This is a genomic window from Corynebacterium sp. HMSC070H05, assembly GCF_001837615.1.
In the GTDB taxonomy this organism is placed as follows: Bacteria; Actinomycetota; Actinomycetes; order Mycobacteriales; family Mycobacteriaceae; genus Corynebacterium; species Corynebacterium coyleae.
Window position 1 is genome coordinate 165,249 of the sequence record NZ_KV833343.1, and the last position, 89,616, is coordinate 254,864.

Annotated in this window: 75 protein-coding genes, 2 tRNA genes and 1 pseudogene; 50 read left to right on the top strand and 28 right to left on the bottom strand. The window is 60.4% G+C overall.

Annotated features, from left to right (window positions below; all coding sequences use genetic code 11):
* The 5 genes from HMPREF2617_RS10640 to HMPREF2617_RS10660 all read left to right on the top strand — a co-directional run.
* A partial coding sequence (locus tag HMPREF2617_RS10640) for an alpha/beta hydrolase-fold protein (protein ID WP_246821735.1) occupies positions 1–520 on the top strand: 520 nt, incomplete at its 5' end.
* Positions 521–597: 77 nt separating this feature from the next.
* Positions 598–670, top strand: a tRNA-Glu gene (locus tag HMPREF2617_RS10645).
* Positions 671–733: 63 nt separating this feature from the next.
* Entirely contained in the window at positions 734–1,555 is an 822-nt protein-coding gene (locus HMPREF2617_RS10650; protein ID WP_070450072.1) for a PhzF family phenazine biosynthesis protein, read from the top strand.
* 93 nt (positions 1,556–1,648) lie between these two features.
* Complete coding sequence (locus HMPREF2617_RS10655; protein ID WP_070840723.1) at positions 1,649–2,215, top strand: HD domain-containing protein; 567 nt, start codon at positions 1,649–1,651, stop codon at positions 2,213–2,215.
* A gap of 120 nt (positions 2,216–2,335) precedes the next feature.
* On the top strand, positions 2,336–3,760 hold the full coding sequence (locus tag HMPREF2617_RS10660) for an FAD/NAD(P)-binding protein (RefSeq protein ID WP_070820896.1): 1,425 nt from the start codon (positions 2,336–2,338) through the stop codon (positions 3,758–3,760).
* Between the two features lie 3 nt (positions 3,761–3,763).
* On the opposite strand, the gene HMPREF2617_RS10665 is transcribed toward HMPREF2617_RS10660, so the two are convergent.
* Positions 3,764–5,542, bottom strand: coding sequence for a fibronectin type III domain-containing protein (locus HMPREF2617_RS10665; RefSeq protein ID WP_141763053.1), 1,779 nt, complete (start codon positions 5,540–5,542; stop codon positions 3,764–3,766).
* Positions 5,543–5,678: 136 nt separating this feature from the next.
* Between HMPREF2617_RS10665 and HMPREF2617_RS10670 the strand changes: the two genes are divergently transcribed.
* Positions 5,679–7,373, top strand: a complete 1,695-nt coding sequence (locus HMPREF2617_RS10670) for an alkaline phosphatase D family protein (RefSeq protein WP_070840687.1) — start codon at positions 5,679–5,681, stop codon at positions 7,371–7,373.
* Positions 7,374–7,458: 85 nt separating this feature from the next.
* On the opposite strand, the gene HMPREF2617_RS10675 is transcribed toward HMPREF2617_RS10670, so the two are convergent.
* Positions 7,459–9,648, bottom strand: coding sequence for a YhgE/Pip domain-containing protein (locus tag HMPREF2617_RS10675; RefSeq protein ID WP_070840688.1), 2,190 nt, complete (start codon positions 9,646–9,648; stop codon positions 7,459–7,461).
* Positions 9,645–12,236, bottom strand: coding sequence for a YhgE/Pip domain-containing protein (locus HMPREF2617_RS10680; protein ID WP_168168349.1), 2,592 nt, complete (start codon positions 12,234–12,236; stop codon positions 9,645–9,647). The genes HMPREF2617_RS10675 and HMPREF2617_RS10680 overlap by 4 nt, the downstream gene beginning before the upstream one ends.
* A gap of 151 nt (positions 12,237–12,387) precedes the next feature.
* Between HMPREF2617_RS10680 and HMPREF2617_RS10685 the strand changes: the two are divergent.
* Positions 12,388–12,744 (top strand): annotated as a pseudogene (locus tag HMPREF2617_RS10685) (diaminopimelate decarboxylase); the annotation flags it as partial.
* Positions 12,745–12,829: 85 nt separating this feature from the next.
* On the opposite strand, the gene HMPREF2617_RS10690 reads toward HMPREF2617_RS10685, so the two are convergent.
* The gene (locus tag HMPREF2617_RS10690; RefSeq protein ID WP_070450053.1) at positions 12,830–13,516 is read right to left on the bottom strand and encodes an IclR family transcriptional regulator; all 687 of its coding nucleotides are present in this window, start codon (positions 13,514–13,516) and stop codon (positions 12,830–12,832) included.
* 60 nt (positions 13,517–13,576) lie between these two features.
* Between HMPREF2617_RS10690 and leuC the strand changes: the two genes are divergently transcribed.
* Both leuC and leuD read left to right on the top strand, forming a co-directional pair.
* Positions 13,577–14,998: a 3-isopropylmalate dehydratase large subunit gene (leuC, locus tag HMPREF2617_RS10695; RefSeq protein ID WP_070840689.1), complete on the top strand. Its 1,422-nt coding sequence runs from the start codon at positions 13,577–13,579 to the stop codon at positions 14,996–14,998.
* A 12-nt stretch (positions 14,999–15,010) separates the two neighbouring features.
* A complete protein-coding gene (leuD, locus tag HMPREF2617_RS10700) occupies positions 15,011–15,604 on the top strand; it encodes a 3-isopropylmalate dehydratase small subunit (protein ID WP_070840690.1) in 594 nt (197 codons plus the stop codon).
* Positions 15,605–15,635: 31 nt separating this feature from the next.
* Here leuD and HMPREF2617_RS10705 read toward each other — a convergent pair whose 3' ends face one another.
* From HMPREF2617_RS10705 to HMPREF2617_RS10715, 3 genes are read right to left on the bottom strand one after another with little or no spacing between them, the layout of a single operon-like run.
* The gene (locus HMPREF2617_RS10705; RefSeq protein WP_070450044.1) at positions 15,636–16,082 is read right to left on the bottom strand and encodes a hypothetical protein; all 447 of its coding nucleotides are present in this window, start codon (positions 16,080–16,082) and stop codon (positions 15,636–15,638) included.
* A gap of 3 nt (positions 16,083–16,085) precedes the next feature.
* On the bottom strand, positions 16,086–16,580 hold the full coding sequence (locus HMPREF2617_RS10710; protein WP_070450041.1) for a YbjN domain-containing protein: 495 nt from the start codon (positions 16,578–16,580) through the stop codon (positions 16,086–16,088).
* Between the two features lie 26 nt (positions 16,581–16,606).
* On the bottom strand, positions 16,607–17,638 hold the full coding sequence (locus tag HMPREF2617_RS10715) for an NUDIX hydrolase (RefSeq protein WP_092102430.1): 1,032 nt from the start codon (positions 17,636–17,638) through the stop codon (positions 16,607–16,609).
* Between the two features lie 104 nt (positions 17,639–17,742).
* On the opposite strand from HMPREF2617_RS10715, the gene HMPREF2617_RS10720 reads away from it, so the two are divergent.
* A complete protein-coding gene (locus HMPREF2617_RS10720; protein WP_070450038.1) occupies positions 17,743–18,741 on the top strand; it encodes an NAD(P)H-dependent glycerol-3-phosphate dehydrogenase in 999 nt (332 codons plus the stop codon).
* A gap of 25 nt (positions 18,742–18,766) precedes the next feature.
* Positions 18,767–19,816, top strand: a complete 1,050-nt coding sequence (locus HMPREF2617_RS10725; RefSeq protein ID WP_168156392.1) for a D-alanine--D-alanine ligase family protein — start codon at positions 18,767–18,769, stop codon at positions 19,814–19,816.
* Between the two features lie 35 nt (positions 19,817–19,851).
* On the opposite strand, the gene HMPREF2617_RS10730 is transcribed toward HMPREF2617_RS10725, so the two are convergent.
* Entirely contained in the window at positions 19,852–20,778 is a 927-nt protein-coding gene (locus tag HMPREF2617_RS10730) for a DUF3515 domain-containing protein (RefSeq protein ID WP_070840725.1), read from the bottom strand.
* A 34-nt stretch (positions 20,779–20,812) separates the two neighbouring features.
* Here HMPREF2617_RS10730 and HMPREF2617_RS10735 point away from each other — a divergent pair, with 34 nt between their 5' ends.
* Genes HMPREF2617_RS10735 through HMPREF2617_RS10765 form a run of 7 tightly spaced genes read left to right on the top strand, consistent with a single transcriptional unit; the run spans position 20,813 to position 28,024 of the window.
* Positions 20,813–21,775 (top strand): thiamine-phosphate kinase, encoded by a 963-nt coding sequence (locus HMPREF2617_RS10735; protein WP_070422950.1) that lies wholly within the window; start codon positions 20,813–20,815, stop codon positions 21,773–21,775.
* The gene (locus tag HMPREF2617_RS10740; RefSeq protein WP_070840691.1) at positions 21,776–22,417 is read left to right on the top strand and encodes a uracil-DNA glycosylase; all 642 of its coding nucleotides are present in this window, start codon (positions 21,776–21,778) and stop codon (positions 22,415–22,417) included.
* Between the two features lie 24 nt (positions 22,418–22,441).
* Positions 22,442–24,094: a DAK2 domain-containing protein gene (locus HMPREF2617_RS10745; protein ID WP_083323270.1), complete on the top strand. Its 1,653-nt coding sequence runs from the start codon at positions 22,442–22,444 to the stop codon at positions 24,092–24,094.
* Entirely contained in the window at positions 24,095–26,197 is a 2,103-nt protein-coding gene (locus tag HMPREF2617_RS10750) for an ATP-dependent DNA helicase RecG (RefSeq protein ID WP_070450032.1), read from the top strand. It begins immediately after the preceding gene.
* 18 nt (positions 26,198–26,215) lie between these two features.
* On the top strand, positions 26,216–26,797 hold the full coding sequence (gene rsmD / locus HMPREF2617_RS10755) for a 16S rRNA (guanine(966)-N(2))-methyltransferase RsmD (RefSeq protein ID WP_210400842.1): 582 nt from the start codon (positions 26,216–26,218) through the stop codon (positions 26,795–26,797).
* Position 26,798: 1 nt separating this feature from the next.
* A complete protein-coding gene (gene coaD, locus HMPREF2617_RS10760; RefSeq protein ID WP_070484190.1) occupies positions 26,799–27,278 on the top strand; it encodes a pantetheine-phosphate adenylyltransferase in 480 nt (159 codons plus the stop codon).
* Between the two features lie 2 nt (positions 27,279–27,280).
* Positions 27,281–28,024, top strand: a complete 744-nt coding sequence (locus HMPREF2617_RS10765) for a sulfite exporter TauE/SafE family protein (RefSeq protein WP_311524002.1) — start codon at positions 27,281–27,283, stop codon at positions 28,022–28,024.
* Between the two features lie 50 nt (positions 28,025–28,074).
* Here HMPREF2617_RS10765 and HMPREF2617_RS10770 read toward each other — a convergent pair whose 3' ends face one another.
* From HMPREF2617_RS10770 to HMPREF2617_RS10785, 4 genes are all read right to left on the bottom strand, one after another.
* Positions 28,075–28,827: an amino acid ABC transporter ATP-binding protein gene (locus HMPREF2617_RS10770; protein ID WP_101733305.1), complete on the bottom strand. Its 753-nt coding sequence runs from the start codon at positions 28,825–28,827 to the stop codon at positions 28,075–28,077.
* A gap of 20 nt (positions 28,828–28,847) precedes the next feature.
* Complete coding sequence (locus HMPREF2617_RS10775) at positions 28,848–29,813, bottom strand: amino acid ABC transporter permease (RefSeq protein ID WP_070840693.1); 966 nt, start codon at positions 29,811–29,813, stop codon at positions 28,848–28,850.
* A 2-nt stretch (positions 29,814–29,815) separates the two neighbouring features.
* Positions 29,816–30,724, bottom strand: a complete 909-nt coding sequence (locus tag HMPREF2617_RS10780) for an ABC transporter substrate-binding protein (RefSeq protein WP_070840694.1) — start codon at positions 30,722–30,724, stop codon at positions 29,816–29,818.
* 90 nt (positions 30,725–30,814) lie between these two features.
* Entirely contained in the window at positions 30,815–31,438 is a 624-nt protein-coding gene (locus HMPREF2617_RS10785; protein ID WP_070422942.1) for a hypothetical protein, read from the bottom strand.
* Between the two features lie 70 nt (positions 31,439–31,508).
* Here HMPREF2617_RS10785 and HMPREF2617_RS10790 point away from each other — a divergent pair, with 70 nt between their 5' ends.
* The 5 genes from HMPREF2617_RS10790 to HMPREF2617_RS10810 all read left to right on the top strand — a co-directional run bounded on the left by HMPREF2617_RS10790 (position 31,509) and on the right by HMPREF2617_RS10810 (position 35,695).
* Positions 31,509–33,131 (top strand): SWIM zinc finger family protein, encoded by a 1,623-nt coding sequence (locus HMPREF2617_RS10790; RefSeq protein WP_141763054.1) that lies wholly within the window; start codon positions 31,509–31,511, stop codon positions 33,129–33,131.
* Positions 33,132–33,222: 91 nt separating this feature from the next.
* On the top strand, positions 33,223–33,669 hold the full coding sequence (locus tag HMPREF2617_RS10795; protein ID WP_070840696.1) for a hypothetical protein: 447 nt from the start codon (positions 33,223–33,225) through the stop codon (positions 33,667–33,669).
* A 46-nt stretch (positions 33,670–33,715) separates the two neighbouring features.
* A complete protein-coding gene (locus tag HMPREF2617_RS10800; protein ID WP_070840697.1) occupies positions 33,716–34,813 on the top strand; it encodes a DNA alkylation repair protein in 1,098 nt (365 codons plus the stop codon).
* Between the two features lie 206 nt (positions 34,814–35,019).
* Complete coding sequence (locus tag HMPREF2617_RS10805; RefSeq protein WP_246821736.1) at positions 35,020–35,361, top strand: hypothetical protein; 342 nt, start codon at positions 35,020–35,022, stop codon at positions 35,359–35,361.
* Between the two features lie 46 nt (positions 35,362–35,407).
* A complete protein-coding gene (locus HMPREF2617_RS10810) occupies positions 35,408–35,695 on the top strand; it encodes a hypothetical protein (RefSeq protein WP_070840699.1) in 288 nt (95 codons plus the stop codon).
* Between the two features lie 394 nt (positions 35,696–36,089).
* On the opposite strand, the gene HMPREF2617_RS10815 is transcribed toward HMPREF2617_RS10810, so the two are convergent.
* The 7 genes from HMPREF2617_RS10815 to HMPREF2617_RS10840 form a co-directional block, all read right to left on the bottom strand.
* On the bottom strand, positions 36,090–37,340 hold the full coding sequence (locus tag HMPREF2617_RS10815) for a Shedu immune nuclease family protein (protein WP_083323271.1): 1,251 nt from the start codon (positions 37,338–37,340) through the stop codon (positions 36,090–36,092).
* Between the two features lie 92 nt (positions 37,341–37,432).
* Positions 37,433–37,813, bottom strand: coding sequence for a hypothetical protein (locus HMPREF2617_RS10820; RefSeq protein WP_070840700.1), 381 nt, complete (start codon positions 37,811–37,813; stop codon positions 37,433–37,435).
* A 663-nt stretch (positions 37,814–38,476) separates the two neighbouring features.
* Entirely contained in the window at positions 38,477–39,718 is a 1,242-nt protein-coding gene (locus tag HMPREF2617_RS10825; protein ID WP_070840701.1) for a hypothetical protein, read from the bottom strand.
* 190 nt (positions 39,719–39,908) lie between these two features.
* Complete coding sequence (locus HMPREF2617_RS12475) at positions 39,909–40,268, bottom strand: 4-fold beta flower protein (protein ID WP_371327139.1); 360 nt, start codon at positions 40,266–40,268, stop codon at positions 39,909–39,911.
* Between the two features lie 42 nt (positions 40,269–40,310).
* A complete protein-coding gene (locus HMPREF2617_RS10830) occupies positions 40,311–42,899 on the bottom strand; it encodes a DEAD/DEAH box helicase (protein ID WP_070840702.1) in 2,589 nt (862 codons plus the stop codon).
* A gap of 2 nt (positions 42,900–42,901) precedes the next feature.
* Entirely contained in the window at positions 42,902–44,917 is a 2,016-nt protein-coding gene (locus HMPREF2617_RS10835; RefSeq protein ID WP_070840703.1) for a site-specific DNA-methyltransferase, read from the bottom strand.
* A 310-nt stretch (positions 44,918–45,227) separates the two neighbouring features.
* Positions 45,228–45,304 (bottom strand) — tRNA-Leu (locus HMPREF2617_RS10840).
* A 152-nt stretch (positions 45,305–45,456) separates the two neighbouring features.
* Between HMPREF2617_RS10840 and polA the strand changes: the two genes are divergently transcribed.
* Positions 45,457–48,060, top strand: coding sequence for a DNA polymerase I (gene polA, locus HMPREF2617_RS10845; RefSeq protein ID WP_070840728.1), 2,604 nt, complete (start codon positions 45,457–45,459; stop codon positions 48,058–48,060).
* A gap of 435 nt (positions 48,061–48,495) precedes the next feature.
* Here polA and HMPREF2617_RS10850 read toward each other — a convergent pair whose 3' ends face one another.
* Complete coding sequence (locus HMPREF2617_RS10850) at positions 48,496–49,728, bottom strand: YkvI family membrane protein (protein ID WP_070449996.1); 1,233 nt, start codon at positions 49,726–49,728, stop codon at positions 48,496–48,498.
* 290 nt (positions 49,729–50,018) lie between these two features.
* Between HMPREF2617_RS10850 and rpsA the strand changes: the two genes are divergently transcribed.
* The 3 genes from rpsA (at position 50,019) to HMPREF2617_RS10865 (ending at position 52,607) form a co-directional block, all read left to right on the top strand.
* A complete protein-coding gene (rpsA, locus tag HMPREF2617_RS10855; protein ID WP_070422931.1) occupies positions 50,019–51,482 on the top strand; it encodes a 30S ribosomal protein S1 in 1,464 nt (487 codons plus the stop codon).
* A 100-nt stretch (positions 51,483–51,582) separates the two neighbouring features.
* Positions 51,583–52,176 (top strand): dephospho-CoA kinase, encoded by a 594-nt coding sequence (gene coaE / locus HMPREF2617_RS10860; RefSeq protein WP_070771736.1) that lies wholly within the window; start codon positions 51,583–51,585, stop codon positions 52,174–52,176.
* A gap of 77 nt (positions 52,177–52,253) precedes the next feature.
* On the top strand, positions 52,254–52,607 hold the full coding sequence (locus HMPREF2617_RS10865; protein WP_070483611.1) for a DUF4259 domain-containing protein: 354 nt from the start codon (positions 52,254–52,256) through the stop codon (positions 52,605–52,607).
* Between the two features lie 6 nt (positions 52,608–52,613).
* Here the strand turns inward: HMPREF2617_RS10865 and HMPREF2617_RS10870 are convergent, their stop codons facing one another.
* The 5 genes from HMPREF2617_RS10870 to HMPREF2617_RS10890 are packed head-to-tail and all read right to left on the bottom strand — an operon-like array spanning position 52,614 to position 59,531.
* Positions 52,614–54,350: a choline/carnitine O-acyltransferase gene (locus HMPREF2617_RS10870; protein ID WP_083323273.1), complete on the bottom strand. Its 1,737-nt coding sequence runs from the start codon at positions 54,348–54,350 to the stop codon at positions 52,614–52,616.
* A 24-nt stretch (positions 54,351–54,374) separates the two neighbouring features.
* On the bottom strand, positions 54,375–56,024 hold the full coding sequence (locus HMPREF2617_RS10875; RefSeq protein WP_070422928.1) for an ABC transporter ATP-binding protein: 1,650 nt from the start codon (positions 56,022–56,024) through the stop codon (positions 54,375–54,377).
* Positions 56,025–56,043: 19 nt separating this feature from the next.
* Positions 56,044–57,033: an ABC transporter permease gene (locus tag HMPREF2617_RS10880; protein WP_070840704.1), complete on the bottom strand. Its 990-nt coding sequence runs from the start codon at positions 57,031–57,033 to the stop codon at positions 56,044–56,046.
* Positions 57,033–57,980: an ABC transporter permease gene (locus HMPREF2617_RS10885; RefSeq protein WP_070422926.1), complete on the bottom strand. Its 948-nt coding sequence runs from the start codon at positions 57,978–57,980 to the stop codon at positions 57,033–57,035. Before HMPREF2617_RS10885 ends, HMPREF2617_RS10880 begins: the two co-directional genes overlap by 1 nt.
* A 6-nt stretch (positions 57,981–57,986) precedes the next feature.
* Entirely contained in the window at positions 57,987–59,531 is a 1,545-nt protein-coding gene (locus HMPREF2617_RS10890) for an ABC transporter substrate-binding protein (RefSeq protein WP_224212741.1), read from the bottom strand.
* A 148-nt stretch (positions 59,532–59,679) separates the two neighbouring features.
* On the opposite strand from HMPREF2617_RS10890, the gene uvrB reads away from it, so the two are divergent.
* Genes uvrB through HMPREF2617_RS10905 form a run of 3 tightly spaced genes read left to right on the top strand, consistent with a single transcriptional unit; the run spans position 59,680 to position 62,763 of the window.
* On the top strand, positions 59,680–61,779 hold the full coding sequence (uvrB, locus tag HMPREF2617_RS10895) for an excinuclease ABC subunit UvrB (protein ID WP_070840705.1): 2,100 nt from the start codon (positions 59,680–59,682) through the stop codon (positions 61,777–61,779).
* Between the two features lie 18 nt (positions 61,780–61,797).
* Complete coding sequence (locus HMPREF2617_RS10900) at positions 61,798–62,256, top strand: universal stress protein (RefSeq protein ID WP_070422923.1); 459 nt, start codon at positions 61,798–61,800, stop codon at positions 62,254–62,256.
* 60 nt (positions 62,257–62,316) lie between these two features.
* Complete coding sequence (locus tag HMPREF2617_RS10905) at positions 62,317–62,763, top strand: universal stress protein (protein ID WP_070422922.1); 447 nt, start codon at positions 62,317–62,319, stop codon at positions 62,761–62,763.
* 12 nt (positions 62,764–62,775) lie between these two features.
* Here the strand turns inward: HMPREF2617_RS10905 and HMPREF2617_RS10910 are convergent, their stop codons facing one another.
* The 3 genes from HMPREF2617_RS10910 to HMPREF2617_RS10920 all read right to left on the bottom strand — a co-directional run bounded on the left by HMPREF2617_RS10910 (position 62,776) and on the right by HMPREF2617_RS10920 (position 66,769).
* Positions 62,776–64,965 (bottom strand): HelD family protein, encoded by a 2,190-nt coding sequence (locus tag HMPREF2617_RS10910; protein WP_070840706.1) that lies wholly within the window; start codon positions 64,963–64,965, stop codon positions 62,776–62,778.
* A gap of 75 nt (positions 64,966–65,040) precedes the next feature.
* Positions 65,041–66,069, bottom strand: a complete 1,029-nt coding sequence (locus HMPREF2617_RS10915; protein ID WP_070422920.1) for a DoxX family protein — start codon at positions 66,067–66,069, stop codon at positions 65,041–65,043.
* Positions 66,070–66,166: 97 nt separating this feature from the next.
* Positions 66,167–66,769 carry an MBL fold metallo-hydrolase gene (locus HMPREF2617_RS10920; protein WP_070840707.1) on the bottom strand — a complete coding sequence of 201 codons (603 nt, stop codon included), beginning with the start codon at positions 66,767–66,769 and terminating at the stop codon, positions 66,167–66,169.
* Between the two features lie 84 nt (positions 66,770–66,853).
* On the opposite strand from HMPREF2617_RS10920, the gene uvrA reads away from it, so the two are divergent.
* The 20 genes from uvrA (at position 66,854) to tyrS (ending at position 89,342) form a co-directional block, all read left to right on the top strand.
* Positions 66,854–69,712 carry an excinuclease ABC subunit UvrA gene (gene uvrA / locus HMPREF2617_RS10925; protein ID WP_070840730.1) on the top strand — a complete coding sequence of 953 codons (2,859 nt, stop codon included), beginning with the start codon at positions 66,854–66,856 and terminating at the stop codon, positions 69,710–69,712.
* Positions 69,713–69,993: 281 nt separating this feature from the next.
* Complete coding sequence (gene infC / locus HMPREF2617_RS10930; RefSeq protein ID WP_083279489.1) at positions 69,994–70,515, top strand: translation initiation factor IF-3; 522 nt, start codon at positions 69,994–69,996, stop codon at positions 70,513–70,515.
* A 36-nt stretch (positions 70,516–70,551) separates the two neighbouring features.
* Positions 70,552–70,746, top strand: coding sequence for a 50S ribosomal protein L35 (gene rpmI / locus HMPREF2617_RS10935; RefSeq protein WP_070422917.1), 195 nt, complete (start codon positions 70,552–70,554; stop codon positions 70,744–70,746).
* Between the two features lie 52 nt (positions 70,747–70,798).
* Complete coding sequence (rplT, locus tag HMPREF2617_RS10940; protein WP_070422916.1) at positions 70,799–71,185, top strand: 50S ribosomal protein L20; 387 nt, start codon at positions 70,799–70,801, stop codon at positions 71,183–71,185.
* Positions 71,186–71,272: 87 nt separating this feature from the next.
* The gene (locus HMPREF2617_RS10945) at positions 71,273–72,091 is read left to right on the top strand and encodes a TrmH family RNA methyltransferase (RefSeq protein ID WP_070840708.1); all 819 of its coding nucleotides are present in this window, start codon (positions 71,273–71,275) and stop codon (positions 72,089–72,091) included.
* A gap of 133 nt (positions 72,092–72,224) precedes the next feature.
* On the top strand, positions 72,225–73,295 hold the full coding sequence (pheS, locus tag HMPREF2617_RS10950) for a phenylalanine--tRNA ligase subunit alpha (protein ID WP_246821737.1): 1,071 nt from the start codon (positions 72,225–72,227) through the stop codon (positions 73,293–73,295).
* A 14-nt stretch (positions 73,296–73,309) separates the two neighbouring features.
* A complete protein-coding gene (gene pheT, locus HMPREF2617_RS10955) occupies positions 73,310–75,832 on the top strand; it encodes a phenylalanine--tRNA ligase subunit beta (RefSeq protein WP_070840710.1) in 2,523 nt (840 codons plus the stop codon).
* A gap of 54 nt (positions 75,833–75,886) precedes the next feature.
* Entirely contained in the window at positions 75,887–76,939 is a 1,053-nt protein-coding gene (gene argC / locus HMPREF2617_RS10960) for an N-acetyl-gamma-glutamyl-phosphate reductase (RefSeq protein ID WP_070840711.1), read from the top strand.
* 52 nt (positions 76,940–76,991) lie between these two features.
* Positions 76,992–78,152, top strand: a complete 1,161-nt coding sequence (argJ, locus tag HMPREF2617_RS10965; protein WP_070840712.1) for a bifunctional glutamate N-acetyltransferase/amino-acid acetyltransferase ArgJ — start codon at positions 76,992–76,994, stop codon at positions 78,150–78,152.
* A gap of 15 nt (positions 78,153–78,167) precedes the next feature.
* Positions 78,168–79,100, top strand: coding sequence for an acetylglutamate kinase (gene argB / locus HMPREF2617_RS10970; RefSeq protein WP_371326033.1), 933 nt, complete (start codon positions 78,168–78,170; stop codon positions 79,098–79,100).
* Positions 79,097–80,275: an acetylornithine transaminase gene (locus tag HMPREF2617_RS10975; protein WP_070840713.1), complete on the top strand. Its 1,179-nt coding sequence runs from the start codon at positions 79,097–79,099 to the stop codon at positions 80,273–80,275. The genes argB and HMPREF2617_RS10975 overlap by 4 nt, the downstream gene beginning before the upstream one ends.
* Positions 80,276–80,279: 4 nt before the next feature.
* Positions 80,280–81,218: an ornithine carbamoyltransferase gene (argF, locus tag HMPREF2617_RS10980; protein WP_070422908.1), complete on the top strand. Its 939-nt coding sequence runs from the start codon at positions 80,280–80,282 to the stop codon at positions 81,216–81,218.
* Complete coding sequence (locus HMPREF2617_RS10985) at positions 81,218–81,715, top strand: arginine repressor (RefSeq protein ID WP_070449951.1); 498 nt, start codon at positions 81,218–81,220, stop codon at positions 81,713–81,715. The genes argF and HMPREF2617_RS10985 overlap by 1 nt, the downstream gene beginning before the upstream one ends.
* 65 nt (positions 81,716–81,780) lie before the next feature.
* Entirely contained in the window at positions 81,781–82,983 is a 1,203-nt protein-coding gene (locus HMPREF2617_RS10990) for an argininosuccinate synthase (protein WP_070422906.1), read from the top strand.
* Positions 82,984–84,420, top strand: a complete 1,437-nt coding sequence (gene argH, locus HMPREF2617_RS10995; RefSeq protein WP_070840714.1) for an argininosuccinate lyase — start codon at positions 82,984–82,986, stop codon at positions 84,418–84,420.
* Positions 84,421–84,468: 48 nt separating this feature from the next.
* Entirely contained in the window at positions 84,469–85,656 is a 1,188-nt protein-coding gene (locus HMPREF2617_RS11000; RefSeq protein ID WP_070828600.1) for a hypothetical protein, read from the top strand.
* Complete coding sequence (locus HMPREF2617_RS11005) at positions 85,656–87,245, top strand: VWA domain-containing protein (RefSeq protein ID WP_070449945.1); 1,590 nt, start codon at positions 85,656–85,658, stop codon at positions 87,243–87,245. The genes HMPREF2617_RS11000 and HMPREF2617_RS11005 overlap by 1 nt, the downstream gene beginning before the upstream one ends.
* A complete protein-coding gene (locus HMPREF2617_RS11010; RefSeq protein ID WP_070422902.1) occupies positions 87,232–87,882 on the top strand; it encodes a hypothetical protein in 651 nt (216 codons plus the stop codon). The genes HMPREF2617_RS11005 and HMPREF2617_RS11010 overlap by 14 nt, the downstream gene beginning before the upstream one ends.
* Positions 87,879–88,058 (top strand): Trm112 family protein, encoded by a 180-nt coding sequence (locus tag HMPREF2617_RS11015; RefSeq protein WP_070422901.1) that lies wholly within the window; start codon positions 87,879–87,881, stop codon positions 88,056–88,058. Before HMPREF2617_RS11010 ends, HMPREF2617_RS11015 begins: the two co-directional genes overlap by 4 nt.
* Before the next feature lie 18 nt (positions 88,059–88,076).
* Complete coding sequence (tyrS, locus tag HMPREF2617_RS11020) at positions 88,077–89,342, top strand: tyrosine--tRNA ligase (RefSeq protein WP_070422900.1); 1,266 nt, start codon at positions 88,077–88,079, stop codon at positions 89,340–89,342.
* The last annotated feature ends 274 nt before the right edge of the window (positions 89,343–89,616 follow it).

Genomic DNA, 89,616 nt, shown 5'->3' on the forward strand with positions numbered 1-89,616 from the left:
CTTCCACGGCACCGGCCGCGACGCCATCGCAGGCCTTTCGATGTCCGGTGGGCCAGCCCTGCACATCGCCACCTTGGAAGACAGGTTTGTCGCTGCGGGAACATATTCCTCCTGCCCGTCGACAACTGGGCTTGTCGGACAGGCCTTCGCCAGCGGCACCGTGCGCATTAATAAGGGCGACCCAGCACAGATGTGGGGCAGCTCCTGGGATCCGGCGTGGGCCGCCCACTCGCCCATGCGCAATGTTCAGGGGCTCAAGGGGAAGAAGATTTTTCTGTCGGCCTCACGTGGTTTGCCGTCGGAGCTTGACGTTGAGGTCGTCGATTCGCCCGAGCCACTTCTTGTGCCTGATGAGCAACTCGCGTATGCGTGTTCGCTGCACTTCATCGCAGAGGCACGACGCAATGGCATCGACCGGGATTGGTACGAGTTCAAGGAAGGGACGCACAACTTCGGCTTGTTCCGACGTGAGTTAGTGGCAAGTTGGGACACGCTCGGACCAGCGCTTGGTGTGGAGTAGTTTTTAGCGTCTGACGTGCTGATTTGTTGATATTGGGGAGTTTCCTTTATTGTTAGCAAGTCGCAAAAAGCGAGCGCGCCCCGTTCGTCTAGCGGCCTAGGACGTCGCCCTCTCACGGCGGTAACACGGGTTCAAATCCCGTACGGGGTACAAGGAGAAAACCTCCGATCCGGATTCCGGGTCGGAGGTTTTCGCATTGGTAGCGTAGGTTCAGTGACTTCCCTTAGTTTCTTCGAACTCGACGTGTTCTCAACCGGTGCCTACACGGGAAACCCTCTCGCGGTGATCTGCGGGGCGGACCATCTGACCACTGAGCAGATGCAGCGGATCGCAGCTTGGACGAACTTCTCGGAGACGACGTTTCTGCTCGAACCCACTAACGACGAGGCCGACTACCGGGTCCGAATCTTCACCCCAACCGAGGAATACGCCTTCGCAGGGCACCCGACCTTGGGCACGGCGCGTGCGTGGCTGGAGTTGGGTAACACGCCGAAGGCCTCAGACGGCGTCGTCCAAGAGTGCGGTGTTGGCAATGTGCAGGTGCGTATCAGCGACTCGATGCTCGCGTTCGCAACCCCACCGCTGAAGAATTCTGCACCTCTTACGGCATGCGAACGTGCAGAGATCTGCGACGTGTTCGGGGTGGGGGAGAGTTCGCTCGTTGACGCCGCGTGGGGCGACAACGGGCCGGGCTGGCGGTTGGCACTGCTGGATAGCGTAGAAACCCTTCTCGCGTTACAACGACCGGCATCGAGCGATCTCAAGGTTGCATTTGCCGCACTCACGGGTGGGACGGATCCGGCGTATGTGTTACGCGCTTTTACTCCGACGTTTGAAGACCCGGTGACGGGTAGCGCGAACGGTGCGATGGCGCAGTGGCTGCGATCGCGCGGGGACGTGCCGGCAACTTACTCGGTCTCCCAAGGTACTGCGCTCGGCCGGGACGGCCGTGTGACCATCAGTGACGACGGCTCTGACATCTGGGTTGGTGGAGCGGTGACGGTACGGGTGCGGGGACAGATTGTCGTCGATTAGCAGCAGTGTTCGAATGTTCCGTCTTTCGTGTCGGCGGCATCTTTACAGTGGGACGTGTTTCCCGACAGAAAGGAGCCGTACATGGCAGAACACATGCCGGTTGTATCACCGCGAATCATTCGGGCTATCAACGTCGCCGCATTTGCGCACCGCAATGACGTGCGCAAAGGCACCGACATTCCCTACGTATCGCACGTGTTTGGCGTGATGCACTTCGTTTCTCAAGTCACCGACGACGAGGACGTTCTCATCGGTGCACTATTCCACGACATTTTCGAAGATGTCCCCGAGGAATACAGCGCAGAGCAGATGGCTGCGGATTTCGGCGAACGCGTCGTCGAGCTCGTCCGAGGCGTGACCAAAGAGGACAGCATCGGCAGCTGGCAGGGACGCGCCGACGCATACCTTGCGCATCTTCGCGAAGCCGAGGAAGGCAGTGTTTTCATCGCAGCGGCAGACAAACTGCACAACCTGCTCTCCATTCATGCCGACCTCGACACAATCGGGGATGACCTCTGGGGACGCTTCAATTCGCCTGTAGAGCGGCAGGTGTGGTGGTACCGCTCAGTGTGCGATGTGGTTCAGGAACGCTTGCCGGGCAATCAGTTAGGTGCGGAGCTTCGTCGCCAAGTCGAGCGATTGGAAGCCCGCACCGCCTAAGGTGGGGCACATGTCCGGCGTACCTTTTGGCGAATGCGACGCGCGTCGCGGCATACGCCGTGCCGATTTCGAGTGGGCAGCAGCAACGCTCGACGAGTACTCCGCAAAGGGGCGTAGGAAATGAAAGTTGCCATCATCGGAGCAGGCCCCCGTGGGCTGTGGGCTGCAGAAGAGCTCATTGATCGTGCGGGGCAGCGTGGAGCAGCCATCGAACTTACGGTGTTTAACGAGACACCGATGGAAGAAATTTCAGCACCAGGAGCGTTTGGTGCCTCGGTTCCGGAGCAGTGGATCCTCAACGCCCCAAAATCCATTGTGGAGACCCACCTGGGGCCCTTAGATCCAAACGACGAGTTAGAAGGGCAGTTCCCTCCACGACGACGCGTAGGCGAGCACTTGGATGCTTCGTGGGAAGCCTTGCGGACGAACTTGCCAGCAAAGTGCACGCTTGATTTCCGCATCACTCGAGTACAGGACGTAACCCCTGTGGGAAATGGCGTTGAAGTGGACGGCGAGCAGTTCGACGAAGTACTCATGGTGACAGGGCACGCGCATGATTGGCCAGGCTCGCTTGCTCATCAGGATCTCGGGGATCTTCGTGTAATCGCCCCGGCGTACCCGGCAAGCAATCTGGATTCGGTCACATCCGATGACATCGCGCTCGTGCGCGGAGCAGCGCTGACCTTTATCGATGTCGTGCGCTACGCAAAGGCGAAAGTGTTTTACCCAGTGACCCGATCGGGCCGTTTTATGGAGGTCAAGGCCTACCTCGACGAGGAGCAATCGCGCCAGGCCCAACCCGTTATTGCGGAAGCTGACCGGGCGATTCTGCAGTGCCAGTCGCTTGAAGAGCTCAAGGAAATTCTGACGGAGTCAGCAGAAGCCATCCTCGCGATCGTCGGTGGGGAAGGTGCGCGTGAGGATATTCAAGCGGTGATCAACGGTGAGGACTTCACCGGGGATCCAGTGACGGAATTTCGCACATCCGTCGCTGCTGCAAAAGGGGAGAGACCATGGACGTCGGCGCTTGCTGTGGCGCTGGCGTTTCGCGACACCGAGGATGCGCTCATCCAGCGCGCGTCCTTCGGCGGCCGAGAATCGCTTGGCGGCTCCGAGTTCGACGATTTCATGAGCACACTCGGGCGCGTTGCTACCGGCCCACCTGTTGAATCGGCGGTGGAGATGCTCGCGCTTATCGACGACAACCGGATCCGCACCGACGTCTTCAACCGTGGCGAAGACGATTTGACCGAAGTGGCCAAGGAGGTCGGCGCAACAGTCGTGATTGACGCCGTGAACGCACCTGCCGGAGTCGTCGACGGAACTCTCATTGGGGATCTCGTCGAGCGTGGTGTCGGGATGCGTTATGCAGACACTAGCGCCCTGCACATCCACCCAGACGGCACATTGGTGGGGCAGAAGCACCTTGCTGCTGCAGGGCGGATGAACGAGGGGTTGGTCCTCGGCCACGACACGCTGCGCCGAGATAAACAGAACATTATCTATCGGTGGGCTGAGCGTGTCAGTGCCCGTGCAGCGGAGTAGCCCTTAGATCCCGTACTTGTGGCGGATGTCTTGGACGAACTGAGGGTTCAGGTTGACCAGCACCGCAATAATGGCAGCGATGAGGCCGAACAGGATGCCCAACACCGTCAGGACGATGCCGGTCGTGCTGGAGCCGGATGCGTCGGTTTCAGTGGTCTCGTGAGAGCCGTTGTTGGCGTCGTTCTCAGACGGAGTGTTCCCGGTGTCGGCGCCGGATTTCTCTGTGGTGGGCGTGACGGTTTGCTTCACCGTCGTGGGGACAACCTTGGTGGTTTCCACAACGGTGGGAGATGGGGACGTAATCGTCGAGGTTTCCGTCAACGTCACCGTGGACACCGAAGTGAGCGTGGTCGGCTTCGCGGCGCTCGTCGTGGTCGCGCTTGGTTTTTCAGTCGTCGTCGGTGCTTCTTCCTGCGGCGGTTCCTCCTGTGTGGCGTCCTTCTTCAGCAGGGTGACCTGATCCACCACGTACGGGGTGTTGATGTTGTACGTCGTCAGTTTTAGCGACTCAGACGAGACGTCAATGCTGGTGTAGTCCGGGTTGTAGTCTTGGCGCCAGCGTGCGGTGGACTTGTGTGCCAGGTCAGTAACATTTTCTTCGCGGACATTCGGGTGGGTTGTGCCGTTTTCGTCCTGGAAGTCGTAGTACTTGCCACCTGTTGCCGTGGTGGAGGTGACGTAGAGGACCTCGTTGTTTTCCGGAATAAGAATGTCGCCGGACTTCGATGCGCCAGCGGGAATGACAGGGTCGACACCGTTCATCAGATGCGTGCGAGTGTAAATGTGGTCGTGGCCGCTAAGCACCAGGTCCACACCGGCTTCGGACAACTTTGGGGTCAAGGAGTTGCGTAGTTCGACGACATCCTTGTCGGTGTAGTGCGTGCCCTGGGAGAACGGTGCGTGGTGGATACCGACGATCACCCAGTCAGCGTCGGCACCATGTGCGGCGATCGTTTCGTTGACAAACTTCGCGTGGACGTCGATGTCGGCCTTGGATGCGCGGTTGCCGTCCAACCCGATGAACAAGACGTTGTTGTAGTTGAAGAAGTAGTTCGCGGTGTCATCAATTTCGTTGGGCAGGAAGTACGTGTCCTGGAAGTGACGGTCGAGCGTGTATGTCTCGTGATTGCCCTTCAGTACGGCAAGGCGGTACTCCTGGAGTTTTTCTGGCGCGGTGAACTCTTCAAGCTGCTTGACCGGGGCACCCCAGCCCTCAACCTGGTCGCCCAGGTGCATGATGAACGCGGAGTCGGGGTGTTCACCGGTTGCGGTATTGACCGCTTTGTTCCATGCGGCGGACTGCTCGGCGATTTTCGTATCTACACCGATTTGCGCATCGGCCATGGCGAGGAAGCTCCAGGAATCTCCGTCGGTGCCGGTGGTAAAGGTGCGCTGCTCGCTATAGCCACGACGATCGCTTCCAACCCGGTAGGCGTACTCCGTGTCAGGCTCGAGGCCGGTCATCGTCGCTTCGTGCGGGTAGAAGACAGCCGAGTTGTACGGGCCACGGGGCGATTCCACGCGCGTGATGTTGGCTGGATCAGCAGTCGGCCAGTACTCCAGGAACTGTGTCTCGCTGGTCTTCGACTGCCAGGCCAAGTTCGCTTCCGTCGCGTCGGATCCGATGCCGAGGACGATGCGGCTGATACGGGTGTTGATTGCACCTGCAGGGGCATCCGCAGCGACGGCCGTCGTGGCAGAGCCGAACAGGGACACGACGACAGCCGTAGAAATTGCGGTGCGACGAATGGAACGAGGGGCACGGGAAAGCGAAACAGTCATGTCCACCCACACAAGTCACGTTGTTTTAACAGCGGGTTACTAGCGGATCGTCACCTCAGTGAAGTGTGGGTGAATTTTTGGAAACTTGGCGGTTTCCTCGTTGCGCGCGCCTGTGAGCTGGTTGAAAGTGGGCGTCATGAGCTCGAAACCCCGTGTCAATCGTCGTATATTTCTCCAAACCGTTGCCGCGTCTGTCGCAGCCGTAGCACTGGGTACTGGCGGTGCTGTTGCTGCGCGCCGCAGCACTGTCTCAACTCCTGAGGTGCCAACGCCAGCGGATCAGTGGGACTTGCCATTTTTGCACGGGGTTGCGTCGGGAGACCCGTTGCCGGATCGCGTGGTGTTGTGGACCCGTGTGACACCCTCGCGCGAGGCGTTGCCAGGCTCAGGTCTTGGCGACGATGTCGAGCTGGAATGGCAGATCGACACCACTGAAGACTTCACTCACCCAAAGACAGGAAGCGCGATTGCGCGTGCGGAATCCGACCACACGGTGCACGTCGATCCGGACGGGCTCGATCCAGATACGGAGTACTTCTACCGTTTCATCGTGAAATCGGGTGAGCACGCAGGTTCTTTCTCCCCGGTGGGGCGTACGTTGACTGCGCCAGCCGTAGACGCTGACCTGGATACGCTCAATCTCGCAATCGCATCATGTGCGAACTGGGAGTCCGGATTCTTTAGCGCCTACGCTGACATGGCTCAGCGCGCGCGTGCGGGCGAAATCGACCACGTGGTGTTCCTCGGCGATTACATCTATGAGTATCCAACCGGCGAGTACGTAGGCAAAAGTGGTGTGGCCAGGATGCACCATCCGGAGTGGGAAATCACCACGTTGGAGGATTACCGCCAACGTTACGGCCGCTACCGCACCGACTTGAACCTGCAGGCGGCCCATGCGGCGTGCCCTTGGATTGTGGTGTGGGACGACCACGAGTCAGCCAACAACAGCTGGCGCGAAGGAGCCGAAAACCACACGGACGGCCGGGTTGAAGGGCAGTGGAAGCAACGCGAAGCAGCGGCGATGCAGGCGTACTTCGAATGGCTCCCGGTACGTCGCAGTGCGCTCATTGAGGCTCCAGGCATCTACCGCAGCTTCCAGTTTGGCAACCTCGCGCAGCTGACGATGATGGATCTGCGAACATTCCGCGACGAGGAAACCACCAGCGACTACTTTGCCAACGATGAGCGCACAATGCTTGGCGACGAGCAGTTTGCCTGGGTGGCAGAACAACTCCAACAGTCCACCGCACGCTGGGATGTGCTGGGTAACTCCGTGATGGTGTCGCCCATGCGCTTTGTCACCATCAAGGACAACGAGAAGGCCAATATTGCAACGGGCTACATGAGGGAGCGCGCTACCGGTATTGCGGTGAACTCGGATCAGTGGGATGGCTATGCGGCCGAGCGTGACCGCCTGCTCACCATGCTGGACGAGCAGGAGTCGAACGCCTTGTTCCTGACCGGCGACATCCACTCAGAGTGGGCGAACTCGATTGCCTCCCCGTCGGGCTTTGGTGAGATCGGCTGCGAGATGGTGACAACCTCAATTTCTGCACCAAATGTGGATGAAATCCTCACCACAGTGTTTGGGACGTACCACCCGGAAGACAACTCGACGTCGCTGCTGGTGGAGAAGACCATCCGCGATGCCAATCCCTGGGTCAACCACATCGATTTCGATGCCCATGGCTACGGCATCGCAAGCATCCACTATGACTATGTGGACATGCTCTACTACCGGGTCTCGGACGTGGAGGACCCGGACGCTTCCGTCAGCTTGGGCGAGAAGCGCCAGTGGCGCATCGGCGAGGGGTTCGTCGAAGCATAATCTGCTAATCGACGACGGCCGCGACATCTGGGTGGGCGGGCTGGTGACCGCGCGCGTGCGCGGCACCATCGACCTGTAGGCGCGGCTAGGACATCATCACCTTGGTCTGAGCAACCGCCTCGTCCATGCGGCTGATCGCGTGGTGCAGCCGGTGGCGCAGCCAGAGGCCGAGGAAGAGGAAAGGCAGCACGAAGAGGACGAGGCTGCCGAGGGCTCGCCAGAAGTCCCAGCCGTAGGTGCCGAAGACCGCGGCGCGCATAGCGCGGATCGAGTAGGTCGCGGGCAGCCAGGGGCTGATCGCCTGCGCCCAGCCCGGCAGCAGCTGCAGCGGGTAGGCGCCGCCCGCCGCCGAGACCTGGAGCACCAGGATGAGCACGCCCACGGCCTTGCCGGCGTTGCTCAGGGAGAGCACCAGCGTGTAGCAGATCAGGTGGAAGACCAGGCTCGAGACCCACCCCGCCATGAAGAGAAGGAAGGGGTGCGCGGGCTCGATGCCCACGTAGACGATGAGCCCCGCCATGAGGAGCGTGGATTGGGCCAGACCGGTGGTCACGAACGTCAGGTAGCGGCCAAAGTACTTCTGGCCCGCGGTGAGGCGGTCGGGATCGACCACGTTCTGTTCGATGGAGCGATCGTCCGTGCGCACGGCCACCGACGTCAACAGGGCGCCCACCCACAGGGCGAGCACCGTGTAAAGCGGGGCCATGCCGGCGCCGAAGCTGACGCGGGGGAAGACCTCCTTGCGCTCCACCTTGACTGGGTCGACGAGGGCGTCGGCGAGCTCCTCCGGGTGGCTGGAGACGAGGTCGGCCAGTTTCGTCAGGTCCCCGCTCGAGCGCGCCTGCGCGATCGACTGCTGCGCCTCCTGCATCCTCGCTGCGTTGGCGCGCAGGGATTCCGCCGTGTCGCGCAGGTCCGCACCGGAGGCTGCGAGGGTGTCGCGCAGCGAGCCGGGCCGATTGGCCAGGGCAGAGGAGACGCCGTCCATGTCCGAGCGGGCCTTGTCGACGTTCGCCCGGACGTTGTCCAGCGAGCCCGACAGCGCCTCGAGGCGCGGGCGGATCCCGGTGTCGTAGGAATTCTTGGCCGAGTCCATCGCCTCGCGGGCCCGGGCGATCGAGTCCTTGATCTCCTGCCGGTCCGCGTTCTTCCCGTCCCGGCTGCCCTGCCCGGCGGTGAGGCGCGTGGCGGCGTCGTTGAGTCGGTCGCGCACGGCCGTCTGGCGGGCGATAGCGTCGTTGAGGTCGCCGACCACCGCGCGCACCGCCGGTTGGGCGTCGGGGGGAAGCGCCGGGGCGACTTGGTCGTTGATGGTGTCGCGCAGGGCCGTGTACTGCTTCACCTGGACATCGATGCGCGCGGCGATGTCCGTCAGGTTCGCGGCGGTGGCCTGGGAGGTGGCGGAGGAGTCCGCCATCAGCTGGTCGACGCGGTCGCTCACTGCGGCGAAGCTTTCCGACGTCGCCCCCAGCGCCGCCGCAAGCGCCGCGCCGTCTCCGCCGAGGCCCGCCCCGGTGGCTCCGAGGTCGACGGGGTGGACCTGCCCGAGAGAGTCGCCCAGCGCCCCGGAGATCCGCTCGGCGCTGTCGACGAGCGGCACGCTCGACTCGGTGAGCGAGGCGAGCGCGTCGACGGTGCTGGCGCTGGAGAGCAGCTGGTCGCGGGCGCTGGCAGTGCGCGTCTCGATGGAGTCGAGTGCCTGCTTGGTCTCCGCCTCGTTGAAGAAGTCCGAGGCCGTCTCGATCAGCCCGAATGACACCTCGGAGAGGGCCCTGGTGAACGACGCGCTGATCTGGGCGCTGACGCCCTGCGTGCCGTTGGAGATGAGCAGCGGGGAGATGGGGTTCTTCTTCTCGTTGATGTAGAGGTCGATCCGGCTGGGTTCGGCGTCGCCGGCGTAGAAGGTGAACATGTCGTCGCTCAGCGTGGGCGGCAGGACGATGGCGGCGTAGTACTCGCCGGATTTCGCGCCCTCGATGGCATCGTCGGCGTCGGTGATGACCCAGTCCATCGAGTCGTCGCGGTAGAGCTGGGAGAGGACCATGTCGCCGACGTTGACGGCCAGCGGGGTGAGGTCGCTCGTGTGGCCGCGGTCGGTGTTGGCCACCGCCACCTCGAGGCGCTCTGTGTTGGCGAAGGGGTTCCACGTGGCCAGCACGTTGAACCAGGCGAAGAGGCAGGGAATGGCGATGAGGCCGACCATGACGATGCCCGCCATGACGTTGGTGTAGAGACGGCGCAGGTCGTTGTAGGCGATGGAGAAGACGGTTCTCACTTGGTGTCCTCGCTTTCGGCATCTGCGGGCCCGATGGTGACGCTGGTGCCGGCGGAGTCGTGGCGGTGGATTACGGCGTCGCGCAGCTCGGCCTCGCCGAGGCGCGAGACCTGTTCGGCGTCGACGAGGCTCTGCGTGAAGTACTCCACCGCGCCGAGGTAGAGGACGACCAGCAGCGACCAGGCGACGACGATGGCCAGCATGATCGTCTTGTCGGTGGGCAGGAGCATGGTGAGCAGGGTGATGATGGCGATGCCGACAATGCCCGCGACGATCCCGCCGAAGATGAGGGTGCGGTAGTTCTCCCGCAGCATCCGCGCCCGCTTCTCGACGCCACCGCGGAACTCATCCCGGTCCGACAGGGCGGCCATGATGTCGGACGCGCGGTAGGGCGAGCCCATGACCTCCACCTTCTCGTTGGTGATCAGGTTCGTGCGCGCGAGCTGGCGGTTGAACAGGAGGTTGGCGTGCGAGGAGGTGAGTCGGAACAGCCACCCCAGGGCGAAGGCCGCGGCGGACATGGCGAGAAGCGCCGCCATGAAGCGGAGGTAGTGGTGGCCGTAGAACCCGGCGACGGTCTCGCGCATCGCGTCGATGCCGTAGCGGAAGGGGAGGAAGGGGTAGATGCGGCGGAAGAAGTCGGGCATGAGCTCGATGGGGTAGAGGCCCGACGCGCCCGGGATCTGGATGACGACGAGGAAGACGGCGATGCCGCGGCCAATGTGGCCGAGCGCGGAGACGATGGAGTAGATGATCCCCGTGTAGGCAACCCCGATGGCGATTGCGGTGACGAGAAAGGCCGTGACGGACTGCATCTGCACCCCGAAGGCCACGTTGCCGAGCGTCACCACGACGGCCTGGAGCACCGAGAGCGTGGCGAAGAGGAGGAAGCGACCGAGGTAGGCCTGGCCGACGGTGAGGCGGCGGAAGCCCTCGGTGTCGACCTCGACGCGGAAGATGATCGTCAGCACGAACGCGCCGATCCACAGGGCCAGGTTGGTGAAGAAGGAGGCCATGGAGCTGCCGTAGTTCTCCGAGGGGAAGACGGCCTGCTGCTCGACGGTGACGGGCGAGGAGATGTACTCGCCGATCTTCGCGGAGTTGAGGTTCGTGACAGTGTTGAGGGCCTCCGAGTCGGAGGTGGCCAGGAGGGCGTTGATGTCGGACTGGGCGGCGCGGGCGCCGTCGGCAAGCGTGCCGAGGTTGCCCGAGACCTCGTCGAGGATGCCGAGGCTGGCCGCGAGCTGGTTGTCCACCCCGGCGAGCAGGGAGGTCGTTTCCTCGCGCAGGGCACGCTGGCTGCTCAGCGCGCCGCGCACGGAGGCGACGCTGCCGGAGGCCTGCGCGAGCGAGGCGTTGATCGCGGGCACGGACTCGCCGAGCTGCGTGCTCGCGTCGCGCGCTGCGGCGTTGGAGTCGGCGGCCGTGGCCTCGAGGGAATCGCCGAGCTCGCCTATCGACGCCAGCGCGGCGCTCGCGCTGCGGTCCACGTTGTTCAGGCCGTCGAGGACGGCGTGGGAGGCGGCGGTACGCTCCTCCAGCGCGCTAGCCGCGGCGTCGAGCTGAGCGCGGACCTCAGGCGATAGGGCCGCCCCGGCCGACATGGCGCGCAGCTGCGCGGCGGCGGATTCGCCCTGCTTGACCACGCCGTCGACCTCGCCGACGGCGGAGCGCACCCGCCCCTGGGCGGTGCCGAGCTGGCCCGTCGCCTCCGCGATGGAGGCGTTGGCGGAGGCGGCGCCGAGGCTGAGCGCGTTGGTGGACTCGACGAGCGCGGTCGATGTGTCGGCGCTGAAACCGGCGGAGGACTTCTGCAGCTCGGCGATGATCCCCTCGGCCTCGCCGAGAGAGGAGTCCACGGACCGGAGGGTGTCGTCGACGGAGCCGACGAGGGTGTTCAGCTCGGCGACAACCGGGCGCGCACCGCTGATGCTCTGCTTCATCGTGGCCACCCGCCCCTGGGCGGCGTCGAGGTCGGCGGCGATCTGGCCGAAGCTCCCGGAGGCTTTGCCTCGGGCCTCCTCGGCGTCATCGCGCGCCGCGAACCCCTTGTTGCGCAGCTCGGTCGCCGCGGCCTCGCCGACCTTCTTCTTGAAGGCCTCGGACACGGCCGTGTCGACGGCGGAGGCGCCGGCGTCGGTAATCGAGGGGGTGACGCCGTTGCTCTTCTCGTTGACGTAGTACTCCAACACCGGCTGCGTGTAGGTGCCGCTGACGAGGCTCAGCAGGTCCTCGCTGAACTCGGGAGGGATGAGGAACATGGCGTAGTAGTCGCCGCGCATGAGACCGTCGCGTGCCTCGTTCTCGGGGAGAAACACCCACCCGATCTTGTCGTTGGCCTTGAGCTGCTCGGTGATCTGCTCGCCGACGTCGACCTCGCCGACGCGCTCGGCGGAGGCGCCGCGGTCGTTGTTGACCACCGCGATGCGGATGTTCTGGGTGTGGGCGTAGGGGTCCCAGAAGGCGTTGATGTTGAACCACGCGTAGAGCGCGGGGGTGATGAGCACGCCGACGATGATGATGAAGGCCCGGGGAACGCGCAGCAGGCGACGAATGTCCCGTCCAAGAATCTGCCCGCTCTTGCTCACGTGGCGAGCGTACCCTCGAATGGAGCGTTGGGGGAAACACCCCGGGTCTGGGCCAAACTCGAGTCCTTCAACCCCGGCGGTAGCGCCAAGGACCGCACAGCCCGCGCCCTCGTCGCCGACGCCCTCGAGCGCGGCGTGCTCGGCCCGGGACTGGCAGGAGCCGACGCGCGGCGCGTGGCTCACCGAGGTACTCTCCGGCGGCGTCGCAGAAGCGCTGCGCGAGCGCGGGTTGCGTCTGTATCTTGAGCCGGGGCGCTCGCTTGTCGACGGCTGCGGGCTAACCCTTGCCGAAGTCGCCTTCACCAAGACGCGTTCCGACGGCGTGCCCCTGGTGGGCCTAGCCATGAACCGCACCCGGTGCCGCACGACCTCGGATAACTTCCTCATCGACCCCTACCTGGTCAAGCGGACCCCGCCGAGTGAGGAGATCGAGGCGTTCTTGGTCGGCGCCTACTGCATCGAGGACGAACTGATCCTGCGGCGGAAGATCCGCTTCCCCCGCGGTGTGGCCCGCGAGGCGCTTGGACGACATCGACGTTCGCTGACGCCCGTTGGCGCCCCCAGTGCCGGGCCGGAGCTCGGCTAGAGCTCGGCTAGAGCTCGGCGCTCAGCCGAGCGGTGGCGTTCTTGAGCGCCTCGCCGCATGTTGCGCCGGGGGAGGGCTTCAAGCGCTCGGCGGGACCCGACACAGACAGGACCGCGACTAAGGTGCCGTCGGGCTGGAACACCGGGGTGGACACGCTCGCCAGGCCAACCTCGCGCTCGGAGACAGACTCGGCGTAGCCGACCTTGCGTACCTGTTCGAGGTCCGCTGCATCAAACGGGGAGTCGATCGGGCAGTGGGCAGCAAACACGCGGGCGGCAGAACCGGCCGATAGTGTGAGCCTGGAGCCAACCGGCACTACGTTGTGGAGTCCGCTTTCCGGTTCTTCGGCAGCGATGCAGGTGCGGGTCGATCCCGTCAGTTGGTAAAGCTGTGCGGATTCCCCGGTCTGTGCAACCAGGTCTCGCATAACCGGCGCGGCTGCCGGAAGCAGCGCGGAGGGAAGCCCCGTGGCAAGACCGGTCAGTGCTGGGCCGAGTGTCCATTCGCCGTGTTCGTTGCGGGAAAGCACATGGTGCAGTTCCAGCGCAGTGGCAATGCGGTGGGCGGTTGCGCGTGGCAGGCCGGTGTCGTCGCTAAGTTCTGCGAGTGTTTTATCACCCGCACCAACCGAGCGTGTGATGGCAACTGCGCGGTCGAGGACTTTAATCCCGGAACCTTCGTTATACTGTCTCACAGTTCGAATCCTAGCATCTCATAGTGTGGGATGTTGGGAGCCCGTATGAAGGAGGACCGGATGACTCAGCCACCGTTGACATTAGCGGAGAAAGTGTGGCGCGACCACGTGGTAACGAAGGGGGAAAACGGCGAGCCTGACCTCATCTTTATCGATTTCCAGCTCCTGCACGAAGTGACCTCGCCACAGGCGTTTGACGGTCTGCGGATGAACGGACGCACCATGCGCCACCCCGAGTTGCATTTGGCAACGGAGGACCACAACGTGCCCACCACGGGTATTACCAGCGGTGACCTCGTCGAGATCACCGAGCCTACCTCGCGCACCCAGGTAGCCACCCTGCGCGACAACTGCGCCGAGTTTGGTGTGAAGCTGCACCCGATGGGCGATATCCAGCAGGGCATCGTGCACACCGTCGGCCCGCAGCTGGGCATTACACAGCCCGGAATGACCATTGTCTGCGGCGACTCGCACACCTCGACGCACGGCGCGTTCGGCTCGATTGCCATGGGCATCGGCACCTCTGAGGTGGAGCACGTCATGGCCACCCAGACCCTGCCGCTGAAACCCTTCAAGACCATGGCCATCGAGGTCACCGGCGAGCTGCAGGACGGCGTGACGGCCAAGGACCTGATCTTGGCGATCATCGCCAAGATCGGCACCGGCGGCGGCCAGGGCCACATTATCGAGTACCGCGGCGAGGCCATCGAGAAAATGTCGATGGAAGCGCGCATGACGCTGTGCAACATGTCCATTGAAGCCGGTGCCCGCGCCGGCATGGTCGCGCCGGATCAGACCACCTTCGACTACGTCGAGGGCCGAGAGTACGCACCCAAGGGTGCCGACTGGGATGCGGCAGTCGAATACTGGAAGACGCTGCCGACTGACGAGGGCGCGACATTCGACACCGTTGTAGAAATCGACGGTGCAGCACTGACGCCGTTTGTCACCTGGGGTACCAACCCAGGCCAAGGTCTGCCGCTCGGCGAAAACGTTCCCGACCCGGAGGACTTCACCGACGACAACACGAAGGCATCTGCTGCGAAGGCCATCGAATACATGGGCTTGACCCCGGGCATGCCGCTGCGCGACATCACCATCGATACGGTCTTCCTCGGCTCCTGCACCAACGCGCGCATCGAGGATCTGCGTGCAGCCGCCGACGTTGTCAAGGGCCGCCGCATCGCCGAAGGTACACGCATGCTCGTCGTACCGAGCTCCACACTTGTGAAGCAGCAGGCCGAAGAAGAAGGCCTCGACGCGATCTTCACAGAGTTCGGCGCAGAATGGCGGACCGCGGGCTGCTCCATGTGCCTCGGCATGAACCCAGACCAGTTGCGACCGGGGGAGCGCAGTGCCTCCACAAGCAACCGCAATTTCGAAGGCCGCCAAGGCCCGGGTGGCCGTACCCACCTTGTATCCCCGCTGGTTGCAGCAGCAACTGCGGTGACCGGCCACCTCGCAAGCCCGGCAGATCTGTAAAGGAGCCCGATCATGGAAAAGTTCACCACTCACACCGGCGTCGGCGTTCCGCTGACCCGCACCAACGTTGATACCGACCAGATCATCCCCGCGCGCTACCTCAAGCGTGTGACCCGCACCGGTTTCGAGGACGGCCTATTTTCTAATTGGCGTGAAAACGAAACCACATTCGTCCTCAATCAGGACGCGTTCAAAGACGGCTCCGTGCTGTTCGCCGGCGAGGACTTTGGCACAGGCTCCTCGCGTGAACACGCTGTCTGGGCGCTCATGGACTACGGCTTCCGTGCCGTGTTCAGCCCCCGATTCGCGGATATCTTCCGCGGAAACGCCGGCAAAGCTGGCCTGCTCGCGGGCATCATGAGCCACTCCGATATCGAGCTGATCTGGAAGCACCTTGAGCAGCACCCAGGTGATGAGGCGATCGTCTCGCTCGAAGACTGCACCGTCACCGTCGGCGGCAACACCTTTACCTTCGAGATCGACGATTACACCCGCTGGCGGCTCATGGAAGGCCTCGACGATATTGGGCTGACGCTTCGCGACGAGCCCGCCATCGAACGATTCGAAGCAACGCGTCCAGCGTTCAAGCCGTCCGTCGCGGGTTAGACCCCGGACGGCGATAGCGCCCTCGGGCTGGTTATTTGCCCAACTGGTCGACGACGCCCGGGGCGAACGCCTCCAGGAACTCACGCGCAGCGACAACGACGCCTTGGATACCGGTCTTGATCTCGTCGGAAAACTGCTGGTCGCTGCGCTCCCAGTAACCCGGCAGAGAGTAGGTCACGGCAAGCGCGGTGATGCCGCGCTGTTCGTCCTTCACTGCGGTCACGGTGGGGTAAGCCTTCTCAATGTTGTATCGCTCCACCCACTCGAGCACCTCATTAAACTGCGCGGCCTTCACCGAATCCACAGCGACGGTGGTCAGCACGTTGAGATTCGGCTCGATCATGTTGATCTCCAGACCGATACCGGAAAAACCGGTGCGCAGCGCAGGGCCAAGCGGTGCCTTTTCGTACTTCCAGCCTTCCTTGTCAAACAAGGCGATGACACGGTCGATGCTGAGGTTGCTGGTTGCAGAAGTCATGTCCTAGTCCTCCTGGTTAGCTTCGGCGTTGGCTTCGGTGTTTGCTTCGGTGGTGAAGGTTTTCGGGCCGCTCGTCGACAAGAGCTCGCTGGTATCTGGCAAGGCCTCGCGCAGCAGGTTCACCACGTGATGGATTGCGGAGAAGTAGTAGTCCAACATTGCACGCACCTGCTCGTCGGTGAAGCCTTCGTTGGAGAAGAACGGCGCGTCGATCAGCACGACGGCATCGTCCTCACGACGTACCGGGTGTACGCGCACGAGGGGCATCGTCCGGTTGATCTCGTTGCAGCGCAGACGCAGCGTCTCAATATCGTCGCCCTCAATGATGCCGAGCCAGCGTGCGGTGGCCTTGAAACCACCCTCGGCTACCTCGAAGAACACCATCAGGCTGGGAAATGCGGTGCGAACCTCGCCGCTGTCTTCTCGGAAGTACTGCACCCCCATTGATTTCAGGGTGGCCGCGATGCGGTCTTGGGAAATGGCGGTAGGAGCTGCCATGGTCTGGGCCTTTCGTCGTGGTGGGGTTACAGAACTGGAAGTGGGGAGGGGATGTAGTCCGCGCCGATGAGCTTGCCGTCGTGGAACGTCAGCACCCATACGGAGGCTTTCTTCGCGCGGATTTCTTCGTCGATAGGCAGTGTCCCTTGCGCCGAGAGCCACGCGATTATGCCGGGGATGATCCCACCTTGCGCGCACACCACGCTGGTTCCGCCGGCCTCAATCACGTCCTTGAATGCGTGCTTGGCGCCAACCATGTCGGCGATCCAGGCATCGTCGCCAAACTGCTTATCGACGACAACCTCACACCCCATCTCATCCGCCAGCGGCGCAACCGTGTGCTGGCAGCGCTCCGGAACCGCCGAGTAAATACGTTCCGGCGCGAACGCACTGAGCAGGGGAACGAGCATCTCGGATTGGCGGCGGCCCTTCTTATCCAGAGGACGCAAGTTGTCGTCGCCGGACCATTTGTTGCGGTCGTGGGCGCGGGCATGTCGGACATAGAGGATGCGTGCATCTGCGGGCGTGTTAAAGCGCTTCTGGGCCTTCTGGAGCACCTCGCGGTCGAGGTCGTACGTCATCAACTCAAGCGCTTCATTGAGTGGCAGCCAGCGGATCTCGTCGACCTCGTTGTTGGGTACGAACTCGCCACCGACGACCTCGCCGGTCCAGTAATAGACCACCTTGGTGGTCTTCTTTACCGGGTAGACCGTCTTGCCCAGCAACTTGCCCAGGCGAACGTCGTAGCCCGTTTCCTCCTTGATTTCACGTACTGCGGTTTGTACAAGCGACTCATCAGGGTCGACCTTGCCCTTGGCCAGCGACCAGTCGTCGTAATGAGGACGGTGAATGCACGCAACCTCAATGGTGTCGGGTTGCGTAACGTCACCGCGCCACAGCACCGCACCCGCAGCAAGCGTGGTGCGCTCGAACTCCTTCTGCGGTTTTAACGGAATAGCCTGAAGCCTGCCAGTGAGAAACTTCTCACCCAAGGCGTCCTTATCTTGCTCGGAGAGCTTCCCGCTGTTTCCTGGTGTCTTGGATGCGTGAGTAGGCATGTCCTCCATTGTGTCCCAAGTAACCCACTCACGCCGGACACGCCACGCGCCACGGCCGGTGGTAGGTTAAACCGGAACAATCGGCTGGGAGGATTCAGAAAAATATGGTCAACGTTGCGGTACTGGGGGCAGGCTCCTGGGGTACAACCCTGGCGAAGGTGTTCGCGGACGCCGGCAACAGGGTCACGCTGTGGGCGCGTCGGGACAACCTTGCCCGCACCATTCAGACCACGCGGGAAAACCCGGAGTACCTTCCCGGCATCACACTCCCGGATGCGATCGAAGCCACCTCGGACGAGCAATACGCGCTGCAAGACGCGACCATCGTCGTCTTTGGCGTACCCAGCCAGACCATGCGGGAAAACGTCGCGCGTTGGGCACCCATGATCCCGGCTGATGCGACGATGCTGTCCATCTCAAAGGGTGTGGAAACAGGAACACATCTGCGTATGAGTGAAGTTATTGCAGAGGTCACCGGAGCGGACCCGAACCGGATTGCAGTGCTCAGCGGGCCCAACCTGTCGCGCGAGATTGCGCTCGAACAACCTGCCGCCACCGTGATTGCATGCGCTGACGAGAACCGCGCAAAACTCGTCCAAGCCGCGTGTGCGACTAACTATTTGCGGCCGTACACCAACACCGATGTTGTGGGCTGCGAAATCGGCGGCGCGACGAAAAATGTCATTGCGCTTGCCTGCGGTATGGCTTCCGGCCAGGGGCTTGGCGACAATACCCTGGCATCCCTGATCACCCGTGGCCTTGCAGAGACCACCCGTCTGGGCAACGCGCTCGGCGCGGATCCCCGCACGTTTGCAGGTCTTGCCGGTATGGGAGACCTCGTGGCCACGTGTGCTTCGCCGCTGTCGCGTAACCGCACATTTGGCTCCGCTTTGGGGCAAGGTGCGACGATGGAAGAGGCGAAGGCTGCGACGAAGGGCCAGGTTGCGGAGGGCGTGGTGTCGTCGAGAAGCATTTTCCAGCTCGCCGAAAAGCATGGCGTGGAGATGCCGATTACCCAGGCAGTGTTTGCTATTTGCCACGACAACTTCAAAGTTGCGGACACGATCGCGACACTGATGGGGCGCAGCAAGAAGGCAGAGTAAAACTGCGCCATGGCTACGCGGTAGATTGGTCAGCGTGATTCGCGTAGCAGTTCTTTATGGTGGCATGTCCACCGAGCACTCCATTTCCTGCATTTCCGCAGCGTCGGTGATGCAACACATGCCGGCTGACTACGAGGTGTTTCCCATCGGTATCACCCGTGACGGCGTATGGGTTGAAGGCACAACAGACCCAGTAAACGGCGTCGCGCTGCCTGAGGTGCCCGCTGGCCGCGAAGTTGCACTCTCCATCAACCCGACGCGCAAGGGGCAGGTTTTCGACGTCGCAACCGGCGAAAGTATCGCTTGCGTCGATGTTGTCTTCCCGGTGCTGCACGGCAAATACGGCGAAGACGGCACAGTGCAAGGACTGCTCGAACTTGCTGGTGTCCCGTACGTCGGCCCAGGGGTGCTTGCATCCGCCTGTGGCATGGACAAGGAGTACACGAAGAAGCTCGTCGCGGCTGAAAACATTGCGATCACCAGGGAAGTGATCCTCGACGGTCGGGCAGTGCTTGACGACGACGAGCGTGACTACCTCGGTCTACCAGTGTTCGTAAAACCCGCCAACGGTGGGTCATCGATCGGTGTGTCCAAAGTGAGCTCCTGGGACGACTTCCCGGCGGCGTACGACCTTGCGCACGAATCCGATTCCAAGGTGATTGTGGAAGCGGAACTTGTCGGCGACGAGGTTGAGGTGGGAGTCCTCGAACGACCCGACGGGACCATTGCGGCATCTCTGCCAGCGAAGCTCAACGGCACCGAAGACTCCGAGGAAGGCTTCTACGGGTTTGAAACGAAATACCTCGAAGAGGGCGTTACGGCAACGATTCCGGCACCGTTCGACGAGGCAACAACCGCGCAACTTCAAGACATGGCGGTGACGTGTTTCAAGGCGCTGAACTGTAAGTCGCTCGCACGTGTGGACTTCTTCGTCACCAAGGACGGCCCGGTGCTCAACGAGGTCAACACCATGCCTGGATTCACCGCGATTTCGATGTACCCGCAGGTGTGGGCAGCCACCGGAGTGGACTACCCGGAACTGCTGGACACGCTGGTGCGGACCGCGCTGCGTTAAAGCACAGCGTTAAAGCACAGCGTTAAGGCGCAGCGTTAAAGCGCAGCGGTGTGCTCGGCGATCAGTTCAGTCAGGTTCGTAATCGCCTCGTTGCTCTCCGCCTGCGGCAAAGAGACTGCGATACCGCTGTCGCGCCCCAATGCGTACCACGTCGATGCCGTGGTGCCGTTTGCCAACAGCACATCCTCGAACCACGGAATGTCATTGACCTGAGCAAGTTGCGCACCCGGTGCGTAATTCGGCGATGGGGCGACACCGCAGCGCAGAACGATCGGATCACGTCCCTCGGCACGCCATGCGACGGTGTTTTCGGACGCAGGCTCTGTCCGGGTGTAGCCCTCGGCGATAGCATCCGGTGCGGCCTGGAGCAGCGCGTCGCACTTCGATGCATCTGCGCCTTCCAACGCGGACAAAGGCGCGGGGTTGTGGGGCTGATCCTTCGATGGCAGCCCATCGGCGCCCAGCCGTCCGAGGGACTTCTTTGAGTCGTGGAGTACCTGCGCATCACCGGTCACGGCGATCACAGGGGAGCGGTCCACGGTGTACCAGGTGGCCAGGTTGGACTGGGGCGTGAGGTCGTCGATACGCATCCACGTTGCATTGCCGAGAGTTTCAGTGACGGCGTAGTCCGTGTACTGCGCCGGCATGTCTACACCGCAGCGCAGGGTGACGCGGTCATCGGTGGACTTGCGCCAGGCGGCGGCGCCTTGTGGTGCCGGTTCTGCGAGTTCGGCACGGGGAAGGCCGGCGAACCGGTCGGGGAGGGCGTCGATAAGCGATGCGCACTCCGGGCTATCGGCCATCGGGGCAGGAAGATCAGCCATCGCGACCGGCTGCAGCGCCACACGTTGGAAGAACACACGAGCGCCAATAACGGCTCCGAGGACGAGAAGGACTGCGAGGCCAAGACTGACCAAAATTGTTGTGCGATTAACCTGTGGTTCGTGCGCCGTGGTTGCCATGGCGAAATAGTCTAACGAAAGGGCTGCCCAACCCGTGATCACCACCGGATTTCCCACTGATGGTCCGACGCTTGCGCAGGTCGGCGAGCGAGCGGTTATCGCCGCGATTCGCGCTGCCGCACCGTCTGCCCTCAACGGCGACGACGCAGCGGTACTTACCCCCTCAGTGCCAAACTCGAGAGTCGTCGCCGGCACCGACATGTTGGTGGAAGGCCATCACTTCACTCGTGCGACCACAACCCCGTACCTTTTGGGCCGCAAGGCGACGGTGCAGAACTTCGCGGATATCGAGGCAATGGGCGCGCGCCCGATTGCAGCACTGATGGGGGTGTCTGTCTCCCGCGATGCGCCGGCAGCATGGGTCGAAGAGATCGCCCGCGGCATTGGGGATATGGCAGGGGAGTATGGCTGTGAACTCGTCGGCGGGGATCTGACCGACGGGCAAGAACTTGTGGTCTCCGTAACCGCAATCGGCTCGCTTGGTGGTAACCGTCCGCCGCTGACGCTAGATGCGGCACGCCCCGGTCAGCGAGTGGTCGCGCACGGCAATATCGGTTATTCAGCCGCAGGATTCGCGCTGCTGCAGTCCGGGATTGATGTGCCGGAGGAGCTCGAGGTGCTTGTGAAGGCGCATCAGGCCCCGGTGCTTACCCCGGGGCGTGGCGTGGTGGCGCGCGCGGCAGGCGCGACCGCGATGACGGACAACTCGGATGGGCTCATCCGGGATGTGACGACGCTGGCAAAGGCATCTTCGGTAGGCATCGAACTGTCAAAGGTGGCGCTGCGCCCGGATGCGACCTTGCAGGCTGCGGGCGTACTCCTTGGCGTCGACCCGTGGGAGTGGGTGCTCACAGGTGGGGAGGACCACACCCTCATCGGCACGATCGATGGGTCCGCACCGGTTGGGTTCCGTTCGATTGGCGCAGTCACCCGCAAGCCCGGGGTGCGCATCGACGGCGAGGCCCCAGAATTGACCACCGGATGGGAGAGTTTCTAAATGTTGCCCGTGCACGAATCTTGGCAGGAACCGCTCGCTCCGGTGGAAGATCGAATCCACGCAATGGGGCAGTTTTTGCGCACAGAGGACGACTACCTGCCGCGTGGCCACGATATTTTGCGGGCTTTTGCGGATCCGTTCGACGATGTCCGGGTCCTCATCCTGGGCCAAGACCCGTATCCGACCCCAGGACATCCGATGGGGCTCGCGTTTTCCACCCAGCCTGGGGTGGCGGCGCCAAGGTCGCTGGTGAATATCTACAAAGAGCTGCAGGCTGATCTGGGTATCCCGCCCCGGGCGGATGGGGACCTGTCGTCGTGGTCGTCGCAAGGCATTTTGCTGCTCAACAGGGTGCTTACCGTGCGTCCGGGAAAGCCCGCGTCACACCGCGGCAAAGGCTGGGAAGAGGTTACCCAGGCTGCAATTGAGGCGCTTGTCCGCCGAGACGCGCCACTCGTAGCTATCTTGTGGGGCCGTGACGCACAGACAGCGGCGAAGTTTTTGGGGGATACTCCCCGGATTGAGTCGCCGCATCCGTCGCCGTTGTCAGCATCGCGCGGTTTCTTCGGTTCGCGCCCGTTCTCGCGTGCAAATGAAGCGCTTCAAGCACAGGGTGCGAATCCCATCGACTGGAGTCTGTAACAGCTCCCTGTAAGCTTTCGCTTCATGTCTGTCACTCCGCTTATCGACGCCGCAGGGTTGCGTGCGTGGGCCCAACGCGCCTCCGCCGAGCTGGAGCGGCGCCGAGTGGAGATCAACAGCCTCAACGTCTTTCCCGTGCCGGACTCCGATACAGGTTCCAACATGGCGCACACGATGCGTTCAGCCTGCGAGCAAGCAGCTTTGCTTGGCGACGACGCCAGCGCCGTCGATGTCGCCGAAGCCCTGGCCGTCGGCGCTGTACGTGGAGCACGCGGCAACTCAGGTGTGGTGTTGTCCCAGGTGATGCGTGGAATCGCGCAGTCTGTCAAAGACGATGCTTCGGACGGGGAAATGGTCGCGGACGCATTGGCGCATGCCGTGAAGTTTGTGGACCAAGCCATTGCGGATCCAGTGGAAGGCACCGTGATTACGGTGCTCCGAGCGGCGTCTGTGGCTGCCCAACAAGCGGTGGAGGACATTGGGCGTCCGTTGAGTTTGCTCGATGTTGCAGCACCTGCGACATCCGCGGCCAGGGTGGCCTTGGCCAACACGCCGTCGCAGCTGCCAGTGCTGCGCGAGGCCGGAGTGGTTGATGCCGGCGGTACCGGTGTGGTGATTCTGCTCGAGGCGCTGTTGGAAGAGGTAGAGGATAGTCCCGCAACGGCACCCGATGGTGATGTCCAAGAGAGCGCCGTACGCAGCGCAGAAAGCAGCACAGAAGCCAGCGCAGAAAGCACCCCGGCACCTGCTGAAAGGGCAGACCGCGACGTGCACGTTGACATGGCGCATGCGGGGCCGTCGGGTCGGGAGCACTCCCTTGAGGTGCTCTTTGGGTTTCAGGGCGATATTGCGGAGTTGGAAACCGAGTTGCGCACCTTGGGCGACAGCCTGGTCATCGCTCGGCTATCTGATACGGAAGCCACTGTGCACATTCACACGCTCGATGCAGGTGCTGTGATTGAGACGGCGTATCGCCTCGGCAAGGTCCAAAACCTGCGCCTTGAAGTGCTCCCGGGTGCCCCAGTGGTGCGAAACCCCGATCGCTTGATTGTGGCCGTGACTCCTCCCGGCTCCCTGACAGAGCTGTATAAGGAAGCAGGTGTGGTCACTGTTGCCCCGGGCGACGAGGTGATCTCGGACATGCTCTCCGTGATTCGGCGTTCGGGCAGCAACGAGATCATCGTGCTGCCGAATGGGCTGCTCAGTAACCGGAATCTCGCTGCCGTGGAGAAAGCAACCCGAGCGCTGGAACAGACGATCACACTGCTTCCTACAGTCCGGTTAGTCTCCGGTATTGCAGCGCTGTCTGTGCACGATCCGAACCAGCCGCTGGCTACCGCCGCGTTTTCCATGTCTGAGGCGGCTGGCGAGATGCGTACGGCAGTGGCTCACCGCGCAAAGAAGGGCGCGCTGACACTCAGCGGCGCGGTTGCCAAGGGTGATGTGGTGGTTACTGCACGGGGGGAGACGCTGCTTATCGCCGAGGACCCGCTCGATGCTGTGAAGCGGGCATGCAAACGCCTGCTCGAGCACGGCGGGGAGCAAGTCACGGTGCTGTTTGACCCAGCTGAGCTGTCGGAGGAGGAGCTTCGCACGCTGAACACTGAGCTCGGCGTCCAGGTCATGGTTTATCCTGCAGATGGATTGCAAGCATGTGCGGAGATCGGGGTGGAGTAAATGCTGGGGTTTGAGGACAATCGGCCACTGACTGAGGTTATTCCTGCGAAGCAGGCACGGGCGATTGAGAAACACCTCAACATTTCCACGTGTGGCGAGCTGCTTCGGCACTATCCGCGACGCTACCTGCACTACGGCACCGGTGCTGACCTGACCGGGGTCGAAGCAGGCGATACTATCACCGTGATCGGCGAGGTCGTCGACGCCAACACGTTTTACACCAAAAAGACGCCCAAGCGGCCGATTACCAAGGTGATGATCCACGATGGGCGTACGGAGTTCCAAGCCACCTTCTTCGGCTCCCAATATGCCCAACGGGTGCTGAAGCCGGGTCGGCGCGCGATGCTGACGGGCAAGTTGGATTTCTACCGTAATCAGCCTCAGCTGCAGCACCCTGACTTCGTGCTCATGGACGGTCCTACTGAGGCGACCGGTTCCATGCGTCAGCTGTCTCACTTCGGCGATCTGGAAGAAATGCTGCGTGGCCGCCAGTGGCTTCCCCTGTATCCGGCGTCGAAGCAGGTCAGCACGTGGACGATTATGGGGGCTGTGCATGCGGTGTTGAAATCGCTGCCGCGTATCGACGAGCCCCTTGGCTTCACCCCCATCGGCCTGCTGCCGTTGAATGCTGCTGTGCGTCAGATCCACGAGCCCGGTGCAGAGGGACCTGCGCGCGCAAAGGAGCGCCTGAAGTATGACGAGGCCCTGTCTGTGGCGTTGGCGATGGGTGTGCGACGCATCGACACCTCCGCTCACAGGGCGCCCGAGATGCCCTATGTGAAGGGGGGCGATGAAGACAAGCTGCTGGACGGTCTGCCGTTCCCGCTGACCCGCGGCCAGAAGGAAGTGATCACGGACATCACGGCTGATATGTCCAAGACGGTGCCGATGAGTCGCCTGCTCCAAGGCGAGGTTGGCTCCGGAAAGACGGTGGTGTCGCTGATGGCGATGCTCCAGGCCGTCGATAACGGCGCGCAGGCGGCATTGCTTGCTCCGACGGAAGTTCTCGTGCTGCAACACGCGCGTTCGCTAACGTTCACTCTCATGCGTGCGGGTCTCCCCACCCGAGTGGTTGCGCTGACAGGATCGATGACGGTCGCGCAGCGCCAAGAGGCACTGCTGAAGATTGTTTCCGGGGAGGCCGACATTGTCGTCGGTACGCACGCCCTGCTCCAAGAGGGCGTGGACTTTTTCAACCTGGGGCTTGTCGTTGTCGACGAACAACACCGCTTCGGCGTAGAGCAACGCGACGCCCTGCGTGCCAAAGCGGGGGAGACCACACCGCATTTGCTGGTGATGACGGCAACGCCGATCCCACGCACCATTGCGATCACGGTGTTCGGCGACTTGGAAGTATCCACGCTGCGCGAACTTCCCGGTGGGCGCAAACCGATCCAGTCTGCGGTGGTCCCGGAATTCAAACCGCGCTGGGTGGAGCGCGCTTGGGAGAAGATCCGCGAAGAAGTTGCAGCCGGGCACCAGGCCTACATTGTGTGTCCGCGTATCGACGGCGAAGGCGGCGTACTTGAGGTTGCCGAGCATCTCGCCGCAACGGAGTTTGCGGACCTGACCGTCGGCATCCTGCACGGACGCCTCAAAGGCGACGAGAAAGACAACGTCATGGCGGACTTCGCCAAAGGCGGCATCGACGTGCTGGTGTCCACGACGGTGATCGAGGTCGGCGTGGATGTGCCGAATGCCACGGTGATGGTCGTGCGCGAGTCGGAGCATTTCGGTGTCTCCCAGTTGCACCAGCTGCGCGGCCGAGTTGGGCGTGGCGGCAACCAGTCGCTGTGTCTGTTCCACACGCTCGCGGAGGAAGGCAGCCCCGGCTTCACCCGCGTATCCCAGGTAGCGGCTACAGCGGACGGGTTCGCGCTCGCGGAGCTTGACCTGCTTAACCGCGGCGAAGGTGACGTGCTCGGCACAGGCCAGTCCGGCATCAAAAGTACGCTGCGGTTGATTAACTTGGTGGAGGATTACGACATTGTCAAACGTGCCTACGACGACGCCGCCACGTTGGTGGCAAACCAGCCCGAGTTTGCCCGGGCAGCTACCGCCGGGTTCGTGGCAGAAGACTTCGAATATTTGGACAAGAGTTAGCTGGTTAAAGTTATGGGAATGAACCGCATCATTTCGGGAGAAGCCCGCGGCAGAAAGATCAAAGTGCCGCCGGCAGGAACGCGACCTACATCCGACCGGGCCCGCGAGGGGCTGTTTTCGTCGTTGCAGGTGCGTTTCGGGTTCGTCGATAAGCATGTGCTCGACCTGTTTGCAGGCTCGGGTGCGCTCGGGCTCGAGGCCGCGTCGCGTGGTGCGGCAGAGGTCGTGCTGGTGGAGAGCGACCCTGAGGCAGCAAAGATCATCGAATACAACGCAGGCGTGGTCAAGCACCCCAACGTGCACATCCACCAGATGAAGGCGTCGACCTACGTTGCATCGGCACCGAAGAAGCACTTCGACATGGTGCTGGCAGACCCTCCATACGAACTAGCAGACGAGGCGGTCGCAGAGATGGTCGAGGCCGTCAAACCTGCGCTGGCGGATGGGGCAGTGGTTGTCGTTGAACGCCACCGCGAAAGCCCGGAGACTGCATGGCCTGCGGAGTTCACCCCGACCGGCCAGAAGCTCAAGCGTCGCATCTACGGTATTGCACGTATGGATATGGCGGTCTACGCCGACCCGGAAGCAGAGGACAACTAAATTGACCATCGCAGTCTGCCCTGGCTCGTTCGACCCGATCACGAACGGGCACCTCGACATTGTCACCCGTGCCCTTCGTCATTTCGACGAAGTGATCGTGCTGGTCACTGGCAACCCAACGAAGACGTCGGGGCTGTTTACTATCGACGAGCGCGTCGACCTCATCCGCGAAGCCACCTCACACCTTGAGGGCGTCCGCGTGGATAGCTGGGCGGGTCTATTGGTCGATTACACCACCCAGCACGACATCAGCGCGCTGATTAAGGGCTTGCGCTCCTCGCTCGATTACGAGTACGAACTGCCGATGGCACAGATGAACCGACGCCTGACCGGCGTGGATACCTACTTCCTGCTGACGGATGAGAAGTACGGCTACATCTCGTCCTCGCTAACCAAAGAGGTTGCGAAGTACGGCGGTGACATTTCCGGACTCGTGCCGGAAAGCGTCCACGACGCGATTCGGGAGAAATTCAGCAATTGATCGTGTTGATCGCCGTCGCGCTCGCAGTTGTGATGGGCGCTGGGCTGCAGCGCATTTCCGGCATGGGACTGGGTCTGATCACCGGGCCTGTGCTCTCGTTGCTGTTGGGACCTGTGGTTGGCGTGCTCATGATCAACGTTATCGCCATGGTCAATGCGGTGTTTAACACCTGGGGGATGCGCCGCGACATCGATTGGTCTAAGTTCTGGCCGATCGCAGGCGCGCTCATCATCGGCGTGCTTCCCGGGGTGTGGGTGGTCTCTCACGTATCGACGAGCGCCCTGCTCATCATCGTCGGTGCCCTGTTACTCATCGCCCTGTCAGTGGTGACGTTGGGCAAGCGCTACGTGCCCCAGATCGAAGGTGTGGTTCCTGCAGCTGCCGCTGGCGCCGTCGGCGGGTTCATGAACACCCTCGCAGGCGTTGCCGGGCCGGCATTTACCGTTTACGCGCACGCGGCACGTTGGCCACAGCGCATCTATGCCGCCACCTTGCAGCCGTTGTTCTTCGTCGCCGGCGCACTGTCGTTCGGGGCAAAGGAACTCTCTGGTGCGGCGGATATTTCCTCGATCAACCCCTGGCTGTGGGTCGCCTCCTTTGGCGGCATGCTTCTCGGAATCACCGCGGGAAAGCGGCTGGCCCCGCACGTACCGTCCGCGAAGGCCTACCGCATCGCGCTCGGGCTTGCGTTCTTCGGAGGCGCCACCACACTAGTCCGCGGCCTCGCAGGCTTGTTGTATGGATGAAAAACGGCCGCCCGGATGTGGGCGGCCGTTTCGTGTAAGGGAGTGTCCGGCTAGAACAGCGTGGAGACGAACGACTTCGTACGCTCGTGTTGCGGGTTATCCAGCACCTGTTCCGGTGTGCCGTACTCGATGATCTGGCCACCATCCATGAACGCGACCTTGTCTGCGACCTCGCGGGCAAACGACAGTTCGTGAGTGACCACCAGCATGGTCATGCCATCATCGGCGAGCTTGCGCATCACACGCAGCACTTCGCCAACGAGTTCGGGGTCGAGGGCGGAGGTGGGCTCGTCGAAAAGCATCAGCTTCGGATCCATTGCAACCGCACGGGCAATTGCCACACGCTGCTGCTGGCCACCGGAGAGCTGGATCGGGTACGCGTCAGCCTTCGACTCAAGACCGACCATCGCAAGCAGCTCCTTCGCGCGCGCAGTGGCCTCTGCAACCGGCTGGCCCTTGACGTGCACCGGGGCTTCGATGATGTTGTCCAGCACCGTGCGGTGGCCAAACAGGTTGAAGTTTTGGAACACCATGCCAATATCGCGACGCTGCTTGGCGGCGTCCTTCTCACTCATCTCGTAGAGTGCGCCGTCGCGCTCCTTGTAGCCGATCAACTCGCCGTCGACGTACAGGCGACCCGCGTTGACCTTTTCCAAGTGGTTCACACAACGCAGCAGCGTGGACTTACCAGAGCCGGACGGACCGATCAGGCACGTCACCTCACCGGGGGCGACCTCAAGGTCGATGCCCTTGAGCACGTCGAGGCTACCGAAGGACTTCCAGACATCTACCGCCTGGATCATAGGAGTTTCCTTGACGGTCATTAGCGCTGTCCCTTCTTCTGCGGTTCTTCGACAATTTCAACGTTGTTCGGAATGGTGCCCTCGGCGTCAGCCAGGCTGGCGAGCTGGCGAGCAGTGAGCTGGCGGGTAGCACCGCGGTCGAAGTAGCGCTCCAGGTAGTGCTGGGCGACCATGAGCAACGACGTGATCACCAGGTACCAGGTCGCAGCCACCAGCAGGAGCGGCACTGGCTGGAACAGGGCGGCGGCGATATCCATAGAGCGGCCGTAAAGCTCAAGCGAGTACGGCACAGCAACGACGAGCGAGGAGGTCTTGAGCAAGGAGATGAACTCGTTGCCGGTCGGCGGGATGATGATGCGCATTGCCTGTGGCAACACGGTTCGGGTCATCGTCTGACCCCAGCTCATACCCAACGCCTTGGAGGCCTCAACCTGGCCTTCCGGCACAGCGGAGACACCAGAGCGGACGATCTCTGCCATGTAGGCGGCCTCATTCAAACCGAGGCCAACAACGGCCAGGGTAAACGCTGAAGAGGTAAACGGCTCAAGCGGAATCTGGGCGAAGCCGACGTTGATCGAGTCGTAGATCGCGCCAATCAAGCCCCAGAACATCAACTGGACGTAGACCGGGGTACCACGGAAGATCCACAGGAACACCCACGCCACCGTCTTGAACACCGGGTTCGGGCTCATGCGCATGACGGCCAACAGCACACCGCCGACAACGCCGAGCAGCATCGCCAGCACCGTGATTGCAATGGTGTGCAGGGCCGCCATAGCGATGCGGGTATCCAGCAGGTACTGGAAGTAGATGTCCCAGCCGTAAGCCTCGTTTCGGGCCGCGCCGATGACAAACCCGACCACAAGCAGTACAAGAATCACTGCGAGCGTCCACCGTCCAGGGTGGCGCAGCGGTTTCGCCTCGATACGCTCAGGACGCTTGCGTTCGCCCTGAGAGGCGACGTACTGGGAATAGGGGGTGCTCATGCTTAGTGTTCTCCCACTGGTTGTTCGTTAATCAAAGCCTGGTCGAGCAGACCTGTCGAGATATTCCATTGCGCAAGGATGCGCTGGTAATCGCCGGTATCGATGAGGTGCTGCATCGCGGCAGCCATCGCCGGCGCAAGCGCAGAACCCTTCGGCACAGCAATGCCGTACGGTGCGCCGTCAAACATGTCGCCGATCATTTCCATCTTGCCGTCGGAGCGCTCCACAGCCCACGCGGTAACAGGGGAGTCGGCGCTGTAAGCATCGGCGCGCCCGACAAGCGTTGCAAGCGCTGCGTTGTCTGCTGTGTCGAAGGCAAGCACAGTAATCGGGTCCTTGCCCGCTGCTTCGCAGGCTTCTGACTTCGGACGAACGTCGTCGGTCTCCGAAACCGTCGTACGCTGCACCGAGACCGTCAAACCGCACGCATCATTCGGATCCACGTCGGCGCCAGGAGCGGCAGCCCACTGAATACCCGCGTAGAGGAAATTGATGAAGTCGAAGGTCTGGCGGCGTTCCTCGTTATCGGTAAAACCTGAAGCACCGGCGTCGAGGCTGCCACTGGAGACAGCGGGCAGGATCATCGAGAAGTCCATGTCTGCAACATCGAAGTCCATCCCCATGACACCTGCGAGTGCACGGGCAATGTCCATCTCCACACCGATGACCTGCCCGGTGGAGTCTTTGAACTCGAACGGGGCGAACGGTGGGTTCGCGCCGACGTTGAGCACGCCGTCTGCGGCAATTTCTGGCGGCACCATCGCCGCAATCTCAGGTACGGCGTCCGGAACGATCGGCTCCCAGCCGTCCGGGTTGCCGCCCTCTGTGTTAGTAACGCAGCCCGCGAGCGGCAGGGCCGCGGCGAGCACAGCGGCGAAAAGACGCCGCTTTGCGTGGGGTGGGTAATGCATTGGTCTCCCGCATACGATGAATACTTGCGTAGTCCCGTATATTACGCGCCGAATGCGGGATGATAAAACGCACCGCCCGAGCAGTAGAAGCTACTGTGTTGCCATACGAATACCACGCATAGCCAGCTCAATGATCTGGCCAATGACCATCATGCCGAGGACGACCGGGATCCACACGGAAGTACGCTGGCTGGATCCTTCTGAGCTCAGGGCGAAATCGCCGGTGAAAAGCCCTTTGCCCATCTTTGCGGAGCCCTGGGCTTCCATCTTCCACAGCTCAACCGGGTTAGCAGTATCCGGGATGGAAGAGCCCCTTGCCCAAGCTTGGACGACCTCCTTGCCTTCGCCTTCTTCCATGTCGTCGGTCCACTCGGTAAACATCTCGGAGCTAGACACCTTCTTCAGCGGGTTTTTCTCCGGATCGATGTACATCGGATCCTTCTCCGGGTTCGGCTCAAGAGCCTCGATGAGCCCCTTCGGCTTGTCCTTGGAGTCCTTGCCGTCTGTGCTGTCCTTGTTGCTCTCAGCGTCCTTCTTTGCCGAGCTGGTCGCGTCAGACAGCGCAGCAAACGAATCGATGGTGTCCTTCAGCGCGTTGCTCGGGGAGACTGGAGCGTCCTCTTGCGCTGCCCCTTCCTGTGCATGTGCGGGAACCGTCAGCGTGGTCAACATGAGTGCTCCGGCGACAAAGCCGGCGATATAGGTCTGGCGCATGCGCCGTAGTCTAACCAAGCCATCGCCTAATGCCCATGTTGCTCTTCTCTACCTGCGTTAAACTGGCGAAATGACTACCACCATTTTGGGCTGGCTGACAGAAGAAACCATCGAAGACGCCGCAGGTTCAGGAGCATTTAACCGAGGGAAAAAAATCTCCTCCGCAGATGTCACCATCCTTAGCGATACTGAATCTGAAGTTCAGGCCGCAGTCCAAGGGACGTGGACATACCGAACGACATTGTTTGTGCAAGGGGATCGGGTTGGCACTACGTGCGACTGCCCGGTGGGCACGCAATGGTGTAAACACGCGGTGGCAGTCGCACTTGCGCTGCTCATCCCGAACGAGCTCTCGTTCGACGATTCCGCGGTTACCGATTCCTCTGCTACCTCCAACGAGTCCGCTCCAGACGCGGTGGACACCTACTTGGATTCTGCCAGCCCAGATGAACTGCGGCGACTCATTCACCATTTGCGGCAGATTCCAGAGGTCGAAGAGATGCTGGAGTTTAACGCCTTGAAGAGTTCGGGCGATGACAAACAAGTCCGTGAACACGTGAAATCGGCGATCACCGCTGCATCGCGGAAGAGCAGTGGATTTCGGGATTATTGGCAAAGTATGGAACTCGCACGGCACTGGAGCGATGCCCTTGACGTGGTGGAGGCGTACGTTGATGAGCACCGTGGTGTCGCAGTACGCCCCCAAATTGAGCGCGCGATCACGAGGTTGAATGCTGTTTTGGGACGTGCGGATGATTCTTCCGGGATGCTCGGCGACGAGCTGCATCGATGCTTCGACCTGCACGCGCGAGCATGCGCTGACGGCGTTGAGGACCAACAAAAACTTGCCAAGTGGTTGGTGAAGGAGACACTGGAAGCGCCGTTTGTTGAGCCTGATCTGAGGGCCTACGCGGGACTTCTCGGCGCTGATGCGGTCGAATCAATCGCCGCAGCCTTTGAGGCGAATCCACCGAAGTACGGTGCCAAGGCGCTCTTCCTCGATGTTGCATTCTTGCGTGGCGACGACGACCAGATCGAATCAATACTGCTCGACGGTAACTCCGTGAAGGACCTCATCGAGTTCTATGAGTCACGGGGCAGGAAAGATGAGGTCAAAGCAGTCCTTTCGAAGTGGGATACACCGATCCAGTGGAACGAAATCGATTTCTTTGAAAACCGATTGCGCGCCTACCTGGGAGACAAAGCGTTGTTGGACTACCGCATTGAAAAGTTCAAAGAAAACCCGGGAACAGTGACATTTGACCGCGTGATCCATGGACCGGGAGTGACCGAAGACGTGATCGACCTCATCCCAGAGGGCATCCCGGGCAGAGACGTGATGCTCCTGCAAGCGGCAATGAGATTCAACGATCCGGAATTGGGCCTGTCGGTGGTAGATGGCGACGAGGCCGACGTTCACTCTGCATTTGAATTCGCCCGTTCAGTGCTATCCAGTCACGACCCGGAACGTGCACTTGAAATCATGCTCAGGGAACCTGAGCACATTGCTCGGGCAAGTGGCGACAGGGCGTACAAGCAGGCTGCCGCATCGGCGACGCAAATCATCAACTGCTTCCCGGCCGATCCAGTCGCGCGTAAGGCAGTGCTGGAAAAGATGGAAGAGCTAGCCATCCGTTACAAAAACCGGCCTAAGATGCTCAAGATTTGGCGCAGCTACGGCCTGATCAACTAGCCGCGAACCTTCAAATTGCTCCCGAGCTTGCTTGATCAGACGCTGGTAGCTTGTTTGGTACCTGACACTCAAGCCTTGGAGGTCATACTCTATGAGCAGGGATCTTGATATTACTGTGCTGCTGGTCTGTATCGGTGGAGTCCTGTTGATGATCGCCTGCTGGACCTTCTACATCCAGGGCGTGCGAAGGGCGCCCAAAACGGAGGAATGGTACGACGAGGGCGATGTAAACGGTTCAGAGAGCGATGGCGCGCTCTTCGTCTATCCCTACGGATCGCTGGTTATTGGTACTGCCAGTGCCTTCGTTTTGTTCGGAATTATGAACCTTCCCGAGCCTGTTGAAACGGTGTTGCTTGTTACATGCATGGCTGCCGGGGGCATCGGAATCATTGGTTTTACGGGCGCGTTCGGGATTCCACTTCCGTGGCCGTTTGTGCCGCGGTGGGTCGTCGATATCCGCAAAGCCGAGCGCGCTCGACGACGCGAACGCAGACAAGCCTGGGAAACGAAAAGCAACCAAATCAAAAGGAAGAAATAGCTCTGGCCACCTGCTGAGTAACCGTGGCCGGGCATAATGCACGTCTATGGCCCCCAAAATGAAGGACTATTTCAACGCCGAAACGGCGCAAAAACTCGGCGCACAGCTTGGTATTGATGACGAGGAATACGCCGCGTGGGTCGCGCCACGCGTCGAAGGTCTAGAAATCCTAGACCGTGTGACCGTGTTCGCACAGGGGCTTCAGGAACGACTTGAGGGGGATTACGTCGAGATGGTTGGCGGGGTCGTCGAAAAGCTTGGCCCCGAACTTGCGGAAGGGGAGGGATACTTCAACCATGCCTTCCACCTGTGGCCGGTGAGCCGCTTCATTGAACTGTATGGGGTGGATGATCCGGAGGTTTCTTTAGACGCGATTGAGGCACTGACGAGGGTGTTCACCGGTGAATTTGCGGTGCGTCCTTTCTTGGATCGCTACCCAGCGCTAACCATGTCGCGGGTGCATCAGTGGGCTGGATCAGACAGCCACAACGTGCGCCGCCTCGCTTCAGAGGGCATCCGCCCGCGTCTGCCGTGGGCGAAGGTGTACACGCCGTTTGTGGAGGACCCCTCGCCGATCATTCCGGTCTTGGATCGGCTTTACGACGATGCGTCGCTGTTCGTGAGAAAATCCGTTGCCAACAACCTCAACGACATCGGCCGCACGCACCCTGAGTTGGCGCTTGCCACCGCCTCGCGTTGGTCGGCCAGCGGGGCTCCACACGCGGCTTGGGTGGTGGAACGGGGATTGCGTGGTCTGATCAAGCGTGGTAACAGTGAAGCCTTGGAGCTTGCCGGGTTTTCGACCCCTACAGCAATCACCGTTACCCGCCCTGAATTCCCTCACGCCGTGGCCATAGGGGAGAAGGCGACCTTGTCCGCAACACTCACCAACACGGGGAACACCGCCGCGAATGTGCTGGCAGACTACCGTGTGCACTTCCTGAAAAAGAACGGAATCCGACAGCCGAGCGTGTTCCGCCTCGGGAAGTTCGCGCTGGCGCCGGGTGAAACACGTGTGGTAGCCAAGACGCACGCGTTTCGGGTTATCAGCACGCGTACCTACTACCCAGGCACGCAGGCCGTAAGTCTGGTGATTAACGGGTGCGAAGGCGAGCTAGTGGATTTTGAGCTCACCGAGAAGTAGCCGTTGCGTTTGTACGGTCACCGGGCCGAATGGGCAGATCTCAATTTGCTGCCGAGCTTGATTAGCCGGAAATTGGTAGCGTTTTGCAGACCGCAACACGCATCCACAGGAGGTCATGCTCTATGGGCGGAGATACTACGGCGTTGCTCGTCTGCATGGGGTCTGTGGTGGTCATGGTTCTTTACTGGACCTACTACATTCGGAGCGTGCGAAAGACTCCCAGAACGGAACGGTGGTACGACTCGGCTGATTCAGAAGGCGGAGTAAGCGATGGTCCGCTCTTCATCTATCCCTACGGCACGCTAATCATGGGCGCTGTTGGTCTCACAGGGTTAATCGCAGATATGGGACTTCCGGAGCCTGCCGAAACAGTACTGATGGTTCCATGCATAGTTGCCTGGGGCATTGGAATCATTGGTTTTACGGGCGCGTTCGGGATTCCGCTTCCGTGGCCGTTCGTCCCTCGTTGGGTCGTCGATATCCGCAAAGCCAAACGTGCTCGACGCCGCGAACGCAGAGAAGCCCGCAAGAAGGAAAAGAAGGGTTAACTAGACTCGTGCAAATACGCCTAACAAATAGCCGGAGGTACGAATTGTGAGCCTGCAAAAGCTCTTGTGGATTTGCGCGGGCATCGGGACTCTTCTTGCGGGGTATTTAAGCGGGGCCGCTGCTCTTCTGCTTATCGCTCTTCTTTTCGTCGCCTCCATCCCGACAGTACTGCTCGTTGCGTCATCTGCAGAGCCCAAAGGTGGACTTAAGTCCGTCGGCTTGCTTGCGGCCTGTATTGCTATAGGTGCCTTCGTTCCGCTCGTTCTTATCTTCGCTTATGTCGTTTATGTCTCTGTAACCTGGTATTCGATTACCTCCGCTGAATCGCTCTAGCACCCTTGGTTCGCCTCATCCGGGGCGAGGCCGGACAACTATTGGCGACCGCGATCTCCTGTGCTGCCGTCAAGGTGTCGTTGCTTGCTTCTGGCTCGGGCTGGTGCTGAAATTCCGGGTTTTGAGGTTTAGGAAAATTCTTTTCCTCAGCGGGTTGTGCCACTTATTGCTGAAAACGAAAGTGAAGGGGTTCCGGTAAAAGTTTTCCGAAATCCCCTCCCTGGGGTTTCGGAAAACTCTCTGACCACTATTAACGCGGCCCGGTTCCAGAGCTAGTTCCACCGCTGTCGTTGTTTAGTTCCAAATTCAGGATAGCCAGAACGCGAAATTGCCTCTTCGCCACGGAGACCTGGGCGGCAATCATTGCAAGACCCGATTCGTCCAATGTAGGCAACTATTCGGTTTCGATCTGCCCAAGACCCTCGGCGAGATCCACGTTCCAGCGAGCGCGCTCCACGAGCTCATCGAAGGTGAGAACTTCGGGAGACTTTAGGTTCGACCGGAAACTTTCGAAGCTACGAAATTTCGAGTCGATCCGGTGCCCTTCGGAACTGCACAAGCTCTCGGACGAACCGATGATCAAAAAGGAGCGGGGCTCGATAAGGTACGCCCCGCGGCCCGTAGTGCCTCCCTCTGAGTCCCGCTCGTCCAGCCATTCGCTCAAGCTGTCCACCGCAGCTCGTACTGTCTCTTGAACCTGTGCGACTGCTCCAGAAAACGATGAAGACACACCCCAGACACCTTTTCGGTATTCGCAGTTTTGAAGAAGTGGCGTATTCGGGTGTTTGATCTCAGCTAAGGCCACAGAACGCAACAACCCGTTCGACACCAAAAATGCATCAGCGCGCTTTCCGTTCGCCTCAAGATTCGCTCCACGGACAGTCTGCTCGAGTTTGCCGCCGTCCCAAGTGGTATACAGCTTGCCGCCGAGGCCTACACCGAGTACCCAGGGATTTTCCTCCAGAAGTACCTGCCAGGCGGTCTCCTCGCCGCCGGCCTCTTTGGCCGCCTTAGCGAATGCGTCGGCGTCGTCGAGCCAATTCTGCATAGTGTCTACCACTTCGCGACGGCGCTTAAGCTCCTTGATCTCGACGGATGTGGTGTTTGCCTCTACTAGAGCCTGGATCGTCTCGGGGTCCTGCTCGTAGATTCGCCGGAGGGCGCTCTCGTCGTTAATGATTTGTTGCAGCGTCGCATCATCGATTCGTGAGGTGGATTGTCCATCAATCGGTACGTAATCGAGGCTACGAACGAGCTCGATAAGTCTCGCCGAGCGTTCGCGGTTAAGGACAAGAACGTTTTTGAGGTTGTCCTTGGATGAGTCTGGGTTGAGTTCCTGGACGGAGATCTGGCGAACTAATCCGCGCTCCTTGACCAAGTGGAGCCTGACCTGCTTGCGATTTCGTTCGGGGTCATCTGGTAGCACGAATATCTCCTCATCCTCGTATCCAGTAAGACCCGACTCGGCCTCGTCGTAGAAAATTTTGTGCACGAACCGGGAGGGATCGCCCTTGTTTCGTCCCCACCTCGCAGGAAACGTTCTCGTCGCATAAGTGCGATGTTCAAGCCGCTCGAGGAAGGAGCTTCTCTCGGTGACCTTCACATTCCCAGCCACAAGGTCCTCAAAGCTTATTGGGTGAGACAAGTGATGCTGATTCCTTCCCGTCGCGACACTCGGATCGAGGCTACCGTATCGGACGACGGGGCGAGCCGGTTCTTGGGAAGCGACTCCCGGTTCTACGAGCGGTTAGATGTCAAGTTTGCCGGCCGGAAATTCGGGTTTTTCTTCCTCTGGTAGGCGGCTGTGTCCACCGTTTCGAGGATGGCCCCGTCTGCCGATACGACGCACAATTCGGTGACCATTTCGCGAAGCTGAGTCGACTCGTTGTCTGTCCACCCAAACGGCGTGGCATAGAACACGCCGAGGGTGCCGCCGGCCTCATCTTTGAGCCATTGCCAGGTGTCTCGGTCGTAGCAACTCGGGTCAATGGTGACGGTAACTATTCCGGCCTCGTCGTAGGTCACGTCGGTGACGACCTTGGCGCGGGCAACACCGGCCTTGGCGCGCTCGGCGTTCCAGTCGCGAACGGCGGCGGCGGGTGAGATGAGTTCGGTCATCGCGCGCTCCTTGTAAGTAGTGCTGTAGTTGCTAGGTAGAGCGTAGGTGCCTAGACCGAAGGAAGCGACGCGTATCGACCTGGTGTGCGATTCGGGTTTAGTTGGGAACAATGGGACCCAACACCGCGCGGCCACAATGAGCTTGACCGCAAGAGGGGCAACCGTGCGTTGGCCGGCAAGTTCCCGGACGCCCCGCCAGTTGCCGCGTAAAGCGAGTAGGCCACATGCCACCAGTAGACCACCCGGGAGGCGGTGGCCTAGAGATCGTGTTCGAATAGCAAAAACCGCCCGGAAATCGGCTTTAACTAGCCAAATTCCGGGCTATTGACGTTTGAGAAACCGCTTTTCCAGTAGATTGCGCTACTTCTTGCTGAAAATGAGTTTGGTGGGGGTCTCGGTAGAAGTTTTCCGAACTCTTTCGGAAAACTCCTTGACCACCACTGACGCGGCCTAGTTCCTGACTCAGTTCCACGACTTGATCTGTTTAGTTCCAAATTGATTTTAGCCTGCGCTCGAAAGTAGCCACTATGCAGCGAAAACCGAAACGCATCCCGCCTCGTCACCCACTACGCCTTCCGCCTCGGAACCCCGTGTCGAAACACCACCCGTAGCGCGAGGCGCAACGCAAGGCGGACCGAGTAAGACCGGCCTAACTTAAACGCTCTAGTTGCCCTCGTCAGCAAGTGCCTGCTCATGGACTTCGAGTTCGTGTTCCAAGGCATCACCTGCTTCGGTGAACGTTTCGGTGAGCGCTGCGACGAGACCTAACGAGACGACCTCAGAATGGAAGAGTGCGTCAAAGGCATCCTTCTCGCCGTTTTCCCATTTGTCGGCCAGCGCTTTGAGCTTCTTCTTGCCCATGAGTTTCCGCTGTATGACCACGGTGTCTGGGAACAGTGTTAGTTCGAGCGCTCGGCGCGATTTCTCCTCCTTGCTGGCTACCTCCTTGCCGACTTTCTTCCATTTAGCGTGGACATAGGTGTTGCGTGCGACGAAAGGCTCTGCAAGTTCTTCGGCTATGCCCGCGCAGGTGTCGCATTTGTCGTTATTCGCAATGCTTTGAAGCAGGTCGTCACCGAAGGAGTGTGCCGCGGCTGACAGGCCGGCGAGTTCTTCGTCGGGCAACAGCACGTCGGCGAGGTCCGCGAGAAGGTTCTCGACTCGGGACGCGGACAGGACAACCGAGGCGTAGAGGACTAGAAAGTCGTTGTCGAAGCGCTTGAGGAACGGCAGAGGGTCTAGGCGCGCAAAGGGCAGGGTCTTCGCATACGGCTCGGAAAAATTCTTGACCGAGTCGAGGAAGTGTGGCGGGAACGCGAGTTCTTTTAGTTGCTCGTTAAGCGAGGCGAAGAGCGCGTCGAATTGTCGCTGCGCGGTGTCGTTGAGGTCGGGTAATTCGGGAAGCGGTACGAATGGCCCGTAGTCGGCAAAGTTTCCCGCATTGAGCCACATCGCCAAAGCAGGGGAGAGGTTGAGTCTCGCCTTCTCGGCTGCCGCGTGGGTGACGGACGTGTCGAAGGAAGCGAACTGGCGTGCAACGGTCTCGCTCAGGGCCGGTGAGAAGAACTCGGGATTCGCTTTCGTCCAAGTTTCCCAGACGCTCGGCGGCAGGATGAACTGCTTCCCGGCAATTCTCGTGACGAAGTCCGGGTCGAGTTTGCGTAGGGTCTCCGCCCAAGCCTTTTCGACGATGGGTTGGACGGCTTGTTGCAGTGCTGCGTAGCCTTCCGGGTCGTTGTTGCGCCAGATGTCGTCGAGGTTCTCGCTTTCGAAGTCGGCGAGTGGACGGTTGCGGATGTCAGCTGCGGACGCTCTGGTGTACTTGGTGCCGGAGTCGCCGGAGGGGAAGTCGGGGCCGTTCTCCGGCTCGTTGGGGATTTCGTCGTGTTCGTGAGGTGTGGTCATGCGACTAGTGTGCATGACGGGTCGACACGAGGGCGGGGGACGAAGGTTGACTTTCTAAACCGCGTAAGCGGTGCCGCCACGAAACCCGGCCTGGTCGGGCCGTGATGAATCGAGGCGGCAACTTACTGAGACAAGCATTCGAAGTGACCCATTTACCAGCGAATGTTCTTCGTGTCTCTCGGAAGGAGGTTCAAGCTCCACCCCGTACGAAATCCTCCCACCGAATCGGTGACCATGACAGCGATTGGTAGGGCCAATAGGGCTTGAACGGCTCGAACGGTCTAAAAGGTTTGAAGGCGAGAAATGGTTCGAATGGCGCTGTGGCGGGAGCTGGTTTCATTGGCCCGTCGTGCGCACCTTCAATCCAACCCACTGCCCGTCCTTGCATGTCCCAGAAGTATCCTCGCTGAAAACGTCCGAGGGTTCGTCCGTTGACTGAAAAGACGTGTTCCTGGTTGAAAAATGCAATGACGTTCCCCCTCAAGTCGCGGAGGGTATCTTCCGAAATCCAAGCACAAACTTCACCGCTGGATCGACGCACTGGCTGCATTTGTATATCCTTTCCGTGTTTTTGATCCTGTAACTAGGTTTCTTATCTCGCTGGGTTCGACTTCCGCTTCAGGTCTTCCCACGACTCGGATGCTCGAATGTCTGACTCGTAGGCAATGACGTAGCCCCACTTCTGGCCGACGAAGTCCTCTTCGCCGAGAAGTTCCCGGACGAGCACACGGGCCGCGGCTCGCTTCGCTTGTACCGTTTCATCGTCTCGTCCCTTGTCGGACTTTCCTTCGATAATCCACATCGTGCCGTCGGAGTCCTGGGCGACGAAGTCGGGGTAGTAGGTGTCGCGGGTGGTGTACATAATCGACGCGCCGTCAGTGGTGTAGAGGCGCTTCCACCACACGATGTCCGAGGTGTAGTTCAGCAGCAGCGCGAGGAGGTACTCGCCGCCCCACGAGTCGAAACTCGCCGCTGGGAACAGTCCGCGGTTCCAGCCGTCGTAGAACTCGCGGGGCTTGAACTTCGCCTGTTGGTCTTTAGAGAGCTGCTGAAGCACTTCTTTGCCAAACGGCAAGGTCACGACCTCGTCAATCGGCAGTTCGACCGGAACGATGGTCGTTTCGGTTTGCAGGCTACTTGCGTGCTGCCGCGATTTTTCGTTTACAAGTGCAACGAGCTCGTCTACAGCGGACTGCTTCGCCTTCTCGGTCCAGTGGTCGATACCGGCGTTTGCCATGAAGGTCGGAAGGACGTATTGCGCAAACGTGACCGTGTTCTTCGTGTCCTGGGTGACAAGCCCGAGGCCAAATACGCGCTGGGTGAGTTCGTTGGTGACAGCGTCTTCCGCCACGGGCGCCGATTCGACTTCCGCATCGCGGGTCCGATTCGTGTCGAGTTTCGATTTCCGCACCACGATTTCTTCGCGGGTGAGTGCTTCCTTGGAGTCGGCGACGCGGCGCGCTGCCCGGATAATGTCCTCGTCGTCAATGTGGCTGAGCAAGAACGGCGTGGTTGATTTCGCCATAACTGTGGATGGAAACAGGAAGGTCTTCCCTGCGAATTGCTCGTTGACCCTGATTTCCGTTGCCGGGATGTAGTCGGCACGCTGCATGGTCTCGTTGTCACCGACTCGTCGGAATGAGACACCTCCGGTGTTGCCACCAGTCACCTGGGTAGTTTCGCCGGCCGTGGTGCCAATGTCACTCGGGCCGTCCGTTGCTTCGCCTGAAGAGGTTGTCGGCCATGCGGTCGAACCGGACAACGACCCCCTTTGGGTCTCAGTCGATGGGTCGTCCGGGTTTGACTGCACCTGCCCTTCATCTTGGCGGAAGCTTTCTTCCACGTCCATGCCTGAGATAGCACCCTGGGCGGCATCTCCGAGGCCGAAGGAGCGGAGCACGTCCTCGTCTTTGAGGAGGGACTTGAACGACTTGTGGCTCAAGATGTCCAACTGGTCCAGCTCAGCCACACCAGTGCGGGCACCAAAAGGCAGGCGCAGGCCACGGCCCATCGTTTGCTGGGTGAGAATGTCCGACGACATGGCACGCAGCGCACACATGACCGCGACTCGTTTGGTGTCCCAGCCCTCTTTGAGACGATCAACTGAAACAATGGCACGCACCGTCGAGCCTGGGCTGTCGAGTTCGTCCAAGCGGCGCAGCGTGACCGCGTCGTTGTGCTTGTTGTCGAATTGGAGCACCGCTTCTGGGGCGCCGAAATAGCCCGGGCCCTGGAGGATCTTGGTGACGTCTCCGGCATGCGCGACGTTTTCGCAAACAACGAACAGAAGCGGTTTCGTTCTCTTTGCTTCACCTGTTTCTCCAGGGAAGTTCGCTTTGCCGTACGCCTCGTAGGCCGCCTCTTTGTTTCGCAACAGCGAGACCGCGTCGAGCAGTTGTCTTTCCTCGGGAGAGTCCTTGGGGTAGCCGTTCTCGCGGTAGACGAGCATCGGCGACTTCACATAGCCGTCTTCGATGGCGCTATAGAGCGGGTAGTGGAAGATGACGTGGTCCGTATCGGATGCCGAAGCGGTCAGTCCAACCGTGGCGGCGGGACGCAAGTCCTTTAATGCCTTGTTAAACGCCTTGGCTGACGTGCCAAACAGGTGGGACTCGTCCGCGATAACCACGAGGTCATCGAGGTTGACCAGGTAGTCGTAGAGCGACCCGGACTCCTCCTGGTGGTCTCGAATCTTGCGGCGCATACCGTCTTTGGTGTCTGCGCCTGCGTTTGCGATTTTCGGCTCGATAAGTTGCGACACGTTGAAGACGTAGACCATCGGACCGTCTGCGGCATTGCGGAAAAGCTCCGACTGGCCGGCACGCCACGCGCCGTAGTTGCCAGGCGAAACCACTTGGGGAGCAGAAGAGAAGCCGTCAACGTAGCGGCGCGAGCCTTGCGTGAAGTTCTGGACGGTTTTGTTCTCCAACACAGTGGAAGGAGGGACGACTACCATGACGTTTCTCACCCCGAAGCGCGACAGATACTCAATGAGCGCCGCCATGAGGTAGGTCTTGCCCGCACCTGTGGCCATGTGCATGACCATGGGCTCTAACGGGTCAAAGTCGCCCGTGAGGTGGTAAATGAGCTCGCGCAACGCACGCTTGTTGGGATCTCGCAGTTGGAACTCCGTCGCGATACTGTCGATGAGTCCTTGGTCAAGTGCGATTGGAAGTGCCATGTCTACTTGCCCTCCTGCGTAGCCGAGTAGGTAAAGATGTCGTTCGGGATGTGGACAATCTGGCACGGCTTATCCGTTGTCCTTGCGAACTGCCTGATTCCCGGTTCGAGCTCCGTCGCGGCGAGCGTTACGCCTTCGCCGTTGTCGAGATGTGTGAGAAGCTCTTCGACCTTGTCTTTGTCGAGCCGGCCTTCGACCACTTTGAGGAACATCGAGCCGCGCTTGCCGTCGAAATGGCGGTTATCCGGGGTGAGCGAGAAGTTGAGGTTCGCTGCGACAGAATTGACGAGCGTCGCACCGGTTGCTGCTTCGGTGAGCGTGACGAGACCCAATTCGGGGACGTAGTCGAAACACTGCGGTGCAAGGTGGGCGACTGTAAAACCGCCGCCTCCGCGCCAGTTGACGACGCCATTCTGGTTCTTGGTCTTCGTTGCAGTCTTGAGCGCTTTGACTACCGCTTCGGTCTTCCATTCGGGGTTCGCTGCGAGCACCTTGTTCAGCGCGCTATTGAACTTCTGGGCATCCTCCGGGGATAGACCTTCGGGAAGTCCCTCGTCGGTCGCATCGACGCGCTCCGGCTTCTGGATACTGATTCCGCCCTGGTCCTCACCGTTTACGACCTTCTCCAGGCGTGGCCGAGTGAAGCGGGTGAACGTGTCCTCCACGAGCTCGCACGTCACCCAGCGACGTCCCATCTTCTGGGCTACCGCCGCGGTCGTTCCCGAACCGGCGAACACATCGAAGACGACGTCTCCGGGGTTCGTGGCGATGTGGATGATGCGTTCGAGCAGGCGCTCTGGCTTAGGCGTGGCGAAGGCAGCAGTCTCGGGGAAAAGCGCGTTCATCTCGGCCTTGGAAGTCCGATTGTGTCCTACTTCCTCGTGCAACCAAAGTGTTTGCGGAGCTCGAGTCTGCGAAATCTCATCTAGGTAACGCTTTAACTTGAGACCGCCTCGTCCCCCATCGGTGAAGTAGAGACGCGGCAGCGGCGACGAGCCATAGAGGCTTTCACCATCGGGAACTCTAAGGAGAGGGCCGTCAACGACAAGGTCGGGAACGTCTGACCGGAGTTGGTTGACTGAAATCCCTGTAGCTCGGCTCCGCTTGTCAAGGTCGGGGTTCGTCTCGTCTCGATATAGAGTTGTTTTGTTCAACCATTCATGGAAGTCTGCGCGCTTCTTTCCCCACTGCCGATTCTTCGCTGGGTAGATCATCTCGCCCGTAACCGGGTTCTGCACTCCGTATACTGCGGAAACTTGCCGACCATTCTTATCGACCGAGTGTGGTGCTGCCGGGTTATCAGAGATCCACACACGGCTATCACCGTCTGGGCTCGTGTAGAGAGCGTCCCGAGAAGCGAGACGAGGGAGTTTGTTGGACTGCCAGCCGGGAGCCTTAGAGTAGACGATGATGACATCTTGGTCCACCGAAAACCCGGAAGCGTCATTTCTCGGCGAATAAGCCTTCTGCCACACCACCTCCGCCACGAAGTTCCCACTCCCAAACACTTCGTCCATGAGTACGCGCATGCGGTGGTTTTCCACGTCATCAAGGTGGACCCAAATGGACCCGTCGTCGCTAAGAAGCTTGCGTAAGTGAACGAGGCGGTCACGCATCATGGTGAGCCAGACAGAGTGTTCAAGGTTGTCCTCGTAGTTAGCAAAGGTTTGTGCGGTGTTAAACGGCGGATCAATGTAGATGCACTTGACCTTGCCGAGGTACTTCTCGCGCAACTCCGGCACGCGAGTGAGAGCTTCCAGCACGTCACCTGACTCACCGAGGATCAGCAAATTGTCCTCCGTCGGGCCCAAGTCGGCCCGCTCCGAGTATTGCGTGTCCTCGTCCTTCGGCGCCTGCTTGCCGGTGACCACCTCGTCAACGACGAGTGCCCGAGTCTCGCAGTACCGCGGGTCTTTCGGGTCAACCCATTCGTACGCGTACCTACCCTCTTCGCTGGGAATGAGAGCCTTGTCCTTGTTGAACCAGGTCAATTCAAGTAGTTGCTTCGCGCCAGCCACCGTTTCGCTGCCTCGTTTCGTCTGTCGGGGCGTCCAAATAATTCGCACTTTATGGTAGCCGGGGCAGCGACAGACACCGAAGAAAATTCAGCTCGAGGGGAACATGTTTTTGGACCGCTAGTCAGGCGGGAGCGTCATTCCTCGTAACCGATTACCAGATTATTGTTGCTTGCTTCCGACTCGGCCTGGTGGTGAATTTCCGGGTTTTGAGGTTTAGGAAAGCGATGTTTACCAGCAAGCCGTGTCACTTCTTGCTGAAAACGAAAGGGGAGGGGGTTCCGGAAAACTTTCCGAAAACCCTCTCCCGAGGTGGTGCCCCAGGTGAGACTCGAACTCACACTGGACGGGTTTTGAATCCGTTGCCTCTGCCAATTGGGCTACTGGGGCGACGCGCGAAAGTGTATCGCAGTTCACCCCGATGTGTGAAATCGCAGGTTGATTAGGTGTGGAAGGTCGTGTCGTGGCGCCCGCTAGACTGGCTGACCGTGACTACAACATCGGAAAAATCCAAGCGTTTGCTGTTGATCGACGGCCACTCGATGGCCTTCCGCGCGTTCTATGCGTTGCCTGCGGAGAATTTCTCCACGTCGGGTGGGCAGCACACGAATGCGGTGTACGGATTCTTGTCCATGTTTGCCAATATTCTTTCCGACGAAAAGCCGACGCACGCTGCCGTCGCGTTCGACGTGGGCCGAAAGACGTTCCGTACGGAGCGTTTCCCGGAGTACAAGGCGCAGCGCGACGCGACCCCACCCGAGTTTAAAGGCCAGGTACCGCTGATTGAGGACATGCTGGGGGATCTCGGCATTGTGACGTTGAGCAAGGAGAACTTTGAGGCGGACGATATCGTCGCCACGCTTGTGACCCAGGCTCGTGCAGATGGTGACTACGAGATTGTTCTGGTCAGTGGTGATCGCGACTACATCCAGCTTGTCGACGACACCACGACTCTCCTGTACCCAATGCGCGGCGTGTCCACGATGACGCGTTTTAACCCAGCTGAGGTGGAAAAGAAGTACGGCCTAACACCTGAGCAGTACCCGGACTTTGCCGCCCTGCGCGGCGACCCGTCGGATAACTTGCCGAATGTGCCGAAGGTGGGGGAGAAGACCGCCACCAAGTGGATCACGCAGTACGCCACGCTCGAAGGGCTCATTGAGCATGCGGACGAGTTGAAGGGGCAGGCAGCCAACAACTTCCGCGAGCGCATTGATCAGGTGCGGTTGAACCGCGAACTCACCGCGATGGTCACGGATGTGGAACTGCCCGTTGCACCTGGTGATCTTGAGCTGAAACCCGCGGACGTCGCCGAGGTTGCGGCGCGTTTCGACGACCTCGAGTTCGGTGTCAACCTCCGTGAGCGCGTGCTCGCCGCGGTACCGACCGATGGCAGCGCACCCGAACCTGAGACGGTGGAGCTGGCTGACGTGACGGTTGATAACGAGTCGCTGGACACCTGGCTGAGGTCCCATGAAGGTCAAGGCCTTGCCCTGTACCTTTCCGGTACGGCGACGCCTGGATCTGGTGATCTGACGGCGCTGGCTATCGTCGATAAGCAGCGCCACGGCATTGCGAAACTTGCCGCCGATCTGTCGGCTGATGAGGACAAGGCGCTGAAGACCTGGCTCGAGTCGGATGACCCGAAGTTCCTGCACGAAGCCAAGGCTGCCTATCACATGCTGCGTGGCCGCGGCATCGAGTTGCGCGGTATCGCACACGATACTGCGATCGCTGCCTATCTTTTGCGCCCGGGCCAGCGCACGTATGCGCTCGAGGATGTGTACCAGCGTCACCTGCAGCGCCAGCTCAGCACCAGCTCTGATCAGCTGAGCTTGCTGGATGATTCGGGCGACGTGGATGCGGCTGCGGCGATTCTGGAGCTTGCCGCAGAGTTGTCCAAGGACCTGCGCGAGATCAACTCCTACGAGTTGTACGCGGACCTCGAACTGCCACTGGTCACGGTGCTCGCGGAAATGGAGCACATTGGCATCGCCGTTGATCTGGACGTTCTGGAGGGGCTGCGCAAGGACTTGACACACAAGGTTGAGCAGGTGGAAGAGCAGGCGCGCCAGCTGGTCGACGAGCCGGACCTGAACCTATCTAGCCCGAAGCAGCTCTCTGTCGTGCTCTTTGACAAGCTTGCGCTGCCGAAGACGAAGAAGACGAAAACGGGTTACTCGACTGCTGCGGCTGAGATCGAAGCACTCGCAGAGAAGAATCCGCACCCGTTCCTTGATTATCTGCTCGCGCACCGTGAGCACCAGAAGATGAAGTCCACGGTGGAAGGCTTGATTAAGACGGTGCAGCCGGATGGCCGGATCCACACCACGTTTAATCAGACTGTGGCCTCGACGGGGCGTCTCAGCTCGGCGGAGCCGAACCTGCAGAACATTCCGGTGCGTACTGAGGCCGGGCGCAAGATCCGCTCTGCATTTGTAGTTGGCGAGGGCTACGAATGCCTGCTTACCGCCGACTACTCGCAGATTGAGATGCGTGTGATGGCGCACCTCAGCCAAGACGAGGGCCTGATCGAGGCGTACCGGGCGGGGGAGGACCTGCACAACTTCGTTGGCTCCCGCGTGTTTGATGTTCCGGTCGATCAGGTCACGCCAGAGCTACGTCGCCGGGTCAAGGCAATGTCCTACGGCCTCGTCTACGGCTTGTCTGCCTACGGCCTGTCGCAACAGTTGTCGATCTCTGCCGGTGAGGCGAAGGGCATTATGGAGAACTACTTCGAACGATTCGGCGGGGTAAAGCGCTACCTTGATGAGGTTGTCGAGCAGGCGCGTCGCGACGGCTACACCTCGACGGTGTTCGGTCGCCGCCGCTACTTGCCGGAACTCACAAGTGACAACCGAATCGCGCGGGAGAACGCCGAGCGTGCGGCGCTGAACGCCCCGATCCAGGGCACTGCTGCGGACATCATCAAGGTTGCGATGCTTCGTGTCGACGACGCCTTGCGCGACTACGCATCACGTGTCCTCCTGCAGGTGCACGATGAGTTGGTGCTCGAGGTTGCCCCGGGCGAGCTAGACGCCGTCCAAGCGATCGTGGAGCGCGAAATGGACAAGGCAATCGAACTCCTCGTCCCGCTAGAGGTGTCTGCAGGTACTGGCGCAAACTGGGAAGAGGCGGCGCACTAGCCGCGAGTACGTTTCGGGAAAGCACGAGGCGGGCATCACGTGAAGCACGCAAACTTCATCTGATGCCCGCCTCGAGTACGGCGTCCCCAGTTACCGTATCCCCCGACGTGGCCCAACCCCCCAGGCCATTTCCTCTTTCTATTTTGTTACCACCTAGCGGCGGGGTTCTCGATTAGGTACCGAGCCTCAGGCAGTGCTTAGATTTCACTCTGTTCTGGGGCTATTCCTCAAGAACCAGGTAAAACCTTAATTGCTACTGAGCGGGCGCACAAGCAATACACAGTAACTGTTAAGCATGTGACGGAATGTCTAATAAGTCGCAGCTTATGTGGACAGGTGAACGGCTTTTTGGATCCTTTAGTTACGTGGGGGTAAGTGCCAAAATCCTACCCCCGACACCTACCCCCGCTGGGGTGTTAGCGAGGCCTGATTGGCCTACACGTCACTGACGGTTTTCTCGTCGGAGGCATCCTCGACTGCGTCTTCAACTGCTTCTTTAAATTCATCCTCCTCGAGATTGGAGTCTTCAGCGAGATCTTCAATCTCGTCCGAGGTGTCGTCGTCAAGCGCGGCCTCAACAGCTTGAGCGCGGCGCTCGCCTTCTTCTTTCAGGCGGGTGCGGTGGCGGAAGTAGACGACGGTCATCACTGTCATCACGAACAGGCCGAGGTAGCCCAGGATCGGGTACAGGTTGGAAACGAGCGGCTGGAAGCCGGCGAAGGAAAGGCCAAAACCGACAATGCAGGCGATGGCATAGACCGGGTAGAAGCGCTCTGGGTTCTTTCTGGTGAGTCGCTTTGCCAGCGCGTAGAACATGCCCAAACAGGTGTTGAACACCATGAGGAAGATCACCCAGGTCATGATGAAGCCCAGGACTGGGTGGACGTTATCCAGCACGGTCAAAAGTGGCATGTCGTGGCCGTTTACTGCCTCGACCTGCATGAGCAGCGCGGCTACAAGAAGGGCAAGAAGTGCCACGTAAATGAGTCCACCAAGGACTCCGCCAATCCGCGTGCTCTTAGTGTCAAACTCATCACCGGCCATCACGATCGCCATCGAGACACCGCATAGGGCGTTTAGTCCCGTGTGGTTGAGTGCACCCAAGAACCAGTACGGGGTGCCGTCAGCGCGGTTTACTTCGTTGCGCGCAAAGTTATCCACCTCAGACCAGTCGACGCTGATCTGGGTGAACGAATAGATCGCGCCGATGAGCACAAAGATCACCAGCAGGGGAGTTGCCCAAGCGATGACAGAGGCGACGCGGTCAACGTCGAATCGGCCGACGATAAGCATCAGTGCAAGCATGAGTACCGCGCCCACCCAAATCTGCCAGTCGAATGCTTGGTTCAGGTTCGAGCCTGCGCCAGCAAACATGACGAAGCCAACGGAGAACATGCAGATAACCGCAGACCAGTCCATGAGGAACGCGGCAGGCTTCGATGCCACCTTGTAGAAGACTTCATTGTGTTCGTCGGCGAGGAAATACGACCCGAATGTGACAAACGCGGTGGCGGCTAGCAGCATGGTCACGCCAGCAACGATTACACCCCAAAAGCCCTGGGTGCCGTAGGCGACGAAGTATTGGAGTGCTTCCATGCCGGAGGCAAAACCCGCTCCGACGACGATGCCGACGAACGATGCTGCGACGGCAAGGCTGCGTTTCCACATAGGGTGAACACACTTTCTGAGTTGTAGAGTTATGGACTTACGTCATGGTAGTCCCTTGCTTATAAACTGCGTTGCAGTGCCCGGGGTCCAGATCATTTGCTCTAGCTGCGGAAAGTGTCTACACTCGTGCGGGCGTGTCTACGCGCGAGCTTGGCGTCCATCGTAATAGGAGGGTGTGGCGACCAGCCCGCTGCGAGATCAGCACTCGCGAGCGTTTCGGCGCTTACGCTGCTGAGAGAGACGCTTCTGTCCAATCACGATCTCCTATTTTTTCGGAGCACATACTACTTATGCGCACTACCAACGCACCCCAGGTTGCCATCAACGACATCGGTGGCCCTGAGGAATTCCTCGCCGCAGTCGACGAGACCATCAAGTACTTCAACGACGGTGACATCGTCACCGGCACCGTGGTCAAGGTTGACCACGACGAGGTCCTGCTCGACATCGGCTACAAGACCGAGGGCATCATCCTCACCCGCGAGCTCTCCATCAAGCACGACGTTGACCCGGAGGACGTGGTCGAGGTCGGCGATGAGATCGACGCGCTTGTCCTGACCAAGGAGGACAAGGAAGGCCGCCTGATGCTGTCCAAGAAGCGTGCTCAGTACGAGCGTGCTTGGGGCACCATCGAGGAGCTGCAGGCCAACGACCAGCCGGTTACCGGTACCGTCATCGAGGTCGTCAAGGGCGGCCTCATCCTCGATATCGGCCTGCGCGGCTTCCTGCCGGCATCGCTGGTCGAAATGCGTCGTGTTCGCGACCTGGATCCGTACATCGGCCAGGAGCTCGAGGCAAAGATCATCGAGCTGGACAAGCACCGCAACAACGTGGTCCTGTCCCGTCGCGCTTACCTGGAGGAGACCCAGTCTGCGGTCCGCTCCGACTTCCTGCACCAGCTGCAGAAGGGCCAGGTCCGCAAGGGCGTCGTGTCCTCCATCGTCAACTTCGGTGCATTCGTTGACCTCGGCGGCGTTGACGGCCTCGTCCACGTCTCCGAGCTGTCCTGGAAGCACATCGACCACCCGTCTGAGGTTGTCGCTGTTGGCGACGAGGTCACTGTCGAGGTGCTCGACGTCGATCTCGACCGCGAGCGCGTCTCCCTGTCGCTGAAGGCGACACAGGAGGATCCGTGGCGCGTCTTCGCCCGCACCCACGCTGTGGGCCAGATCGTCCCGGGCAAGGTCACCAAGCTGGTTCCGTTCGGTGCGTTTGTCCGCGTCGAAGAGGGCATCGAGGGCCTCGTCCACATCTCCGAGCTGGCTCAGCGCCACGTCGAGGTTCCGGACCAGGTTGTCAACGTCAACGAAGAGGTCATGGTCAAGGTCATCGACATCGACCTGGACCGTCGTCGTATCTCCCTGTCGCTCAAGCAGGCTGACGAGGACTTCGTCGAAGAGTTCGATCCGTCCCGCTACGGCATGGCCGACTCCTACGACGAGCAGGGCAACTACATCTTCCCGGAGGGCTTCGACCCGGAGACCAACGAGTGGATGGAAGGCTACGACGAGGCTCGCCAGCAGTGGGAGGCTCGTTACGCCGAGGCAGAGCGTCGCCACCAGGCACACGCTGCCCAGATCGAGCGTCACCGCGCCGCTGCAGCCGAGGCTGCAGAGCAGGCTGGCGATCAGGCCAATTACTCCTCTGAGTCTGCAGCTGCAGCTCCGGCAGCTGACCAGGCTGAGGAGAACATCGGCTCGCTGGCTTCCGACGAGCAGCTCGCTGCTCTGCGCGACAAGCTTGCTGGCAACTAAGCCACGACGAGTTCGTGCTTAGGGATTGCCTTTAAGCAATCAGCGTCAGCGCCCCGCATCACCGTCATGGTGGGCGGGGCGCTTTGCTATCTTCACATGCATGAAGAAAGTTGGACTCACGGGCGGAATCGGCAGCGGCAAATCCACAGTCGCACGAATGCTGGCAGACGAAGGCTTCCCAGTAGTGGACGCCGACCAGATCGCACGAGAGATCATGGAACCAGGCTCACCGGTGCTCGCACAGGTCGCGGAGGTTTTTGGCGAGGACCTTATCGACGACACCGGCGCCTTAAACCGCGCAGAGCTGGCGAAACGCGCTTTCTCTTCGACGGAGCAAACGGAGAAATTGAACGCTTTAACGCACCCGGCCATCCGCGCTGAATCCAACCGGCGATTCGATGAGGCAGAGAAGGCAGGCGCTCGCGCGGTGATTTACGACATGCCGTTGCTTGTGGATCTCGGCCTACACCACGACATGGACATGACGGTCGTCGTCGATGTTGATGTGGACGAGCGGGTACGCAGGCTCGTCGACAAGCGGGGGCTCACTGAAGCGGACGCGCGGGCGCGCATCGCGCAGCAGGTTGACGACGACACCCGACGGGCGGCAGCCGACATCGTTGTGGATAACAACGGGCCGCTCGAGGCACTTGCAGCACAGGTAGAAAAGGTCGTACGGATGATTGACGCGTGAGTTTCTCACTGGAAATACCGCGGAAATTCACTCTATGGCAATCATTGATTTACCTACGCCTTTTAGCGTGACGCGGTATGGGAACTTGGGATACAGGGCCGTTTGATAACGACCCCGCAATCGAAGCGGTTGACGCAGTGGTCAACGGCACATTCGACATTGCCCAATTCCGTTTCGATTGTGGGCTTGGGTCGCTGGGAACTGATGAGGCTGCATCCGTCATCGCGCTTGCTGCCATGCTTAACGGACATCTCCCCGAGCGACATAGTGGTGCCGGCGTCGATTCGCCGTTCACATTCGACGATCGGCAGTGGATCAGACGGCGCGCCCGTTCGATTCTTCGACCAGGTGGCTCGGAGCTCTACTCCATGTGGGAGGACGCAGGCGAACTTGACCAGTGGCTTGCCGAAGTGCGAAAGTACGCCGTCTGACTGTCCCTACTCAGCGTTTGTGCTCAACGTAGCGCAGAACTGCCAGAGCAACTCGCCGGCCTTTGTCAGGTTGGCCAGGAACTCTTCCGGCTGTTCGGCAGTCGCTGCGTTCCAGGAGACGCAATACTCCGTATCGTCGTGCAGCGGGGTATACGCGATGCCGAACCCTTCTGGCAACGCCGGTGCGAAGCAGTAGCGAACGATCTGAGCAGCGCCGCCGATCGAGGTCGTGGATAAGAAATCGCGACGAGCAGCGGTTACACGCGTGTCGTTGAAGAATGCGTGAGTGTCGTCGATAGTCGCCATCATCTGGATATGTCGGTCGAAGCCGTTGCCAGACTTGCACCGCTTCACCCATGCCCGATGCGCGTTGATGGCGTCCTCGAGGCCAGCCTGTTCAGCCGTACCCTCCACAAGCGCTCGCGCAAAAGCAGCAGCCTCGGGTGTGGCGGCGCGCAAGCACTCCGTGCGTCCGGCACGGAACTCACGCATGTCAACGGCCTCATATGCCGCGCGTACTCGGCCGTAGGTCAGTTGCTGCGCGATAGTCATCATTAACTGCGCTGAAGCATCGCGGCTGAACTTCAACGGCAGGTCCGCAGGCTGGTTAAACGGCACGTGCACGATGCGGGTACGCAATTTCTCCGCCGCGCCCGCAACCTCGGCAACGCTCTTCTCGATGCGCGTGGTGAGCGCGTTATCGAGATCCCAGCGCAGTTCCTGCGGCTTTGCGACGAAATCTGCGCCGACACCGATCTCCGCTTCTTGCATGCGCGTGATCGCGGTAACGAGGGTTCCGCCGTCCTGGCACGAGTGCTCAACGTGCACTGCACTCCAGGGATCTGTCAGGCTGAACTGGTAGCTCAGCGGCTTGTACGTCCATGCACCACGGGGGAGGAAGGTCAGTTCGTTGATCCGCTCCTCGTCGGAAGCGTGTGTGGTTACTCCGTAGTCGATCAGGTCGACGGTGAAGAGGAACTCCTGCAGACGTTTGTACACATCGCCGTTGTCGCCCTGTGCCAACATGTCCGGCAGTACTTCTGCAAGCGTTTCGGAGCCGAGCAGCGATGCCGCGTTGAAGTCCACGCTCTGCTTGCGCGGGGCGTCCAGAACCGTCTCAAGCGCGTTTCGCAGGTTCGGAGCTGCAATCGGCTCGCCAGCCTCGTCGGTCACGGGTACTGCGTAAAGGTGCCCATCGACAAACACGCCGATCTCGCGGTTGGCAGTGCCTGCGGTGGCGACGATGATCTCATCCACACCGGCACTCGGGTGGCGCAGCCCTCCGCCAAAGACAAACCACTGGTCTTGGGTAATGCGGTTGCCGCGCGCGTCCACGTAGTCCGGCAAGTCATCTCCCGCAGCTTGGAAGTGAACAACCAGCGCTCGCCGGATGCCGTCAACCACACGGTCCAAGCCAGTCTCCTCAGATGGCAGCGCCAGCTGGAAACCCACGTTCGTCGTCAGTGTCAGTGGCCCACGGGTTGCCAGGTAGCTCGAATACCACTCGTCGGAAAGCCAGTTCGTGCCTTCGGCCTCACGGGTTGCTGCGCGCTGCCGCAGTGCCTCGTCGAGACGCGGGGCTTGCGACTGCGCGAAGTCAGCGACGATCGCCTTCGCTTCTGCAAGCTCGGTCTCGTCGAGAACCGCCTCAAGCGCATGAATGTAAGCCTCGAGCGTGGACGAAAGATCCGGAACTGGCAAAGCTTTCAGATCGCGCGTCAACGGGTGCGGAGTAATAGGCACTTAAAAGCCTTTCTTCAAAGAGAGTTAAAGTTCCGGGATATTTGCTAACAAGGACTTGGTGTACTCGTGCGTTGGCCGCTCAAGAACATCATCGACTGGCCCTTCGTCCACGATAACGCCCTTGTTCAGCACCGCAATACGCGTGGCGGTGTGACGTGCCAGCGCAATGTTGTGGGTGACAAACAGCATCGATAGACCGCGCTCTGCGCGAAGGTCTGCAAGAAGCTCGAGGATCGATGCCTGGACCGACACATCGAGAGCCGACGTGATCTCGTCGCACACCAACACGTCAGGAGCATTCACGAGCGCACGCCCAATCGCAGCGCGTTGGCGCTCACCACCGGACAGATCACCCGGGCGACGGTCGTAGAAACTCCGGTCGAGCTGGACAGCTTCCAAGACGTCCTCGACGACCCTGCGGTGCTCCTTCCGCGACAACTTGCCCGACATGACAAGTGGCACGCTCAGCGACTCACCGATCGTGCGCCGCGGGTTCAACGAGGAAAACGGCGACTGGAAGATGTACTGAACGTACTGACGCTGATCCACGGTGCGCTCGCGGCTGCCGTGCTCAAGCAGTTCGCCCCGCAGGCGCACCTCTCCGGTGTAGCCAGGGTTGAGACCCGCGATTGATCGAGCCAACGTTGTCTTGCCGGAGCCAGACTCGCCGAGCAGAAGAATCGACTCACCCTCCTCGAGCGTGAGATCAATGCCGTGGAGGACCTTGTTGTCGCCGTAGGCCATCTCCAGATTGTTCACCTGCAGCAGCGGGGCAGCGCTATCGCGCTCCTCAACCTGGACGGCAGAGGCGATGCCGTGGCCGGTGATGTTCTTTCGACCCGGCAAATCTGGAATCGCGGCGAGAAGCTTTTGAGTATACGGGTGCTGTGGGTTGTACAGCACCGCCTGCGCAGGGCCTTCTTCGACGATGTCACCGCGCAGCATAACCACGACACGGTCCGCCAACTCAGCCACCACTGCAAGATCGTGCGTGATGTACAACGAAGCGATGTCGTTCTTGTGCGTCATCTCGCGCACGGTGTCCAGCACGTGGGCTTGGGTGGATACGTCGAGGCCGGTCGTAGGCTCGTCGAGAATCAGCACGTCCGGGTACATGGCGAACGCCATTGCGATACCGACGCGCTGCTGTTGGCCACCAGAGAGCTGGTGCGGCCAACGGGCCAAGTATTCGTCGGTGTCCGGCAAATCCACGTCGCGCATGACTTCGCGGACACGAGCACCAGCATCGCCATCGAAGGAGTGCACGTCGAGCACTTCACGGATCTGTTCACCGATACGCATCGTCGGGTTCAAACTCAGTGCCGGATCCTGCGGCACATACGCGATGCGGCTGCCGCGAAGTTCCCGCAGATCAGCTTCGCTGAGGTTGAGGACGTCATAGTCGGTTCCGTTTGCGGAATGGAGGGTCACGGTGCCGTCGAAAAGCATCAGTCCCGGGCGAAGATGACCCATAGCAGCCAAACCGGCAGTAGTTTTGCCCGAGCCGGACTCGCCGACTAGACAGACAATCTCGCCCCGTTTCAGCGTGTAGTCCACACCGTGGAGGATCTCAGCGCCTTCCAACGTGCCCAGGCGAAGGTCGCTCACGCTGAGCACAAAATCATCTGACGACTTGGTGTTGCCGTCTTGGTTCGCGGATATCGCGGTAGTCATTCGTCATTCCCCTTTGCTGCTATCCGTTGTGGCGGATGGGCTCGTGCTTCGGCACCCGTTCCGGGTCGATGGTCTGGTTGCGGCCGCGCTTTGGCGGTGTAGCAGTGGTTGCGGTGGCGCGCGCTGTGGCGTCGGCCAACATGTTGGTGCCGATAGTCAGCACAGCAACCGCAGCCACCGGCAGAAGCACGCCCCACGGCTGCAGCGATAGTGCGATGCGGTTCTCGTTGATCATCAAACCCCAGTCCGCAGCCGGCGGCTGGATGCCAAGGCCAAGGAAGGACAGCGAGGCAATCGAACCAATGGAGTAGGTCAGACGCAGACCCGCCTCCACAGCCAGCGGGCCGGTGATGTTGGGCGCGATCTCCTGGATGAGAATTCTCCAGTGCGGCACCGAATACATCTGGGCGGCGCGGATGTAGTCCTCGTTTGTCACGGACATCGTCGCAGCACGTGCCACACGGGCAATGCGAGGCGCGTGCGTCAAACCAATGACCAGGACGAGCACGGTTGCTGAGGGGCCAAGAATAACGATGGCCAACATGGCAAAAATTAGCTGTGGGAACGCCAAAATCACGTCGTTGAGCCGCATCAGCACCGAATCGACTTTGCCACCTGCGTATCCCGCAATCATGCCGATGATGGTGCCGACAACCATGCCGAGGACCGTGGCCAAAAACGCGGTCACCAACAGGATGAGGCCACCGGCAACGAAGCGAGACAGCACCGAACGGCCAAGGTTATCGGTGCCAAACACTCCGATGTCCGTAAATGGCAGGCCGATGAACTCCGTTGTGCTGCGACCGGTGATCTGCTCGGCGAAGAAATACCCGACGACCGCCAACGCGATGACAAGCCCCGTCAAGACGAGTCCGACCTTGCCTTCGGACTGTGCCCAAATTCGGGACAGCAATGGTTCCGGCTTGGACACCGACGTTTTCAGTTCAGAATCGTCGACCACGGGTTTCGGGGTTTTCCCTGGTTCTTGGGGGTGTACTGGTGCAGACATCAGTTACTCCTCAACTTCGGGTTAGCCGCAATGCTGACAAGATCCGCCAGTAGGTTGACCACGACATATACCGCGGCGATCAGCAGTGAGACAGCCTGAACAACTTGTACGTCGCGGTAGTTCACCGCATCGATGAGCGCGACGCCGAGGCCGGGGTAGCGGAACAGATACTCGACGACCACAATGCCGCCAGCCAGCCACGCGAGCTGGATTGCGACGACCTGTGCAATGGGCCCGACCGCGTGGGGCAGCGCATGACGGAACACCACGCGACGCTCGGGCACGCCTTTCAGTCGCGCCATCTCGACGTAGCCCGATTCCAGTGCCTCGATCATCGTTGCGCGAGTCATACGCGCCACATAAGGCGTGACGACGAACGCGAGAGTCAAGGTTGGCAACACCAGCTGCATTGGGAACTCCCACACACGACTGCCCGGAGGTGACATGGTCACTGCCGGCAAAATTTGGAACACCGAGGTAGCGAACAACGTGACCAGTGCGATACCGATGACGAACTCCGGCAGCGCAGCGAGAATCAACGTCACCCAGGTGATCGCCGAATCGCGCTTGTAACCGCGCCACCACGCCGCATACACACCCAGGAGCACGCCGACAGGGATCGAAATTGCCGCGGCGAGCAGCATGAGTACCAGCGAATTCACCAGTGGCTCGCCAAGCAGTTCAGAAACTGGGCCACCGGTGGACGTCGATGTGCCCAAGTCACCGGTGAAAATGCCTCCCAGCCACAGCAAGTAGCGGGTGACCGGAGGCTGGTCGAGATTCATTTCTGCCTCGAGCGCCGCGATACGTTCCGGCGTTGCCTGCTGGCCCAAAATTGCCGTAGCCGGCGAGCCAGGCAGAAGCAACGTCGCGCAGAAAATGATGACGGATACAGCGAACAGGATGAAGACACTCACCCCGAGCCTGCGAAGAATGAACTTGCCCATGTGTGCTTATGCCTCCGCAATCCAAACTCGCTCGAACATGGCCTGGCCCAGCGGCATACCGCCGGGGTGGGTTTGAAGCCCCACCACGTATTTGTGGTACGCGTCAATCTGGTTGGCAAAGCCCCAGATGATGTAGCCGCCGTCGTCGTAGAGACGCTGCTGCAGCTCGTGGATCATTTCGCTGCGTTTTTCGTCGTCGACAATCGTTCGGGCCTCGTTGGCCAACGCAGTGAACTCCGGGTCCACCCAGTGGGTCTCGTTAAACGGTGAATCCGCCGTTGCACACTGGTTGACCTGCTGGAGGAAGTTTCGCGTGTAGTAGAACGACAACGCGAACGGGTACTCCAGGTAGTTGCCGTCGGCGAAGAATGTCGAGGAATCAACCTGGTTAATAGTTACGTTGATGCCAGCAGGACGGACCTGCTCTGCGTATACCTGGGCGCTACGTAACGCGCCGGTCTGGATTTCAGCGGCGTTGAGGGTGACATCGATACCGTCCGGGTAGCCCGCCTCCGCGAGAAGACGCTTGGCCTCCTCGATATTCTGCCCACGCTGGGGAATGTCCTCCGGGTAGGCGGGGTCGTACGGGCTGAACATGTCGTTGCCCACTTGACCTTCGCCGGAGTAGACCTGGTCCACCAATTGCGGGCGGTCCGCGGCAAGGCGCATGGCGCGGCGCACGCGGACATCATCAAACGGTGCAACGTCCACGCGCATCGTCAGCGGCAACCACATGCCGGTCTGCGAAATGAGGGTGTCCAAGCGCGGGTCTGCATCGATCACACGTGCAAGCGAGTGGTTCAGGCTGCCGATTGCGTCAACCTGGGAAGACAGCAATGCGTTGAGCATGGCGTCCTCCTCCTGGAAGTCGATGATGACAACGCTGTCTAGGTAGGGAGTCTCTCCCCAGAAGTTCTCGTTGCGCACCATCTTCGTCGACTGGCCGGGGGAGAAGTGCTCAAGCTTGAAAGGGCCGCTGCCGATCGGGTTCTTGGGATCGTAGTCCTCCGGCACGATGCCCATTTGATACTCGGCAAGACTGTCAATGAGCGTCGCGTCCGGGGCATTGAGGTAGATGCGCAACTCATTCGGTCCGGTGACCTCCATCGATTCGATGTGGTTGATCGATGCAGCACCGGACTTCGGGTTGTCGGGATCGCGAATACGGTCGTAGGAGAATATGACGTCCTCAGGGCGCACCGGTCGACCGTCTGAGAACTGCACACCATCGCGCAGCGTGATGGTCCACACCGTCGCGTCGTCGTTTGGCTCAATAGCCGTGGCGAGGCGGTACTGCAGGTCGTAGTTGGTGTCGTAGCGTACGAGCGAGTCGTACATGTTGATCAAACGCGTGCCGTCAGAAGCACTCGTTGGAATGTGCGCATCTACGGTGTCGGTGGAAGAACCTCCGACGAGCCCCACCCGGAGCCTGCCGCCGCGACGAGGTGGACCAGAGGTGTTTATCTCCTCGACGGGGGCGGTGGTACACGACGCCAAGGCAAGGGTCGCTCCACCCAGCACGGTCGCCCGCAGCATCTGTCTTCGAGTCATCTGCATAGAACGCTTCACCTGTACTTTCCGACGTGCGCTGGTAGTGCGCTGTTAAATCTATAAGTACAAAGGTATTGTCTTTAGTGATTGCCTGCAAGCAGATTTACTTATAGATCCAGTTTTTGGTTTCGTCGATACACTGGCGAGCATGGCTTTTGCTGCTGAACATCCAGTCCTCGCGCAGTCCGAGTTTCGCCCTGTCGGTGAGATTGAGCGGCGCGAAAAACCATTCGAGGTGGTGTCAGAGTTCCAACCCTCTGGCGACCAGCCGCGCGCCATTGCCGAGTTGGATGAACGCCTCAACCGCGGCGAGCGCGATGTCGTGCTACTGGGTGCGACCGGTACCGGTAAGTCCGCAACTGCGGCATGGCTGATCGAAAAGCAACAGCGCCCCACCCTTGTGATGGCGCCGAACAAGACGTTGGCTGCGCAGTTGGCCAACGAGCTTCGCCAACTGCTGCCGAACAATGCGGTGGAGTACTTCGTGTCGTACTACGACTACTACCAACCGGAGGCCTACATCGCGCAGACGGATACCTACATTGAAAAGGATTCGTCCATTAACGACGACGTCGAGCGCCTCCGTCACTCCGCAACCTCCGCATTGTTGTCGCGCCGCGACGTCGTCGTGGTGTCCTCGGTGTCCTGCATCTATGGCTTGGGTACCCCGCAGTCGTACCTGGATCGCTCCGTTGTCCTGCGCGTCGGGGAAGAGGTGGAACGTGATCGCTTCCTCCGCCTGCTTGTCGACGTCCAATATGAACGCAACGACATCGACTTCAAGCGCGGTACCTTCCGCGTCAAAGGCGACACCGTGGACATTATTCCGGCCTACGAAGAAGTCGCGGTGCGTGTGGAGTTCTTTGGCGACGAAGTGGATTCGCTTTACTACATCCACCCGTTGACGGGCGATGTGCTCAGCCAGGAAGACGAGGTCCGGATCTTCCCGGCAACGCACTATGTGGCCACTGACGAGCGCATGGAAAAGGCGATCGAGGCGATTAAAGAAGAGCTTGCAGACCGCCTCAAGGAGTTGGAGAACAAAGGAAAGTTGTTGGAGGCTCAGCGCCTGCGTATGCGCACTGAGTATGACCTGGAGATGATCCAGCAGGTCGGGTTCTGCTCCGGCATTGAGAACTACTCGCGCCACATGGATGGTCGCCCCGCGGGCTCTGCGCCGGCGACACTGATCGACTACTTCCCGGAAGACTTCCTCACCATTATCGACGAGTCGCACGTCACCGTCCCACAGATCGGTGGCATGTTCGAGGGTGATATGTCGCGAAAGCGCAACCTGGTGGAGTTCGGGTTCCGTTTGCCGTCCGCGGTGGATAACCGCCCGCTGACGTTTGATGAGTTCGAAGCGCGCGTCGGCCAGACGGTCTACATGTCCGCGACCCCGGGCGACTACGAGCTTGAGGCAGCGCAAGGCGAGTTCGTCGAGCAGGTCATCCGCCCGACTGGCCTGGTAGACCCGAAGGTCACCGTGAAGCCGACGAAGGGACAGATCGATGACCTTATCGACGAAATCCGCGGCCGCACGGACAAAAACGAACGCGTGCTTGTGACCACACTGACAAAGCGCATGGCCGAGGATCTCACCGATTACCTGCTGGATAACGGCATCAAGGTCCGCTACCTGCACTCGGACATTGATACCCTGCAGCGTGTCGAACTGCTACGCCAGCTGCGCCTTGGCGAGTTCGACGTCTTGGTCGGCATTAACCTCCTGCGTGAGGGCCTCGACCTGCCTGAAGTTTCGCTCGTCGCCATCCTCGACGCCGATAAGGAAGGTTTCCTGCGGTCGACGAAGTCGCTCATCCAGACGATCGGTCGTGCAGCCCGAAACGTCTCCGGCGAGGTCATCATGTACGCGGACCAGATCACCGAATCGATGCAGGAAGCAATCGACGAGACCGAGCGTCGCCGCGAAAAACAAATCGCATATAACAAGGAACACGGCATCGACCCGCAGCCACTGCGCAAGGCTATCGCCGACATTTTGGATCAGGTCTACGAGAACGCGGATGCGGACGCGCCAGCGTCGCTGAGTTCAGACACCGCTGTCGCGGAGAAGCCAGATGTGGCGAACATGGCCTCTGACGAGGTGCAAAAGCTTATCGACGACCTCACCGTCCAGATGCGCGACGCCGCTCGGGAACTGAAGTTTGAGCTGGCGGGACGCCTCAGGGATGAGATCGCTGACCTCAAACGCGAACTGCGTGGTATTAAAGACACAGGAAATTAGCGAAAGGACAGAATCCTCATGCACACCTACACTTCTATCGCCGTCGGTACTGACGGTTCACCGACTTCCATGGTCGCCGTGCGTGCCGCCGCAAGCCTTGCACGCGTGTACGACGCGAAACTCACGATTATCTGCGCGCACTACACGGCGTCTGGGTCGATGCTGAACTCCACCAACGCGGAGCTCAGCCGTGTCGACATCGTGACGGAGACGAACGCGCGCAACATTTTGGCTGAGGCAAAGAAGATTGCTGAAGAGGAGCAGGCGAAGGAAATCAACCTGGTCTCCTCAGGCGGCCAACCCGCGACCGTGCTGGTGGAATCGGTGCAGGAATATGACGTTGATCTGCTCGTTGTAGGTAACAAGGGCATGCGTTCCATGGCGGGCCGGATCTTCGGCAATATCCCGGGCAACGTGGCGAAGAAGGCGCCGGTGGATGTCATGCTCGTCGATACCCGGTCTGAGGGACACAATTAAATCCTTCGTGGGTAGAATGTCCCCGATATCCGCGCCGTAATCTTGAAAGGTGATTTCCACATGGCCGATTCCCCGTACAAGACCATTGTTGTTGGCTCCGACGGGTCCAAGTCGTCCCTCCTGGCCGTAGAGCGTGCCGCTAAGTTGGCTGCTGCATTCGGCTCCACCCTCGTTATCGGCACCGCCTACTACGAGAACGAGGATGAGGCTGCCAAGGCCCTGCGCCAGGACTCCGTGACCATCCTCGGTGACCAGAAGGCTCTAGAGAACCTTGAGGGTGCCGCTGAGCACGCACGTTCCTTCGGTGCACCCGACGTCCAGACCGCGACCCGTCCGGGTACCCCGGTTGAGGCGCTCATGGCGATCGTCAACGACAACAACGCTGACCTGCTCATCGTCGGTAACCGTGGCATCAACTCGCTGACCGGCCGTCTGCTCGGTTCGGTGCCGGCTGATGTCGCGCGTCAGTCCAACTGCGACGTCATGATCGTCCACACCGTGAACTAAGCGGTTTCCCGCTTAGTTCCCGATCACCGTCAGCGTCTGCGTGGCGCGGGTGACAGCGACGTAGAGGTCTTGCCACCCTTGTGGCGAGGCCTCTACGATTTTTTGTGGCTCCACCACGGTGACGTGGTCGAATTCGAGGCCTTTCATCTCGTCGACGTTGTGCACATCGATCACCGCATGCAACCCATCCCGCTTGTCGACGACCTCCGCACCTGCCGGAAGAAAATCAACCGGAATGCCGGTGGATCGGATTGCCGTCGGTGCAGTCGCCTCCGGATCAATTTGTGTCAGAACTTCCGCCGCATAATCTGAGATTTCCTTCGGCGTGCGGTAGTTCACCGTCAGCTCGTGGAGACGGAAGCGCTGACCCACAAAGCGTTCGAGTGCTGCGGTCCAATCGTCCACGCCTGCTGGCGAGGAAGTCTGCGCGGTATCTCCGACAAGGGTCATCCACCTTGCCGGGCACCGGCGAAACACCATGCGCCATTCCATTGGGGATAACTCCTGCGCCTCGTCGACGATGATGTGTCCATAGGCCCATGTTTGATCCGCACTGGCGCGCTGCGCGGTAGAACGATTATCAGTGACCCGCTGACGAGCAGCGAGCGTCTCTGCGTCGATCACGTCAGCCGCAGAAAGAATCTCCGCCTCAAACTGGTCGTCATCGTTATCGGTGGACTCGGACGAGGCAAGGATATCCAGCGCGTCTTCGGCCTCCTCCACGAGTTCGCGCCACTCGGCTTCTTCCTTGCGGCGGGCTTCTTCCGGATCGACGGTGCCGATCAGCACCGCCAGTTCGTCCACAAGTGCAGTATCGGCGGGGGAGAAGTCCTCCTCCGGGGAGCGCAGCAGCGCCGCACGTGTGTAGTCGTCGTAGTCGTAAGCAGCGTGCGCAATCGCATCCTCATCGGTGAGGAACTCACCGAGTAGGTCGGTGGGGTCGAGCTCGGGGAAGTGCTCGTCGATAAGCGCTAGCACCTGTGGCTCATCGGCGAGGTCATCGTGGAGCTGATCTACGTCTGCAGCAGACAGCAGGTTGGCACCACCGAGGGGATCTTCACCAATCTTTTGGGCCAATGCCTCCGCCAGCGATTGAGTGAGGTGTTCTGCGAAGAACGGACGCGCCTGATTGTGCGGCCGGCGGGAGCGACGTGCGCGAGTGCGCGCGGCCTTGATCATGGCGGGCGTGGCCTCGATGGCTACTGAATCAATCGTCAGCACGACCGGCTTGTCGGGAACAGTTTCGTAAGCTTGCACGGCGCGCTTGAGAATCGTCACCATCTCCTCCGACCCCTTCACCTCCCGAGCCGCGATCGAATCGCTGCCCGTAGGCGTAAACCCGGGGACGAGTTGATCAGCAGTGGAAAGCACTACGCCAGTCTCTCCAAGCTCCGGCAACACGCGGGAGATGTACTCCAAAAACGCCGGGTTTGGGCCCACGATAAGCACACCGGTGCGGCTGAGCTGCTCGCGCCACGTGTACATCAAATAGGCAATACGGTGCAGGGCAACCGCAGTCTTGCCCGTACCCGGACCGCCCTGAACAACCATCACACCGCGGGTTGGATCGCGGATGATCTCGTCCTGCTCGCGCTGGATCGTCTCCACGATTGAGCGCATATGACCCGTGCGCGCTTCATTCATCGCACGGCGAAGCGCAGCCTCAGAGCCAACCCCGGCCACCGATGTGTCTGCGTTGTCGCCGGACAGCACCTCGTCATCTACCGCAGTAACCTTGCGCCCCCGCATGCGGATATTTCGGCGCGTCTCCACGCCCTCTGGGTGGGCGGTCGTCGCAAGGTAGAAGGGGCGTGCGAGCGGGGCACGCCAATCGAGCAACAACGTGCGGTAGTTATCCTCGCGGTCGTCAATGCCGAGTCGACCAATGTAGCGCCGGTCCAAATCCTCACGCCCCGGCACTGGATTTTCGGGCTCATCGTCTGCAACGTCAATGCGCCCAAAGACAAGCCCGGCTTCAGCAACGCCAAGCGTGTCCAATTTGGCATTGAGGCCGTGGTACTCAGTTTCTCGCCGCACAAGAGCGTCCGAATCCGGGTTGTCCGGGTCAACATCACGCTGAACCTCTTCGAGCCTCGCACGGGCACGAGCCACCTCGGCGTCGAGGTGTGCGAACAACGTATCCGCGTGCGACTGCTCGTCGGCGACGGGGTCAGGTGAAAGATCGTGCTGTAAATCCTGCATCCCCAAAACAAACAACCCCGAGGCGGGAAATATTCCCAACGCCTCGGGGCCGTAACGTTCAACTAAGTTCAGTGCTTAGCTGAGCTTCTTCTGAGCCTTCTTCACCAGCTTCTTCGCGCGCTTCTCAGCCTTCTTGGCCTTACGCTTCCACTTCAGCTTGGTGATCCAGGACGGGTCAGCATCGAGCTTGTCCCAAGCCTTCTCCAGCTTGTCGATGGCACCCTGCGCCTTGTCCTGAGCCTTCGCGGTTGCCTTGTTGACCTTGCGCTTCGCCTTGAACTTGTCCAGAGTAGACGGCTGCAGATCGTTGAGCTGATCCTGCAGGTCACCAACAACGCTGTTGACCTTGCGCTTCGCCTTGAACTGCTGGATCTTCGACGGCTTCAGGTCATCGACCTTGCCCTCTGCCTTGTCTGCAGCGTCATCGAGCCAGTCACCAGCGTCGGAAAGGAAGCTCGAAGCCTGCTTCTTAGCGTCGTCGAACCAGTCGCTAGCGGTATCGCCGGCCTTGGAAGCGGCCTTCTTCCAGTCGCCCTTGTTGTCGTCGATGTAATCGGCAACCTGGTCGGTGCGGTCAGAGAACCAGTCACCAGCCTTGTCAAAGGCCTTCTCGGTCTCAGACTTGGTCGGCAGCGCCTGCTTGATGTTCTTCTGCGCAACGGAAGCGGCGTTCTGTGCACGCCACTTCATGTTCGGCTTGCCAGCCGTATCAACAGTTGCCAGCAGCACGCCACCAGCAAGACCGAGGTCGGTCAGGGCGCCACTGCGACGACGAGCCTTCTCTTCCTCGCTGTCGGCCTCCCAGAATGCGTGGCGGCCAATCACCGTCGGGATCGCGGTTGCAGCCAGCAGGGTGGCGGACAGGCGCGGGAACTTGCCGATTGCGAACAGGGAGCCAGCGCCAGCCTTAACGCCGCCGACAATCTTTGCGGCGGATTCCGGATCCTCCGGAACGAAGCCGCGGTACTCGGCTGGAACAGCGGTGCGCAGCTTCTTCAGGACAGTATTTGCGGAGTCCTTGTGGGCTGCCGGGTTCAACAACGTCTCAACGCCGTCGATCACGTAGACCGATGCCAGCATTGGGCGTGCGATTTTGCGAATCATATATGTACCCAAATCCTTACGTTTTGTAGCTGATTGTGCTCCCACCGAGTGTAGCGATTTTGCGCCAGGCCAGCTGTGTCCTATTGCACAACGCCACTTACCAGCGACGCTCCCACCACTCGTCAAGGTGCGGCCGTTCTGCGCCCAGCGTGGTGGGTTTTCCGTGGCCAGGGCGAACGATTGCGTCGTCGGGGAAGGCGTCGAAAAGCTTCTGTTTCACATCGTTGAAGAGTCGCACGAAATCACCCTCGGACTGGGTTTTGCCCAAGCCCCCCGGGAATAGGGAGTCGCCCACGAAAAGGTTCGGGGCGCCGTCGATGTCTACCGCGATAAACGCGCCGCCGGGAGTGTGCCCGCGCAAGATACCCACAGGAATGCGATGGCCGGCGAACTCGATGGTGTCACCGTCGCGCAGTTCCACATCGGGGGCGACGGGAAGTGCAGGGGCATCCAAAAACGGTGCGTAGTGTGTGGCGCCGGTTGCTTCCAACACAGCTTCCAAAGCGCGAGTGTGGTCGTGGTGGCGGTGTGTGGTCAGTACAGCGGTAATTTCCACACCGGCGTCGCGGGCCATGGTGAGGAGGGTGTCGGGCTCGTCGGCGGCGTCGATAAGCAATCCTTGCCCTTCGGAAGCGAGCAGATAGCAGTTGTTGTCCATGGCAGATACGGAAACCTGATGGAGCTTCAGCGAAGTAGTCATGCCCGCCACAGTAGCCAAGGAATGTTTGTATACCGCGCGACGTTGGTAGTTTCTTGGGAGAACGAATCGACGAAAGGCGAATACGTGGCCGACAAACTCATTGTGCGTGGCGCTCGGGAACACAACCTCAAGGGTGTAGACATCGAGCTGCCCCGTGACAAGATGGCGGTGTTTACCGGACTGTCCGGATCAGGCAAGTCCTCGCTGGCCTTCGACACCATCTTCGCCGAAGGCCAGCGCCGCTATGTTGAGTCGCTGTCGTCCTATGCCCGCATGTTCTTGGGTCAGATGGACAAGCCCGACGTCGACTACATCGACGGTCTCAGCCCGGCCGTGTCCATTGACCAGAAGTCGACAAACCGTAACCCGCGCTCGACAGTAGGCACGATTACAGAGATTTACGACTACCTGCGTTTGCTGTACTCGCGTGCCGGCACAGCACACTGTCCGGAATGTGACGCAGTTATTGAACGTCAGACCCCGCAGCAGATCGTTGACCGAATTCTTGAGTACGAAGAGCGCACGAAATTCCAGGTGCTTGCGCCGATCGTGCGCAAGCGTAAGGGTGAGTTCCAGGATCTGTTTGCAGACCTCGCCGCCCAGGGTTATGCGCGTGTGAACGTGGATGGGGAGACCTATCAACTCACCGACCCGCCGAAGTTGGAAAAGCAGATCAAGCACAACATCGACGTTGTGGTGGACCGCCTGATGGTCAAAGCCAGCCAGAAGCAGCGTCTGACTGACTCTGTTGAGACTGCGCTGAAGCTGGCGGACGGCCTCGTGGGCTTCGACTTTGTGGATCTCGACGCTGACGACCCGGAGCGCGTACAGATCTTCTCCGAGAAGATGGCCTGCCCGAACGGGCACAAGCTCAACGTGGAGGAGTACGAGCCACGTGCGTTCTCGTTCAACTCGCCATTCGGGGCTTGCCCGGCCTGCGACGGTCTCGGTATGCGCAAGGAGATCGACGTTGACCTGATTATTCCCGACCCAGATGCGCCTGCGGTTGACGCGTTCCAGCCGTGGAACTCGAGCCCGAACAAGAAGTACTTCACCAAACTCATCGAAGCGCTGGCGAAGGAAGAAGGTTTTGATGCGAACGCACCGCTGAGCTCGCTGACCAAGACCCAGCAAAAACACCTGATTCACGGCTCGTCGACCAAGATCAACGTCCGCTACAAGAACCGCTTTGGCCGTCAACGTTCCTACACCGCCGCCTACGAGGGCATTGTGGGCTACATCGAGCGCAAGCTTGAGCAGGCGGAGTCAGACACGCAAAAAGAGCGCCTCCTTGCGTTTACCCGCGAGGTGCCGTGTCCGACCTGTAAGGGTGCCCGCCTGAAGCCTGAGATCCTCGCAGTGCGTCTCGCATCAACGACGCACGGCGAGAAGTCCATCGCGGGCCTGACGGAGCTTTCCATCGAGGATGCGTCCGAGTACCTGGACAACCTGGTGCTGGGCTACCGCGAGGAAATGATTGCTGGCGCAGTGCTGCGGGAGATCCAGGCTCGGTTGCACTTCTTGCTCGACGTCGGCCTGAACTATCTGACGCTCGCGCGCTCTGCCGGCACGCTGTCCGGTGGTGAAGCACAGCGCATTCGCTTGGCGACGCAAATCGGCTCCGGTTTGGCTGGCGTCCTGTACGTGCTTGACGAGCCATCCATCGGCCTGCACCAGCGTGACAACCAGCGCCTGATTGCAACGCTGAAGAAGTTGCGCGACCTCGGCAACACGCTCGTTGTCGTCGAGCACGACGAGGACACGATCCGTGAGGCCGACTGGCTCGTCGATATTGGACCCAAGGCTGGCGAGTATGGCGGTGAGGTGGTCTACCAGGGAGATCCGGCAGGCATCCTGAAGGCGAAGGACTCGCTCACTGGTGATTACCTGGCGGGACGTAAGAAGATTGAGGTTCCGGAGCAGCGACGTGTCGTCGATAAGCAGCGCATGCTCAAGGTTGTTGGCGCCCGCGAGAACAACCTAGACAACGTCGATGTGAGTATCCCGCTCGGCGTGCTTGTGGCTGTCACGGGTGTATCGGGCTCGGGCAAGTCGACGCTGGTGAACCAGATTCTGGCGAAAACCCTGCAAAACCAACTGAACGGTGCGCGCCAAGTGCCCGGGCGCGTGAAGAAGGTCGAAGGCCTGGAGCACCTGGACAAACTCGTGCAGGTGGACCAAAGCCCGATCGGGCGCACGCCGCGGTCGAACCCCGCGACATACACGGGCGTGTTTGACAAAATTCGTAACCTGTTCGCCGAGACTCAGGAGGCGAAGGTTCGCGGCTACAAGGCCGGGCGATTCTCCTTCAACGTCAAGGGCGGCCGCTGTGAGGCTTGTCGTGGCGACGGCACGATCAAGATCGAGATGAACTTCCTGCCGGACGTTTACGTCCCGTGCGAAGTGTGCCAGGGTGCACGTTACAACCGCGAGACGCTCGAAGTGCGCTACAAGGGCAAGAACATCGCCGAGGTGCTCGACATGCCGATCTCCGAGGCAACCGAGTTCTTCGAGCCGATCACCTCGATCCACCGCTACCTGCAAACGCTGGTAGATGTCGGTCTCGGCTACGTCCGACTCGGGCAGAGCGCAACCACGCTGTCCGGCGGTGAGGCACAGCGCGTGAAACTCGCCGCGGAGCTGCAGAAGCGTTCTAACGGTCGCACGATCTACATTCTCGACGAGCCGACCACCGGCCTGCACTTCGAAGACATCCGCAAACTCATGCTGGTGCTCAACGGGCTGGTGGAGAAGGGCAATACCGTACTGGTCATCGAGCACAACCTCGATGTGATCAAGTCCGCCGACTGGATCATCGATATGGGGCCGGAAGGTGGCTCAGGCGGCGGCACCGTGGTTGCGCAGGGCACCCCGGAGGACGTGGCCAAGGTCGAAGGGTCCTTCACCGGCGAGTTCCTCCAGGATGTGTTGGCAAAAGGGTAGGAGAGCTCGATTTGGTGCACGCGTGTAATGCGTGTACTATTCACTTCGCACCGCCCAGCGTGTCCGTTTGACGGGTACGCGGGCCACAAGAGGAGTGAATCCCACCCCAAGCCGCTGGCGTTGAGCCGAGTTGGATACGGGTCAAACGGTATGCCGCATGTTGGCATGCCTGGACGATCTCCCGCCACCGGATTCCGGTGAGCGGGTTTTTCGCGTGAGATCACCCCAAATGTGACCCAGAGCGGCAACAACATTGTTTCTCAAAGTCTCTAGGAGTTCTCATCAGCGCTGAAGCTCGGATTAACGATCGAATCCGCGTCCCCGAAGTTCGCCTCGTCGGCCCGTCCGGCGAGCAGGTCGGCATTGTCCGTACGGATGACGCCCGCAAGCTGGCGTACGAAGCGGATCTCGACTTGGTTGAGGTGGCGCCGAACGCTAAGCCGCCTGTGGCCAAGATCATGGACTACGGCAAGTTCAAGTACGAGCAGGATCAGAAGGCCCGCGAGGCCCGTAAGAACCAGCAGCAGACCGTGGTCAAGGAACAGAAGTTCCGTCCCAAGATCGATGAGCACGACTACCAGACCAAGAAGGGCAATGTTGAGCGCTTCCTGGAGAAGGGCAACAAGGTCAAGGTCACCATCATGTTCCGCGGCCGCGAGCAGTCCCGCCCTGAGCTGGGCTACCGCCTGCTGGAGCGTCTCGCTGAGGATATCGGCGAGTTGGGTGTGGTCGAGTCCCGCCCGAAGCAGGACGGCCGCAACATGACGATGGTCTTCGGACCGGCTCGCAAGGGCAAAAAGTAAATTTTGAAGTAACCGACACTCTGAAGGGCTTTCACCATGAAGCAGAAGACCCACAAGGGCACCGCAAAGCGCATCAAGGTCAACGGCAAGGGCAAGCTGCGCCGCGAGCAGGCTGGTAAGCGCCACCTGAACGAGAAGCTCTCCTCGAAGCGTCGCCGCAAGCTCTCCGGCACCACCGACGTCGCTAAGGCTGACGTCAAGCGCGCAAAGCGCCTCCTCGGCATGTCCTAAGCACTGCCCGATCAATCAACCGATTACGAGATAAGAAAAGGAAGTTTGACTCATGGCACGTGTGAAGCGTTCAGTCAATGCTAAGAAGAAGCGCCGCGCAATCCTCAAGTCCGCGAAGGGCTACCGTGGCCAGCGTTCCCGCCTCTACCGCAAGGCTAAGGAACAGTGGCTGCACTCCCAGACCTACGCTTACCGCGACCGTCGTAAGCGCAAGGGTGAGTTCCGCAAGCTGTGGATCCAGCGCATCAATGCTGGTGCACGCATGAACGGCATCACCTACAACCGCCTCATCCACGGCCTGAAGCTGGCTGAGGTTGAGGTCGACCGCAAGATCCTCGCCGAGCTCGCTGTCAGCGACTTCGCTGCATTCTCCGCCCTGTGCGAGGTTGCAAAGAACGCTCTGCCGGAGGACGTTAACGCTCCGAAGAACGCTGCGTAAGCGCTTTCGCTTTTCGACGACACACCGCCCCGTCCCACCACACCCGGTGGAGGCTGGGCGGTTTTCGTTCGCGGTAAGGTATCGGCCATGGCATTGGATTTTGAGCAGCCGTTTACTGAGCGCACCCCGCGTGTGGTCAACGCTGCGAAGCTGAAACGTGCGGCGGGTCGTCGCAAAGCAAAAGCTTTTCTCGCGGAAGGGGAGAACGCCGTGGAGGCGGCGGTGGCTACGGGTGCAGCAACAGACTTGTTTGTCACCGAAGCAGCGGCTGAGCGTTTCGAGGAAATCGTTCGCGCCGCTGGCTACATGGATGTCTACACGCATGCCATCAACGACAAAGCTGCTCAGCACCTCGCCGACGCGGTGACCAACACGGGTATTTTCGCGGTGTGTAGGCCGGTGCTGTGGACGGTGCCGTCGATCCTCAAGGGCCGGCCCCGTCTAGTCGCGGTGTGCGTGGAGACCAACGACCCAGGCAACGCGGGCACGATCATCCGCCTAGTAGATGCGCTGGGTGCGGATGCAGTCATCTTCGCTGGGGACACCGTCGATCCAGAGTCGCCGAAAGTGGTGCGTTCCACCGCAGGATCGTTGTTCCACGTACCGGTGGCTCGCGACCGCGACATTCACCGGGTCATTGGGCAGCTGCATTCTGCCGGATTAGCTACGGTGGCAACCTCGGCTTCGGGGGAGACATCCCTCGCGCAAGCAGACGAGGTGCTTGCACGCCCAACAGCGTGGCTGTTTGGCAACGAGGCCCACGGACTTAGCGATGAGCTTCTCACCAATGCTGATCACCGGATCTCCATCCCGATTAAGGGCAGCGCGGAATCGCTGAATCTCGCTACCGCTGCATCCATGTGCCTCTGGGAATCCTCCAAGGCGCTCGACGCAGACGAAAGGTAATCGCGATACCGACACCTATCGCATGTCCCCCTCGCGCATTCATGTGTCGGCTCCACGGGTAAAGTGGTGGACGCTTTTGAACCGACATCGCTGCAGACGCCCTGAGCTGCAGAGCACTTGTGGAAAGGCGCGGGTGAGCGTAAGCGTGGCCGACAACGCAACACAACTTCCGGATATTGAACTGACCGAGGAAGCCCTGAACAAGGCAGCAGACGACGCGATTGCTGCCTTCGAAGCAGCTGCGGATCTCGCAGCACTCGAAGAGGCGCATCGCGCGCACCTGGGGGAGAAGGCCCCAATCATGCAGGCGCGCAAGTCGCTGGGCTCTATCCCAAAGGATCAGCGTAAGGACGCTGGTCGCTTTGTGAACATGGCGCGTGGCCGCGCCGAAAAGGTCTACGCCCAGCTGCGCCAGGTCCGCGAAGCAGAGCACCGCGAGAAGCAGCTGCGTGAGGAAAAGGTTGACGTTACGTTGCCTACCGCACGCGCGCACGCCGGCGCGATGCACCCGATCACCACACTGTCGGAGCACATCGCCGACATCTTTATCGGCATGGGCTGGGAAGTGGCCGAAGGCCCCGAGGTTGAAGCGGAGTACTTCAACTTCGACGCGCTGAACTTCATTCCGGACCATCCGGCCCGCACACTGCAGGACACCTTCTACATTGGCGAAGAAGGCTCCAAGCAGGTGATGCGTACACACACCTCGCCGGTGCAGGTGCGAACGATGCTTGAGCGCGATGTGCCGATCTACATTGCGTGCCCGGGCCGCGTGTTCCGTACCGACGAACTCGATGCAACCCACACCCCTGTGTTCCACCAGGTGGAGGGTCTCGCTGTGGACAAGGGACTGACGATGGCGCACCTGCGCGGCACGCTCGACCACCTGGCTAAGGTGCTGTTCGGCCCAGAAACCAAGACCCGTATGCGTACGAACTACTTCCCGTTTACCGAACCGTCTGCCGAGGTGGACGTTTGGTTCCCGAACAAGAAGGGCGGCGCTGGCTGGATTGAGTGGGGCGGCTGCGGCATGGTCAACCCGAACGTGCTGCGTGCTGTTGGCATCGACCCGGAGGAGTACACCGGTTTTGCGTTCGGCATGGGCCTTGAGCGCACGCTGCAGTTCCGCAATGGCCTGTCGGATATGCGCGACATGGTCGAAGGCGATGTCCGTTTCACTATTCCGTTCGGCGTGCAGGCGTAAAAGGAGAACCAATAATGCTTATTTCCAAGAATTGGATCACCCGCCTGCTTAATCAGGCAGGCAACCAGGGCTTCAATCCCACCGACGAGGAATTGGACGCCGGTTTTGTCCGCGTCGGTTTTGAGACCGAGGGCTACGAGCCGCTGCCTGAGGTGACCGGCCCGCTCGTCATTGGCCGAGTAGCCGAGATCGAGGAACTGACCGGGTTTAAGAAGCCCATCCGCTACTGCCAGGTTGATGTCGGACAGGCCAACGGCACAGGTGAACTGCAGGGCATCATCTGTGGCGCGCGAAACTTCAAGGAAGGCGACCTAGTCATCGTGTCGCTTCCGGGTGCGGTATTGCCAGGTGGCTTTGCTATCTCCGCGCGCAAAACCTACGACCACATTTCGAACGGCATGATGGCCTCCGCCGCAGAGCTGGGGCTGACTGCAAAGAGCGAAGGCATCATCACGCTCGAGGATGGCGCAGCTACCCCGGGCGATGACGCTCGCGAGATCCTCGGCTCCGGCGACACCGTGTTCGAGGTCAACGTCACCCCGGATCGTGGCTACGCACTGTCTGCGCGCGGCCTGACCCGTGAGATCGCATCCGCCTTCGACCTGGCGTTTAAGGATGTCGCGCAGGATCCGTCGATCGCAGGCGTTAATACGTCTGTTGTTCCGGAGCCGGCAGGCGAGAGCGTCCCCGTCGAGGTTGAGGCCTCGACGAAGGCGCAGCGTTTCGGTCTGCGCACCGTGAAGGGCATCGACCCGAAGGCGCAGGCACCGTTCTGGATGCAGCGTGAACTCATGCTCAGCGGTGTTCGCTCTGTAAACGCGGCGACTGACGTGACTAACTACGTCATGCTGTTGCTTGGTCAGCCGATGCACGCATTCGACGCCGACAAGATCTCCGGCGGCTTACGGGTGCACACTGCTGAGGTCGGTCAGAAGTTTGAAACGCTCGACCACGTTGAGCGGACGCTGACCGCAGACGATGTGGTGATCAGCGACGACAACGGCATCCAGTCCCTCGCCGGCGTTATGGGTGGCACGACGTCGGAGATTTCCGACGACACCGTGAACGTCCACTTCGAGGCTGCAACCTGGGATCCGCTGACTGTTGCTCGTACTGCACGTCGCCTGAAGCTGAGCTCGGAGGCCTCTCGTCGATTTGAGCGCGGCGTTGACCCCGCCATCGTCGAGGTCGCTCTGGATGCCGCTTGTGCGCTCCTCGTCGAGATCGCTGGCGGCTCGATCGAGGCTGGCCGTACGCTTGTCGGTGACGTTAAACCGCGTGAGCCGATTGCCATGCGTGCCTCGCGCCCGTCGGAGCTCATCGGTGTGGACTACTCCCGCGATACGGTTGTGCGCCGTCTTGAGGAGGTCGGCTGCACTATCGCAGGCGAGGGTGAGAACCTTCAGGTCACGCCGCCGACATGGCGTACCGATATCACCGTTCCGGTGGAACTTGTCGAAGAGGTCGTGCGCCTTGAGGGACTCGACGATATCCCGTCGATCCTGCCAACACCGCGTGGTGGTCGCGGCTTGAGCCCGCTGCAGCGTCGCCGTCGCGCGGTCACGCACGCGCTGGCGTACTCCGGCTACGCGGAGATCATCCCGACGCCGTTTATTGCCAACGACACGTTCGACGTGTGGGGGCTCGACGCAGACGATCCGCGCCGCAACACGGTGAAGGTGCAGAACCCGTTGGATGCTGACTACGGCATCTTGGGCACGACGCTTCTGCCGTCGATGCTCGAGGCAGCAGGCCGCAATGTTGCCCGCGGCCGTGGCGATATTGCGCTCTACTCGGTTGCACAGACCTCTGAGAAGCGCGCGGATGTTTCGCCGTTGCCGGCCGTTACCCAGCGTCCAGCAGATGACGTTGTCGCAGAACTTATTCAGTCGCTGCCAAAGCAGAATCTGCATGCCGCAACGGTGGCGCTCGGCAACGTCGAGCTCGAGGGGCCGTGGGGCAATGGGCGCGCCTATGAGTGGTCGGACGCGATCCAGTCTGCGCAGATCGTCGCCCGCGCATGCGGTGTTGAACTCGACATCGTCGCTGCCGAGGTTCTGCCGTGGCACCCGGGGCGCTGTGCGGAACTCTCTGTCCGCGATGCTGCTGGCGAGCGTATCGTCGTTGGCCATGCTGGCGAGCTGCACCCGCAGATTCTGGAGAAGCTAAACCTGCCAGCGCGCACGTGCGCGATGGAGCTCGACCTGACTGCGATCCCGCTGGAGGAGCGTCTTCCGGCGCCGCGCCTGTCGTCGTTCCCGCTGTTGCACCAGGACATCGCGCTCGTCGTCGATGAGGAAGTTCCGGCTGAAGACGTCCGTCGCACTCTCGTTGAGGGCGCAGGTGAGCTTGTCGAGGACGTAACGCTTTTCGACGTCTACCGTTCGGAATCCCTCGGCGAGGGCAAGAAGTCTCTCGCATTCGGCCTGGCCTTCCGTGCGCCCGATCGCACGCTGAAGGAAGAGGAAGGCTCGGAGGCTCGCCTCAAGGCAGCCGAGTTGGCTAAGGAGCGCTTCGGCGCAGAAATGCGCGGGTAAATATTAATCCGTGAATAACTTACGGCGCACTGCATAACTGATACACTGTCCGCTATGTCAGAAAGTGTGATCAAGGTTGCGGTCGCCGGAGCCACCGGGTACGCAGGGGGTGAGATTCTCCGTCTGCTGCTCGGGCACCCCGCCTACCTTGCGGGTTCGCTTCAGATCGGTGCTCTTACCGGAGCATCGAACGCTGGCCAGCAGGTCGGCGATCTTATGCAGCATCTGCCGGAACTTGCAGATCGGGTCATTGAGCCGACAACAATCGATGTGCTTGCTGGCCACGATGTTGTGTTCCTCGGCTTGCCGCACGGCCATTCCGCCGAGATCGGTCAGGCGCTCGGCGAGGACGTCGTCGTGATTGACTGCGCTGCAGATTTTCGGTTGCGCGATGCCGAGCAATGGAAGCGTTTCTACGGCTCTGAGCATGCAGGATCTTGGCCTTACGGACTTCCAGAACTGCCGGGTCAGCGGGCCGCCCTGCGGGAGGCAAACCGTGTCGCTGTCCCGGGGTGTTTCCCCACGGGGGCGACCCTTGCGGCCTGGCCGGCACTCGAAGCGGGGCTCGTGGAGCCTGATCTGACCATCGTTGCCATTACCGGTGTATCCGGTGCCGGCAAGAAGGCGAATGTGGATCTCCTCGGCGCGGAAACGATGGGATCTTTGAAGGCCTATGGTGTCGGCGGGACGCACCGGCACACACCAGAGATCCAGCAGAACCTCGAGGGGGTTGCAGGTACTAGCGTTTCCGTGAGCTTTACCCCGGTACTGGCACCGCTGCCACGCGGGATTCTCACTACAGTGACCGCACCATTGGCGCAGGGCGTTACGGCAGAGGCGGTAAGAAGCGCGTACGAACAGGCGTATGCAGGCGAGCAGTTCGTGCGCCTCATGCCGGCAGGCTCGCAGCCGCAGACCCAGCATGTCGTGGGCGCGAACATGTGTGCCGTGCAGGTTGCAGTGGACGAGCACGCCGGCAAGTTGGTGGCGACGAGTGCCATCGACAACCTGACCAAGGGCACTGGTGGTGCCGCTGTGCAATGCATGAACCTTGCACTCGGGTGGGACGAAGGGGCAGGACTATCGCGAGCTGCGGTGGCTCCGTAACCGCCACGTCACAACGACTCTCCACCCCTGTTGAAAGGAAAACGAACAGTTCATGACCACCACCGGAGTAACCGCACCGAAGGGCTTTAGCGCTGCAGGTATCAGCGCCGGGATTAAGGCGTCTGGCAACTGTGATCTCGCATTGGTTGTCAACGAAGGCCCGGAGTTCGCTGGTGCAGCCGTATTTACTCGGAACAAAGTGTTTGCAGCGCCAGTGAAAGTGAGCCGTGAGACTGCAGCTGGCGGCACCATTAAGGCTCTGATTGTGAACTCGGGAAACGCGAACGCGTGTACCGGCGCACAAGGATACGAAGACGCAAAAGCCATGCAGCGCCTGACCGCAGAAGGCATCGGGGTCGACCCAGCCCACGTTGCGGTCTGCTCGACGGGGCTGATCGGCGACACACTTCCGATGGACAAGGTGGAAGCCGGTATCGGTGTCGCAGTCAAGCAACTCGGCGATGATGGAGCGGGTGCTGCAGATGCGATTCGGACGACAGATACGGTGGCGAAAGAAGTCGTCGTCAAGGGCGACGGCTGGACTGTGGGGGCGATGGGAAAGGGTGCCGGCATGATGGCGCCGTCGCTGGCGACGATGCTTGTCTGCATCACCACCGACGCAAAGGCTGACAGCGCCACGTTGCAGGCTGCGCTCGAGCAAGCCTGTGCCATGACGTTTAACACGTTGGATATTGATGGCTCGACTTCCACCAACGACACGGTCGTCGCAATGGCAAGCGGTGCCAGTGGCGTGACCCCAACGCAAGCAGAACTCAACGCCGCAGTGCACGAAGCGTGCGCGAAGCTAGCGGCGATGATGCAGTCGGATGCGGAAGGCGTGACCAAGCGTGTCGCGATCACCGTCCAAGGAGCGCTCGACGATGCACAAGCGCTCAACGCAGCGCGCGCGATCGGCCGTGACAGCCTGGTCAAGACTGCGATGTTCGGCTCCGATCCGAACTGGGGCCGCGTGCTGGCAGCCGTAGGCATGGCCGATGCCGAGATGGATGCGGAGAACATCTCCGTGACCTTCAACGGTCAGACCGTATGCGAACAGTCGACCGGCGCACCGGGCGCCCGCGACGTTGACTTGAGCGGAGCCGACATCGACGTTGTTGTGGACCTGGGCACCGGGGGAGCGGGCAGCGCAACCGTGCGCACAACCGACCTCTCGCACGCCTACGTCGAGATCAATTCCGCGTACTCGAGCTAGGAGGTGGGTGAGTTGATGCCTAATCTAACGAGTGAACAGCGCGCCACCGTCCTTGCCGAAGCACTGCCGTGGCTGCAGCACTACCGCGACAAGATTGTGGTGGTGAAGTACGGCGGTAACGCCATGATTGATGAAGACCTCAAGGCGGCGTTCGCCGCAGACATGGTGTTTCTGCGCACTGTGGGCGCAAAGCCCGTGGTCGTGCACGGCGGCGGGCCGCAGATCAGCGCGATGCTCAAGCGTTTGGGCCTCGACGGCGGCGAGTTCGTCGGCGGGTTCCGTGTCACCACGCCGGAAATCCTGGATGTCGTGCGCATGGTGCTGTTCGGGCAGGTGGGCCGAGATCTTCTGGGCAAGATCAATTCCCACGGCCCGTACGCGGTAGGCACCTCAGGAGAGGATGCCGGCTTGTTCACGGCCAAGCGCCGCCAGGTCGAAGTGGAAGGTGAGCTCGTCGATATCGGGCTGGTCGGCACCATCACCGACGTGAATCCGGCAGCGGTGATGGACATCATCGACGCCGGCCGTATCCCGGTCGTCTCTGGCATCGCTCCGGGCGAAAACGGCGAGGTCTACAACATCAACGCTGACGAAGCCGCAGGCGCGCTGGCAGCTGCGATCGGCGCGGAACGCCTCGTAGTTCTCACCAACGTGGAGGGCCTTTACACCGATTGGCCCAACCGCGATTCGCTTTTGTCCAAGATCGAGGCGGCCGAGCTTGAGAAGATGCTGCCGGGCCTAGACACCGGGATGATCCCGAAGATGGAAGCTTGCCTGACCGCGGTCCAGGGCGGGGTGAAAGCGGCACACGTTATTGATGGTCGTGTGGCCCACTCAGTGCTTCTCGAACTACTGACCATGGGTGGTGTGGGCACGATGGTGCTTCCAGACGATTACGACCGCACCCACTACCCAGACGGCACAATCTTTAGGAAGGATGAGGCATGAGCAACTTCGCTACACGCTGGTCGGAGTCACTGCTAGACACGTACCCAGCCCCGCCGGTTGAACTCGTCTCTGGCGATGGCGCTACCGTCACCGATGCCGACGGGAAAACGTACATCGACATGCTCGCAGGCATCGCCGTGAACGCGTTGGGACATGCCAACCCAGCCATCGTGCAGGCGGTGTCGCAGCAGGTGGCCACTCTCGGCCACGTATCTAACCTGTTTGGTTCCCATCCGGTGGTTGAAGTAGCGGAGAAGCTGCGCGCACGCGTCGGCGACGAGACCGCCCGTGTGTTTTTCAGCAACTCCGGCGCAGAGGCCAACGAGGCCGCGTTTAAGCTTGCCCGTCTCACTGGTCGGGGGCGCATCCTCGCAGCCGAGCATGGTTTCCACGGCCGCACCATGGGCTCGCTCGCGCTGACCGGACAGCCAGAGAAGCAGGCCCCGTTCGCGCCATTGCCCGCCGGCGTGGAGTTCTACCCGTATGGCGACATTGATGCGCTGACGGCTCTGGTTGAGCAGAACCCTACCGATACTGCCGCCATCATCTTGGAGCCGATTCAGGGCGAAACCGGCGTCATCCCGGCGCCCGAAGGCTTCTTGCAGGCGGTGCGCTCGCTTTGCGACGAGCACGGCATTCTCTTCATCACCGACGAGGTCCAAACCGGAGTCGGCCGCACCGGGACCTTCTTCGCCTTCGAAGACGCAGAGGTCGTGCCGGATGTCATCACCATGGCCAAAGGTCTCGGCGGGGGACTGCCCATCGGCGCGACGATAGCCCGCGGTAAAGCCGCGACACTGTTCACTCCGGGCAGCCACGGCACAACCTTCGGTGGCAACCCTGTCGCCTGCGCTGCGGCCAACGCGGTGCTGGACACTATTGACGATGGGTTCCTGGCCAATGTTCGTCGCAAAGCAGCAGTGCTTATCGACGAAACCACGGACGTTCCCGGCGTCGCGGAAGTGCGCGGCCGGGGACTCATGCTGGGCGTTGTGCTGGAGCAACCGGTTGCGAAGCTCGTCGTCAAGCATGGGCTCGAACACGGCGTCATTCTGAACGCGCCGTCCGACACCGTCATCCGACTCACCCCACCCCTGGTAATTAGCGACAACGAGATCCAGCAGGCGGTTGAGCGTCTCGCAGCCGCAATCGCACAAGCCGCAGAAAGGAACTAGACCAATGGCTCGTCATTTTCTCGCAGACGACGATCTCACCCCAGCAGAACAGGCTGAAGTCCTTGCACTCGCAGCGGAGCTGAAAAAGGCTCCGCTGTCGCACCGGCCGTTGGAAGGGCCGCTTTCAGTGGCAGTCCTGTTTGACAAGACCTCGACGCGTACGCGGTTCTCATTCGACGCTGGTATTGCGCAACTTGGCGGTCAGGCGATTGTGACTGAGACTGGGCACGCACAGATGGGCAAGGGCGAATCCTTCCAGGACACCGGTGCCGTACTGTCCCGCTACGTACAGGCAATTGTGTGGCGCACCTACGATCACCAGAACCTCGTGGACATGGCTGAGGCAGCCACCGTTCCTGTGGTCAATGCACTTACCGATGACCTGCACCCATGCCAGATCCTGGCGGACCTGCAAACCATCATCGAGGAGTTCTGCCCCGAGGAAGGTGCCGCTGGTTTGAAGGGGTTGAAAGCGGTGTACCTCGGCGACGGTGACAACAACATGGCTAACTCGTACCTGATCGGTTTCGCTACAGCGGGGATGGACATCACTGTTATCGCGCCCAAGGAATTCCAGCCGCGTGCCGAGTTTGTCGAGCGCGCCGAGAAACGCGCCGCAGAAACCGGCGCCCGTGTCACCGTGACTGATGATGTTGCAGCTGCTGAAGACGCGAACGTCGTGATCACCGACACCTGGATCTCGATGGGCATGGAAGAAGACGGCAAGGATCGTCGCACACCGTTCTTGCCCTACCAGGTTGATGCGGACCTGATGGCGCGCGCGGCAAACGATGCAATATTCTTGCATTGCCTTCCCGCGTACCGCGGGAACGAGGTCGCCGCGGAGGTCATTGATGGCCCGCAGTCGCGCGTCTTCGACGAGGCTGAAAACCGTTTACATGCGCAGAAAGCGTTGCTGACCTGGCTTCTGGAGCACCAATAATGTCCCAACCTGTATCCCGTACCGCACGCCAAGCACGGATCCTCGAGTTGCTTGAGCAGACTCGTGTTTCCTCGCAGATTCAGCTGTCAGAGCTGCTGCTCGCAGAAGGCATCGACATTACGCAGGCGACCCTGTCGAGGGACTTGGATGAACTTGGTGCGAAGAAGATCCGCCCATCTGGCGGCGGCCGTGCCTACTACACGATCAACGGCGATGCCGATGGTTTTGAAAACGCGCAGACTGGCCCCCGTGAGAAGCTCCGCCGCATGATCGACGAGTTGGTCGTATCCGCGGATGGCTCGGGTCAACTTGCACTGCTGCGCACGCCCCCAGGTGCGGCGCAGTACCTGGCCAGCTACATTGACCGCGTAGGCCTCGACCAGGTTGTCGGCTGCATTGCTGGCGACGACACAATTTTTGTTCTTGCACGCGAACCGCTCACCGGCGTAGAACTTGCCGTGGAACTCTTCGGCGGACACGCCCGGGGCAGCGACTAAAAAGTTTTACCCTGCAGGTAACCTCATACTATTCATGAAATCTTTTGAAGGAGAATCGTTCTACCATGACTAATCGCGTTGTTCTTGCATATTCAGGCGGTTTGGACACGTCCGTTGCTATCCCGTACCTGGCTGAAATGACCGGCGGTGAAGTGATCGCGGTCTCCCTCGACCTTGGACAGGGCGGCGAGGACATGGAATCAGTGCGCCAGCGCGCATTGGACTGCGGTGCAGTGGAGTCCATTGTTGTGGACGCCAAGGATGAGTTCGCCGAGGAGTATTGCCTGCCCACCATCAAGGCAAACGGTATGTACCAGGGCGAGTACCCGCTGGTTTCCGCGATTTCGCGCCCGCTGATTGTCAAGCATCTCGTTGAGGCTGGTCACAAGTACGGCGGCACCCACGTCGCCCACGGCTGCACCGGCAAGGGCAACGACCAGGTTCGTTTCGAGGTCGGATTCCTGAACCAGGATCCGGACCTGGAGATCATCGCTCCGGCTCGTGACTATGCCTGGACCCGCGATAAGGCCATCGAGTACGCAGAGGGCAAGAACTTGCCGATTGAGCAGTCTGCCGCGTCGCCGTTTTCCATCGACCAGAACGTGTGGGGCCGCGCAGTTGAGACCGGCTTCCTTGAGGATCTGTGGAACCCGCCGACAAAGGACCTCTACGCCTACACCGAGGACCCGGCGCTCGGCAACGCTCCGGACGAGGTCATCATCTCCTTCGAGTCCGGCAAGCCGGTGGCCATCGACGGCCGTAAGGTCACGGTCCTCGAAGCAATCGAAGAGATGAACCGTCGCGCAGGTGCCCAGGGTGTTGGCCGTCTCGACATGGTTGAGGACCGTCTGGTTGGCATCAAGTCCCGCGAGGTCTACGAAGCGCCGGGCGCCGTCGCGCTGATCACCGCTCACAAGGCTCTTGAGGACGTCACCGTTGAGCGCGAGTTGGCTCGCTACAAGCGTCTTATCGATGCACGCTGGTCCGAGGAGGTGTACGACGGCCTCTGGTTCGGCCCGCTGAAGCGCTCCCTGGATGCGTTCATCGAGTCCACCCAGGAGCACGTCACCGGCGATATCCGCATGGTCCTGCACGCTGGCCAGATCACGGTCAACGGCCGTCGTTCCAACCACTCGCTGTACGACTTCAACCTGGCTACCTACGACACCGGCGATACCTTCGACCAGACCCTGGCCAAGGGCTTCGTGCGTTTGCACGGTCTGTCCTCCCAGATCGCGAACAAGCGCGACCGCGAGGCCGGCAAGTAAATGGAGCAGCACAAGACAAACGAAGGTGCGCTCTGGGGCGGTCGTTTTTCCGGCGGCCCGTCGGAAGCCATGTTCGCCCTGTCCGTGTCTACCCATTTTGACTGGGTGCTTGCGCCATACGATGTGCTCGCATCCAAGGCACACGCGAAGGTGCTGAACAAGGCAGGTTTGCTTAGCGACGACGACCTTGCCGTCATGCTCGACGGCCTGGACCAACTCGGCCGCGACGTTGCCGACGGCTCGTTCGGTCCGTCGCCGACCGATGAGGATGTCCATGGTGCGATGGAGCGTGGACTCATCGACCGTGTCGGGCCCGAGATCGGTGGTCGCCTGCGTGCTGGACGTTCCCGCAACGACCAGGTTGCGGCCATGTTCCGGATGTGGCTGCGCGATGCCCTGCGGGGTGTCGCACTCGATGTCAGCGATCTGATCGACGCGATCGTCGCACAGGCGGAAGCCCACCCAGACGCGATCATGCCTGGCAAGACCCACTTCCAGGCTGCACAGCCGATCCTGCTTGCGCACTCGCTGTTGGCGCATGCCCAGCCGCTGCTGCGTGACCTGGACCGGATCAAGGATGCCGACAAGCGACTGGCAGTCTCGCCGTACGGTTCCGGAGCGCTGGCTGGTTCGTCGCTGCACCTCGACCCAGAGGCGATCGCAGAGGAGCTTGGTTTCGATTCGGCAACCGACAACTCGCTCGACGGCACCTCCTCGCGCGACTTTGCTGCAGAATCCGCGTACGTCCTGGCACAGATTGCGATTGATATCTCTCGTTTCGCCGAAGAGATCATCGCGTGGTCCACGCCAGAGTTCGGTTACGTCACGCTGCATGACGCGTGGTCGACTGGCTCGTCGATCATGCCACAGAAGAAGAACCCGGACGTTCCGGAACTTGCCCGCGGCAAGGCTGGTCGCTTGATCGGTAACCTTTCCGGTTTGCTCGCCACGCTGAAGGCTATGCCGCTGGCGTACAACCGTGACCTTCAGGAAGACAAGGAGCCGTTGGTCGACTCGGTCACGCAGCTCTCCATCCTCCTGCCGGCGTTCACTGGACTGGTTTCCACGTTGACGTTCCACGAAGACCGCATGCGCGAACTGGCTCCAGCAGGGTTTACATTGGCCACCGACCTGGCCGAATGGATGGTTCGCCAGGGCGTTCCATTCCGCGAAGCACACGAGGCTTCGGGAGCCTGCGTTCGCATCGCAGAATCTCGTGGTGTCGATCTCGTGGATCTGACGGATGAGGAGCTAGCGGGCGTCGATAAGCGTCTGCTCCCCGAAGTGCGCGAGGTACTTACTGTCGATGGGGCGGTCGCATCCCGCGATACCCGCGGCGGTACTGCGAAACCGCGTGTGGTGGAGCAGCGGGAGCGTGTCCGCGAAGCGAACAAGGCTGCGCGTCAGTGGGCAGAGCAGCCAGTTCGGAAGAAGTAAATACACGTTCGCAGAGCGCAGTTCAGAGTTTCCCTTTAGCATTGGGATATGGATGCGCCAAATACCTATGAAGCCAAGCCCCGGGGACGGTCAGTCTCCGTGGTGCTTGGCCTCATTTTTATTGCAGTGGTCATCGCCGCAGTTGCGTTAGGCCGGGGGCTTCTTCCCTTTGGCAGTGATGGCGACGAAAAAGACAGTGGCGGTGAATCAAATCGCCAGTCTCAGGGCAACGTGCAGCAACTCCACGGAGTAATCGGCTCTGAAAAGCGGGCTTTCTTTGAAGACCCCAAGGTCAAGGACAGACTTGCAGCGTTGGGCTACAGCGTCAGCGTGACAACAGCGGGGTCCCGCCAGATAGCTACCACCACGGATATTGCCGCACAAGATTTCGTTTTCCCGTCTTCCGGGCCTGCCACGCAAAAGGTGCGCGAACAGGGCAGTGGCTACTCGGTGGATTTCCCGTTCTTCTCCCCGATGGCGGTAGCGAGCTGGAAGCCGATTGCGGATCTACTGGTAGCTGAGGGAGTCGTGGCTGAGCAGAACGGCGCTTACACACTGGACGTGAACAAGTACATGGACTTGGCCCGCTCCGGAAAACGATGGCGCGACCTCGGGGACGCGTTTCCGTCGCCACGCAATGTACAGATCCGCTCGACAGATATCCGCACCTCAAACTCCGCCGCGATGTATCTGTCGCTGTTGGCGTGGGAGGTAGCACAGCGAGAACCCGATCGCGCCAATGACGTTGGTTTTCTTGTCGACGAGATCGCGCCCTTCTTCACCGCTCAGGGATACAGCGAAGCGTCATCCTCTGGCCCTTTTGCGGACTACCTCAGCCAAGGCATGGGAGCGGTACCGATGGTGATGGTGTACGAAGCACAGTTCATTGGTGAGCAGATGCGAGATAGTTCCCGAATCCGCGACGATATGGTGCTGCTGCAACTCAGTCCGACAGTGCTGGCTAACCACGGCATCGTCGGGGTGAGCGAGGGAGGTAGAGAACTCGGTCGTCTGCTCACCAACGACCCCGAGCTACAAAAGCTGGCCGCGTACCACGGATTCCGGCCCGCGACCTCAGGCAACCTGGCCCAAGAGATGGAGGATCGAGGGCTCGATGCGCCTGCGGACTACGTCAATTCCATCGACCCACCCTCCTACGACAGGCTTGAACAACTCATCGACGGTGTCGGTCAACGCTATGGCGGAGAACCCGCACCGGTGAAGGAGGAGGAATAATGAATCGCCTCGTCGCGGCGCTTGCTGCGTTCATGTCTCTGGTGCTCGTCGCGTGTAGCACTTTCGAAGAAGGCACTTCCAATACTCCTGATACATCCGGCGCAGGGCCCAGCGGTAATGCCGATCTGACCATTGTCGCTGCAACCGAGCTCAAAGACCTCGAAGAATTGGTTGATCGTGCAGCAGAGGAGCTCGGCTTCACTATCGACATGCAGTTCCCCGGCGGAACTTTAGAAAACTCCCAAACGCTCAAACAGGGAGGTTTCGATGGGGAAGTGGATGCCACATGGTTTGCTACGAACCGCTACGTCAACCTGATCGGCGCCTCCGACAAGTTGGACGGTGAGACAAAGATTGCCACAAGCCCCGTCGCGTTCGGTGTATGGGAGGACAGCGCAAAGCGTCTCGGCTGGGACACCAAGCAGCCCACCTGGGCCGAGTTTGCCGACGCTGCCGCAAGCGGCAAGTTCACGTTCGGGATGACCAACCCGCAAGCCTCGAACTCGGGATTCTCCGCACTCGTCTCGGTGGCGACTGCGCTCGCAGACACCGGCGATGCGATTTCCCCTACTGACTTGGAGCGCGTTGGGCCACAGCTCAAGGAAATGTTCGAAGCGCAATCTATGGTTTCCGGTTCTTCCGGGTGGCTGGCTGAGACGTTTGTCAATGACTCGTCCCGAGGCGATGGCATCATCAACTACGAAGCAACACTTCACCAGCTAAAGGCCCAAGGTGTGCCTATTGAGGTTGTTGTCCCCGCCGATGGCGTGATTTCCGCAGATTACCCGTTATCGGCACTGGCTAACCCTGCGCATGCAGACGCGCGGGGTCGGGTAGAAGAGCTGTCGCGCTGGCTCCTGGAACACCAAGAGGACATCGCTCAGACCTATCGCAGGCCTGTGACCGGCGTGGATAACGTGCCGGTGGAGATAGCCAACCAACACGTCATCGAGCTGCCGTTCCCAGCCAACGAGGGAGTCGTCGATGAGCTGCTTTATGCGTACGACAACTCCTACCGCAAACCAGGCCGAACAACGTTTGTGCTAGATACTTCCGGGTCGATGGAAGGGCAGCGGTTGGCGTCGCTGAAAAGCATCATGCACTCGCTTATCGACGGCTCCGCTTCAACACTCACCGGTGACGTCTCCCTACGCGACCGGGAAACCGTCACGTTGCAAGCCTTTGATTTCGCACCACACGAACCGTTGACAGTTCGTTTCTCCCGGGAAGATCCGAAGTCTGCTGAAAAACTATCTGACTTCGTCGATGGTCTCCAGGCTGAGGGCGGAACCGCGGTGTATGAAACCTTGCTGAAGGCATTGAGGAATACGGACCCGAACGGAGGTATTCCGTCGATAGTTTTGCTGAGTGATGGTGAAAGCACCGTTGCCCCAGACTATGTCGAATTCAAGAGGCAGTATGAAGCATTGCCAGAACAGCTGCGTAACGTGCCTGTGTTCGTTATCTTGTACGGCGATGCTAATGCGATAGAGATGCAAGCACTTGCAGATCTCACCGGTGGTGAGGTGTTTGACGCGCTTGGTGGCGACCTGGCTGCTGCCTTTAAGGAGATTCGTGGATTCCAATAATTCGTCTGCGGGAAAAGCAGCCCGGTATTTCGCCTCACCCAAGAACCAGCTTGGGTTGGTGCTGGCTACCCTCGTGGTTGTGGTTCATATTGCGGTAGGTATCGGACTGTTCTGGCCGGTCGCCGCGGCGGCCGCGTATGGCGCCGGCGCGGCTCTTGCGCCGTCCCGGAAAACCAAGGAACTTCCAGCAGCACCAACCCTGCCCACGTCGCAAGTTCTCGAGAATGCGCTGCGGCAAACGACTGATCGGTTGGAATCGGCGAAGCCACCACGTCAGGTGATGATGCAGGCGCGAGCGTTTGAAAAAGCCTCCAAGTTCGTATTGTCCGAGTGGGAACACCTCGAGCCGACGCCTAAGCACCGGCAGACGATGTGGAATGTAGTCAATGTGTACTACCCGGAGGTCGTCGATACGTACCTTGATGCCCCTCAGTACCGAGACAAGTCTGCGGTGAGCGTGGTTGTGGACTCTTTAACCACGCTCACTCGCGCTGCTGAGCGGGTGCAGCAGGGGATTTTGGACGACAATCTGCGCGCCATGGATTCACAAGCGCAGTTCCTGCGTCAAGAGCTCGGTGAGTTGCCCGGACTCGACGACAGCTACCACGGAGGCAGCGGGTACGATCCGAAAGCATGAGTCTGGATCCGAAGCTTCTTAACGTCCTCGCGTGTCCCAAAGACAAGGGAACGCTGGAGTATGACCAAGAGCGGGAGCTGCTGGTCAACGAACGCCTCGGCATTGCCTATCGCATTGACGACGGCATCCCAGTTCTGCTCATCGACGAAGCAGAGCCATACATCTCGGCAAAGTAGAAGACGGAGAAAAACCCAATGAGCAAAAACATCATTGATGAGCTTGAGTGGCGCGGGCTGATCAACCAGTCCACGGACCTCGACGCACTGCGGAAGGAAACCGAGCAGCCGATCGTGCTGTACTGCGGCTTCGACCCGACTGGTCCCTCGCTGCACGCCGGCCACCTCGTTCCGCTGCTCATGCTGCGCCGCTTCCAAGAAGCAGGCCACACACCGATCGTGCTTGCTGGTGGCGCTACCGGCATGATCGGTGACCCCCGCGATGTGGGGGAGCGTTCTATGAACTCCGCGGACACCGTCCGTGATTGGGCGGACCGGATCAGCGGCCAGCTCAAGCGCTTCGTGCACTTTGATGGCGACAATGCAGCACGCCTGGTCAACAACAACGACTGGATTAAAGACCTTGGCGTTATCGAGTTCCTGCGTGATGTGGGCAAGCACTTCTCGCTGTCCACGATGCTCGGCCGCGACACGGTAAAGCGTCGTCTGGAGAACGACGGCATTTCTTACACCGAGTTTTCCTACATGCTGCTGCAGGCGAATGACTACGTGCAGCTGCGCCGCAACCACAATTGCGTGCTGCAGGTTGGCGGCGGCGATCAGTGGGGCAACCTCGTTGCGGGCGTTGACCTGAATCGTCGTATGGACGGCGAGCAGGTTCACGCGTTGACTGTTCCGCTGGTGACGGATTCCGAAGGTAAGAAGTTCGGCAAGTCCACTGGTGGCGGCTCGCTGTGGCTGGATCCCGAGATGACCAGTCCGTACACCTGGTACCAGTACTTCGTAAACACTGCGGACGCCGATGTCATCCGTTACCTGCGTTGGTTCACCTTCCTTGACCAGGAAGAGCTCAACCGCCTGGAGACCGAAGTGGCGGAGCGCCCATTCAAGCGTGAAGCCCAGCGTCGCTTGGCGCAGGAGATGACCGATCTGGTCCACGGCAAGGAAGCCCGTGAGGCTGTCGAACTCGCATCGCAAGCTCTGTTCGGTCGCGCAGAACTTACTGACCTCGACGAGAAGACCCTCGCATCGGCAGTCTCTGAAACCTCTGTCTTTGAGATCCCAGCCGGCGAAACCACGGATATCGTGGAGCTTCTCGTCGGTGCTGGTCTTGCAGAGTCGAAGGGTGCAGCGCGCCGCTCCATCAAGGAAGGTGGCGTGTACGTGAACAACGAGCGCGTCGAAGACGAGGCGTGGGCGCCGTCTGACCAGGATTTCCTCCACGGCACATGGCTGGTCCTGCGCCGAGGCAAGAAGAACTTCGCAGGCGCTAAGCGCGCATAAGCAACTGCTTATCGACGACACCACCCAGGCAGAAACCACCATCTGCCTGGGTGTTTGTGTTGTTTGTGAGTTCGTGGTTATATCTTCATCCGTTGCTTCGAGCGGCCTTGAGGGGCTGGCGAGAGGGAACAAGTTAATTTCATGAGGTTACTGTGCAAGGTAAACGGTGGTTGAACTTGAGTTTGACTTTAGTTTACGTTGTGTTGTAGTCTCTGGTTCCGCCGCTTTGATAGCCGTGACTTTAAGGGTTGTGGTTGTTGGGTGTGCTGGTGTT

Coding starts and splice junctions, on each gene's coding strand:
- HMPREF2617_RS12475 (WP_371327139.1), bottom strand. CDS start 40,268: ATGCAGCCAGTGCGTCGATCCAGCGGTGAAGTTTGTGCTTGGATTTCG.
- coaE (WP_070771736.1), top strand. CDS start 51,583: ATGAAGAAAGTTGGACTCACGGGCGGAATCGGCAGCGGCAAATCCACA.
- HMPREF2617_RS11000 (WP_070828600.1), top strand. CDS start 84,469: ATGGATGCGCCAAATACCTATGAAGCCAAGCCCCGGGGACGGTCAGTC.
- argB (WP_371326033.1), top strand. CDS start 78,168: ATGCCTAATCTAACGAGTGAACAGCGCGCCACCGTCCTTGCCGAAGCA.
- HMPREF2617_RS10875 (WP_070422928.1), bottom strand. CDS start 56,024: ATGACTACCGCGATATCCGCGAACCAAGACGGCAACACCAAGTCGTCA.
- tyrS (WP_070422900.1), top strand. CDS start 88,077: ATGAGCAAAAACATCATTGATGAGCTTGAGTGGCGCGGGCTGATCAAC.
- rplT (WP_070422916.1), top strand. CDS start 70,799: ATGGCACGTGTGAAGCGTTCAGTCAATGCTAAGAAGAAGCGCCGCGCA.
- HMPREF2617_RS11005 (WP_070449945.1), top strand. CDS start 85,656: ATGAATCGCCTCGTCGCGGCGCTTGCTGCGTTCATGTCTCTGGTGCTC.
- HMPREF2617_RS10705 (WP_070450044.1), bottom strand. CDS start 16,082: ATGACTTCTGCAACCAGCAACCTCAGCATCGACCGTGTCATCGCCTTG.
- HMPREF2617_RS10865 (WP_070483611.1), top strand. CDS start 52,254: ATGGGAACTTGGGATACAGGGCCGTTTGATAACGACCCCGCAATCGAA.
- HMPREF2617_RS10830 (WP_070840702.1), bottom strand. CDS start 42,899: ATGGCACTTCCAATCGCACTTGACCAAGGACTCATCGACAGTATCGCG.
- HMPREF2617_RS10775 (WP_070840693.1), bottom strand. CDS start 29,813: ATGAGCACCCCCTATTCCCAGTACGTCGCCTCTCAGGGCGAACGCAAG.
- argH (WP_070840714.1), top strand. CDS start 82,984: ATGGAGCAGCACAAGACAAACGAAGGTGCGCTCTGGGGCGGTCGTTTT.
- HMPREF2617_RS10985 (WP_070449951.1), top strand. CDS start 81,218: ATGTCCCAACCTGTATCCCGTACCGCACGCCAAGCACGGATCCTCGAG.
- HMPREF2617_RS10730 (WP_070840725.1), bottom strand. CDS start 20,778: ATGGCAACCACGGCGCACGAACCACAGGTTAATCGCACAACAATTTTG.
- HMPREF2617_RS10655 (WP_070840723.1), top strand. CDS start 1,649: ATGCCGGTTGTATCACCGCGAATCATTCGGGCTATCAACGTCGCCGCA.
- HMPREF2617_RS10880 (WP_070840704.1), bottom strand. CDS start 57,033: ATGTCTGCACCAGTACACCCCCAAGAACCAGGGAAAACCCCGAAACCC.
- HMPREF2617_RS10910 (WP_070840706.1), bottom strand. CDS start 64,965: ATGCAGGATTTACAGCACGATCTTTCACCTGACCCCGTCGCCGACGAG.
- uvrB (WP_070840705.1), top strand. CDS start 59,680: ATGGCTTTTGCTGCTGAACATCCAGTCCTCGCGCAGTCCGAGTTTCGC.
- rpmI (WP_070422917.1), top strand. CDS start 70,552: ATGAAGCAGAAGACCCACAAGGGCACCGCAAAGCGCATCAAGGTCAAC.
- polA (WP_070840728.1), top strand. CDS start 45,457: ATGGCCTTCCGCGCGTTCTATGCGTTGCCTGCGGAGAATTTCTCCACG.
- HMPREF2617_RS10885 (WP_070422926.1), bottom strand. CDS start 57,980: ATGGGCAAGTTCATTCTTCGCAGGCTCGGGGTGAGTGTCTTCATCCTG.
- HMPREF2617_RS10890 (WP_224212741.1), bottom strand. CDS start 59,531: ATGACTCGAAGACAGATGCTGCGGGCGACCGTGCTGGGTGGAGCGACC.
- leuC (WP_070840689.1), top strand. CDS start 13,577: ATGACTCAGCCACCGTTGACATTAGCGGAGAAAGTGTGGCGCGACCAC.
- HMPREF2617_RS10740 (WP_070840691.1), top strand. CDS start 21,776: ATGTTGCCCGTGCACGAATCTTGGCAGGAACCGCTCGCTCCGGTGGAA.
- leuD (WP_070840690.1), top strand. CDS start 15,011: ATGGAAAAGTTCACCACTCACACCGGCGTCGGCGTTCCGCTGACCCGC.
- HMPREF2617_RS10770 (WP_101733305.1), bottom strand. CDS start 28,827: ATGATCCAGGCGGTAGATGTCTGGAAGTCCTTCGGTAGCCTCGACGTG.
- HMPREF2617_RS10900 (WP_070422923.1), top strand. CDS start 61,798: ATGCACACCTACACTTCTATCGCCGTCGGTACTGACGGTTCACCGACT.
- HMPREF2617_RS10665 (WP_141763053.1), bottom strand. CDS start 5,542: ATGACTGTTTCGCTTTCCCGTGCCCCTCGTTCCATTCGTCGCACCGCA.
- argC (WP_070840711.1), top strand. CDS start 75,887: ATGTCAGAAAGTGTGATCAAGGTTGCGGTCGCCGGAGCCACCGGGTAC.
- HMPREF2617_RS10785 (WP_070422942.1), bottom strand. CDS start 31,438: ATGCGCCAGACCTATATCGCCGGCTTTGTCGCCGGAGCACTCATGTTG.
- HMPREF2617_RS10670 (WP_070840687.1), top strand. CDS start 5,679: ATGAGCTCGAAACCCCGTGTCAATCGTCGTATATTTCTCCAAACCGTT.
- HMPREF2617_RS10975 (WP_070840713.1), top strand. CDS start 79,097: ATGAGCAACTTCGCTACACGCTGGTCGGAGTCACTGCTAGACACGTAC.
- argJ (WP_070840712.1), top strand. CDS start 76,992: ATGACCACCACCGGAGTAACCGCACCGAAGGGCTTTAGCGCTGCAGGT.
- pheT (WP_070840710.1), top strand. CDS start 73,310: ATGCTTATTTCCAAGAATTGGATCACCCGCCTGCTTAATCAGGCAGGC.
- HMPREF2617_RS10750 (WP_070450032.1), top strand. CDS start 24,095: ATGCTGGGGTTTGAGGACAATCGGCCACTGACTGAGGTTATTCCTGCG.
- HMPREF2617_RS10745 (WP_083323270.1), top strand. CDS start 22,442: ATGTCTGTCACTCCGCTTATCGACGCCGCAGGGTTGCGTGCGTGGGCC.
- HMPREF2617_RS10945 (WP_070840708.1), top strand. CDS start 71,273: ATGGCATTGGATTTTGAGCAGCCGTTTACTGAGCGCACCCCGCGTGTG.
- HMPREF2617_RS10780 (WP_070840694.1), bottom strand. CDS start 30,724: ATGCATTACCCACCCCACGCAAAGCGGCGTCTTTTCGCCGCTGTGCTC.
- HMPREF2617_RS10720 (WP_070450038.1), top strand. CDS start 17,743: ATGGTCAACGTTGCGGTACTGGGGGCAGGCTCCTGGGGTACAACCCTG.
- argF (WP_070422908.1), top strand. CDS start 80,280: ATGGCTCGTCATTTTCTCGCAGACGACGATCTCACCCCAGCAGAACAG.
- HMPREF2617_RS10660 (WP_070820896.1), top strand. CDS start 2,336: ATGAAAGTTGCCATCATCGGAGCAGGCCCCCGTGGGCTGTGGGCTGCA.
- HMPREF2617_RS10795 (WP_070840696.1), top strand. CDS start 33,223: ATGAGCAGGGATCTTGATATTACTGTGCTGCTGGTCTGTATCGGTGGA.
- HMPREF2617_RS10915 (WP_070422920.1), bottom strand. CDS start 66,069: ATGATTCGCAAAATCGCACGCCCAATGCTGGCATCGGTCTACGTGATC.
- HMPREF2617_RS10850 (WP_070449996.1), bottom strand. CDS start 49,728: ATGTGGAAACGCAGCCTTGCCGTCGCAGCATCGTTCGTCGGCATCGTC.
- HMPREF2617_RS10790 (WP_141763054.1), top strand. CDS start 31,509: ATGACTACCACCATTTTGGGCTGGCTGACAGAAGAAACCATCGAAGAC.
- HMPREF2617_RS11015 (WP_070422901.1), top strand. CDS start 87,879: ATGAGTCTGGATCCGAAGCTTCTTAACGTCCTCGCGTGTCCCAAAGAC.
- HMPREF2617_RS10825 (WP_070840701.1), bottom strand. CDS start 39,718: ATGACCACACCTCACGAACACGACGAAATCCCCAACGAGCCGGAGAAC.
- rsmD (WP_210400842.1), top strand. CDS start 26,216: ATGAACCGCATCATTTCGGGAGAAGCCCGCGGCAGAAAGATCAAAGTG.
- HMPREF2617_RS10905 (WP_070422922.1), top strand. CDS start 62,317: ATGGCCGATTCCCCGTACAAGACCATTGTTGTTGGCTCCGACGGGTCC.
- HMPREF2617_RS10990 (WP_070422906.1), top strand. CDS start 81,781: ATGACTAATCGCGTTGTTCTTGCATATTCAGGCGGTTTGGACACGTCC.
- HMPREF2617_RS10715 (WP_092102430.1), bottom strand. CDS start 17,638: ATGCCTACTCACGCATCCAAGACACCAGGAAACAGCGGGAAGCTCTCC.
- HMPREF2617_RS10920 (WP_070840707.1), bottom strand. CDS start 66,769: ATGACTACTTCGCTGAAGCTCCATCAGGTTTCCGTATCTGCCATGGAC.
- HMPREF2617_RS10820 (WP_070840700.1), bottom strand. CDS start 37,813: ATGACCGAACTCATCTCACCCGCCGCCGCCGTTCGCGACTGGAACGCC.
- HMPREF2617_RS10710 (WP_070450041.1), bottom strand. CDS start 16,580: ATGGCAGCTCCTACCGCCATTTCCCAAGACCGCATCGCGGCCACCCTG.
- HMPREF2617_RS10800 (WP_070840697.1), top strand. CDS start 33,716: ATGGCCCCCAAAATGAAGGACTATTTCAACGCCGAAACGGCGCAAAAA.
- rpsA (WP_070422931.1), top strand. CDS start 50,019: ATGCGCACTACCAACGCACCCCAGGTTGCCATCAACGACATCGGTGGC.